A 115,343-nucleotide genomic window follows, 5' to 3' on the forward strand; every position below is an offset into this window, starting at 1 on the left:
GCCAGGAAGCACACAAGGCTCACGTTACGATCGAGGGTTCCAATCCGCATATCGACGAATTGCTGACGACTTTCGACGCGCATCCGGACGATGAGGCGGCAGCGGCAAAGCCGAGGAAATCATGGGCAGAGCGTGTCTTCGCGCCTATCGGCGAAAGCGTCTACGATATCTGGGGCAATCTCATTGCCGCCATGTATATACTGGGTTCGGCCGTGCGCGGGGGGCAGCTCAAGTTTGGCCGCGGCAGCGGCGTTTCGCCAGCCTCGATCGTCAATCAGATCGATCATATGGCGGTGCGCGCCGTTCCGATCATCCTGCTGATGTCGTCGCTGATCGGCGCGATCATCGCCCAGCAAGGCGCTTTCCAGCTGCGTTATTTCGGCGCGGAAATCTTCGTGGTCGATCTGGTCGGCATCCTGCAATTGCGCGAAATCGGCGTGCTTCTGACCGCGATCATGATTGCCGGCCGTTCCGGCAGCGCGATTACCGCCGAAATCGGCTCCATGAAGATGCGCGAGGAAGTCGACGCGCTGAAGGTTATGGGCCTGAACCCCGTCGGCGTGCTCATCTTTCCCCGGCTGGTGGCGCTGACGGTGGCCTTGCCGTTGCTGACGGTTATTGCCAACTTTGCCGCGCTTTTTGGCGCTGCATTGGTGTCCTGGGCCTATTCCGGCATCACGTTTGCGACCTTCATCTCGCGCCTTCATGAGGCGGTTAGCCTTTCGACGATCATTTCAGGCATGATCAAGGCGCCGTTCATGGCGCTGGTCATCGGCATCGTCGCTGCGGTTGAAGGATTGAAGGTGGGAGGCAGTGCCGAATCTCTCGGTCAGCACGTGACGTCATCGGTGGTGAAGTCGATCTTCGTCGTTATCCTCATGGACGGGCTTTTCGCCATGTTCTATGCGGCAATCGATTTCTGAGGGACGATAACGATGAGCGCGCTTCACTCGGAAATTCCATTGGAAAAGGATGAGCACGGCAGGGACATCGTGCTGTCGGCACGGGATGTCACCGTGGCTTTCGGCTCGAAAGTGGTTCTCGATAAGCTGAACCTCAATATCTATCGCGGCGAAATCCTCGGTTTCGTCGGCGCTTCCGGCGCGGGTAAGTCCGTGCTGCTGCGCACTGTGCTACGGCTACTGCCGCGCCGATCGGGCAAGATCGAGATCCTCGGCGAAGATTACGACAAGCTCGACGAAGAGGATCGCAATCGGCTCGACATGCGGCTCGGCGTGCTCTTTCAGCAAGGTGCACTGTTTTCCTCGCTGACGGTCAAGGAAAACATCCAGGTACCGATGCGGGAATATCTGGACCTGCCGAAAGAGATGATGGACGAGCTTGCGCTGATGAAGATCCGCATGGTGGGTCTCGCCGCTGATGCCGCCGACAAATATCCTTCCGAGCTCTCGGGCGGCATGATCAAGCGCGCGGCGCTGGCCAGAGCCTTGGCGCTCGATCCCGACCTCGTTTTCCTCGATGAGCCGACCTCGGGCCTGGATCCGATCGGTGCGTCGGAGTTCGACGAATTGATTGCCAAGCTGCGCGACACGCTTGGCCTGACCGTTTATATGGTGACTCACGACCTCGACAGCCTGTTTTCCGTCTGTGACCGTATTGCTGTTCTCGGACAGAAGCGGGTATTGGTGGAAGGCACGGTTGAGGACATGCTCGCCTGTGATGACCCCTGGGTGCAATCCTACTTCAGGGGCAAGCGCGCACGCTCGATCGTGCCGCGCGAGGACATCAGAGGGCACAACGACGACAAAGGCGCAGGCGCCCACAGCCGCGAGAAGTGACTGGAGACAATGGAAACCAAAGCCAATTACACGATCGTCGGGTTCTTCACGCTGGTTGTCATCGCTGCCGCCTTCGGCTTCGTCTACTGGATGGCGGAATACGGCCGGGGCGGTCCGATGGTCGAGCTCGTCGTGCGCATTCCGGGCTCGGCAAATGGTTTGAGCGTCGGCTCGCCGGTCCGCTTCAACGGTATTCAGGTCGGTTCGGTGCAGGGCCTTTCGATCGATGCCGACGACCCGAACTATTCTCTCGCCTTCACGCAGGTGCGCGCCGATGCGCCGGTCTACACCTCGACCAAGGCCATTCTTGAGATCCAGGGCCTGACGGGTGCGGCCTATATCGAGCTTTCCGGCGGTCGCAACAGCGACGAAAATATCCTTAAGCGCTCGATCGACACGGGCAAGCGGGCGGTATTGCTCGCAGACCAGTCGAGCGTGACTAATCTGTTGACGACGGCCGACAAGATCCTGAACCGCGCCAACGACACGATCGGCGACATCCAGGGCTTCGTCTCGGATTCGCGCGGGCCGCTGACGGATACTGTGCGCAATGCGCAGAAATTCTCCAAGGCGATTGCTGACAATTCCGACAATATCGACAAGTTCCTGGCAAGCGTCGGCCAGCTTTCCGATACCTTCAAGACGGTCTCGGTCCGCGTCGACTCGACGTTGGATGCGATCGAAAAGCTGGTGCGCGCGGTCGATGCCCAGAAGGTCAACGACGTCATCGCCAATGCCGACAAGATCACGGCCAATGTCGCCGATGCGACGACCGACCTAAAGGCGACGATTGCAAGTTTCAAGCAGACGGCCGACACCTATACGACGTTTGGTCAGAACGCTCAAAAAACGTTGGATCGAGTCGATGCGCTCGTCGCGCAGATCGATCCTGCCAAGATCAAGGGATCGGTTGACGATATTGCCGATGTGACGAAACAGGCTCGTACCGCGGTCGCATCGATCCGGGATGTCGCCAACTCGGTTGCCTCGCATCAGCAGGATATCGATCAGACGATTGCCAATGCCCGCGAGATTTCGACCAAGCTCAATGCGGCGTCCGGCAAGGTTGACGGCATCCTGACCAAGGTCAATTCCTTGCTCGGCGACGACAGCACCAAATCGCTGTTTGCAGAAGCCAAGGACACGCTCGAATCCTTCAAGAAGATGGCGGACAATCTAAATTCCCGCATCGGGCCGATCGCCGACAATCTGCAGAAATTTTCCAGCAGCGGCTTGCGCGATGCCCAGACCCTCATCAACGACATGCGGGGCACGGTTGACAATCTGAATAGTACAATCACTAATTTCGACCGCAATCCGCAACGACTGATTTTCGGCGGGGATACGGTTAAGACTTACGACGGCCGCGCGCGGCATTGATGAAGAGCGATATCTGGTCTCCAGGGGATAAGCGAAATATGGTCGGTTGCGTGTCGAGTGAGCGTCATCAGGTGTGGAAAGCTGTGATCGCGTTGCCGTTGCTCGCGGCCTTGCTGGGAGGCTGTGGAACCTCTTCCAACAATGATACCTACGATCTTTCCGCGTCGGCAAAGACGAATGGACCTTCGGTCAAAAGCCGCCAGATCCTCATCCCGCCGCCGACCGCGCTGCAGGCTCTGGATAGCAATCAGATCGTCATTCGCGTCTCGGGCTCGGAAATCCAATATCTCGGCAAATCGCAATGGAGCGACAAGCTGAGCAGAATGGTGCAATCGAAACTTGTCGAGGCTTTCGAGAATACCGGCAAGCTCGGTGGCGTTGGCGTACCCGGGCAGGGGCTTGCAATCGACTATCAGATCGTCACCGATATCCGCTCCTTCGAGATCAATGCGTCCGGTGGCCATAAGACGGCAATCGTCGAAATCTCCGAAAAGATCCTGAACGATCGCACTGGTACGGTGAAGGCCCAGAACGTGTTCCGGAAGGTCGTGCCGGTCAGCGGTGGCAGCAATCCCGATTTCGTGCGGGCGCTCGATGCCGCATTTGCAGGTGTGACAGGCGAACTCGTCGATTGGACGTTGCGCTCGCTGTAAGGGCGGTCAGCGCTCCATCAACTCCTTCAGCGTCTTCAGATCCCGCATGACATGCGCGGCATCGGCCGCGAATTGCTCTGCCTCCATGTCCGGTAGCTGGAGCAGGGTGAACATGACCTCGCAACCATCGCCGTTCGGCACGATGCGCAACGCATTGTAGACCTGCAGATCAGATTCCAGCGTTACCCAGTGGTCGATGACACCAAAGTCATTGCGAGGCGAGAACCGAACCCGGGCAGTGCCGAGCGTGCCTTCGGCGATCCAATCATTGCCATCCTGCGTCAGCCCGGATGCCAGACCTGAGGCCCAGAAAGGCATGTTTTCCGGACGGCTGGCGTAGTTGTAGACCTCCCTCCAGTCGCGATCGATGGAGATATGTACGATCTTTGCATTCATGGTCGACATGGTGTTTTCCTCCTCTATATCACCATCAAGGGACTGAGACCTGCGGAACAAGCCAGAGTTTGCACGCGAATGAATCGCCAATTCGGCAACATTGTTGCACAGTCCTGCAAAGGGAACGATTCACGGCTTTCGGAGGCTTGCCGTTTTCCGCCCGGAGTGCAACAACAGCCCCAACGCAGGGCTGCAGCCTGTCGCGCCGAGCGTCGGCGGCATTGCGTCACATCGGATGTTGCTGCGTCTTCAGGGTGGGCTGGGCGCGGTGAACCGTTCATTGGAGGATTGTCGTGGAAAAGGCAGAAATCGGGCTGATCGGTCTCGCGGTAATGGGATCGAATCTGGCGCTCAACATCGCTGAAAAAGGCAACAAGATTGCAGTGTTCAACCGTACTCCTCAAGTAACGGATGAATTTTACGCGAATGCGGGCGCACTCAAGGACAAGATCATTCCCTGCAAGACGATCGAGGAGTTCGTCGAGGCAATCCGTCCGCCACGGCCGATCATCATCATGATCAAGGCCGGCGAGCCGGTCGACCAGCAGATGGCGGCGCTACAGCCCTATCTGGACAAGGGCGACATCATGATCGACGCCGGCAATGCTAATTTCCGCGACACGATCGCCCGCTTTGACCGCCTCAAGGATACCGGCCTGACCTTCATCGGCATGGGCGTGTCCGGCGGCGAGGAAGGCGCGCGTCACGGCCCCTCCATCATGGTCGGCGGCACGGAAGAGTCCTACAAGCGCGTCGAGAAGGTGCTGACTTCGATTGCGGCGAAGTACAATAACGATCCGTGTGTTGCTTGGCTCGGCAATGACGGCGCCGGTCACTTCGTCAAGACGATCCACAATGGCATCGAATATGCCGATATGCAGATGATTGCCGAAATCTACGGCATTCTGCGCGACGGCCTCGGCAAGAGCGCGGCCGAGATCAGCTCGATCTTCGGCGAATGGAACAAGGGCCGCCTCAATTCCTATCTCATCGAGATCACCGAGAAGGTTCTTGCCGCGAAGGATCCCGCAACCGGCAGTGCCATGCCTGATGTCATTCTCGACAAAGCCGGCCAGAAGGGCACAGGCAAGTGGTCGGTTATCGAAGCTCAGAACATGGGCATTCCTGCAACCGCCATCGAAGCCGCCGTTGCCGCCCGCAGCCTCTCGGCCATCAAGAGCCAGCGCGAGGCCGCCGAGAAGATCTTCGGCACGCCGGACTACAAGTTCCCGATCGCCTTCGGCCCCGACCTCTTGAAAGATCTGGAACTGGCGCTTTTTGCTGCAAAGATCGGCGCCTACGCGCAGGGCTTTGCCGTCATGGCCGAGGCTTCGAAGGAGTTCAACTGGTCGCTGCCGATGCCCGTCATCGCCAAGATATGGCGCGCCGGCTGCATCATCCGCTCGCAGTTCCTCGATGAGATCACCAGCGCTTTCACGAAGACGCCGGATGCGGCGAATCTGATCGTCACGCCCGCCTTTGCAGAAATGGTCAAGGAATCGATCCCGTCGCTGCGCCGAATCGTTTCGGCTGCGACGGCTGCCGGCCTGCCGGTTCCGGCGCTTGCTTCGGCTCTGACCTATTTCGACGCGTATCGCCAGGCGCGCGGCACCGCCAACCTGATCCAGGCTCAGCGCGACTTCTTCGGCGCTCACGGCTTCGACCGTGTCGACGGCAAGGATATTCACCACGGCCCATGGGGCAGTGGTGGTACAGCCTGATAGAGCAGTCGGATACGATGATCAAAAGGCCTGCCGGTGAAACCCTGCAGGCCTTTTCCTTATCAGCCGTTTGACCAGACGGGCGGGCTGATGCTTTGCAGAAGCTCGGGTTCCACGCCGTCGATGCGCGCGATGACCGCCTTGGCGAGCTCGCGGCCGGCATGACGAAAGTCTTCCGACGCCGCAATGATATCGGGCCTGATCCAGCTCAAGACATCGGTCGATTGCTTGGCGACCATGTCGATGTCACGCCCGAGACGAAAACCAGCGGCCTCGATTCCGGCATTGACGGCAATGGCGCCGCCGCTGCTGGAGCAGATGAAACCATCGGGTGCATGCGGAGAGCGCATCAGTGCTTCGACCGTGTCCTTGATATCGGCAAGGGTGTTGTCCGTGGTAATCCCGAGCGGGATCTCTTCCGCACCATATTGACGCAAACCCGCCTGGAAGCCGATGCGGGTATGCGAATAGTAGGTCAGCTTGCTGGAGGGCTGCAGAAGCGCCAAGCGACGCCGTCCTTTGGCGACCAGCGCCTGCACGGCTTCGTGCGTGAAGGCTTCGTTGTCGAAATCATGGAAGGGATGCACGATGCCCATATCCGTCCGTCCATGCGTGGAAAAAGGCATGCCACGATCATGCATGAGCGCGACGCGCGGATCGTTGGGTTCGGTGCGCGATATGATGACGCCGTCAGCCGAGCCAGTATCCAGGATGTAGCGGATCGGAACCAGCGAGTCCTTGCTAAGCGAATGCGGCGTGATGACCAGATGATATTGAGTCCCGGCCAGAACCTCGGAAATGCCGAAGACGATCTGGCTGGTAAAGCCCATGATGTCTTCGTGCATGCTTAGGACCAAGGCGATAACATTGGTCTTTCCGGTCCTGAGACGTACGCCGGCGCGATTGGGATGATATCCCAATTGCCGCGCGACCATGCGCACCCGCTGCTTGGTCTCGGCGCCGATGTCAGGAGCATCTTTCAAGGCGCGAGAGACGGTGGTTATCCCAAGCCCGGTCATAAAGGCGATCGTCTTGAGCGTCGGCCGTTCATGTGTAGACTGCGCTGTGCTGCTGCCGGAAATCTTCTTACTGTCCATATCCTGCAATGCTGCCTCCCGCGACCGACCGCTTATAGTGCCCGCAGCAGCGCCGCAAGCATATTTGTGATGTGGTCACTCCTTCCTCGTCTCGAAAATCTGTAACGATACAGTGAAAAAGTCGAGCACTTTTTCTCATGTCGAGAAAACTAATATATGCGACGGTTTAATCCGCATCCTTTTTCCAAAATTTGCAGATGTTCGACAAGGTTTCAGGTGTTTGGCTGATAATGTCAAAAATAAATAAATATAATCAGCAACTTAAATCTTCCAGACCTTTGCGAATGGTGGGATGAATGGCAGGCGTTTTGGCTTATTCGAAAGAAGGTATATAATTCGAGGTGCTATATTTGAGCCTGCTGAAAAAATTTGTGAGCGAGCGGTTGCGCGTTGAAAATGATTCGACTACGTTTTTCCGGCAACGTTTCAGTGAGGGAGGAGAACTCATGAATATTCGTTTGATGGCCGCTGTGCTGGCCGCTTCAGTTGCATTGCCGCTTGGTGCGGCCAAGGCAACTGATCTTGAGGTAACGCATTGGTGGACTTCCGGTGGTGAAGCTGCCGCCGTGGCGGAATTGGCAAAGGCGTTCGACGCGACCGGTAATCATTGGGTCGATGGTGCGATCGCCGGCTCGGGCGGCACTGCTCGTCCGATCATGATCAGCCGCATCACCGGCGGCGATCCCATGGGTGCCACCCAGTTCAACCACGGTCGTCAGGCCGAGGAGTTGGTGCAGGCTGGCCTGATGCGCGATCTGACCGACGTCGCGACGCAGGAGCATTGGAAGGACATCATCCGTCCGTCGAGCCTGCTTGATTCCTGCACGATCAACGGCAAGATCTATTGCGCTCCCGTCAATATCCATTCCTGGCAGTGGCTCTGGCTTTCGAATGCTGCTTTCAAGAAGGCCGGTGTTCCGGTTCCGAAGAATTGGGATGAATTCGTTGCCGCCGCTCCTGCGCTGGAAAAGGCAGGCATCGTTCCGCTCGCTGTCGGTGGCCAGCCATGGCAGGCGGCAGGTGCCTTTGACGTTTTGATGGTCGCCATCGCCGGCAAGGATAACTTCGAGAAAGTGTTCAAGGACAAGGATGCGAAAGTCGCTGCGGGACCGGAGATTGCCAAGGTCTTCAAGGCTGCCGATGACGCACGCAAGATGTCCAAAGGCTCCAACGTTCAGGATTGGAACCAGGCCACGAACTTGGTCATCACCGGCAAGGCCGGCGGCCAGATCATGGGAGACTGGGCACAGGGTGAGTTCGCCTTGGCAGGCCAGAAGGCCGGCACGGACTATACCTGCCTTCCCGGCCTCGGTGTCAATGAAGTCATTTCCACAGGCGGCGACGCATTCTACTTCCCGCTGCTGAAGGATGAGGCCAAGTCGAAGGCTCAGGATGCGCTCGCGAAGACGCTTCTCGATCCGAAGACCCAGGTTGCCTTCAACCTGAAGAAGGGTTCGCTGCCGGTACGCGGCGACGTGGACCTCGCAGCAGCCAACGACTGCATGAAGAAGGGCCTGGAAATTCTAAAGAAGGGTAACGTGATCCAGGGCACGGACCAGCTTCTTTCTGCCGACAGCCAAAAGCAGAAAGAAGATCTGTTCTCCGAGTTCTTCGCCAATCCTTCAATGACGCCGGAAGCGGCCCAGAAACGCTTCGTCGAGATCATCGCTGCTGCTGATTGATCTCTATCTTCTCGCTGTAGTGATACCGGCCTCGCGTTGCGGGTCGGTATCACGGCCGGGACATGTCCTGTGATCCGGCTGGCTACGGCGCCCTTAGGCGGCGGACTCACAGGGATGTAACGTTCGGCCGTGGATGAGGAGGGAGCGACAGGAACCGAGATCGGGTCATGGCCCAGAGTTCCTGATCGTCGAAGCAATCGCGCGTTAGAAGGAGCTACAATGACGGGTCATGCGAAAGCCGGCCGGCCAAATCAATTTCTGCGCAATCTGAATTCGAAGATTGCATCCATTCCAATGATCCTAACGGCCGTCGTCATCTTCCTCGGCGGCACGATCTGGACAGTGGTTTATTCCTTCACCAATTCAAAGCTGCTGCCACGTCTCAGCTTCGTCGGGCTGGACCAATACCACCGTTTGTGGGCGGCGCCGCGCTGGGTCGTGTCCATTGAGAATCTTGCCGTTTACGGCATTTTTTCCATGATCTTCAGTCTCGTCATCGGCTTCGTGCTGGCTGCGCTGATGGACCAGAAGATCCGGTTCGAAAACACCTTCCGCACGATTTTTCTTTATCCCTTCGCTCTCTCCTTCATCGTCACCGGCCTCGTCTGGCAGTGGCTGCTTAACCCCGAATTCGGCATCCAGTCCGTTGTGCGTTCGCTCGGTTGGACAAGTTTCACCTTCGATCCGCTCTATACGCCGAGCATCGTTATTTACGGCGTGCTGATTGCAGCTCTTTGGCAGGGAACGGGGCTCGTGATGTGCCTGATGCTCGCAGGCCTGCGCGGCATTGACGAAGATATCTGGAAAGCGGCGCGCGTGGACGGGATTCCGATGTGGCGGACCTATCTTTTCATCGTCATTCCGATGATGCGCCCCGTCTTCATCACCACACTGGTCATCATCGCCAGCGGTATCGTCAAGGTGTACGACCTCGTCGTCGCGCAAACGAGCGGCGGACCTGGCATCGCGTCGGAAGTCCCGGCGAAATACGTCTACGACTACATGTTCCAGGCGCAGAACCTCGGTCAAGGGTTTGCTGCTTCCACCATGATGCTGGTGACCGTCGCGATCATCGTCATCCCCTGGGCTTATCTGGAATTCGGCGGAGGGCGCAAACGTGTCTAATCCTGTTACTCTCAAGAATGTAAACGGCGGTGCCGCCTTGACGGAGAAGACGCTCTCCGGACCAAGTGGCCGCAAGCCGCGGCGGGTGATTTCCGGCCGCAATATCATGCTCTACGGTACGCTCTTCGTCGCCGCGGCCTATTACCTGTTGCCGCTGTATGTAATGATCGTCACGTCGATGAAAGGGATGCCGGAAATCCGGCTCGGCAACATCTTTTCGCCGCCGCTCGAGATCACTTTCGAACCATGGGTGAAAGCCTGGGCAACGGCTTGTACGGGCCTCAATTGTGACGGCCTTTCCCGCGGTTTCTGGAATTCCGTGCGCATCACCGTGCCGTCGACGATCCTGTCGATCGCGATTGCTTCGGTCAACGGCTATGCACTTGCCAATTGGCGATTCAAGGGAGCCGATCTGTTCTTTTCGATCCTGGTGATCGGGGCGTTCATACCCTATCAGGTGATGATCTATCCGATCGTCATCGTGCTACGCGAAATCGGCATCTACGGTACGCTGACCGGACTTATCCTGGTGCACAGCATCTTCGGCATGCCGATCCTGACGCTGTTGTTCCGGAACTATTTTGCATCGCTGCCGGTGGAGCTTTTCAAGGCCGCGCGTATCGATGGCGCCGGCTTCTGGCAGATTTTCCTGCGCATCATGCTGCCCATGTCATTGCCGATCTTCGTCGTTGCCATGATCCTGCAGGTCACAGGCATCTGGAACGACTTCCTGTTCGGCGTCGTCTTCACCAGGCCCGAATATTATCCGATGACCGTCCAGCTCAACAATATCGTCAATTCCGTCCAGGGCGTGAAGGAATACAACGTCAACATGGCGGCAACGATCCTCACCGGTCTTGTTCCACTTATCGTCTATTTCGTGTCCGGGCGGCTCTTCGTCCGCGGCATCGCCGCCGGCGCAGTGAAGGGGTGATCCATGAACAGTAGCGTTTCCATCAAAGACCTCTCGCTCGATTTTGGCGCGGTCACCGTTCTGAAGAACCTCAACCTCGAGATCAATGACGGTGAATTCCTGGTGCTTCTCGGCTCGTCGGGCTGTGGCAAATCGACTTTGTTGAATTGCATTGCCGGCCTGCTCGATATCACCGAGGGGCAGATCTTCATCAAGAACAAGAACGTCACCTGGGAAGAGCCCAAGGATCGCGGCATCGGCATGGTGTTCCAGTCCTATGCCCTCTATCCGCAGATGACGGTCGAGAAGAACCTGTCCTTCGGCCTGCGCGTTGCCAAGGTGCCGCAGGACGAGATCAACAAGCGCATCGCGCGGGCTGCCGAGATCCTGCAGATCCAGCCGCTTCTGAAGCGCAAGCCGGCCGAGCTTTCGGGCGGTCAGCGCCAGCGCGTCGCGATCGGCCGCGCCTTGGTGCGCGACGTCGATGTGTTCTTGTTCGACGAGCCGCTCTCGAACCTCGATGCCAAGCTGCGCTCGGAGCTGCGCGTCGAAATCAAGCGGCTGCATCAGTCGCTGAAGAATACCATGATCTACGTGACCCACGATCAGATCGAGGCGCTGACGCTCGCCGATCGCATCGCGATCATGAAGAACGGCGTCATCATGCAGCTCGACGATCCCACGACGATCTACAATGAGCCGCGCAATCTCTTCGTCGCAGGTTTCATCGGCTCGCCGTCGATGAATTTCCTCAAGGGCGAACTGGTAAACCGCGAAGGCAAGGTCGTGTTCGCGACCAATAACGTGCTGTTTTCTCTCGACGGCTACAAGGCCGGCGAGGCTCTGGAGGTCGGCCGCAAGGTTGTGCTGGGAGTTCGTCCTGAGCATATCAAGGTCAATGAAGCGGCCGCGTTAGGTGCCGAAATTCACGATGCCACGGTCGATATCGAGGAGCCGATGGGCGCCGATAATCTGCTCTGGTTGAAGCATGCCGGTCATACCATGTCGGTTCGCGTCAATGGCGCGAGGCGCTTTGGCCCCGGTTCGGCCGTAAAGCTTGGCTTCGATATGTCTGTCGCATCGCTCTTCGATGCGCAGACAGAACTCAGAATATGATCCCATGCCCGGAGGCGGCTCAGCCGCCTCCTTCTTTACAGCGGTCCGAGGAGGTCCGATGTCTTCTTCCATCAATGATAGCCTCACCGTCGATCTGACGGGATCGTGGAGGCTGACGTCTCCCGACAGTGATCACTCGCTGTCCATGTCTCTGCCCGGTGATGTTCATTCCGCGCTGCATGCGGGGGGGCTTATTCCCGATCCTTATTTTGCGCGGAACGAAGAGGTCGTGCAGTGGGTCGCCAAGCAGGACTGGGAGCTGACGCGCAGCTTCGTACTCGATGATGCCGGCGGAGACTGGTATCTCGATATCGATTATCTCGACACAGTCGCCAGCGTCTACGTCAACGATGCGTTGGTCCTGGAGGGCAATAACTGTTTTCAGCGTTATCGCCCCGACGTCTCGAAGGTGCTGAAGACGGGTACGAACACCATTCGCATCGTCCTGCATTCGAGCATTTCCGCTGGTGCTGCCCTGCAGGCGAAGCAGCCTTTCTACATTCCCTACAGCACCGGCAATTCGCCGATCCCGAACGGTAACATGCTGCGCAAGCCGCAATGCCATTTCGGCTGGGATTGGAACATTGCGATCGCGCCGCTTGGCCTCTATGGCGCCATCGCGCTAAAAAAGCTCGAAATAGCGCGCATCGAAAATGTCGTCACCCAGCAGATTCATAATGACGACGGCTCGGTCGATCTCAAGGTGACGGTGGCGCTATTTGCCAAGGGAACGGGGATCGCACAGCTTTATTTCTCGCTTGATGACGAGCGGGTTCGCCTCGATGTCGGCGTCAACGCCGGCGAGACGTCGATCACCCATTTCTTCCATATCGACAAGCCTAAGCTTTGGTGGCCGGCAGGCAATGGCGAGCAGGCACTCTATGCTTTGTCGGTGGAAACCAATTTCGAAACAGTCACGCGGCAGATCGGCCTGCGCACGGTCGAGTTGATTACCGACGAGGACGAGGCTGGCAGCCGTTTCGCGTTGAAGGTCAACGGTCGCGAGATATTTGCCCGTGGGGCCAATTGGATCCCGGCCGATGCCCTGTTCTCACGCTCCAATCCGGCCGCGACCGAGGATCTGCTGCAATCGGCCGTCGATGCCAATATGAATGCGATCCGTGTATGGGGCGGCGGCTTCTATGAGCATGACTGGTTCTACGACACCTGCGATCGCCTGGGTCTGATGGTGTGGCAGGACTTCATGTTTGCCTGCAATCTCTATCCCTCGACGAGCGACTTCCTGGAGAATGTCGAGGAGGAGGTGGGCTATCAGGTGCGCCGGCTTGCGACGCATCCCTCCATCGTTCTCTGGTGCGGCGACAATGAACTGGTGGGTGCGCTCACCTGGTTCGAGGAATCCCGCAAAGATCGCGACCGCTATCTCGTCTCCTACGATCGCCTGAACAGGACAATCGAGACGGCGATGAAGAAGGCGCTGCCGGATGCGATCTGGTGGCCATCGAGCCCGGCTTCGGGCTATCTCAATTTCGGCGACGCCTGGCACGCCGATGGCTCCGGCGACATGCATTATTGGTCGGTCTGGCACGAGAACAAGTCCTTCGACAATTATCGGTCCGTGCGGCCGCGCTTCTGCTCGGAATTCGGCTTCCAGTCCTATACCTCGCTGCCCGTCATCAAGACCTATGCCGAGGCGAAGGATATGAACATCGCCTCTCCGGTCATGGAACTGCACCAGAAGAATGCCGGCGGTAACGAGCGCATTGCCGGCACGATGTTCCGCTATTTCCGCTTTCCCAAGGATTTCCCGAATTTCGTCTATCTGAGCCAGGTCCAGCAGGGCCTCGCCATCAAGACGGCGGTGGAATATTGGCGATCGCTGAAGCCGCATTGCATGGGCACCATCTACTGGCAGCTCAACGACACCTGGCCGGTGGCCTCCTGGTCGAGCCTCGATTACGGCGGCCGATGGAAGGTGATGCATTATCTGGTCCGGCGCTTCTTTCAGCCTGTATCCGTTGCGGCAATTCCTTCGGACGACAATAAGACGATCCGCTTCTCTCTGGTCAACGATACCAATGCCGATGTGGTGGTCGATATTTCCGTATCGCTGCTTAAGCTTGATGGTGAGCGCGTGCCGCTGACGACGGCGCATGCCGTCTGCACGCCGGATGCCGCCGTCACGGCGTTGTCGATCGATGCGGATCAGGTTCCCACCGATTGTCTGCTGGCGTGGCGCTTCACCGCATCGAACGGCATGGGCGGCGAGGGGCATTATGTTCACGGCACCTACAAGGCGCTTGAGCTTCAGCCCGCCGGCCTGACGGTGCTGCGGGAGGAGAAAGAGGAAAACGGGACCGTGGAACTCACCGTCACCGCAAGGGGACTTGCGCTGTTCGTGATGATCGAGAGCGAGGCGGAAGGGCGTTACTCCGATAATGCCTTCGATCTTGCCGCCGGGGAAAGCCGCCGCGTCGTCTTCACGCCGGCCAAGCCGCTCGCAAGCGGCGTGCCCGAATTCCGCATCTACGATCTGCAATCCAGCCAGTCGGTGGACAGCTAAGCGGCGAACGGCCGGCTGATGGATTGAGCTATTGCGCCGCAGTGGCGGCGCTTTCGGGGCCCCAAGCCCCAAAACAGACGGCCGGAAGGCCATTGGAGGACTATTGATGACGAAACTTGGATTTCAGCTCTACAGCGCTCGCAATTTCCAGCCCTATTCGGAGATCTTCGTAAAGCTCGGCAAGGCCGGCTATGCCGAAGTCGAAGGCTTCGGCGGTATCTATGCCGATCTTGATGAGACCGGCCTCAAGAACCTGCGCGCCGAACTCGACAAGAACGGCTTGCGGATGGCAAGCGGCCATTTCAGCCCGGATTTCCTCGACGGCGAGGTGCAGAAGTCGCTCGCGATCGCCAAGACCCTGGGCATGGATTCGATTTATGCGCCCCATATCGGCGCCGATCAGCGCCCGAAGGATGCCGCCGGCTGGCTCGCCTTCGGCAAGCGCCTGCATGAAATGAGCAAGCCTTACAAGGATGCAGGCTTCGAATTCGGCTGGCACAACCATGATTTCGAATTCGTCAAGCAGGCTGATGGCTCGCTGCCGATCGAGCAGATTTTCGAGGGCGCACCGGATATTTCCTGGGAAGCCGATATCGCCTGGGTCATCCGCGGCGGCGGCGATCCCTTCGCCTGGATCGAAAAGCTTGGTCCGCGCATCACGGCCGTTCACGTCAAGGACATTGCGCCGGCCGGCGAAAACAAGAATGAAGATGGCTGGGCCGATGTCGGGCACGGCACCGTTCCGTGGGCAAAGCTGCTCAGGGCGCTCGCCGGCACCAAGGTCAAGCACTTCGTCGTCGAACATGACAATCCGAGCGATGTCGATCGCCTGATCACGCGCTCCATCGCATCCTTCAAGAGCTTTTGAGGCATTTCCACATGGCTAAGGAACTTGGCGTCGGCATCATCGGATGCGGCAACATTTCAACCACCTATTTCTCGCTCGCACCGCTCTTCAAGGGTCTGAAGGTGCTGGCTTGCGCAGATATCAACATGGATGCGGCGCGGGCGCGCGCCGAGGAATACAAGGTCAAGGCCCAGACCATCGACGAACTGCTCGCCAATGACGAGCTGGACGTCATCGTTAACCTGACCATCCCGGACGCGCATTTCCCGGTTTCCAAGCGCATCCTCGAAGCGGGCAAGCACGTCTACTCCGAAAAGCCGCTCGTGCTGACGCTGGAGCAGGGTGAGGAGCTCCGTCGCATCGCCAAGGAAAAGGGTCTGGCAGTCGGCTGCGCTCCAGACACCTTCCTCGGTGGTGCGCACCAGCTCGCCCGCAAATTCATCGATGACGGCGGTATCGGGCGCGTCACTTCGGGCGCATGCTATGTGATGAGCCCGGGCATGGAAATGTGGCATCCGAACCCGGACTTCTTCTTCCTGCCTGGCGGCGGCCCGATCCTCGATCTCGGCCCTTACTACGTCGCCAACCTCATCAACCTGATCGGACCGGTGAGGCGTGTTGGCGCGATGACCTCCATGGCATCGCCGACCCGCACCATCACCAGCCAGCCGCGCAATGGCGAGATTATTCCGGTGAAGACGCCGACGACGATCCAGGCGCTGCTGGAATTCGTCAGCGGCGCCCGGATCACGCTGACGGCGAGCTGGGATGTCTGGTCGCACCGCCATGCCAATATGGAACTCTACGGCACCGAGGGCTCGCTCTACGTGCCCGATCCGAACTTCTTCGGCGGCACCGTCGAGGCAAGCGGTCGCGACAAGGACATCAAGCCGTTGGAAAACTGGGCGCATCCTTTCGGTGTCGTCAATCAGGAAAGCCCGAACGGCTCGCGTGCCAACTATCGCACGGCCGGTCTCGCCGACATGGCAGCCTCGCTGATCGACGGACGCGATGCCCGTTGCTCGCTCGACCGCACCTTGCATGGCGTCGATGTCATGACCTCGATCCTGAAATCCGGTGAAGAAGGCCGTTTCATCGATCTAACGACCACCTGCACGCAGCCGGCAGCGCTCGGCATCGAAGAGGCTCAGGCGCTCTTGAAGTAAGCGCCTGAAGAGCTAGTTTGCGCGCGGGTGAGCAACCAATCCCGCGCGCTTTTTCATCTCGAAGGAATTCCATCATGGCCTGGCAACCGGCATCCGATCGTTATTCAAAAATGAAATATAACAGGACCGGCCGTTCCGGTCTCAAGCTGCCGGCGGTCTCGCTGGGGCTTTGGCACAATTTCGGCGGCGACACGCCGCATGACCGCAAGGTCGACATGTGCCGCACGGCCTTCGACCTCGGCATCACCCATTTCGATCTCGCCAACAATTACGGACCGCCTCCCGGCAGTGCGGAAACAGCGTTCGGCGAGATCCTGCGCACCGATTTCGCCGGCTTGCGCGACGAGCTTATCATCTCCTCCAAGGCCGGCTACGATATGTGGCCGGGTCCCTATGGCGAGTGGGGCAGCCGCAAATATCTGATCGCTTCTTGCGACCAGAGCCTGAAGCGCATGGGCCTCGACTATGTCGACATCTTCTATTCCCACCGCTTCGACCCGGATACGCCGCTGGAGGAAACCTGCGGCGCGCTCGACCATATCGTCCGCTCGGGCAGGGCACTTTATGTCGGTATTTCCTCCTACAACGCGCAGCGCACGCGCGAGGCTGCGGCTATCCTCAAGGACCTCGGCACGCCATGCCTGATCCATCAGCCGAGCTATTCCATGCTCAACCGCTGGGTCGAGGATGACGGTCTGGTCGATACGCTCGAAGACCTCGGCATCGGATCAATCGTCTTCTCGCCGCTCGCTCAGGGCATGCTCTCGACCAAGTATCTCGGCGGTATTCCGGAAGACAGCCGTGCCGCACAGAACCACTTCCTGAAGCGCGACTTCATCCGCCCGTCGATTATCGACAACATCAGAAAGCTGAACGAGATCGCCGAAAAGCGCGGCCAGACGCTGGCGCAAATGGCGATCGCCTGGGTTCTGCGCGGCGGCCGCATCACGTCGGCTCTGATCGGCGCCAGCCGTTCGTCGCAGATCGTCGATTGCGTCAAGGCGCTTGATAATCTCGACTTCACGGCCGAAGAGCTGAAGCAGATCGATGTCTATGCCAAGGAGGCTGATATCAATCTCTGGGCAAAGTCGGCCGAACGCGATTGATCATCCTAAAACGCCTGGAACTGGTTTCCGGGCGTTTTACCTTATTGCCGCTTGCCATGGTTCCGGAGGAGAGAGTTCATGATCCGCAATCCGATTCTGCCGGGGTTCAATCCCGATCCATCCATCTGCCGCGTGGGCGAAGACTACTATATCGCCACCTCGACATTCGAATGGTATCCGGGCGTGCAGATCCATCATTCGCGCGATCTCGTGAACTGGACCCTGGTCCGACGGCCGCTGGAGCGGGCTTCACAGCTCGACATGCGCGGCGAGCCCGACAGCTGTGGCATCTGGGCGCCTTGCCTCTCCTATGCGGATGGGCTGTTCTGGCTCGTCTATACCGACGTCAAGCGCTATGACGGCAACTTCAAGGACGCCCATAACTACATCGTGACCTCGCCAACCATCGAAGGCGAATGGTCCGAGCCGACCTATGTCAATTCCTCCGGTTTCGATCCATCCCTGTTCCACGACGATGACGGCCGCAAGTGGTTCGTCAACATGCAATGGAACCATCGCACCGAGAGCTATGGCGGCTCGCCGAAGACGCCGGCTTTCGACGGTATCCTGCTGCAGGAATGGGATCCGGCGACGAAATCGTTGAAGGGGCCGATCAGGAACATCTTCGCCGGCACCGAGCTGGGGCTGGTCGAAGGGCCGCATCTCTTCAAGCGGAACGGTTGGTACTATCTGACCACGGCTGAAGGCGGCACGGGTTACGATCATGCCGTGACTATGGCGCGATCCCGCGACATTGCTGGGCCGTACGAACTGCATCCGAACAAGCATTTGATCAGCTCGAAGGATCATCCGGAAGCGGCGCTGCAACGTGCGGGCCATGGCCAGTATGTCGAGACGCATGATAGCCAGTTCTACCATACGCATCTTTGTGGGCGGCCTTTGCCTCCGCATCGTCGCTGTACGCTCGGTCGGGAAACGGCCCTGCAGAAATGCGTGTGGAAAGAGGATGGCTGGCTCTATCTCGAAAACGGCACCAGTGTTCCCGATGTCAATGTCGTAGGCTTGAACGGTGCCGTACCGGTGGATAAGCCGCGCCGTAGCGGTTATAATTTCGACGAAGGCAGACTGCCGATGGATTTTCAGTGGCTGCGCACGCCGCAACCGGAACGCATCTTCAGCGTGACGGAGCGGCCCGGCCATTTGCGGCTTATCGCCCGCGAGAGCATCGGTTCCTGGTTCGAGCAATCGCTCGTTGCCCGCCGCCAGGAACATCACAGTTTCCGCGCTGAAACCGTCGTCGATTTCGAGCCCGACACCTATCAGCAGGTTGCGGGCCTGACGCACTACTACAATCGCTTCAAGCTGCACGCCATTGCCGTGACCCTGCACGAGAAGCTCGGCCGCTGCGTCACTATCATGACCTGCCCGGGCGATTATCCGAATGGCCGCCTGAGTTTTCCGATCGAGGGCGGCGTCGCAGTGCCGGACGGGCGGATCCAGCTTGCCATGGAGGTGCGGAACAACGACCTGCAGTTCTTCTGGCAAGCGGAAGGCATGGGCGCATGGCAGGCGATTGGGCCAGTACTCGATGCCGGCGTCATCTCGGATGAGGGCGGGCGCGGCGAGCACGGTTCCTTCACCGGTGCCTTCGTGGGCATGTTTGCCTTCGACCTCTCAGGCCGGGCAAAGACAGCGGATTTCGACTGGTTCAACTACGATGAACTGTGAGGGGTGATGACTTCCGGCAGCGCGCTGTAAAGCCTGCCGCTGTTCTCACTCTATTACGGAATTGTAATTCGACTGTCAGATGCGTTTCATGTCTGTCACGGTAAGTTCGCGTGCAGATTCTGAAATGAGGAAACAACCAATGAGAAAAATCTTCACTGTCCTTCTTGCTGCATCCGTCCTCGGTATGCCGCTGGCTGCGACAGCGCAGGTCAAGCCGGCTCCCGCCGGCAAGCAGGCCGTTGTTCAAAAAGAGGCGGTGAAGAAGAAGGTCGTTATCCGCAAGGGCGGATGGGTCAAGGGGCGCCGCCTGTCGGCCTCCGACCGCCGCCGCGCCACGGAAATCGACTATCGCGCCTTTCAGCTATCGACGCCTCCGCGCGGCTATCACTGGGTTCGCCTCAAGAACAATTTCCTCCTCGTCGGCATTACCAGCGGTTTGATTTCGAAGGTGCATGAAGCCAGGTAGGCCGGATGGAGCTACCACCAAGCAAACCAAGGGCGGCCGAGAGCCGCCCTTTTCGTGCCCAAAACTTATGGAGCAGCTTGAATCAAAAATCCCCGGCATCTCTGCCGGGGATCGAGCGTTCGTCTCTTATCTATCAATCTCAGTTCAGGCGGCCGGCTGCGTGGGCCAGCATGGTGTAGACCTTGCCGGTATCGGACGTGAGATAGGATTGCGTGACGGTGCGATCGCGATCGGTCCGCGCGACATCGGCCAGCAGCTTTTCGAAATCGGCGATGTAGCGATCGACTGCGGTGCGGAATTCCGGCTCACGGTCGTATTTGCGCTTGATCTCATCGAAAGTCTGCTGACCCTTGAGCGTATAGAGCCGGCGGGTGAACACGTCACGTTCGCCGCGCTGGTAACGGCGCCAGAGATCGACCGAGGCGTCATGATCGATGGCGCGGGCGATATCGACCGAAAGCGAGTTCAGCGACTCCACGACATGGCGTGGGTTGCGTGCGGCGGGAGCAGGAGCCTGTTCCGCCGGGGCTTTTGGTGCCGGTTGGCGGGCCGGCTGCAGACCGGCATTTTCATCGCGCGACGCGCCACGCAGCAGATCGCTGATCCAGCCGCCACCGGCCGCTTCCTGGCGAGCAGGGGCTGCTGTTTCCGCCGGACGCTGCGGCTGCGCTACCGGTCGCTCGGCAGGGAGTGATCCACGCAAGCCGAGGGACTCGATCGAAGGCTGCTGCGGCTGTGGTGCCGGGCGCTGTACGGGCTGCTGGGCGACCGGCGGCTGTGGCGCCGGTTGCTGCGGAGCAGGTTGTTGCGGCCGCGGGGCGGCGGCGGCCGGGGCAGATGCGGCGGGCTGCGGCCGTGGAGCAGGCTGTGCTTCGGCCAGCGCGCGAGCGGTCGGCTCGGAAATCTCCAGCTGCTGCGTCGAGCGGCCGACAATCTGCGAGATGTCCTGCAGGGCCTTGATCTGCTCGGCAACCGCGCGACGCATAGCTGCAGCGCTCTCCTTTGCTTCTTCCGGAAGATCGAAGGCACCGCGCTTCAGTTCGTTGCGGGTGAGGTCAAGCTCGCGGCGGATATCGCCGGCGGAGCGGCGGATTTCATCCGTCGCACCGGCGAAGCGGCCGATCGCGTCATCGACCGCGACGCGCAGGGTCTCCCGCAGCTGTTGGGCAGCGGTATCCGAGGTCTTGCCGGCGTCGGCGAGCATCTGCTCGACCTCGGACAGCGAGGCTGTGAGGCCGCCGCGCAGTCGATTGGTGAGATCGCTGGAGCGGCGCTCGGCGTTGGCGAATGTATTCTCGACAGCCTGATTGGCTTCTTCGCCCGCCTTCTGCAAGGCATTGCGCATGTTTTCCGCCGCATCTTCGGCGCGCTTCTCGGCGTCGGAGAGAACGCGGCCGATATCGCCGAAGGAAGACTGTACGCTCTGGCGGAGGTTGCCGGTCACCTGGTTGGACCGCTGTTCCGCCCGGTCGAAGGCCGTTTCCACCATCGAGCCGAGGGCGCGCATGGTGTTCTCGATTTCTTCCGAGCGCTGAACGAGGCCGACGGCCAGGTTCTGCAATGCCGTCTCGCGCTCTTCCAGCGTCGATACGAGGTTCGACTGGGCAGCGCCAAGGAGCTGGGATGCTTGTGTCAGCACCTTGGAGTGATCGTCGAAACGACCGACGATGCTGCCAACCTGCGACAAGGTCTGGCCGGTAATCTCAGACAACTTGTCGACCTTGCCTTCGAGAAGGCGGCTGGAGGCCGAGACCATCTCGCCGGCCTTCGCGGCGGATTCTGCGAAGCGTGACGAGGTTGCCATGAGGCGGTCATCGACGTTTGCGAATTCGCTTGCGGCATTGGACAGCAGTCCGGCGATCGCCGAGTTGTTGTCCGCCAAGCGGGCGATGATGCCATTGACGCTCGCAAGCAGGTTGTTTTCGAGTGTGCTGACCGTGTTGACGGCGTGCTCAGTGCGCGACGAGATCGCATTGATGAGCGCGGCATTTTCAGCGCGCAGACGTTCCGTGCTTTCCTGAGCTGCCGCCGTGATGAGAGCGGCCGCCTCCTGACCCGTTGCCGCATAGCGATCGACGATCGGGCGAGCCTTTTCGTCGATGAGGCGCGAGAGTTCGGTGGAGCGCCCAGCCAGCATCGAATTCAGCTCGCGCGTGCGCTCGTCGAGCGAGGTGCGGATGGAGGAGCCACGGGCTTCCAGGGCCTTGTCGACATCGGCAAGCGTGCTGTCGATTTCGCGGGCGCGTTCCTCCAGAGAGCTGCGGATCGCCGTGCTGCGCTCGTCGAGCGCGCGCTCGACCTGCGCCATGGTGGAGGCGATTTGCTCGCTGCCGCCGGTAAGCGTGTTGCGGATGGCCGCGCCACGGGCTTCCAGCGACTGTTCGGCCGAAGAGAGCGCCTGCGAGATCGTATTGACCTGGCTGCTGACGAGGCCTTCGGCTTCGGCAACCTTGTTGACGATCGCGTTGCCTGCTTCCGAGAAGGTCTGGGCGACGGCCGCAGCCTGGCTTGCCAGCCGGTTCTGCGTTTCCGAGACGCGGTTGACGAGCTCGTCGGAGCGCTCGCTCATTGCACGCGTAAAGGCATCGCTATGGCTGCCGAGGTTCTCGGCGAATTGCTGGCCGGTATTGGCGAGCAATTCGGCCGTGCGGGTCGCTTCCGTGTCCATGCCCTGCGCGGCGTCGGCAACGGCCGTGCGCAGCGTCGTTGCAAGATTGGCAGCCTTGCCTTCGATCGTGCGGTTGACCGCTTCGAGGCCGAGATTGAGAGCGCGATCCATGGTCGAAAGGCGCTCTTCGATGCGAGCAGCTGCCTGGCTGCCGCTGTCGTCGATCTTTGCCGCGCCACTCGCCAGCGTATCGGAGAGGCGGTTGCCGGCGATATCGACCTGGGCGGCAACGCCAGTGACGCCTTCGTTGATGCGGTTTTCGAGCGCCGAAAGGCTCGCTTCGACGCGCGAACCGGTCTCGGCAAAGCGGTTCGTCATGCCGTCGATCGACTGATTGAGGTTGGATGAGAAGGTTTCGGCTGAGCGTGCGATGTCGCCGGCGGCCTGCTGGATACGGCCGGCAATGTCGCCCGCACCGCTGTTCAGGCGCTCTTCCAGCGTCCTCGCGCTGGCGTCGATGGTCTGGCGCAGCGAAGCCTCACGGTCCTCGAGCGACATTTCCAGCATGCTGGCGCTGGTGGCAATCGAGGTGCCGATGGCGGTCGTCTGTTCCATCAGCGTGTTGTCGATCTGCGCGTGGGCGTCGCGCAGGGCAAGGTTGATCGCATTGCTGCGGTCTTCCAGCGTGGAGCGCATACGCTCATAAGCCGAGGCGAGGTTCTGATCCATCTGCGACAGACCGGCGCCGAGCGTGTTCTCCAGCTGGCGGGTCGTCGCGCCGAGAACGGTTTCGACGCGATCGCTGTTGGCGCCGAGCATTTCGGAGAGAGTGTCCGTATGGGCGGTGAGCGAGCGGTCGAGGCGTTCCTGGTTTTCGCTATAGGCAGCACGGATGGCTTCCGCCTTGTCGCCAAAGGCTCCGGCAACGCGGGACTCAGCACCTGAGACGCTGTCGAGAAGTGCGTTGGCGCGTTCCTCCAGAGCGCTTTCGAAGCGGTTCTGGTTTTCTGCAAGCGAGATTGCGAAGGCCATGCTCTTGTCGTCGAGCGTGTTGGTCAGCGCCTCGTGGCCGCTGGTGACGGTATGGGCAATGGCCTTGGCGCTGTGAGAAAGAGTATCTTCCAGCTTCGCATGGCCTTCCGAAAGAGCAACGGCGAGCGCCATCGTCCGGTCGTCTAGGCTGTTGACGATCTTGTCGTGAGTGCCGGCGACAGTTTCGGAGAGGGCGTCGAGACGGCTGGATACCGCATCCTCGAGGCGTGACTGGGTGTCCGAAAGCGAAATGGCAAGAGCCATCGCCTTGTCGTCCAGTGCGTCGGCCAGCGCATTGTGGTTGCTGGTGAACGCATTCGTGATCGCCTCGGCGCGATTGGCAAGCGTTGCTTCGAGACGCGACTGGCCCGAGGTCAGCGCATCGGAAAGCGCCCGTGTCTTGCCGTCCAGCGTGTCGGCAACGCGATCGGCATGGCCGGAGACGGTATCTTCCAGGCGGGCCTGGGCTTCCGACAATGCGATGGCGAGCGCCATAGCTCTGTCGTCCAGCGCTTCGGCCAAGGCATTATGATTGCCCGCAAATGCCTTGATGATGGCCTCGGCGCGGTTCGCGAGAGTTTCTTCAAGACGAGTCTGTCCGGAGGTCAGCGCGGCGGCGAGGGCGCTGGCCTTGCCTTCGAACGTGTCAGCGACACGGTCTGCGTGACCGGAGACGGTTTCCTCCAGCCGAGCCTGGCTTTCGGAAAGTGCGATGGCGAGCGCCATCGTCCTGTCGTCGAGGGCATTGGTGACGCTTTCGGCGTGACCTGAGACCGTGCTTTCGAGACGAGCCTGCCCCTCGGCCAGCGCGCGTGCAAGTTCCGTCGTCTTGGCGTCCAGCGTGCCGGCGACGTGTTCGGCATGGCCGGAAACCGTGTCTTCCAGCCGGGCTTGGCTTTCGGAGAGGGCGATAGCAAGCGCCATCGTCTTGTCGTCGAGCGTGTCGGCCAGCTTGCTGTGAGTATCGGCCATGACGCCGGTGATCGCGTCGGCGCGGCTTGCAAGCGTGTTTTCGAGGCGCAGCTGGCTTTCGGCCAGCGAAATGGCCAGCATCGAAGTGCGTTCGTCCAGGGCGGCGGTCAAATGTTCGTGAGAGCCGCTGACGGCGCTGGCAATTGCTTCCGAACGCTCGGCAAGCGTCTGCTCGAAACGGGACTGGTTATCGGCCAGCGCGCCGAACAAGGCGTTGCTGCGGGCCGCCATGACGGCATCGACCCGTTCATGGGCAGAGCTCAAAGCCTGCGTGATCTCGTTGGTGCGAGCAGAGAGGGTGTTGTTGATGTCGTTGGCACGGCCGGTGAAGGCCGAGGTGAGTTCTTCCGTGCCGCTTTGCAGCGCGGCGGAGACATCGCGCGTGACACCCTGCACGGCGGATGTGAAGGCACCGGCATGCGAGGCGAGCGTGGTATTGAGTTCGCTCGTGCCCGAGGTCAGGGCGGAAGAAATGCCTGTCGTGGCGTTCTGCAGCGCCGAGGTGATCTCGTTCGCCTTGGAGCCGATCGCGCTTTCCAATACTTCCTGGCCGGTTGCCAGCGTCGTTGCGAGAGCGAAGGACTGGTCGGTGAGATGCGAACCCAGGCGCTCGATGCTGGAGGTCAGGATGCCTTCCAGCGCATCCGAATTGCTGCCGAGCGACTGATTGATGCGGGCAAGGCTTTCCGAGAGCTTGGTGTCCAGGGAGCCGGCGCGCTTGTCGAAGGCGGAGGTGAATTCCGACACGCGGTCATCGAAGGTCGTCGAAAGCTGCGCGATCGTCGACTGGAAGCGCTCTTCGAAGAAGCCGGAGCGCAGGTCGAGATCCATGATGGTGTCATCGGCTGTCGACTGCAGGCTTTGACGGAAGCTCGCGCCTTTTTCGTCGAGCGCCGTGTTGAGGCGGGACAGAACATTGTCCAGCGTGCCCGTGATGGACCGCTCGCCGCCGCTGAGGCTTTCGCTGATCTCCTTCGTGCGGGCCACCAGCGTTTCGTTGAGCTGGCGTGCACGTTCGTTCAATGCGGAATTCAGCTTTTCGGTGTTTGCATCGAGCGTCGAGGCGCGCGTTTCGAACTGGCCAAGCAGGTCCTTGCCGCGGTCGGCAAGAGTCGACGACAGAGATTCAAGACGGGTATCGAACTCGTGGCTGAGAGCGAGGCCGGAAGCGTTGAGGTTCTGCAGCAGGCTGTCGGTCTTGGCGGAAAGCAGGGTGCCGAGGGCCTGGACCGCGGAATCCGACTTCTCCATCAGGGCGGCTGCTCGCGTATCGATCATCGATGCGAAAGCTTCGCCAGAGGTAGAGAGGCGCACGGCGATTTCTTCGGTCGCCAGCGACAGGTCTTCCTTGATCTGATCGTGCACGCCTGAGATCGAGGAGCGGATACGCTCGGCGTGATTGACGATGGCGTCACGTTCTGCGCCGAGTTCGTGGACCAAGCCGCGCACGCGCAATTCGTTGTCGGCGTAGCTGCGCTCCAGCGCATTGACCTCGGAATGGACGAGGGTTTCGAGTTCCGTCGCACGTGCAATAGTGCGCTCGATGCCTTCGTTCATCGCCGAGACTTCGCGGCGAACGGCCTGACCGACCGTCATGATGCGCTCGGAAGCGATGGTTTCCGGCTCGACGAGACGCAGGGCGACTTCCGCCATGGAGCGCGCTGCATTGCGCATGTCGTGCGCACGCGAGATCATCATGCCGAAAGCATAGAAGAGCAGTACCGGAACGATAATGCCGACGATGCAGGCGATGACGCCCGGAAGGGCGGCAAGATCCGCGATGGAATGAATGTTCCTGATCTGGGTGCCGTAAAGCATGAACGCCAGGCCGGCGCCGCCGATGATCCAGAACAGCGAGAAGATCGTGGCGTTTCGCACTGCACGGCTCTGCGAGGCTCCGTCGAGCGCCCTCAATATGCTTGCGGAACTTGCCCTGTTGCCGTCATTGGCAGCAGCGAGGTTCGGATTCTTCGGCGCCTCGGCAGGGCGGGGCGGAGTGGCAGGGGCTGCGGTGCTGCGCGCTCCGCCATTCTTGCGGGCGGCATCATCCTTGGTCTGCTTTATCGGCTGTTTCGGCGGCTCAGACACATTTTGCTCCGGGATATCGGGCGTAGTTCCGCTGCGAGACTCCAAGCTCTCGTCACTGAAATCGATCTGCAAAGCTTCGTCCAATGCCTGAAAGGCCTTGTCCTCGACCGACTCGATGTACTTTTTGTTCGCCATGCGGTTACGCCTCGTTACAACTCACTCGGGCTTGCCGTGCCTTTTCCGGTAATTCCGCCGCGTCCGGAAAAGACGAACCCTGCCTCCCGTGGGGTCTTCCGCCTTCGATCAACACCGAGCTTGGATTTCCCATTACATTCAGAGTGGATAACTGGTTTTTCAAACGGATGTTATGAAAACATTACCATCATCCACTTCCGGGGCAAAGGCATGTGCCATCCACCCAATTTACCAGTATCGTAGTGACACATTCCCCCAGTCATGACAATTAATTCCACCTTAAAGCCAGTGGATCATTAAGGGGCCATTAACCCTGTTTGGCTGTTCAATGCGATGAAAACCCAAGATTTTGAGCATGTTTAACGCACGTTAACCATGTCCCGAGTTTTCAGCCCTTAATGTGCCAAAATTTAACTCGATGGCCATGTCCGGGCCGCAACTATGCGGCAGGTTCCTAAAACAGACACAGATAAAAGACTGGAGCATTGGCACATGGCAGCTTTGAACATCGCATTTGAATCTCCGGACAATTCGCGAGGCGCGGCTCCGTCGCGGGAGCGGGCGATCGATCTTGTCCATCTCGGAAAGCAGACGATGGGTGATAAGGCGCTGGAAGTCGAGGTGCTGCAGATGTTCGCAAGGCAGGCTCGTTCCTGCCTGCAGGAGATTGGCAGCGGCGATTTTAAACGCATGGAAGCTGCATCGCACAAGCTGAAGGGGGCTGCCAGCTCCATTGGCGCCTTTCGCGTGGCGGATGCGGCCGGAGCGCTCGAAAGCAACGTCGGCGACGCCGCTCGTATGGCAGCGGTTACAGCCAGCGTTATCGAGGCCGAGAACTTCATTTTGAAGCTCTCGCGCTAGGCCAAGCGTTCGAACAGCAAATCTTATCCATTCTTCCGCCGCCAGACGGGATAATCCGTTTCGGCGGCGCAAATGTTGACTGCTCCAGCGAATTGTTGGAAGTAAAATTCCGATCGTCCTTCATTCAAGCAATTCGGAATTCACCCACATGACCAAATTGACCATCGTCGCCTTCGACGGCACGCGCTTTGACCTCAATGTCGACGAGGGCTCCACCGTGATGGAAAATGCAGTGCGCAACTCCGTTCCGGGTATTGAAGCGGAATGCGGCGGCGCCTGTGCCTGTGCCACCTGTCATGTCTATGTCGATGAGGAATGGACCGAAAAGGTCGGCGGCCCGGAAGCCATGGAAGAAGACATGCTCGATTTCGCATTCGACGTCCGTCCGAACTCGCGGCTTTCCTGTCAGATCAAGATGAAGAGCGCGCTTGACGGGCTTGTGGTGCATGTGCCGGAGCGCCAGGCCTGAGGCAGCGCTCCAACGCGCCTTGCGCGATTCCTCGGCCGGATCTCCTGTAGGCGCTCGTCACGCAAAAAGATGCCCCGCTCAGCCGGTGCAGCGAGCGAGGCGAGGCGGGCGCATCACCACAGGCAAGGGAGGAAACACCTGCGGCTTCAGGACGCGCCAGGAGAACACTTAGCGCATGCTTTGAAAATCAAACCCCGACTGCGCCGAAGAGCGAATAGACCCGCCGACGCAGGCACTCGAAATCGATCCTTACGAGACAACCGCCCGGCCTTTTTCGAATCAACCAGTGCGTTTGTCTCTGTAATTGATAGGAAAAACCTATTTCAGATTCTCGTAAAGTTCAAAGAGCAGCGAGATCGTACGATTCACAGGATATAGTGACCTATTTCCCACAGCCGTCGTTACTCGATCGCTTTTTGCGCTGAGAGCAGCTCTTCGGACTACTGCGAATTGCCTTGTCGGCTGCGATAGTAGAGCAGCCTCTGCATGCGGCTCGAAAAATTGAGCGCTTCTATGCGGTCGAAGCGTGCCTGATCGGCGTCGTGCCGCTCGGTTTCGCGCGACGTCACAGCGTTTGCGCGTTCCTGCAGCGTATCGCAATTGCTGGCGGATGGCAGAGCCAGGATCTGCTTTTCCATCTGCCGCGCATGCTGGCGGGCGATTTCGACATGCCGGTCTTCGTGGCGCCGGATATCGCCGGCCAGGGTATCCCAGATCACGGAAAGCTGCTTGCTGGCGCCCCGCCGGTCCCGCCAGCGTGGCAGGATGATTTCCGTATTGACCGTTACCCTGACGCTGGAGATATGGCAGCGGCCGTTTGACTCGCTGTAGGTCGCACTACCGCCGAAGCGGATCTTGGTTGCGCCGGGATGGTGGCTGCTTGAGCCTATCGCCAATGGCCCGCGCTGATTCAAGGCTGCATCGAGCTCGTCGGCGGTGCTTCCCTTGATGTCGAAATAGGAAGTTGACTTGCGGGCGATGACTTCCGCACCGGCCACACCAGGTATGCAGACCGCGAGCAGCAATGCACACGAAAGACTGAACTTATGGGATGCAAGCGGCATTCGTGTCGCTACCATGTTGAACTTCTGTGAACCTTGCGGCATAGCCACTGTGAGCGCAATATCAAGCGCAAGGTTTTTTCCTTTTCAATGGGATGGACAGTTCGTGACGGAGCTTCACAGCCAAAGCTGGCATGTCGCGCATGGCCGCAGCATCGATGTCGGCGGGCAGAGCGTCATCATGGCTATCGTCAATGTGACGCCGGATTCCTTTTCCGACGGCGGTCATTATGAGGCCGTCGATGCGGCCGTTGCCCATGCGCTGGCTTGCGTCGAGGACGGGGCCGCCATCATCGATATCGGCGGCGAATCGACCAAGCCGGGTGCTGTCGCCGTCAATGCCACCGAGGAGCAGGGACGGGTACTGCCTGTCATCGAAGCCCTGCGCGGGAGGACCGATGCCCTGATTTCGGTTGATACCTACCGCGCCGATACGGCGCGGCTGGCGATCGGAGCGGGTGCCCATATCGTCAATGATATCTTCGGCCTGCAGCGCGAGCCTGACATCGCCGCTGTGGCCGCACAAACGGGCGCCGGTCTCTGCATCATGCACACGGGCCGCAACCGGCAAAAGCTGCCTGATGTCATCGATGACCAGCTTTTCTTTCTCAATCGCTCGCTGGAGATCGCAGCCGCCGCAGGCGTAGACAGACGGACGATCGTGCTCGATCCTGGTTTCGGCTTCGCCAAGGAAAATGCCGAGGAAAATCTGGAACTCATGGCGCGTTTCAACGCTCTGCTGCGCTTCGACCTGCCCCTGTTGGTCGGCACTTCGCGAAAGCGGTTCATCGGCACTATAACGGGTCGCGAAGCAGCTGGTCGCGATATCGGCACCGCTGCAACCAGCGCAATCTTGCGATTGCAGGGAGCTGCGATATTCCGCGTACACAATGTCGCAATCAATAGGGACGCGTTGGCCATTGCGGATGCTATTCTCGCGACGCGGGCGAGACTTAAAACATGATGCTCGGATCCAAGGAGCGGTTTTCGGACGCGATCGCGCCTGTTCGAAACGGAGATACGCCATGAGCGCTGTGACATACACCATTACTCTACAGAATTGCGCCTTCTTTGCCCGGCACGGCGTCCATGACGAGGAGGAATTCCTCGGCCAGCGCTTCTTCGTCGATGCCGAACTCGATGTTGAAGCCGGCGATGCGCTGGAGCGCGATTCGATCGACGATACCGTCAATTACGGCGTCGCCTTCAGCGTCATCGAGGAAATCGTGACAGGTCGCCGGCGTTATCTGATCGAGGCGCTGGCGCTCGATGTGGCCAAGGAGCTATGCCGTCGTTTTCCGAGTATCCGCCGGGCCAAAATCACGGTACGCAAGCCCAATGCCCCGGTTCCGGGCGTTCTCGATTACGTACAGGTGAGCATTGAGCATTTTGCCTGAGGGTGCAGCCGCGCGGACGACGCTCGGTTTGGGCGGCAATCTGGATAACCCCGTCCACGCCATGGCGCTCGCCTTGCGTACGTTGGACGCGCGCGCCGATTGCCGGGTGGTTTCGGTGTCGCGACTTTACCGCACGCCGCCCTGGGGCAAGACGGACCAATCCTTTTTCTACAATTCCTGTGCTGCCGTCGATACGACACTTTCGCCGGAAGCTCTGCTCGACGTCTGCCTGGACATAGAGCGGCAGATGAAGCGGGTGCGGATCGAGCGCTGGGGACCACGCACGATCGATATCGACGTGCTGACCTATGGAGATTTGGAAAAGGCCGAGCCGTTGCTCACCATTCCACATCCGCGAATGGTCGAGCGTGGTTTCGTGCTGATGCCGCTTGCTGATTTTGCCGCCGATCTCGTGGTGAAGGGCCGCACGATCACCGCCTGGCTGCAGGATGTTGATATCGAAGGTATCGAGGTCGCGGACGAAAGTGGTGATTGGTGGCGGACAGCCTGAACTGGACCCCATGGATACATAAAGACAAAGGCCGGCAAATTGCCGGCCTTTGTCTTTATGAATTCTCGCTCAATGCTATTGGATCGACCCGACCGCCATCTGGTCGACGTCTGCACGCTTCAGCGTGACGCCGATAACCGGGACCATCTGATCGCCGACCTTCACCGAGATTGTGACATTCATCGACTTGTTATCCGCAACGCGGGCGATCATGGCGCCGTTGAGCTTCTGGCGGATCAATCCGAGCACGACGGTGTTATCGTTGACCGCGCCTGATGTCACGTCGAGGCCCTTGCCGGCTGCGCCGTCCAGGAACTTTCCGCTGTAGGAACCGCCGTTCTGCGTGATCTCGGCCGACATCGGCTGCTGGAAGACGCCGACGCGGCAGGTGCCGTCGAGCTTGACGCCGGCACTGCCGCCATCGGATGGCTTGCCCGTGAGATTGCAGGTGAACTTCGTGCCCTTGTACTTGCCGGCGACGATTTCGCCGGGGCCGCTCCAGGTACCGGAGATCGACTGGAAGAAGGCCTTGTCGCGGGGCGCCGCGTCGGCCGACTGCACCCCGGCGCCGGTGAAGATGGCTGCGGCTGCAAGGCTGCTTACAAGAAGAAATCGACGCGAAAACATGGACATTCCCTAGCGAGGCGGAACCGTGAAACTGATTGTCACTTTTGCCGCAGAATGGTTAATGCTTGGTTTCCTGAATGCCAAAGCGCCTGATTTTCAGGTCCTCATGCAGGATTGCGGCTGCCTACGCTCGGTGTGAGGTCGCCGGCAAAATCGGCAATGCCGGGACGCTTGAGCGCCTTGAAGGGGAGCGGCCGGCAAAGGTCCATGGCGGCGATGCCGATTCTTGCGGTCATCATGCCGTTGACGACGCCCTCGCCAAGACGCGCCGACAGTTTCGACGCCAGGCCGTGGCCGATCAGTTGCTGGACGATGCTGTCGCCGACTGCGATGGAGCCGGTGACGGCCAGGTGGGCGATTACATCGCGCATCAGCCTGACCATGCCGAGCGTTCCGGGTCTACCGCCATAAAGCTCGGCCATGGCGCGGACGAGTCTCGCCGCTTCGTAGAGAACGTAGAGAATATCGACGAGGGCACGGGGACTGACGGCAGTTACCACCGATACCCGTTTCGAGGCACCGAGAATCAGCGCGCGGGCGCGGCGGTCGAGCGGGCCGAGCAGCTCGCGTTCGGCGAGGTCGATCAGTTGCGGCGCATCGATGATATCGTCTTCTGCCGCCTTCAGGGTCGCGCGGCCTCTTGCCGTGTCCGGATTGGCTTCCAGAATGGCGCAGAGTCGCTTGACCAACGTTTTGGCGCGCGCCGGCCGGGTTTCGACGATGGCGGCGTCCGCCTCTGCCTTGATGCTCTGCACAGCGGCGAGCCGCATCATCCCGGCCGTCTCGCGGATGACGATGGCAAACACGGCCAGGATGCCGACGGCCACAACTGCAAGGGCAGTATAGCCGAGCCAATCGGCCCGGCTGAACAGGTCGCGGATGAGCTGATCCGTCCAGAGGCCGAAAGCGAGCGATACCAGAATGCCGAGCGCGCTGAGTGCCACCTTGCCGAAGGAAAATCCTTTGCGGCGTGGCTTTGCAATGGCTGTTGCATCCGCATCGGCACCGAGGGCCGGATTGATGAACGGATCTTCCGCGTCGGGCGTCAGCACGATATCGGTATCGAAGCTCTGCGGCTTGCGAACCGCTGGCGCAGTTGCCTCTTTTTTGGAGGTTTCCGGTTCCACCGCGAAGGCGCCGGGACGACGATTACCGTTCGGCTCGTTTTCGGTCGATTTCGTCATGCGAGGCGGTCTCCGAACAGGAACTGCATGGCGCGGTCGAGGCGGATATGCGGCACCGAAAGCTTGATGCCTTCCCCGGTTTTTTCCAGTTCCGGCGGGCGAAACCGCACGACATTCACTTCGGGCAGGTGGCCCTTTGCCCCATTGGCTTCAAGGGCTTCGAACAGCCAGCGTGGATTTTCCGGGAGATCGCCGGGGAAGACCGCCGTCTTGCGATTGCCGTCGAAGGTCTCGCCGGCGATGGTTTCGCCATCCATCGGCGTGCCGACGATGACGGGAAGCGTCTGCCCATCGCGGGTCACGGTTGCCTCGCGGGTTGCCCGCACCGAAGCGATGGCCATCACATCGATGCCGGCCCCGGCCATGCCGATGCGCTCAATGGCGCGGTCGACGAGACGGCGCGTCAACGCCTCCAGCCGATCATGACTTTCGTGATGGAGATGGTCGGCCTTGGTCGCGGCCACCAGCACGCGGTCGATGCGGCGGCCGAGCAGCGAGGACAGGAGGGAGTTGGTGCCTGGACGGAAGCAGGCAAGCACATCCGTCAGGGCCCGTTCGAGATCCTGCACAGCTTCCGGTCCGCGGTTGATGGCCTGCAGGGCGTCGACCAGAACGATTTGGCGGTCAAGCCGGGCGAAATGTTCGCGGAAGAAGGGTTTGACGACAACGGCCTTGTAGGACTCGTAGCGCCGCTCCATCATCGCCCATAGCGACCCTTTCGGCGCATTGCCCTCGGAAGGCAACTTCAGCGGTCCGAAGGTGAGGGCAGGCGAACCGTCGAGATCGCCGGGCAGAAGGAAACGGCCGGGAGGCAATGTGGAAAGCGAACGTTCGTCGGATTTGCAGGCTTTCAGGTAGTCGGCGAAAGCTGTGGCCAGATCGCGCGCCTTCATTTCATCCGCGGGTTCAGCGATATCTGCCGCTTCCGTCATGTCAAGCCAATGACGTGACAGTTCGGCACGAATGCCGGTCTCCGCCAGCGCCAGCGTCTCCTCGCTGAAGGTACGGAAATCCTTGGCGAGCAATGGCAGGTCCAGCAGCCATTCACCCGGATAATCGACGATATCGATCGAGAGGCGGCCGGGCGAGAACATGCGGTTCCAGCCGCTGGCGCTTTGGTAATCCAGCGTCAGGCGCAGCTCGGAGATCGCCCGTGTCGAATCCGGCCAGACGCGGTCTTTCACGAGCGCGCGGATATGATCCTCATACTGAAAGCGCGGCACGGCGTCATCGGGTTGCGGTTCGAGACGAACGGTGGAGACACGGCCGGACTGCACCGGCTCGAACAACGGCAGGCGTCCGCCATTCAGGAGATTATGTACCAGCGAGGAGATGAAGACGGTCTTGCCCGAACGGGAGAGGCCCGTAACGCCCAGACGAATTGTCGGATTGACGAGACCGGCGGCTCGATCGGCCAGATTGTCGAAGGCGATGAGGGCGTCGTCGGTAAAAGAGGTCAGGCTTGGGGGCAAGACGGGATCCCTGGATGACAGCGTGACCGTGAATATAGGGATGGAAACTTGCGCCGAAAAGATGAGCGGATATGTGTCTGCAATCAGCGGCGCCGCCGTTGCGACCCATATCGCCGGAGTCTCTATTCGGTGACAAAGTCGAGCAGTACCCAGCCCGATGGCGTCGAATCGACAACGGCAAGACCGGCTGTCGGAAATCCGCGTGGAAGAGCGCTGGCCAGAGCATCGCGTCCAATCAAGGCCGCAAGCGTCAGTTCGATGACTGGGTTATGCGCGACCAGCATGACCGACTCCTGATCGGTCTGCGCAGCGATGAGTGACAGATAGACATCCGGTGAGCCGTTATAGAGTTCGTCGACAAAGCGGAACTCCGTCGACGGCGTGACGACGCGGCGTATAGCCTCGGCGGTCTGGCGGCAGCGCAGGGCGGTGGAGGAAATGACAAGGTCGGGCTTGTAGCCTTTATCAGCCGCCTCGTCGGCGACAATCTCGGCCGCGGCGTAGCCGTTGTCGCTCAAGGGACGGTCGAAATCTTTTTGGCCGGGTGCAGCCTGCATGGCCTCGGCGTGGCGTAGAAGATAGATCCGGGAGGGCGGCGGCGAAATGCTGATCATGGCAAGATCTCGAGGCTCGATTTCACTCATGAGGTAACGTCTCTTCATTGGTGCCGTCAACTGCTGCGCGATCTGTCAGAAGGCGAAATGCTCCATCATCACGGGAAGGTTACGAAAGACGCGAATCTGGCTCGATGAGAAGAAGTGATGAAAAAATAGACCCTTAGCTGAATTTTATGACAAATTTAAAAATCAGTTGACAGCATCTATTTGGCTTGAATCGGCACTATCGGTTGGGATATACAGCCCAGCCATATGAGATGTTCTTCAGGAGAATCGCGTTGAGTGAGAAGATCGATCTTAGCAATTATGTGCCCTCGGAAGACGAGGAGTTCATGAATCTGAATCAGCGAGCTTATTTTCGAGCGAAGCTGGTGGCATGGAAAAACGACATCCTTAGAGAAGCGCGCGAAACCCTGGATCATCTGGCGGAAGAAAGCGCAAATCATCCTGACCTGGCCGATCGTGCCTCTTCTGAAACAGATAGAGCCATCGAGCTTCGGGCTCGCGACCGCCAACGTAAACTCATTTCCAAGATCGATGCCGCATTGCAGCGCATTGAGGATGGCACGTACGGCTATTGTGAAGAAACCGGCGAGCCGATCGGCCTGAAGCGTCTTGACGCTCGCCCGATCGCAACCTTGTCGATCGAGGCGCAAGAGCGTCACGAGCGCCGCGAAAAGGTTTACCGCGACGAGTAGTAACAGCATCGGTTTCGACCGGCTTAAATAAAAGCAAGGGCACGATGGAAATCTCCGTCGTGCCTTTTTCAATTCCGGCGTTTCTGAGAGGCCGCACCTTATTTGTCGCGGCTGACGCTCATTTCCCCAAAGATGCGAGCGACTTCCTTCTGAAGAGCGCTGTCCGCTCCGGTCAGCGGAGCGAGCTCCGGTTCGACGCGTTTTGCCGGGCTTGGGATCGTGGATGGTTCAGCATTTGGTTGCTGCTGCACCTGTCGCGGTGCCGGCGCGTTCGGAATGATCCGTTCGGCGGTCAGGTTCTTCGACATTTCCGCTTCCAGAATACGCTGGAAATCATTGCCGGGTTCGACCGATGGCGTCGGTGCAGGGGTAGGCTCGGCTGTTGCCGGGAGTGCGGGAGCCGGTTGTTGCTGAGGCAGGACGACATGTCGGGCAGCGTCCAGTATGTCGGCGGCTTCCGTCTCGCTGATAGTCGGCACCGCCTGGGACGCCGGTTGCTGCGGCTTGACGGCGGCGGGTTGCGGGTGTTCGGCCACCTGCGGTACTGGAGTTGGTTGCGCCGTAGGCTCAAGGCGCGGCTCGTTGCGCAGATAGGCTTCGATCTTATCCTCAGCGGTTTGCTGGCGCTGCGGAAGCGTTGCGGGAGGAGCTTCCACCGCAGCCGCCTTCTGCTGCTGCGACTGCCTCTCTTCAAATGCCATGGGAATATCAACCGGCGTTGCGGAGGTTCCAGCGCGTGTGGCATCGGAAATGCCCGATTCGATGACGATGTCCGTCGGGCCGCCGATCATGATCAGATGCTCGATCCCATCGCGTCGCACGAGCACGAGACGGCGGCGAGCATCGACGGCGGCGGCATCCAACACCTGCAGGCGAGGCTGACGGTTCTTGCCGCCGCGCACGAAGGGAGAAGGCGCTCGGTTGCGCATGATCCACAGAATGCCGATGAGCACGAGCAGGGCAATGCCAACTCCACCGGCTGCGAGAAAGAAACGGCTGCCATAGGCTCCGGCGATATCGTCCAACATGTCGAGATACTCCGTAATTGTCCCCGATGTTGCGGTTTACAGCGCCGCGCGTCACATGTGACGTGCAAAGGTCGTTGTAGTACTTTAAATCCACTGCATAATTTTATCCTTAAATTGAATCCTGTTTAAGGAATTATGCAGTAGACGCAACTGCCGCGGGTAATGCTTTGACCGTGACCCTTCTATACGGCGATCATATGAACAGGATTGCGCCGGAGACAAGATGCGATTGCAGGCTGTTGTCTTCTATTGCCTGTGAATTCAAGCCTTTCTGGCCCGGCAAAGCTTTTTGCCGATGACGCAACTTGATAAAGAAGATTCGAAAGGTCCGACTCCGGCGACCCCTAAACGTGTATGACATGTCGCGAGGAGAACGGCCGATACGAGGGGTTCATGACGAAGCAGCGTCCGTCCGACGAGTATAGCGTGCCGCTGGTGGATCGCGGGGTTCGTTCGGGAACCGTGCTGCGCATCATCCTGCTTGCGCTCGTTCTCGTGGCCGCGGCCGCGGCTTTCGTTGTCTTCAAGAACCAGCTGGACAACGAAGCGGTTCTCGGTGGCCTGGGCATTCTCGCCATGGTCGGCATCTTCTTCCTGGTTTCCTCGATCATCGGCTTTGTCGAGGTCATGCCGCAGCCTCAGTCCGACAGTCTGGCCCGGTCCTTCCTCAACAGTCATCCGGACGGAACGCTGATCACAGACGAGAAGGGGCGCATCGTCTATGCGAATGCCGCCTATGGCCGGCTGACCGGGGCGACGAAGGCGACGGAAGTGCAGTCGCTGGAGATGCTGCTGTCGCGAAATCGCGAATCCAACGAGGCTCTCTATCGTCTCGCCAATGGCCTGCGCGATGGCAAGGAAGGATCGGAGGAGTTCCGCCTGCTGAAGCCGCTCGGGCCTGTGGATGGAAGCGGCAATGGGGCGCATTGGTACCGGCTGAAGGCGCGCGTGCTGCCGGCCGAACAAGGCGCCAACAAGGCACTGCATATCTGGCAGATTACCGACATCACCTCCGAGCGTGACGATCAGGAACGTTTCTTCAAGGAACTGCAGAACGCGATCGACTATCTCGACCATGCGCCGGCCGGCTTCTTTTCCGCGGGGCGCAAGGGCGAGATCTTCTATCTCAATGCGACGCTCGCCGAATGGCTGGGCTTCGATCTGACGAAATTCGTGCCGGGCTCGATGACCATAGGCGATCTTGTGGCCGGCGAGGGGCTGGCGCTGATCCAATCGGTGCAGGCGGAACCGGGTCTCAAGAAGACGGTGACGCTCGATCTCGATCTGCGCCGCTCCAATGGCCAGAGCCTGCCAGTGCAGATCGTCCACAGCGTCACGTCGATGCGCGACGGCGCTCCCGGCGAGAGCCGCACCATCGTCCTGACCCGCCGGAACGGTGCGGATACCGAGCAATCTGCCTCCGCCGCCGCGATGCGCTTCAGCCGCTTCTTCAACAATACGCCTATGGCAATCGCGTCCGTTGACGGCAACGGCCGCATTCTGCGGACGAACGCGCCTTTCCTGAAGCTTTTCTCGGATCTGGTCTCGCGCGACGATATCGAGCGCGGTGCTGCCCTGGAGAGCGTCGTCAACGACAGCGACCGGCCGCAGCTGCAGCAGGCGCTGGCGGCCGCCAAGGACCGGCAGGGCGATATTCCACCGATCGATTCCCGCAATCCGAAAGACGAAACGCGGCATTTCCGCTTCTACGTCAATGCCGTCATCGACCAGACCGACGAGGCGCCGGAAGAGGCTGCCATCGTCTATGCGGTCGAGGTGACCGAGCAGAAGGCGCTCGAGACCCAGATGGCGCAGACGCAGAAGCTCAATGCTGTCGGCACGCTCGCAGGCGGCATCGCGCATGACTTCAACAACGTTCTGACGGCGATCCTTCTGTCTTCCGACCATCTCCTGCTGCAGGCGCGGCCTTCCGATGCCAGCTTTGCGGATCTGATGGAAATCAAGCGCAATGCCAATCGTGCGGCCGTGTTGGTGCGGCAGTTGCTTGCCTTCTCGCGCAAGCAGACCATGCGGCCGACGATCCTGAACCTGACGGACGTGATCGGCGATCTGCGCATGCTGGTGGACCGGCTGCTATCGGGCACGCATGTCAAACTCGACGTCGATTACGGGCGCGATCTATGGCCCGTGAAAACCGATCTCTCACAGTTCGAGCAGGTGCTGATCAACCTCTGCGTCAATGCCCGCGATGCCATGCCGGGCGGCGGTACGCTGACGCTGCGCACCCGCAATCTGCGCGCGGCCGATGTCAGCGCCTTCAACTATCCCTACCTTCCGCATGAGGACATGGTGCTCGTCGAGGTCAGCGATACCGGAACCGGTATCGCGCCTGAGATCATGGACAAGATTTTCGAGCCCTTCTTCACGACCAAGGAAGTGGGCAAGGGCACCGGCCTCGGCCTTGCCATGGTTTATGGCATCATCAAGCAATCCGGCGGCTACATCCAGCCGGAATCGGAAGTTGGCAAGGGAACGACCTTCCGCATTTTCCTGCCGCGGCACATCGTGGAAATGCCTTCGGTAACGGAAGCGAAAGTGTCGGAAAGCCGCGATATTACGGCCATGGACCAGGGTGCGGGTGTCGCCGCTTCTCCGGAAGAACCGGCCGATCTTACAGGCAAGTCCGCTGTCGTGCTGCTTGTCGAGGACGAAGAGGCGGTACGCCGCGGTGGCAAGCGCATGCTTGAGACGCGGGGTTATACCGTCCACGAGGCCGGCTCCGGCGTTGAGGCGCTCGACATCATGGAGGAGCTCGACGGACAGGTCGATGTCGTCGTCTCCGACGTCGTCATGCCCGAGATGGACGGGCCGACGCTGCTGCGCGAATTGCGCAAGAAATATCCGGATCTGAAGTTCATCTTCGTTTCGGGTTATGCCGAGGATGCCTTTGCCCGCAACCTGCCAGCGGACGCCCAATTCGGCTTCCTGCCGAAGCCATTCTCGCTGAAACAGCTTGCCGTCGTCGTACGCGAGACCCTGGACAAGAATTAAGAAGGAGGCGTTTCGCGCCTCTCCATGTTGCCGATTGAGGCGCAACGATGTAATCAACCGCCCATGATCGACCTCGCCAAGCCCGTTTTCCAAATGTGGTGGCGCTCCTTCTAGGAGCGGCAGTCGTCATGTCTTGAAATCGACCCTGCCGCCGTAATCCGGCAGGCATGGTCCATTTCCGTTTTTCCCTTCCCGATTGCGGCGGCTCCTTTTGCGGAGCAATGAAATGTTTTCCCCTATCGATAATCGTCCCGTCATCCTGACGGGCGACCGGACCACGGGTCCACTCCATCTCGGCCATTATGCCGGGTCGCTGAAAAGCCGCGTTGCACTTCAGCACAGCCATGAGCAATTCCTGCTCTTGGCGGATACGCAGGCACTGACGGACAATGCGCATGATCCCCAGAAAGTGCAGCGCAACGTCCTTGAAGTCGCCACGGACTATCTTGCAGTCGGCATCGATCCGGCGCTGACAACGATCTGCGTTCAATCCGCTTTACCCGCGCTCGCGGAATTGACACTACTCTATCTGAATTTCGTTACTGTCAGTCGCCTGGAGCGCAATCCGACGATCAAGACGGAAATCCAGCTGCGCGGTTTCGAACGCGACGTGCCGGCCGGCTTTCTCTGCTACCCGGTCGCGCAAGCCGCCGATATCACCGCCTTTAAGGCGACCGTCGTTCCCGTCGGCGAGGATCAGGCGCCGTTGATCGAGCAGACAAACGAGATTGTTCGCCGTCTCAACCGGCAGATCGGGCGAGACGTTCTGGTGGAGGCAACAGCGATGGTGCCGGCTATCGGGCGTCTGCCCGGCGTCGACGGCAAGGCGAAGATGAGCAAATCGCAGGGTAATGCGATCCCGCTTTCGGCATCGTCCGATGAGATCAGGGATGCGGTGCGGCGCATGTATACCGATCCGGATCACCTGCGTGTCAGCGATTTCGGCAAGGTCGAAGGAAATGTCGTCTTCACCTATCTCGATGCCTTTTGCGAGGATCGGCAATTCGTCGAAGAGATGAAAGAGCATTATCGCCGCGGCGGACTTGGCGACGTCACCTTGAAGAGACATCTTGAGGATATCCTGCAGGCGCTGCTCGCGCCGATCCGAGAGCGTCGCGCGCTTTATGCCGCTGAACCGGACTATGTGATGGAAGTCTTGCGGGAGGGGACGCGAAAGGCGAGGGAACGGACAGAGGCGACGCTTGCCGAATTAAGGTCAGCGCTGGGTCTGTTCTCTCTCACTTGAAAGAAAGAGAACGGCCGGGCGCTCGCACACCCGGCTGTTCCTGTGACGAGGGTCTTGATTAGTCCGCCAGAGCTACGGCGATTTCCGCGGCCAAACGCGCATTGTTTTCGACAAGCGCGATGTTGGTCTTGAGGCTGCGGCCTTCGGTGATGTCGAAGATCGTGCTCAGCAGATAGGGCGTAACCGCCTTGCCGGTGATCTCGTCGCGCTCGGCGCTGTCGAGGGCCCGCTCGATATAGATTTCCATTTCCTCGCGCGGGATCTCGTCGGCTTCCGGAACCGGATTGGCGATCAGCATGCCGCCATCGATGCCGAGCTGCTCGCGGGTCGTCTGGAAGTTGGCGATTGCAGCCGGGCTGTTCAGCGTCAGCGGGCTCGTCAGGCCGGAGGAGCGCGACCAGAAGGCCGGGAACTCGGTGCTGTCGTAGGTGACGACCGGAACACCACGGGTTTCGAGCACTTCGAGCGTCTTCGGAATATCGAGGATCGCCTTGGCGCCGGCGCAGACAACGATGACGCCGGTGCGGGACAGCTCTTCAAGATCGGCCGAAATATCGAAACTTTCTTCGGCGCCGCGATGGACGCCGCCGATGCCGCCGGTGGCGAAAACCTTAATGCCGGCGCGGGCGGCAGCGATCATCGTGGCGGCAACGGTGGTCGCGCCTGTGCGGCGCTCGGCGATCGCAAAGGCGATGTCGGCGCGCGAAACCTTCATCGCGCCTTCCGTTTTGGCAAGGGCTTCCAGTTCTTCCGGCTCAAGGCCGATATGCAGCGTGCCGTGAATGACGGCGATAGTCGCCGGAACAGCGCCTTCCTGCCGGATGATCTCCTCGACACTACGAGCCATCTCGATATTGCCAGGATAGGGCATGCCGTGGGTGATGATCGTCGATTCCAGCGCAACGATCGGCGCACCGCGGAGCTTTGCGGCAGCGACTTCCTTCGAATAGGAGATCGGAAGCAGGGGCGAGATAGGCTGGGTCATTGTCGTTTCCAATTCACTGAAACAATATACGCGTTTTGAACAGGCTTCATGACAGAATATCGGCCTCGGGAACAAGGGCCAGCACTGTCTTTAGCAGCTCGGGAGAGAGATTTTCTGCCGTCGCATAGGGGGACTGGACGGTGATTGCCGCAGCTGCCGCGCCATGACGGACGGCTTCTGCGAGATCGTGGCCGGCCATCAGCGCCGAAAGAACGCCGGAGGCAAGCGAGTCTCCCGCACCGGTGACATCGGCGACATCTTCGACGACAGGCGGCTGTAAGCTGACCACGATATCACGCGAGAATGCGATCAGGGGGCGCTTGCCACGCGTGATCACGCCGTTGCGCAGGCCGAGCGCCCGCAAAGCGCTCACCCATTCGCGTGGGTCTTCCGGGCGCATTTCAGTCAACGCCGCGGCTTCGGCTTCGTTGAGGAACAAGTGGTCGATGCCGGCAAGGCTTGGCTTCAGCCGCACCACTTTTGCCGGCGAGATAGCGATAGCGGCGACCGGTTTGCCGCATAGGGCAGCTCTTGCCGCAATTGCGCCTAAGGTTTCGGCCGGCAGATTGGCGTCGCAGAGAATGAGGTCGGTTTCATCGAAGGCATCGCGAACGGCGCGAATCGCGAGGCGTCGCGGAACGAAGAGCTTGTAGAGCTCCATATCGGCAAGCGCGATGACCAGATTGCCGTCATTCTCAAGGATCGCGGTATAGCTCGGCGTCTTGCGATCGAGGAAGACGAAGGGCTTGTCGTCGATGCCGGCGTGGCTTGCAGCCTCGGCCACCATTTCGCCGGAGGGGTCGCCGCCGCGCGGCGAGATCAGCTTTACGTCGAAGCCGAGGCGGGCGAGATTTCGCGCCGCATTGAAGCCGCCGCCGCCGGGCTCTTCGAACCATGCGCCGGGGTTGCTGGCGCCGGGCGCCGTCTCGCCGAAGATGCGGCCACGCCGGTCTATATGGGCGCCGCCGAGAACGAGAATCTTTTTCGCCATAGGGTTATCCTCAGCAGTCGAAAAGACGAATCGAGCGGGGCGGCGACATGCGTGAATTGGCCGCCCCATAACCGTAAGTATCTGGGAAGAAAGAAGAAAACAAAAGTAGAACGGAAATCATTTTATCTTTTTCTTTCAATTGCTTGTTGTGCTCTTGCGATAAGAGAACAAATAGAGTACAGAATTCTGATCGGCGGCGACATTGCTAGAGCGGCTTCAATAACCTAAAGGTGGATCGAATGTCTCAGAATTCTTTGCGGCTTGTAGAGGACAAATCGGTGGATAAAAGCAAGGCACTTGAAGCGGCACTCTCTCAAATTGAGCGGTCGTTCGGCAAGGGCTCGATCATGAAGCTCGGCTCCAACGAGAACGTGGTCGAAATCGAAACGGTTTCCACCGGCTCTCTGAGCCTCGATATCGCTCTCGGCATTGGCGGCTTGCCGAAGGGGCGCATCATCGAAATCTACGGGCCGGAAAGCTCGGGTAAGACGACGCTGGCGCTGCAGACCATTGCAGAGGCCCAGAAGAAGGGTGGGATCTGCGCCTTCGTGGACGCGGAACATGCGCTCGATCCGGTCTATGCCCGCAAGCTCGGCGTCGACCTGCAGAACCTGTTGATCTCGCAGCCGGATACCGGTGAACAGGCGCTTGAAATCACCGATACACTGGTGCGCTCCGGCGCGATCGACGTCCTCGTCGTCGACTCCGTTGCGGCATTGACTCCGCGCGCCGAAATCGAAGGCGAAATGGGCGACAGCCTGCCGGGCCTGCAGGCCCGCCTGATGAGCCAGGCGCTGCGCAAGCTCACGGCTTCCATCTCGAAGTCCAACACCATGGTGATCTTCATCAACCAGATCCGCATGAAGATCGGCGTCATGTTCGGTTCGCCGGAAACGACGACGGGCGGTAACGCGCTGAAGTTCTACGCCTCGGTTCGCCTCGATATCCGCCGCATTGGCGCCGTTAAGGAGCGCGAAGAGGTGATCGGCAACCAGACGCGCGTCAAGGTCGTCAAGAACAAGATGGCGCCTCCCTTCAAGCAGGTCGAATTCGACATCATGTATGGCGAAGGCGTTTCCAAGACCGGCGAACTGGTCGATCTCGGCGTCAAGGCCGGCATCGTCGAAAAGTCCGGCGCCTGGTTTTCCTATAACAGCCAGCGTCTCGGCCAGGGCCGCGAGAACGCGAAAATCTTCCTGCGCGACAATCCGGATCTCTCGCGCGAAATCGAATTGTCGCTGCGCCAGAATGCCGGCCTGATCGCCGATCGCTTCCTGCAGAATGGCGGCCCCGATGCCGAGGATGGCGATACCTCTGGCGAATAAAGGCTTGGGGAAGCAATTCCCGACCTAAGATCGAGACCCAAAAGTCGAAACCGGCCGTATTGTCCAAGGGATGTGCGGCCGGTTTTGTTCGTGCGGCTGGACAGCGCCGGGAGCGGACGATAAAAGCCACTGACTTTGATGCAAGTTGCTGAGCGCAGGACTGAAGGGCCCCATATGAGCGGTGTGAATGAAATCCGGTCGACCTTCCTCGACTATTTTAAGAAAAACGGCCACGAGATCGTGCCGTCGAGCCCGCTGGTGCCGCGCAACGATCCGACATTGATGTTCACCAATGCCGGTATGGTGCAGTTCAAGAACGTGTTCACCGGCCTGGAGCAGCGTCCCTATACGACGGCGTCTACCGCGCAGAAATGCGTGCGCGCCGGCGGCAAGCATAACGACCTCGACAATGTCGGCTATACCGCCCGTCATCACACCTTCTTCGAGATGCTCGGCAATTTCTCCTTTGGCGACTATTTCAAGGAGCGCGCCATCGAGCTTGCCTGGAACCTGATCACCAAGGAATTCGGCCTCGATGCCAAGCGCCTGCTGGTCACAGTCTATCATACCGACGACGACGCCTTTAACCTGTGGAAGAAGATTGCCGGCCTTTCCGACGATCGGATCATCCGCATCGCCACCAGCGACAATTTCTGGGCGATGGGCGATACCGGTCCTTGCGGTCCCTGTTCAGAGATCTTCTACGATCACGGCGATCACATCTGGGGTGGCCCTCCCGGCTCTCCGGAAGAAGACGGCGATCGTTTCATCGAGATCTGGAATCTCGTCTTCATGCAGTTCGAGCAGATCACCAAGGAACAGCGCGTCGACCTGCCGCGTCCGTCGATCGACACCGGCATGGGTCTCGAGCGCGTTGCCGCCGTGCTGCAGGGCAAGCATGACAACTACGATATCGACCTGTTCCGCGCTTTGATCGAAGCCTCGGAAGAGGCAACGGGCGTCAAAGCCGAAGGCGAGCATCGCGCCAGCCATCGCGTCATCGCCGATCACCTGCGTTCCTCCGCCTTCCTGATCGCCGATGGCGTGTTGCCGTCGAATGAGGGCCGTGGCTACGTGCTTCGCCGCATCATGCGCCGCGCCATGCGTCACGCGCAGCTGCTCGGCGCCAAGGAACCGTTGATGTGGAAGCTGCTGCCGGCGCTGATCCAGCAGATGGGCCGTGCCTATCCGGAGCTGGTGCGCGCCGAAGCGCTGACTTCCGAGACGCTGAAGCTCGAAGAAACCCGTTTCCGCAAAACGCTGGAACGCGGCCTTTCGCTGCTCAACGATGCCACTTCGGACCTGCACAAGGGCGACAGCCTGGACGGCGAGACCGCCTTCAAGCTCTACGACACTTATGGCTTCCCGCTCGACCTGACGCAGGACGCGCTGCGCGCCCGCGGCATCGGTGTCGATATCTCAAGCTTTACCGATGCCATGGAGCGCCAGAAGGCCGAGGCGCGCTCGCATTGGACCGGCTCCGGCGACAAGGCGACCGAGACCATCTGGTTTGAGCTCAAGGAGAAGAACGGTGCGACCGAATTCTTGGGCTATGACACGGAATCTGCCGAAGGCGTGATCCAGGCGATCGTCAAGGACGGCGTCGCCGTCGATAGCGCTTCCGTCGGTGACAAGGTGCAGATCGTGGTCAACCAGACGCCGTTCTACGGCGAATCCGGTGGCCAGATGGGCGATACCGGCGTGATCTCCAGCGACCATGGCAAGCTCGCCGTCAGCGATACGCAGAAGAAGGGCGAAGGCCTCTTCGTTCACAGCTCCGAAGTTTCGGAAGGCAAGATCAAGGTCGGTGATGCCGTCGTCCTGACGGTCGATCACAACAGGCGCTCGCGCCTGCGCGCCAACCATTCCGCGACCCATCTGCTACACGAAGCACTTCGCGAAGTGCTCGGCACCCATGTCGCGCAAAAGGGCTCGCTGGTCGCGCCGGAGCGCCTGCGTTTCGACGTTTCGCATCCGAAGCCGATGTCGGCAGAGGAGTTGAAGGTTGTCGAGGAGATGGCGAACGAGATCGTTCTGCAGAACTCGCCCGTGACAACCCGTCTGATGAGCGTCGACGATGCCATCGCGGAAGGTGCGATGGCGCTGTTCGGTGAAAAGTACGGCGACGAAGTCCGCGTCGTGTCGATGGGGCAGGGTGTGCGTGGCGCGAAGTCCGGCAAGCCTTACTCGGTCGAACTTTGCGGCGGTACGCATGTCTCCGCCACCGGCCAGATCGGTCTTGTGCGCATCCTCGGCGAAAGCGCCGTCGGCGCTGGCGTCCGCCGCATCGAAGCCGTCACAGGTGAATCCGCGCGTGATTATCTCGCCGAGCAGGATGATCGCGTGAAGAGCCTCGCCTCGACGCTGAAAGTCCAGCCGGCCGAAGTGGTTTCGCGTGTCGAATCCCTGATGGACGAGCGCCGCAAGCTCGAGCGCGAACTGGCCGATGCCAAGCGCAAGCTTGCGATGGGCGGCAGCCAAGGCGGCTCCGCCGATGCAGTCCGTGAAGTCAACGGCGTCAAGTTCCTCGGCAAGCCGGTTTCCGGCGTCGATCCCAAGGATCTCAAGGGCATGGCGGATGAAGCCAAGGCGAGCCTCGGCTCCGGCGTCGTGACGCTGATCGGCGTTTCGGATGATGGCAAGGCCAGCGCCGTCGTCGCCGTCACGGAGGATTTGGTTGGCCGCTTCAGCGCCGTCGATCTCGTGCGCGTCGCTTCAGCTGCCCTCGGCGGCAAGGGTGGTGGCGGTCGTCCCGATATGGCGCAGGCCGGAGGCCCGGATGGTGCCAAGGCTGACGAGGCGATCGAGGCGATTGCCGCGGCACTTGCTGGCTAAGCCACTGATTTCCGATTGATAATTAAAGATGGCGGATGCTTCGGTGTCCGCCATTTTTATTTGCACCTCCAACTCCGCAGGATTTGTCAAATCGGGTTATGCTCTTGTCGGGCCGATCGATTTGCAAGGGGTTTGACATGAGTGGTGGAACGGCGTGGACGCTTTATGAGACCCGGTTGCGGCGGGTTTCGGCCCATATCCATGAGCATCTGGATAATGAGCTCGATATGGAAAAGCTCGCCGAGATCGCCTGCATGTCCAGCTATCACTGGCACAGGATCTATCGGGCGATCTATGGCGAGACGGCGGCTGCAACCGTCAAGCGGCTTCGGCTGCATCGTGCCGCCGGCGATCTCGTCAACACCCGTCTATCCGTCAGCGACATTGCAAAGCGGTCGGGCTATCCCAACCTCCAGTCGTTCAACCGCATCTTCAGATCCGTCTACGGCATGCCGCCAGCGCGATATCGGAATGAGGGAAGCCATACGATTTTCGAACCCAGCACCCAAGGAAGGATCACGGTCATGTTCGACGTTACGCTTCGCACCATTTCCCCGATGTCACTGATCGGTGTCGCCCATCGCGGCTCCTATATGCAGATCGGCCAAGCTTTCGAAACACTTTTCGGTACTATCTTCGCCCGCGGCCTTGCCGGGCCGGACATGCGCATGATCGGTATCTATCTCGATGATCCGGATGTGGTGGAAGCGGACAAACTACGCTCCTATGCCTGTGTCACCGCTGGCGAGGCCGTCGTTGCCAATGCTCCGCTGGAGCGGCGTTCGCTCGATGGAGGCGACTATGCCGTGCTGCGCCACAAGGGTCCCTATGCAAACATGCATAAGGCCTATCACTGGCTTTATGCGCAATGGCTGCCGGCTTCCGGGCGGCAACTGCGCGATACCGTCATGTTCGAGGAATATATCAACAATCCGCGCGACGTGCCGCCGACGGAGCTGTTGACCGATATCTATATGCCGCTGCAATAGCGGCATACGAGCGCGATCGAAGATTTCCTCTTAATGCCTTGTATTATCGGGCATTAGCCGGCTTCGGCATGGCGGCATTGTCGATCTCGTTGCCGCGGCGGTAAGCATCGCGGTCGCTGACCCGCGCCCAATAATCGACGAAGGCCTCGCGCTTCTCGATCGTGCCGAAATTGAGACCCCAGCCGATATGCGAACCAACATAGACGTCGGCGGCCGTGAAGCGGTCGCCGGCGATGAATGGCGAGCTTGAGATTGCATATTCGATCGTATCGAGCACGCCTTGGATGCTGCCGCATCCGGCCATGCGCTGACGTTCCGGTGGAATTTCGAAGCCAAGCGCGCGGATGGTAACTGCAGCTTCCAACGGGCCGGCAGCAAAAAACATCCAGCGAAAATAGCGGCCGCGCTCGGCCGCCGTCGGGGCGAGGCCAGCCTGCGGGAAGGTTTCGGCCAGATAGGCGCAGATGGCGGCACCTTCGGTGACGACGGTATCGCCATGCTTGATGGCCGGCACCTTGCCCATGGGGTTGACCGCAAGATACTCCGGCGATTTCATCGTCGTGCCGTAATCGAGATATTCGGTGCGGTAGGGCTGGCCGGTCTCCTCAAGCATCCAGCGGGCGATGCGTCCGCGCGACATTGGGTTGGTATAGAATACGAGTTCTTCTGCCATCTGCCTCTCCCCTTTGTTGCGCGCATTTTTGCCATTGGTTCGCCCCGGCGGCAAGATTCCAGGCAAAAGAAAACCCGGCACCAAGGCCGGGTTTTCCATATCCAGATGGCGGCAGGGCTTAAGCAGCCATGGCCTTCTTGAGGTTTTCGTCGATCTTGTCGAGGAAGGCGGTGGTCGAGAGCCACGGCTGGTCGGGGCCGATCAGCAGCGCCAGGTCCTTGGTCATGTAGCCGGCTTCGACGGTATCGACGCAGACCTTTTCGAGCGTGGACGCGAACTTGGCGAGTTCGGCATTGTCGTCGAGCTTGGCGCGGTGAGCGAGACCACGGGTCCAGGCGAAGATCGAAGCGATCGAGTTCGTCGAGGTTTCCTGACCCTTCTGGTGCTGACGGTAGTGGCGGGTCACCGTGCCGTGTGCGGCTTCGGCTTCGACCGTCTTGCCGTCCGGCGTCAGGAGAACCGAGGTCATCAGGCCGAGTGAGCCGAAGCCCTGGGCAACGGTATCGGACTGGACGTCGCCGTCATAGTTCTTGCAGGCCCAGACGTAGCCGCCGGACCACTTGAGGGCCGAGGCGACCATGTCGTCGATCAGACGGTGCTCGTAGGTGATGCCGGCTTCGTCGAACTGGGCCTTGAACTCGTTCTGGTAGACTTCTTCGAAGATGTCCTTGAAGCGGCCGTCATAGGCCTTGAGGATGGTGTTCTTTGTGGAGAGGTAGACCGGCCACTTGCGCATCAGGCCGTACATCATCGAGGCGCGGGCGAATTCGCGGATCGACTCGTCGAGGTTGTACATGGCCATGGCAACGCCGGCGCCCGGAGCGTTGAAGACTTCCTTTTCGATGACTTCGCCATCTTCGCCGACGAACTTGATGGTCAGCTTGCCCTTGCCGGGGAATTTGAAGTCGGTCGCGCGATACTGGTCTCCGAAGGCATGGCGGCCGACGACGATCGGCTTGGTCCAGCCGGGAACGAGGCGCGGAACGTTCTTGCAGATGATCGGCTCACGGAAGATGACGCCGCCGAGGATGTTGCGGATGGTGCCGTTCGGGCTCTTCCACATCTGCTTCAGGTTGAATTCCTTGACGCGATCTTCATCCGGCGTGATCGTTGCGCACTTGATGCCGACACCATGCTTCTTGATGGCGTTGGCGGCGTCGATCGTGACCTGGTCGTTGGTCGCGTCGCGGTTTTCGACCGAGAGGTCGTAGTAGTCGATATCGATGTCGAGGTAGGGGTAGATCAGTTTATCTTTGATAAACTGCCAGATGATGCGAGTCATTTCATCGCCATCGAGATCGGCAACGGGATTTGCGACCTTGATCTTCTTCATACTTCTGCCTCGTTTAAGCTAATGGGACCGGATGGTCCTGTGGGTAATGTGAAGTCCCGAGGGCTATAGCACCGCAAGCGCGGAACGCAAAGCCGATAGAGCCTTCCGCGTCGCGTTTTTGATCATTCGTGACATCCCGCGCATTTTGCGATCCGGCCATTGCCAAAGCGGTCGATGGGTCTAATGTCGCGCATGTTTTGCCTGTTGCAACGGAATCATATCATGCAGAAATTTGCCGCCTCCGCGATTGCCTTTACGCTTTTCCAGTTTTCATTTGGTGCGCATACGGCGCTTGCTGCCGATGCGACGACGCCGGTCAAGGCCATCATGGATGCGACCGTCTCGAACTGGGCAGGCGGCGACAGCGACTGGCAGGATATTTTCGGCGAGGACAAGCTCAAGGATATCTACAGCAAGGACTTTGGAGCGAAATACGAGGCGGCGGCGCAGTTTCCTGCCGCCGACGAGGATGGTATCTCGCCTTTCGACTACGATGTCATCGTCAATGCGCAGGACGCGTGTCCGCTGGAGGATGTGAAGATTGCAGCCCAGCCACCAAAGAACAATGTGACGGAAGTGCTGGCGACCTTCAAGAAATTAACCTGCATGGGCTCCGACGCCGATTATCAGAAGGTGACGACGGTTCGCTTCGAGGTCATCGAGGAGGGCGGACGGCCTGTGGTGGATGATATTGTCACCAACGACGACAACGGCAATCCGAGCTCGCTCAAGAGCGTGATGGTTGATCTCGTCAAACAGCAGCAACAACCGCCTTCCGATCAGCAGAAGTCGGCCAATCCGCAATAATCGGGAGGGCTCGTCGCGGCGCTGACACGCAAAAACCTTGCCGAGCGGCTGGTGTCTCGTTATTGCGACCGTGATTTGCGCGATTGAGTTCGCGCGCGGAGATTTAGGCATCATGGCAGGCACGAACAGCGAGCGTCAACTTCTGGCCGAAGGACCGGCCATCATTCTGGTCGAGCCGCAAATGGGCGAGAATATCGGCATGGTGGCACGCGCCATGGCGAATTTTGGCCTTGCCGAGTTGCGTCTCGTCAACCCGCGAGATGGCTGGCCGAACGAGAGGGCGCAGGCGACCGCTTCGAAGGCGGATCACATCATCGAGGCGACGAAGGTCTACGAGACCTTGGAGCAGGCGATATCAGATCTCAATTTCGTCTATGCGACGACCGCGCGAGAGCGGGATGGCTACAAGCCGGTACGCTCGCCTGTCATCGCGGCCGAAACTCTTCGTGCGAAGTTCAAGGCGGGCGAGGGCACCGGCATTCTCTTCGGGCGCGAGCGCTGGGGCCTGACGAACGAGGAAGTGGCGCTTGCCGACGAGATCGTCACCTTTCCCGTCAATCCTGCTTTCGCCTCGCTGAACATAGCCCAGGCCGTGCTGTTGATGTCCTATGAGTGGATGAAATCGGGCATGGAGGATCTGGGCGATGTGCCGTTCCAGGCGATCGAGCAGCGGCCTTCGACCAAGGAGCAGCTTTTCGGCCTGTTCGATCAGCTCGAAGAGGCGCTGGATGCGCGCAATTATTTCCATCCCGCCGGGAAAAAGCCGAAAATGGTCGACAATCTTCGGGCGGTCCTCTCGCGCCGGGCGTTCACCGAACAGGAAATCAGCGTCTTGCGCGGGGTGATCTCGTCTCTCGACCGTTTCTCGCGGAAATCCCCGCGCGGCAGCGGCTCGCATCCCAGATCCTCGAAAGCACCGAAGGAAGCCCCAAGCGATGACAGCAGCGGCGAATGAGCTGAAACCGGTCCTCGTCTTCGATTCAGGGATCGGCGGTTTGACCGTGCTGCGCGAGGCGCGCGTGCTGATGCCCGAGCGCGGTTTCATCTATGTCGCCGATGATGCCGGTTTTCCTTATGGCAGTTGGGAAGAAGCGGCGTTGAAGGAGCGCATCGTCGATCTCTTCGCAAAGCTGCTTGCGCAATATGATCCGGAAGTCTGTATCATCGCCTGCAATACGGCGTTCACGCTGGCCGGCGCCGCTCTTCGTGCCGCCTTTCCGCAAATGACCTTCGTGGGCACGGTACCGGCGATCAAGCCGGCCGCCGAGCGGACCCGCTCCGGCCTTGTCTCGGTGCTCGCGACACCGGGCACCGTCAAGCGCGCCTATACGCGCGACCTGATCCAGTCTTTTGCCACGCAGTGCCATGTGCGGCTCGTCGGATCGCAGGACCTGGCACGCCTGGCGGAAGCCTATATTCGCGGCGATGTCGTCAGCGATGAGGCAGTCATGACCGAGATCGAGCAGTGCTTCGTCGAGATGGATGGCCGCAAGACCGATATCGTCGTACTTGCCTGCACGCATTATCCTTTCATGGCCAATATCTTCCGCAGGCTCGCGCCATGGCCAGTCGACTGGCTCGATCCGGCTGAAGCGATCGCAAGGCGAGCCCGCAGTCTCGTGCCGCAGGTGGCCGATGCCGTCCATCCCGATGATTTTGATTTTGCGGTGTTTACCTCTGGTGCGCCGGATTTTCCCACCCGCCGGCTGATGCAGGGTTTTGGACTCAAGGCTTGATCATGAAAGACAAAGTTTCGCTGCGTAAACTCGATCTCGCGGACATGCCGGCCGCTGCGGCCGTTCATCGCGCGTCCTTTAACGAGCGGCTGCCGACGCTTGCCGGGCTTCATACGCCGGAAGAGGATATCGGTTTCTGGAGCGCTGTAGTCTTCAAAGACTGCCAGGTCTGGGGCGCGGAAGAGGGCGGTCGCCTGGTCGGCGTCATTGCCTTCCTCGAGGATTGGATCGACCAGCTCTACGTCCTGCCCGAGGCGCAGGGGCGCGGCCTCGGCAGCCGCCTGCTCGATGTCGCCAAGTCGACCTACCCGGCGTTGTCGCTCTGGACATTCCAGAGAAACGAGCCGGCGCGCCGCTTTTACGAGAAGCATGGCTTCTTCGTGGTTGACGAGTCTGACGGAGCAGGCAATGAGGAGAAGGAGCCGGATGTGCTTTACAAATGGGAAGCGCGCTTGCACCGGCTGTAATGCAGGATTTGACTGAGCGGCGGGATATTGGGGGGTATGTCATTGATGTCTTTTGAGAATGCCGAGGTCAGCCATGCGTCTGCGTGAGTGCCACAATTTCCATGATTTTCGTCTTCTTGCGAAAAAGCGTCTTCCCGGCCCGATCTTCAACTATATCGACGGCGCAGCTGACGACGAGGTGACGCTCCGGCGAAACACAACCAGCTTTGAAAGCTGCGATCTCGTGCCCAACGTCCTGCGTGGGGTCAGCGAGATCGACATGTCTGTCACCGTCATGGGGCAAAAGCTTGCGACGCCCTTCTATTGCTCGCCGACGGCCTTGCAGCGGCTGTTCCATCACCAGGGCGAGAATGCGGTAGCCGCCGCGGCTTCCTCGCTCGGCACGATGTTCGGTGTTTCTTCGCTCGGTACTGTCAGCCTTGAGGAAATTCGCAAGAAGCATTCCGGGCCGCAGGTCTACCAGTTCTATTTCCACAAAGACCGTGGCTTGAACCGTGCGATGATGGAGCGGGCAAAGGAAGCCGGTGTCAATGTAATGATGCTGACGGTGGACAGCATTACCGGCGGCAATCGTGAGCGCGATCTCCGCACCGGGTTCTCCATTCCGTTCAAGCTCAATCTGGCGGGGATCACCCAGTTCGCCATCAAGCCCGCTTGGGCACTGAACTACGTCACTCACGAGAAATTCCGCCTGCCGCAGCTCGACGAGCATGTGGACATGAGCGGCGGTGCGATGTCGATCGGCAAGTATTTCACCGAGATGCTCGATCCATCGATGAACTGGAACGACGTCGCCGAGATGGTGAAGCACTGGAACGGACAGTTCTGCCTGAAGGGCATCATGTCGGTCGAGGACGCCAAGCGCGCCGTCGATATTGGATGCACCGGCATCGTGCTCTCGAACCATGGAGGCCGGCAGCTGGACGGCTCACGCTCGGCATTCGATCAGCTAGCGGAGATCGTCGACGCCGTCGGCCATCGCATCGATGTGATGATGGACGGCGGCATCCAGCGCGGCACGCATGTGCTGAAGGCTCTGTCGCTCGGCGCCAAGGCCGTTGGCCTCGGGCGCTTCTATCTCTATCCGCTCGCGGCTGCCGGTCAGGCTGGTGTGGAGCGGGCGCTGAGGCATCTGCGCACCGAAGTCGAGCGCGACATGAAGCTGATGGGCTGCACGTCGGTCAATGAGCTGTCGCGCGCCAATCTGCGCTTCAGATAGGCCTCGCAATCGCCTGTGGGTTTTTTCAATCCACGGGCGCGAAGCTTGGAAATCTTTGCTAGACGAGGGCGCGTCCTTTCAGAAAGATGGGACGCATCCACATTTGATTCTTGCTCATAGGGGAAGTGCATTGCAGGTCGGCATCGACATGGGAACGGCGTCCGGCGGGACCAGCGCCCAGCTCGATATCGAGGAGCTGCTGGCAACGCGTCTCCTAGTGCAGGGCAATTCCGGTTCCGGAAAATCGCACCTCCTGCGGCGGCTGCTGGAGCAGTCGGCGCAATGGGTGCAGCAGGTTATCATCGATCCCGAAGGCGATTTCGTCACGCTGGCCGACAAGTTCGGTCATGTGGTCGTCGATGGCGAGCGCTCGGAAGCCGAGCTTGCCGGCATCGCCAACCGCATCCGCCAGCATCGCGTTTCCTGCGTGCTGACGCTGGAGGGGCTTGATATCGAGCAGCAGATGCGCGCTGCAGCCGCCTTTCTGAACGGCATGTTCGATGCCGATCGCGAATTCTGGTATCCGGTACTTGTCGTGGTTGACGAGGCACAGATGTTTGCGCCCTCGGTCGGCGGTGACGTTTCGGAAGATGCGCGCAAGATGTCGCTCGGCGCCATGACCAATCTGATGTGCCGCGGTCGAAAGCGCGGCCTTGCCGGCGTCATCGCGACGCAGCGCCTCGCAAAGCTTGCCAAGAACGTTGCGGCGGAAGCTTCCAATTTCCTGATGGGCCGCACCTTCCTCGATATCGACATGGCGCGTGCTGCCGACCTTCTCGGCATGGATCGCCGGCAGGCGGAAATGTTCCGCGACCTGAAGCGCGGCAATTTCGTAGCCCTCGGGCCGGCACTTTCGCGTCGTCCGTTGCCGATCGCCATCGGCGCAGTGGAGACCTCGGCGCGCTCTTCCAGCCCGAAGTTGATGCCGCTGCCGGATGCGCCGCAGGATGTGGAAGATCTGATCTTCACGCCGGATCCGGAAGAGTTCACACGCCCCGTTGTCCGCCGCACGACGCCGGCTCCGCGTCCGACGACCGATATTCTGGCCGAGCTTTCCCGCTCCGTGCCGGCTGCAGGCCCGGCACCTTCCGAGCCGAAGGTCAGCCAACCGGAAATATCGAGCGAGGACCGCGAGGCAAGGGTGAGCGCCGTACTGTCAGAAATCCTCGACGATCCAGCCTCGGGATTCCGTACTGATTCGGTGCTTTATCAGGAGTTTCTCGTTCGTTTGCGCATGCGCCGGGTTCCCGGTGCGCCCATGAGCCTCTCGGAATTCCGTCGCCGTGTGGCGATTGTGCGCTCCGGCGCCGACGAAGAGGTCATGGCAACGGATCAATGGGCAACGGCGCTTTCGCTGTCTACCAGCGTCACCGATGACCTGCAGGGCGTCTTTTTGATGTTGGCCAAGGCCGCCATCAGCGGTGAACCGTGCCCGTCCGACGCTCGCATCGCCCGTGCCTACGGCACACATTCGGCCAGACGCGCGCGGCGACTGCTGAGCTATTTCGAAGAGCAGGGCAGCGTCGTCGTCCATACGGATTTCTCCGGCAAACGGATCGTCGCTTTCCCGGATATGGGCTCACAGACCGCGCCTGGCGATGCCAATGCGCCCGATCTGGATGGTGGCGAGCAGGCGGCGGCCGAATAGCTGCCGTATTCTCGCTGAAGAGCGTCTGGCGCTGTTGACAATTCCATGACAACCCCTTACAGACCGCGCCAACGCCGGGCAGAAATGTCCGGTGTTTCATTTGACATGTCCCGTGGCTTCGTCCGTTCGCTAACGTGAGAAGCCTGTCAGAGCTCGAAAACGGAGTTCAGAGGAGGGCGTGTTTCCTTAGCGGTTCGGCAACGGGCCGCCATAACACTTGAAAGGAAATGCGATGAGCAAGCGCGAATCGTCCAAGTACAAAATTGACCGCCGTATGGGCGAGAACATCTGGGGTCGTCCGAAGTCCCCGGTTAACCGTCGCGAATACGGCCCGGGCCAGCACGGCCAGCGCCGCAAGGGCAAGCTTTCCGACTTCGGTGTGCAGCTGCGCGCCAAGCAGAAGCTTAAGGGCTACTACGGCGACCTGCGCGAGAAGCAGTTCCGCGCGATCTTCGCTGAAGCTGACCGCCGCAAGGGCGACACCTCGGAAAACCTGATCGGCCTGCTCGAATCGCGCCTCGACGCGATCGTCTACCGTGCCAAGTTCGTTCCGACCGTTTTCGCTGCCCGTCAGTTCGTCAACCACGGCCACGTCACGGTCAACGGCGTTCGCGTCAACATCGGTTCGTACCGCTGCAAGGCTGGCGACGTTATCGAAGTTCGTGAAAAGTCCAAGCAGCTCGTAACCGTTCTGGAATCGGTTGCTCTCGCTGAGCGCGACGTTCCTGACTACATCGAAGTCGATCACAACAAGATGGTTGCGACCTTCGCTCGCGTTCCGGCTCTCGGCGACGTACCCTACGCCGTCGTCATGGAACCGCATCTGGTCGTCGAATTCTATTCGCGTTAATAGGCGGATAACTTTCTTGATGAATGAAAAGCCGCTCGGTTCGAGCGGCTTTTTTGTCTTTGGAGCGCCTCATGACGGATTTGCAGGCTATTCTCGACGGCATTCATAACGAGCTTTCGCCGCGCATCGGCGAGGGCAAGGTTGCCGATTACATTCCGGAGCTGGCAAAGGTCGATCCGAAGCAGTTCGGAATGGCAATCGCAACTGTCGACGGCAAAGTCTACAGCATCGGTGATGCCGGCGTTCCTTTCTCCATCCAGAGTATCTCCAAGGTCTTCATGCTGACCTTGGCGCTCGGCAAGGTTGGCGAGAGCTTGTGGAATCGTGTTGGGCGCGAACCATCCGGCACGGCTTTCAACTCCATCGTCCAGTTGGAGCGGGAAGAGGGTATTCCCCGCAATCCCTTCGTCAATGCAGGTGCCATCGCTGTCAGCGATGTCGTACTCGCTGGGCACGAGCCGCGCGAGGCGATCGGCGAGCTGCTGCGCTTCGTCCGTTATGTGGCCGACGACGACACGATCAGCATCGATGACAGGGTGGCGCGTTCGGAGACGCAGACGGGTTTCCGCAATTTCGCGCTCGCCAATTTCATGCGCGCTTATGGCAATATCCACCATCCGGTCGAGCATGCGCTCGGTGTTTATTTCCATCAATGTGCGCTTTCCATGAGCTGCCGGCAGCTTGCCAAGGCGGGGCTCTATCTCGCTGCGCGCGGCAGCAATCCGATCACCGGGCACTCCGTCGTCTCGCCGAAGCGGGCGCGGCGCATCAACGCGCTTATGCTGACCTGCGGGCATTATGATGGCTCAGGGGATTTCGCCTATCACGTCGGTCTGCCGGGCAAGAGCGGCGTCGGCGGCGGTATCCTGGCCGTAGCGCCGGGCATTGGCTCGATCGCCGTCTGGTCGCCGGGGCTGAACAAGGTTGGCAATTCCCAGCTTGGTGCCGTGGCATTGGAAATGCTGGCAGCGCACACCGGCTGGTCGGTGTTCGGTGATTGATACCCATGTCTTCTCGTCCCGCTTTCTGTTATCAGCGTGGCGAGATCCAAGGAATGACGGAATGAATATCGCGACCACGGTGAAAGACGACATCGATATCGAGGCTGAAGATGGCGGCTCTGCCGCGCATCCGATGTTTTCCGATGCGCCGCGCTCCGTTTCCTTCAACAAGCTTCGTAAACGCCTGTTGCGGCAGGTGCGCCAGGCTATGGAAGACTTCCAGATGCTAAAGGGCCAGAAGCGCTGGCTGGTTGGCCTTTCCGGAGGCAAGGATTCCTACGGTCTGCTGGCGCTCTTGCTTGACCTGAAATGGCGTGGCCTGCTGCCGGTGGAAATCCTCGCCTGCAATCTCGATCAGGGCCAGCCGAATTTCCCGAAGCATATTCTGCCCGAATACCTCACGAAGATCGGCGTTGCGCATCGCATCGAGTATCGCGACACTTATTCGATCGTGAAGGAGAAGGTGCCGGAGGGAGCGACCTATTGCTCGCTCTGTTCGCGCCTGCGCCGCGGCAATCTTTATCGCATCGCCCGCGAGGAGGGCTGCGATGCGCTGGTGCTGGGCCATCATCGCGAGGATATTCTCGAGACCTTCTTTATGAACTTCTTCCATGGCGGACGGCTGGCCTCGATGCCGGCGAAGCTGCTCAATGACGAAGGCGACTTGATGCTTCTGCGTCCGCTAGCCTATGCCGCCGAGGACGATCTTGCCAAATTTGCTGCCGCCATGCAGTTTCCGATCATTCCCTGCGATCTTTGCGGCTCGCAGGATGGGCTGCAACGCAATGCCATGAAGGACATGCTCGCCGATATCGAACGGCGCATGCCTGGCCGCAAGGATACGATGCTGCGTGCACTGGCGCATGTGAACCCGTCACACCTGCTCGACCCTAAACTGTTCGATTTCGCCGGGTTGATGACACATGGGTCTTCCAGCGATCCAACGTAAACTCAGCGCTTTTGCCACACCGATGTCATCGAATCGGGCATAAGAGGAAGCCCTTTCAAAACAGAGGCTTCCTATGACTTTCTCCGATGCTGATTTCGACTATGTGATGACGATCGTTGCCGAAGCGGCGTCAAAGGAAATCATGCTGCGCTTCCGCAACCTGGACGCTGGCGACATATCGGAAAAGACCTCGGCTATCGACCTCGTGACTGACGCTGATCTTCTGGCCGAACGGCACATCACCGCGGCGTTGAAGACACGGTTTCCAAAGGCCGTCATCGTGGGCGAAGAAGCCTATGAGGCCGACAAGTCCGTCGTGCCGGCGCTGGCGCATGCGGAATTGGCTTTCACCATCGACCCGGTGGACGGCACATTCAATTTCGCGGCCGGACTGCCTGTCTTCGGGACGATTGTCGCCGTCATCGCCAATGGCGAGACGATCGCGAGCATCATCCACGATCCCGTGCTTGGCGACACCCTGACCGCCATGAAAGGCGGCGGCACTTTCCTGCGCCGGCAAACCGGGCAGGCGAGGCGGCTTGCCGTCGCCGCGCCGGCGCCTTTGAACGCGATGACGGGCGCCATTTCCTGGGGGCATATGGATGAGCCCGAGCGGTCACGCATCTGCGGCAATCTATCGAAGACCCGTATGGCTTTCTCGCTCAATTGCTCGGCTTACGAATATTGGATGGTGGCGTCGGGCAAATGGCATTTCATCGGCCATTCCAAATTGATGCCGTGGGATCATCTGGCCGGCGTGCTGGCGCATCAGGAAGCGGGCGGCTATACCGCCAAATTCGATGGTACGCCCTACAAGCCCGGCGAAACGACCGGCGGCATCATTTCTGCGCCTGACGAGGAAAGCTGGCGGATGATCCGCCGTGAGATCATCGGCGCCTGACGCGAAAGGAAAAAGCATGACATCGCTCGTTGACGTTACCACGCTTGCTCATGTGCTGCGCCGCGCGGCGCAGACGGAGATCCTGCCGCGTTTTCGCAGGCTCGGCAGCGACGATATCCGCGCCAAGAGCGAGGCGACGGATCTGGTGACGGAAGCCGACGAGCGGGCCGAGCGCATGATCAAGGCAGAGGTTTCGCGCCTCTGGCCCGAAGCGCTGTTCATCGGCGAGGAATCGGTTGCGGCCGACCCGTCGCTACTGAAGAAGCTGCAGGATGCCGATCTCGCCATCATCGTCGATCCCGTCGACGGCACGTTCAACTTTGCTGCGGGCATTCCAGCCTTCGGCGTTATGGCTTCGGTGGTCTCGAAGGGAGAAACCGTTGCCGGCATCATTTTCGACCCGATGGGCGACGACTGGGTGCTGGCGGAACGGGGCAGCGGCGCATGGCTGCGGCGGCCGGACGGCGAGACGCTACGTCTCAACGTTGCTCCGTCCGTCCCGCTGGAAGAGCTGGTCGGCATGGCGGCCACCGGTTTTCTGCCCAAGGAAAAGCGCGCGGAGATCATGGGTAATCTCGCCAAGGTGCGCTACACGACCTGCTATCGCTGCGCGGCGCATGAGTACCGCACGCTCGCGGGCGGCTATGTACACTATCTCATGTACAACAAGCTGATGCCCTGGGATCATCTGGCGGGATCGCTGATCTCTGCCGAATCCGGCGCCTATGTTCGCCGTTTCGACGGTTCGCCCTATTTGCCGCATCACCTCGACGGCGGGCTGCTGGTTGCGGCGGACAAGGATACCTGGGAGCTGTTGCGGTGCGAAGTCTTCACTCTTTGAGGTGAACCAGGCCACGATAGCCGGCGAGGCCTCTTGGAAAGTAACGGTTGGAGGGCTATCTTTGCTCCAACAGGCAAGAGCCTTGGTCGGCGCTTGCCGCGGGGATGAGACAGATGTCCGAGACGAGCCGCAAGCTGACCACCATTTTCTGCGCCGATGTGCAGGATTATACGCGCCTCATGGGAAAGGACGAGGAGGGGACGCTTTCAACCCTTCGTCGTTACCGCGATGCGATGAAAAGGCTGATCGAAGCCCATGGCGGTCGGGTCATCAACACCTGGGGCGATGGCGTCTTCGCCGAGTTTCCAAGCGTCGTCGAGGCCGTGCGCGCGGCGATCGACACGCAGAACGAGCTTGCCGGCTACAATGCCGTAATCAATCCCGACAAGCAGATGCTCTTTCGCATCGGCCTCAATCTCGGTGATGTGATCGCCGATGGCGACGATCTGTATGGAGACGGCGTCAATATTGCAGCTCGGCTGCAGTCGCGCGCCGCTCCAGGTGGCATCGTCATTTCCAACACCGTCTATGATCAGGTCCGCAACAAGGTGGCGGTCGGTTTCGATTTTCTCGGGCAGCTCGAGGTCAAAAACATCGAAGGCGGCGTGCCGAGCTATGCGGTGCGGATCGGCGGCGTGCAGGTTGTCGACACTACAGCGGATTATCACTCGGCTCCGAAGCCGGCTCCTGCGCGGGCGCCCGAGCCTGTAGCGCAGGAACCCGCGTTGCAAGACTGGCGCCGGAGCTACGCCGCGCCGCTTGTCGTCTGCATCGGGCTTGCCATACTCAACGGCCTGACTTGGCACGGTGAGTTCTGGGCAAAATGGCCCATACTCGCCATTCTATGGGTTGCGACGTTTCGCTACGTTCGCAGCAACAAGCAGATCGATATGGCGATTGCCGGCCTTGTCATTACCGGCATCGGCCTAGTGACGATCAATCTTTTCGCCTGGCAGGGCACACCGTGGGCGATCTGGCCATTGTTCGGGCTCGCGATCGCCGCGGCACTGCGCTGGGTCCGCCGGCCGCGCAGCGGCATGTGAGGACGGCAGGCAACGTCGTTCAGACGTGCCCAATTCCGGGCTCCAGCGCCGGGGTATCGCCAGGATGGGTGAAGAGCTTGCCCTTTTCAGCCCATAGCGTCGCAACGATCGACAGCGCGCCAAATACCGTGAAGCCAGCAAGCAGCGGCTGTGCCGTGCCATCGAACATCTGGCCGACGACGCCGCCAAGCAGGACGCCGACTGTCGTGGAGACCGAGCTGGTGATGGCGGCTGCCGTTCCCGCCAGGTGTCCCATCGGCTCCAGGCTGATGGCCATGCAGTTGGTGGTGATGACGGCGAACATCATCAGCATGACCGAGATCAGTACATAAATGAAGGTGAAGCTCGGCTGGCCGAACATGCCGACGATGTAGCCGATGGCGCCTAAAACGGTGAAAACGATCATGGCGGCATGGGAAATACGGCGCATGCCGAAGCTGCGGACGAAATAGCCATTGGCAAATTGTGCGACGGCGGTGCCGGCTGCCGTTGCCGCGAAGGCGATCGGGAACGTGTCCCCAAGGCCGTAGACTTCGCCGAAGACCTGCTGCACGGAGACGATGTAGGCGCAGATAATGCCGGTATATAGCGTCAGCCCGATCATGTAGCCGCAGGTGATGCGGTTGGTCAGCACCGTCTTGAAGCCCGAAAGAACCGACGAAACAGAAAGCGGCAGGCGCTCTTCAGCGGGCAGCGTCTCCTTCATACGGAAGAAAGCGACCAGGAAGAGGCCGGCGCTGACGATGCCGAGCAGGATGAAGATCCATTGCCAGTTCGAATAGGCAACGATCATCTGACCGACGAAGGGCGCGACCATCGGCATGATCATGAATACGATCATGACATAGGACATGACGCGGGCCATTTCGCGACCGCCGAAGCAATCGCGGACGATGGCGAGCGTCGTGATGCGCACGGCCGCAGCGCCGACGCCCTGGGCAAAGCGCATGGCAAGCAAGGCAAACAGGCTGCCGCTCCAGGCGGCGGCAAACAGGGTCACCGTATAGAAGGCAAGACCGCCAAGCAGGATGTATCGTCGGCCATAGGTGTCCGACAGGCTGCCGAAGAAAAGCTGACAGACGCCGAATCCGAGGAAATAGACGCCTATGACGAGCTGGATGTCGTTCGGATTGGCGACATTAAGCGACTGGCCGATATTCGGCAGCGCCGGCAGCATGCTGTCGATGCCCATGGAAATGCTGGCAGTCATCAAGGCGATCGTGAGGATGAATTCCACGATGCCAAGACCGATGCGGCTGGAGCCGGACTGCATCGGCGGCTGAGCCGGCGACTGTGATTGAGGCGGGGTTGTCATTCGAATATGCCTGTCAATGTAAAGCGAGAGACTGATCGGCCGGAGGCGGCGCATTGTGCGGGCGGAAGAGGCGCCCCCTTTCGGCGATCACCACGAACACCAGACCGATCAGCGAAACGGTGAAGTAACCGATGACCATCGGCGTTGCCGTACCGTTGAAATACTGGCCGATACCGGCGCCAATCGAGGCGCCGCCGACCGTGCTCATGAAGCCGAGCACCGAGGAGGCGGTGCCGGCGACATGGCCGAGCGGCTCCATGGCAAGAGAATTGAAATTCGAGCCGATCCAGCCGAACTGGAACATTGCCAGCGCGAAAAACAGCATGAACAGTGGGAAGGGCATCGGTGCCGGGCCATAGAGCTGCACCAGCATCCAAATGAAGGTGATGAAGGAGAAGCCGAGCAATGCCGCATGGGAAAGCCGCCGCATGCCGAAGCGGCCGACGAGCTGTGAGTTTATGAAGGAGGACAGCGCCATGAAAAGCGCAACGCCGCCAAAGGCAACCGGCGTGTACACGCCCAACCCGTAAATGCCGCTATAGATCTGCTGCGCCGAATTGATGAAGCCGAACAGCGCTCCGAACAGGAACGTGCTGGCCAAGGTGTAACAGAGCGCTACACGGTTTGTCAGAACCATCCTGAAGCCGGAGGCTACCGATCTGATAGTCAGCGGACGGACATTTTCCGGCTTCAATGTCTCCGGAAGCCGGAAATACATCCAGAGACCGACGAGCGTCGCCATGGTGCCGATGAAGACGAAGATCATGTGCCAGGTGCTGATGAGCATGATGATCTGACCGCTTCCCGGCGCGATGACTGGCACGATCATGAACACCATCATGATGAGCGACATCACTTCGGCCATCAGGCGGCCGCCGAAGACATCACGGACGATGGAAATGGTAATGACGCGCGTCGCCGCCGATCCTAGACCTTGAATGAAGCGGAGCGCGAGGAGGCCGGCAAAAGACGGGATAAGGGCAATGCCGAACGCGGAGATGACGTAAACGGTCAGGCCGATCAGCAGGGGTAGGCGGCGGCCGAAGCGATCCGACAAGGGGCCGTAGATGAGCTGCGCCGAGCCGAAGCCGATCAGATAGGCCGTCACCACATATTGCCGATGATTCTCGTTCATCACGCCGAGGCTGGAACCGATCTGCTGCAATGCGGGGAGCATGATGTCGATGGCAAGCGAATTGATCGCCATCAGAAAGGCCGCGAGTACGATGAACTCGCGTTTGCCCATGGGCAGCTGCCCCTGGGACATGGCCTGGGATGAAGTCGTCACGGTTTTATTCCCATAAACATGTCAAGGCGCCGCCCGGCGGCAGCGCCCAATTGATCAAATTTAACTATGGAAACCGGACGAGTAGCCCGGTGCCCGGTCAGGCGGCGCCGCGAACGCTGATGCCGTGTTCCTGAAGGTGTTGCTGCAACTCGCCCGCCTGGAACATCTCGCGCACGATATCGCAGCCGCCGATGAATTCGCCCTTCACGTAAAGCTGCGGAATGGTCGGCCAGTTGGAATAGTCCTTGATGCCCTGGCGAATCTCTGCATCGGCAAGGACATTGACGCCCTTATAGTCGACGCCGATATAGTCGAGAATCTGGACCACCTGGCCGGAGAAGCCACACTGCGGAAACTGGGGCGTGCCTTTCATGAAAAGAACGACGTCATTGTTCTTAACTTCATTATCGATGAATTCGTGAATGCCGCTCATTGTCCAGTTCCTTTCACATGCGGGGTCAAGGCCCGCAGCGTTACATCTGTCCCTTAAATAGCAAGCAGCCGACAAGATTTCCAGCCGCAAAACATACGCATCGTTTTTTTCATCGCATGAATGGACTCGCGGTTTTACCGCCTGAGACCACAGTGAATATGACCTATTGAGCTGATTTTCTGAATAGTGCGTTTTGAAAACGACACTTCAACTCCGTGCCTGAACAACACACATGAATGTGAAGCAAGGGACGGTTAATAGTAGTCTGCTATCTAATTTACAAACGATCGGTATGTTTGTAAAAGTGTTTCGATTGATGCGATTTGGCGCGTATCGGTCCCTTGTGAGCATTGCAGTCGCATTTTGAGGGAGCGGACACCATGAGCCACCACCATTATTCAGACGGGCAGGTTGGTGAAGAGCGCGAATTTTATAGCTCTGAAGACACCAGCGAAGGCGAGCGGGAATATTTCGAGCACGTGCGCACGCCAAGAGCATCGATCCTGAATAGCGCCGTGACCGTCAGTGCCATCGTCCTTATATTGAGCATCGCTTTCGGCTATCGTGCCGCGACCGCGCCGACACAGCAGCGGGTGGCGTCTCCTATCGCCGAAAAAATCATGATTGCTCCACCGGTAGACTCATGTGCCGAGGCTTCTCCATATCCTCGCCATGAATGCTGAGACAATGCTGTTGCCGCAGCAATACGCGATGGCGGCAGGATTTTTGTGAGCAGATTCCTGTCCGCTTAAAGCCTTATTCGTCAACACTTATTCCACTGTTGCTATTTTCAACAGATCATGCTGCTCCGCCATGAAAAAGCCGACAGTCCATGATCATGGCCATCTGCAGTTTTTATCAGTACTATCGGCGCGCCTCGGGGACAGACTACAATATGAATCCTATCAAGAAGAGGGTGGTTCTCCACTTCCCTGGCTTCGAGCAGCTGGACGCTGCCGCACACCGGGCTCGTTACGAGCGTTCTGCGCGACAGAGCGCTGCCGCCTGGGATTTCACCGCGTCGGTGGACGAAATGAAGAATTTCGGCCGTGCGCCGTATTTCGATGTCACGGCGACGGCTGCAGGCTGGCATACGCAAAGCCGCATTCATATCGTCGATCATAACGATCTGGTTGCCACGCTGAATGGGAGGCCATTCTTCACACGGTTGATGCAGGGCTACCTCGCTGCTGCAAAAGTTGCCGCTTCGGGCGGCATGACCGGCTATTTCCGTCATGCATGGCGCTTCGGCCTGTTCTTTATCTTTCCCTTTCTGCTGATGCTTGCGGGGCTGATTCTCAGCCTGTCGATCGCGTTTGCACCGATCCTTTTCGGGCTGCCGGCCTGGAGCCATATCGGCAGCATCGCGCTCGCAATCGCCTTTTTCGTCTATGTTTTCCTGCCGCAAGCCGAAAAGCTGCATACTCTGCATCTCTTTTCCGATTGGGAGATGGCGGTTGCGATAGCGGGTTTGAACGGAATAGGCGCAGAACAGTGGCTGGAAGCCGGCGCCGTCAGCGTCCGGCAAGCCTTGGATGAGCCCGACGTCGAAGAGTTCGTCATCTCCTCGCATAGCATGGGCTCGTCCGTGGCAGCTCACGTGGTCGGCTTGTTGCTGGAGCGCGAGCCGGACCTGCTGCAAAGCAAGCGCGTGGTGTTTACGACCCTTGGCAGTGCCATCCTGCAATGTGCTCTCATGCGGCCGGCAAAGGTGTTGCGCTCACGCGTCGGATTGATCGCGCGCTGCAAGGACATCTTCTGGCTTGACGTTCACTGCCTGACCGACGCAATCCATTTTTATAAGGCGAAAGTCGCGGCTGTTTGCGGCCATGAGGATGTCCGGCAGGCTTCGATCCTCTTCGTGCGCTTCAAGCAGATGCTGTCGGAAAAGCATTACAAGAAGATCAAGCGGGATTTCCTGCGAGTTCACCGGCAATATGTGCTCGGTCCCGATCTCAGGGCCTTCTTCGATTTCACGCTGATGACGGCCGGTCCGTTGCCGGCTGCGGATTTCGCTGAATTCTCAGTGAAGAGATTGCCGGAGCTGAGCTTCAACTCCGGCGAAGCGGCGCAGGCGCTCTCAGTCGGGCGCTGACGTCTGCAGCGCGAGGGCGTGCAGAACACCGCCCATATTGCCCTTCAGGGCATCATAGACCATCTGGTGCTGCTGCACGCGGCTCTTGCCGCGGAAGGCTTCCGCGACAACTTCGGCTGCATAGTGATCGCCATCCCCGGCCAGGTCGCGAATTGTCACCTTGGCGCCGGGAATGCCCGCCTTGATCATATCTTCGATATCGCCGGGGTTCATTGGCATGAGTGGTACCTCGATTATTCAGCGGCGGCGAGAGCGCTGCCATCCATGAAGGCAGGAAACCACGATTCATGCGCCTCACGCAACTGTTCAACCGGAAGCGTTAACAACCCATCGATAACGAGTGCATCGCCCCCGACCGTTCCCAGACGGCGGAAGGGCACGCCGGCGCTTTCAGCATTGATGCAGACGAAATCGGCGACATCGGCCGGTACGGCGACAACATAACGGGCCTGATCCTCGCCGAAGAGGGCGGCATGTGGCAGGGTCTTGTGTTCGGAGAGATCAATGTTCAGGCCCTTGCCGGATGCCATCGCCATTTCTGCGAGTGCCAACGCCAGTCCGCCGGACGATATGTCGTGGCAGGCCGAGACCTGGCCGTTGCGGATGGCGGAGCGGACGAAATCGCCGTTGCGGCGCTCGGCAAAGAGATCGACTTCCGGAGCCGGGCCGTCGGTTGAGCCGAGGATGTCGCGGAGATAGATCGAGGAGCCGAGATGGCTGCCGTCGACACCGATCATCAAAACGTGGTCACCTTCCGAAGCGGAGCCGATGCGGGCCATGGCCTTCCAATCCGGCAGTAGGCCGACGCCCGCGATGGTCGGGGTCGGCAGGATCGCGATGCCATTGGTCTCGTTGTAGAGCGAGACATTGCCGGAGACGATAGGGAAATCCAGCGCGCGGCAGGCTTCGCCGATGCCTTTAATGGCGCCAACGAACTGGCCCATGATCTCGGGCTTTTCCGGATTGCCGAAGTTCAGATTGTCGGTCGCGGCTAGCGGCTCGGCACCGGTTGCGGTGATGTTGCGCCAGCATTCGGCGACGGCCTGCTTGCCGCCTTCGAAGGGATCAGCCTCGACATAGCGCGGCGTGACGTCGGAGGAGAAGGCGAGAGCCTTGGTCGCATGGCCTTCGACGCGGACGACGCCGGCGTCGCCGCCTGGGAGCTGCAGCGAATTGCCCTGGATCAGCGTATCGTACTGCTCGTAGACCCAGCGGCGGCTGGACTGGTTGGCGGAGCCAACGAGCTTCAGCAAAGCCTGACCATAATCTTCCGGCGCGGCAACCAGATCAGCGGGCAGGGCGGCGCGCTTGTCGGATTCCCGCCACGGACGGTCATATTCCGGAGCCTGGTCACCGAGATCCTTGATCGGCAGGTTAGCGACTTCCTCGCCCTGATGGATGACCCGGAAACGAAGATCGTCGGTCGTCTTGCCGACGATGGCGAAATCCAGGCCCCATTTGACGAAGATCGCCTTGGCGACGGCTTCCTTTTCTGGCTGCAGCACCATGAGCATGCGTTCCTGGCTTTCCGACAGCATCATTTCATAGGCCGTCATCTGCTCTTCGCGCACCGGCACCTTGTCGAGATCGAGCTCGATGCCGAGGTCGCCCTTGGCGCCCATTTCGACGGCGGAGCAGGTAAGGCCAGCCGCACCCATGTCCTGGATGGCGATAACGGCGCCCGTCTGCATCAGTTCCAGGCAGGCTTCCAGCAGGCACTTTTCGGTGAAGGGGTCGCCGACTTGAACGGTCGGGCGCTTTTCCTCGATCGATTCGTCGAATTCGGCAGACGCCATGGTCGCGCCGCCGACGCCATCACGGCCGGTCTTGGCGCCGAGATAGACGACCGGCAGGCCAACGCCCTTGGCTTCCGAAAGGAAGATCGCATTGGACTTGGCAAGACCGGCCGCAAAGGCGTTGACCAGGATATTGCCGTTGTAGCGCGCATCGAACTCGACTTCGCCGCCAACAGTCGGAACGCCGAAGGAATTGCCATAGCCGCCAACACCGGCAACGACGCCGGAGACGAGGTGGCGGGTCTTCGGATGATCCGGTTCACCGAAGCGCAAGGCATTCATGGCAGCGACCGGGCGAGCACCCATGGTGAAGACGTCGCGCAAGATGCCGCCGACGCCTGTGGCAGCACCCTGATACGGCTCGATGTAGGACGGATGGTTGTGGCTCTCCATTTTGAAGACGACGCAATCGCCGTCATCGATGTCAACAACGCCGGCATTCTCGCCCGGCCCCTGAATGACGCGCGGCCCCTTGGTCGGCAGGGTGCGGAGCCACTTCTTGGAGGACTTGTACGAGCAATGCTCGTTCCACATGGCCGAAAAGATGCCGAGCTCGGTGAACGTGGGCTCGCGGCCGATCAGATCCAGAATGCGCTGATATTCATCCGGCTTGAGGCCGTGGGCGGCAATCAGCTCGGGGGTGATCTGGATCGTATTGGAAATGGTCATGGGCGCTCGAGTGTCCTTGCCTGTAAAGGGTTTGAAGACCGGTCAGGGATCGGGGTCTCTTTAGCGCAACTCTCCTTGTCGTGCGACAGGAAAATCACCGGCGTTCACAACACGCCGGTGTAGATGCAGCGAAAATCAAGCGTGCGGCCATGGGCGGCCGTTTCGCAAGGTTAGAATTTATAGCCGACCATGATGCCGGCGCGCGTCATGCCGCCATTAGGCCCATCGCAAAGATTGGCATGGGACGAGTGCGCGATCTGCGCCATTACGTTCCAATGATTATCGAAATTGTAGCCGAGGCCGGCATATTCGTGGAAGAGCAGGCGGCAGCCGAGCATCGGACCGTGCTCTCGCCAGTCATCCAGGTTGCCGGTGTGCACCGTGCCGCCGAAGCCGAGTTCCGTGAAGATGCCGTTGCTATTCGTGAGCGTCCAGGAAAGGCCACCATAGACCTGCGTCGCGGAGCCCGACGTACCAATGGACGTGCCTACATGGATACGAGGATGGGTCAGCTGATCCTTCCAGTCGGCGGTCGGATTGTAGCCGAACGGATTGAAGAGAACCTGGACATCCGGGAAGACGCCGCTTTCGTGCTCGTTGCCGCTCTGGACGGAGCCGCTTGCGCCAAAACGCAGTTCGTCGAAAATCTTGACTTGAGGGGCGGGTGCCGCCGCCACGGTGTCGGCGGCGATTGCGGTCGATTGACCCGCAACGAATATCGAACTGACTGTCAGAAAACTCAAAACTAAACGCTTGCTGAAAAAGCCTGCAATAGCCATGCGCTCCCCCTAGTGTAGCGGGCGAATCCTCACTTTCATTGATAGAATGGTAGCGTGCTAAGTGTCGAGGCGACGAACGCACATTTGCGCAAGATGTCTGTCGATAAATTGATAAGGCTTGCTTAAATGTGACTATCGTAACCCGATGAGCCGTTTTCCAACAACCTGCGTAATGTCATGAACCCGGCGGCAACATCTTTTCGCTGTGGTGGTGACGAAAAGGCGACGCGGACGCGATGATAGACCCTATCGATTCGGGCGGCCTTGAATTCATCCTCGTCATCGATGAGCACTCCTTCGGAGAGGGCTGCATTCTTGAAGGTACCCGAAAGCCAGGGTTCCGGCAGCTTCAGCCACAGGAATGGCAGATGCGGATGCGAATTGAACTCGAAGCCCGATAGTGCCTCACGTGCCAATTGCTCACGTGCCTTGATCTCTTCGACGGACTTGCGGCGCAGTTCCAGGGCATGACCGCCGAGTACGAGCCGGGCGCAGGTTTCGGCCAATATGAAAGGCAAGCCGCCCGTCGTCATCTTGTGCGTAACCTTGATGCGTTGGGCGAAATGCGGCGGGCAAGCGACCCAGCCGCCGCGCACGCCGGCTGTCACCGATTTAGACAAGCTGCTGACGACGAACGTCCGCTCAGGCGCAATGGCCGCCATCAGCGGGTTCTGGTCGCCGGTCATGCCGCCATAGAGGTCGTCCTCGATCAGCCATACGCTGTGGCGGCGGGCAATGGCGGCAATCGCCCGGCGTCTTGCCTCCGGCATTGTCACCAGCGTGGGATTATGAGCTGTCGGCATCAAAAAGGCGAGGCGCGGATGCTGCTGCTGGCAGAGACGTTCGAAATCCTCCGGGATCATCCCGTGCTCGTCCGAATCCACGAGGATCGAGCGCCTTCCGAGCAGGCGCGCGGCGCGGCTGATCTGCGTATAGGTGAGGTTCTCGAAGACGATCTTGTCGCCCGGCGAGGTGACGGCGGAAATGACTGCTATGGCGGCGGCGTGCGCGCCGAGCGTCGGCACGATCGTTTCGATTGCCGGCTTCCAGCCGTTTCGGGCGAGCCAAATCTGCCCGGCCTCAAACCAGTTTGCCGGGAAGTTCCTTGAATAGGAAGATATCTCGGATTGATGCTCGCTGCTGATGTCGGCGAAAAGCTTGCCGATGATCGTGCCCTGGCCGATGTCGGGAGCGGCCGTCGTGTCGAAGCGGATCTTGGCGTCGGGCGTATTCAGACCGCGGGTACCGGCAAGCGCCTGTGTGATCGGATCGACAAGCTCGATCTGCTTGCCGTTCGAACGCTCGAGAACATAGGTGCCGCGGCCGACTTCGCCAGCGACGAGGCCGCGTTCATGCACAAGGGCATAGGCCCGGCTGACCGTGCCGATGGTAACGCCGATATCATAGGCGAGATTCCGCTGCGGCGGCAGCTTCGTGCCCGGCGGCAAGACGCCATGCGTGATCGCATTTTCGATGCTGTCAGCGACGCGGATGTAAACCGGGCCGGTTCCGCTTGAAATGTCAGGGAGCCAATTTGTCATAATGACAATTTCCTAGATTGTCCCTGTCATTGAGTCAAGAGTATGAGTCAATTTGTACCATTTGGCTCGGTACATCAAAATTGTCATCATCGTCTGGAAACGAAAATGAGCACAATAGGTACAATCTGCTCGACTGAGGCGGGAGACGCCCGTTCGGTGAACATGGAGAGTGCGGCGGCGCAGCCAAGGTCGCATATAGTGCGTCGGCTCTGGGCACTTTACCTGCATTGGCGGGAGAAGCGCGAAGGACGGCGGGTTCTGAGGGATCTGACGGATGACCAGTTGCTCGACATCGGCCTGACGCGCCGCCAGGCGGTCAAAGAGGTCAACAAGTCGTTCTTTTGGGATTGAGAACGGTTGGCGTCAACTCATAGACGTGCAACCACAGCCGTGACGAGACGAGCGGGATCGGAAAGCCCGGGCCATCGACCACGACTTGGAGCTTGGTCGTGGTCCGCGTAGTGATCGATCGAGACAATCATCTGCCCCTTGTATGCCGCTTATCCACAAATGGGGCGCGCTCCGTAAACGGTCCTTGGCGATATTCTGCAAAGCATGACAGAACAGCAAGATCGGTCGAGCGCGCCATGCCTGCGTACGCCTAATTGATGTGGCCACGCAGGAGGGACGATGAAGACGGCGCTTCACAACTATCGAGCACGAATGTTGCGAGTGCTGGACTACATCGACCGGCATCTTGACAGTGATCTGGACTTGGAAACGGTGAGCGATATTGCGGCCTTTTCGAAGTTCCATTTCCATCGGCAGTTTACGGCGACCTTCGGGTTGTCCGTACATCGCTATATCCAGCTTGCCCGCCTGAAACGGGCGTCGCACCGGTTGGCCTACACGGGCGACCAAAGCGTCACGGACATAGCGATGGATGCCGGCTATGACGCACCGGACGCTTTCGCCCGCGCCTTTCGGCAAAGGTTCGGGCAATCGCCTTCGTCGTTCCGGAAGTCTCCGGACTGGGAGCCGTGGCTTGCGGCCTTAGGGCCTTTCGACAACGCAAGGAGCAAGCTCATGCAGAAGACCTTTACCTTTGACGACGTAACAATCCGCGAGGTGCCGGTGACGCCGGTAGCGATCATGGAGCATCGGGGCGACCCTGCGACGATCGGCGCCACCATCCAGCGGTTCATCGCGTGGCGTAAGGCCGCTGGCCTGCATCCGAAGACAAATCCGACCTTCAATGTCTGGCGTTCCGAGCGGCGCCCCGCGTCGCCAGCGGACTATAGCATGGACCTTTGTGTCGGGACCGACCAGCCGATCGAGACGAACGGCGAGGAGATCACCGTCGGTGAGATCCCCGGCGGGCGCTGCGCGGTCCTGCGTGTGGTCGGCCACACCGACAATCTGGAGCCAGCCGCGCTCTATCTTTATCGCGACTGGCTTCCGGCCAGCGGCGAGGAAGCTCGTGACTTCCCGATCTATTGCCAGCGACTTGCCTTCTTCCCGGAGGTTCCGGAGCACGAAGCGGTCGCGGAACTGTTTTTGCCGCTGAAATAACGACCTCCGACGATGGCCTATCCCTCCCGATAACAGGAAGGGGCAGGTCCCTATACAACCGATCCCGGTCTTGATGGATTCATCACCTGGTAGGCCCGCCCGACAATAACGCAGCCTGCCGCCTAACTAAGTCCGAGAACCGAAAGAACGAAGTCGGCACGTTCCTCGACGCTGACCTTCGGCAAAACGTGGGTCTCGTAGCCGAGTATCGGGTAGGCGGCAGTCAGCCGCTCATATTCATCGACGGCGGCCGAGAAATCGTGCCTCCGTTCGCGGTCGCCGACATAGATCTCCGGCCAGGGCGGCGTCAGGAAGACATGTTCATTGTAGCGGTGTAGTTGGCCGAGCGACGCCAAGGCGGGCTCGCCCGTCATCTGTTTGAGCGCCGATGCCGCGTCGATCAATCCCCGGTCGAAGAAGACAGGACCGGGGAATGCCGCTGCTTCTTGACGATCCATCAGCGACGTGGCGATTGCCCTGCGCGCAAATGCCGGTGCATCGACCCAAGGCAGGGCAGATCCGTCGCCTTCCAGTTCCTTGACGACGATGCGCCGTCCCGGCTCTTCGACGGTATGATAACCGCGGCGCTTGAGCGCTTCCAACAACGTCGATTTGCCGCCGCCGGAGCAGCCCGAAAGGATGATAAACCTGTCCATGACAATGTTCCCCGGGTAAAGGGCACGTCGTGTGCTCGCCGCGGGATAGTGTTGACGCGGATAAGGCTTGCGGCTTAGCTGCAGGCCTTCGATCCCCCAGCCCAGCGATTGACGTCGCCCGTGATACGGCCGCCGGAGGCGCCCGACATCATCGGGCCGAAGGCCTGCAATTGCGCAGGATTGCCTTCCGCTTGCACGACGAGCGAAGGCCGGCCGGTCGGATGTTTCTTGTCGACCACGAGGATGCGAGGGCGACCGGTAAAGGAATTGAGCTCGGGAGCGAGCTGATAAGTCGCGAAAGCCGGGTCCGAAGACTTGAACCAGCAGGCATTGGCGTTGAGCATGATGCGTTCCATCGTCGACAGGGCGCTGTGATCGGTCGCGATGATGCTCGGCGGACGCGGGCCGCAAGAGGTGACCAATAGCCCAAGCATCGCGATAGCGGCGGCGGAGTAAAGTCCTGTCAGGAGGCGAGGGCGCATCAATCTCTTTCCAATGAGGCGGTTAGGGCTAGTCTGCCGGGTCGCATTCCGGCGCCCTGCTGTTCGATCCAAAAACGCCGATTTTATGGTTCTGACGGCAGGCTGGCCTATCAGGCCGCGATCACGCCAAGCGCGGAGGCGAACAGACCACGGCCGTCATTGCCGCCATGGGCTGCCTCGATCAGATTTTCCGGGTGCGGCATCATGCCGAGCACGTTGCCCTTGGCGTTGATCACGCCGGCAATGTCGTTGACCGAGCCGTTGGGGTTGGTGCCTTCGGCGTAGCGGAAGACCACCTGGCCATTATCCTCGATAGCCTTCAGCGTTTCGGCATCGGCGAAATAGTTGCCATCGTGATGTGCGACCGGGCTGCGGATGATCTGGCCCTTGGCATAGGCGGACGTGAAGTCCGTTTCGGCATTGACGACTTCCAGCTTCACCTCGCGGCAGACGAATTTCAGCGAAGCGTTGCGCATCAACGCGCCCGGCAGCATGCCGGCTTCGAGCAGAATCTGGAAACCGTTGCAGACGCCCAAGACCTTGACGCCCTTGTCGGCCTTGTCCTTGATCGCCTGCATGATCGGCATGCGGGCGGCGATCGCGCCGCAGCGCAGATAGTCGCCGTAGGAGAAGCCTCCGGGAATGACGATCAGGTCGACATCCGGAATCTCTGTCTCCGTCTGCCACACAGTTACGGGTGCATGGCCGGAAATCTTGGTCAGCGCCGCGATCATGTCACGATCGCGATTGAGGCCGGGGAGTTGGACGACTGCTGATTTCATGATGCTGTTCCCGAGAGAGGCGAAAGATACAGACTTGGAACGTGATCGGTGAGCCATACTCCATTGTCGCTGACAAAGAAAGAATGACCTTCCGCATGCATGCGCGCCGCATCGATTTCAAGAATGATATAGTCACCCATGCGTCTCGTCGCGACGATCTTGGCGGTCTCGATATCCGGCGACAGGTGAACATGATGTCGCTGCATTTTCTTCAACCCTGAAACTTGAATGGACGGCCAGCTTTCGAGCGATGTTCCGTGAAACAACTTCAACGGCGGCTCCCCCGCTCTTAGCGCCAGATCGACGGCGACGCTGTGGCCCTGAGCTGCGCGGATACGATGATCCAGCAGAGTGAAGCGTTTCTTCGGATTAGACTCGATCACTTCGAGGATATCGTCTTCAGAGACATCGAAGCGATCAAGAACCGCCCTTTTCAGATCATTGAAAGGCACCCATCCCTCCGAATCCAGAGACAAGCCGGCTTCATGGGGCGCATGCCTCAGCACATAGCTTATGAACTTCGAGATGTCGGTCTGGAGTTTGGTGGACACCATCTATGATATCAGTCGATCGAAATGCTGAAGTTCTCGATGACCGTATTGGCGAGAAGCTTCTCGCACATGGCCTTCAGATCGGCTTCGGCCTTGTTCTTGTCGGTGCCTTCAAGCTCGAGATCGAAGACCTTGCCCTGGCGGACCTGATGGACGCCGTCAAAGCCGAGTGCGCCAAGCGCGCCTTCGATTGCCTTGCCCTGCGGATCGAGAACGCCGTTCTTCAGCGTGACGGTTACACGAGCCTTGATCACGATTGTCCTTTCTGAACTTACTTGACGAGAACCGGGCCCGTGCCGCGCACGGGTTCGTTTTCATTGATGATGCCGAGGCGGCGAGCCACTTCCGAATAGGCTTCGAGCAGGCCGCCCATGTCGCGACGGAAGCGGTCCTTGTCCATCTTCTCGTGGGTTTCGATATCCCAGAGACGGCAGGAGTCCGGCGAGATTTCGTCGGCAAGGATGATGCGCATCATGTCGCCTTCGAACAGGCGGCCGCATTCGATCTTGAAATCGACGAGCTGGATGCCGACGCCCAGGAAAAGGCCGGTCATGAAGTCGTTCACGCGGATGGCGAGCGCCATAATGTCATCGAGCTCGGCCGGATTGGCCCAGCCGAAGGCGGTGATGTGCTCTTCTGAGACCATCGGATCTTCGAGCGCATCGGACTTATAGTAGAATTCGATGATCGAGCGGGGCAGGACCACGCCTTCCTCGATGCCGAGGCGCTTGGCGAGCGAGCCGGCGGCGACGTTGCGCACGACGATCTCGAGCGGAATCATCTCCACTTCCTTGATCAGCTGCTCGCGCATGTTGAGACGGCGGATGAAATGGGTGGGAATGCCGATCTTGTTCAGATGGCTGAAGATATACTCGCAGATGCGATTGTTCAGAACACCCTTGCCATCGATGACTTCGTGCTTCTTCTTGTTGAAGGCGGTGGCGTCGTCCTTGAAGAACTGGATCAGCGTGCCCGGCTCAGGCCCCTCGTAAAGGATCTTGGCCTTGCCCTCGTAAATACGGCGGCGACGGTTCATTGGTATTCTTCTCTGTCTTTGGCGCTCATGGGACAGCGCAAGTGGATCGTATGTGGGCGTCCCCATAACGGATAAGAAGCGAATTCACAATCCGCCTGCGCCTCCTTCCTCGGAATTCCGGCCTCGGCGGGGTGCCAATGCCAGATTCGGGGTCCAGTCATGACCTGTTTTACAGGTTTTTATCTGACGATGGAATGAAGGTGCCGGGTACTTCACAGGCTAGTGAGGCGAGGCATGCCTCTATTCATCGTCACGCTGCGATAATACTACGGCTTCAGCTGGCTGAGAAACTTCGAAAAGACCATTGTGCCTTCCGGCCAGGGGCCGTGACCGGATTCGGTATTGATATGGCCGGATTCGCCGGCATCGATCAGGAGCGAGCCCCAGCTGTTGGCAATATCGTCGGCATGCTCATAGGTGCCGAAGGGATCGTTGCGGCTGGCAATCGTGACCGACGGGAACGGCAGGGGATCGCGCGGGTAGGGACCGAACGTCATCAGATGCTTTGGCCGGATGCCAGGATTGGCGACATCCGGCGGCGCGACCAGGAAGGCGCCTGCGACCTTGTTGCGGAAATGCGGGATTGCATGGATCACCGAGGGAACGCCGAGGGAATGCGCGACCAGCACGACGGGCTTGTCCGAGGCATTCACTTCTTCCGCAATGCGGGCCACCCAATCGTCGCGCACGGGCTTCGACCATTCAGCCTGTTCCACGCGCCGCGCGGTCGAGAGCTTCTGCTCCCAGCGGGTCTGCCAGTGGTCGGGGCCGGAATTCGTATAGCCGGGGATGATGAGGATGTTTGCGTCGGAGGCTTTCATGATTTCGCCGATGTGGAAAAGGGGAGCTCAAATGTCAAGGGAAAAAGGCGACAATTGCGGCAAAATTTGCTATGATTACTGCTGCCGGTAGCGAATGACGATGTCGGCGACCCGTTTTGCCGCCATCTTGCACCGCCAACCGAGCACCACGGTTGAGGAGGAGAGCATTATGACGGCCTTTCACGTCATGGCTGGAGCAGACCACACCTTTACGCGTCCCGCCATCCGTAAGATCGCTATCGCCGATCTCGTCGATGCCCTGAAAATGGGACTTGACGATTTCAGCGAAAAGCCATCGCATTATGTCTTCTTGTGCCTGATGTATCCGATTGCCGGCATTGCGCTTGCGATATGGAGCACTGACCAGAATCTACTGCCATTGCTGTTTCCGCTGATGTCCGGTTTCGCTCTGCTCGGACCCTTGGCCGCGATCGGTCTCTACGAGATCAGCCGACGGCGTGAAAAGGGGCAAGATACGTCGTGGAGCCATGCGTTCGACGTGCGCTTTTCACCGGCGCTGCCGTCGATCATCGTTGCCGGCCTCATGCTGTTCGGCCTGTTCATTGTCTGGCTCTTCGTGGCGCGGAATATCTATTTCATCTACTTCGGCGATGGTGTCCCTCCAACGCTTTCATCCTTCGTCTCGAGCGTGCTGACGACGCGAGAAGGCATGGCGATGATGCTTTGGGGCGATCTGATCGGCTTCGTCTTTGCGCTCGTGGCCCTGGCGACCACGGTCGTTACGTTCCAGCTGCTACTTGACCGTGACGTCGGTGTCGTCGCCGCGATCGATGCGAGTATCCGGGCGACGCTGACCAATCCGGTGCCGATCGCCGTCTGGGGCTTGATCGTGGCGGCGCTGCTCGTTGTCGGCACCATCCCGATCTTTGCCGGGCTGGCAGTCGTCATACCGATCCTCGGCCATGCGTCCTGGCATCTCTATCGCAAGCTGATTGTGACCGAGAGCCGGACGAAGCCGGCATAGGCCGAAGTCGTCATCATTGGAACCGCGGGGCAGTTTTCACGTTGATCCGCATCACAAGGAGATGCGGATCATGGCGCGACTTACCCATATTTTCACCCGTTTCGCAGTCGTGGTTTCGGAATGGACTGGCAAGCCGGTCATTTTCGTGCTGGCGCTGCTTTCGGTGGTTCTTTGGGGAGCCACCGGGCCAATCTTCGGTTACTCCGACACTTGGCAGCTGGTCATCAACACCAGCACGACGATCGTCACCTTCCTGATGGTTTTTCTGCTCCAGAATGCACAGATGCGCGATACGCGGGCCATCCAGGCCAAGCTCAACGAACTCATCCTGACGAGCGCGGCCGAGAACCGCTTTGTCGGGATCGAGAATCTTGACGAAGAGGATTTGAAGCACCTCGACCGGCTGGTCGAAAAGGCGGCAAAGCGCGAATCTGAACAACATCAGGACAAGGCTGGCGAGAGCAGCGAGCATGACCGCGCTATCGCGGCCACATCCGCCAACAACAGAAAGAGGCGGCGCGTCAGCCGCACCGCCTCAAGCAAAGCAAAATCGGAAACGGAAAACTCTAGCCGAAAACCCGCTTGAAGATCGTGTCGACATGCTTGGTGTGATAGCCAAGGTCGAATTTTTCGCGGATATCTGCTTCCGAGAGAGCCGCACGCACTTCCTGGTCGGCCAGCAATTCCTCGAGGAAGTCCTTGCCTTCCTCCCAAACCTTCATGGCGTTGCGCTGGACCAGGCGATAGGAATCTTCGCGGGAGACGCCGGCCTGGGTCAGCGCCAGCAGCACGCGCTGCGAATGAACAAGTCCACGGAACTTGTTCAGATTCTTCATCATATTGTCCGGATAGACGAGAAGCTTGTCGATGACGCTGGTGATGCGGGCCAGCGCGAAATCGAGCGTGACGGTCGCGTCGGGGCCGATCATGCGTTCGACAGAGGAGTGCGAGATATCGCGCTCATGCCAGAGAGCAACATTTTCCATGGCCGGGATCGAATAGGAGCGGACCATACGGGCGAGGCCTGTCAGGTTTTCCGTCAAGACCGGATTGCGCTTGTGCGGCATGGCGGAGGAGCCCTTCTGGCCCGGCGAGAAATATTCTTCGGCTTCCAGAACTTCGGTGCGCTGGAGATGGCGGATTTCGGTGGCGAGACGCTCGATCGAGGAGGCGACGACGCCGAGTGTCGCAAAGAACATAGCGTGACGATCGCGCGGGATGATCTGGGTCGAAACCGGCTCCGGCTTCAGCCCGAGCGCGGCTGCGACATGCTCCTCGACGCGCGGGTCGATGTTGGCGAAGGTGCCGACGGCGCCGGAGATCGCGCAGGTTGCGACTTCCTCGCGGGCGGCGATCAGGCGCTGCTTGCAGCGCTCGAATTCGGCATAGGCGAGCGCCAGCTTGACGCCGAAGGTCGTGGGTTCGGCATGGATGCCGTGCGAGCGGCCGATGGTGACGGTGTTCTTATGCTCGAAGGCACGACGCTTCAGGGCTTCCAGCAGCTTGTCGATATCGGCGAGCAGCAGGTCGCTGGCGCGCACGAGCTGGACGTTGAAGCAGGTATCGAGAACATCGGAGGAGGTCATGCCCTGGTGCACGAAACGGGCGTCCGGCCCAACGATTTCGGCCAGATGCGTCAGGAAGGCGATGACGTCGTGCTTGGTCACTGCTTCGATCTCGTCGATGCGGGCGACGTCGAACGTGGCCTTGCCGCCCTTTTCCCAGATGGTATCCGCCGCCGACTTCGGGATGACGCCGAGCGCGGCCAGTGCGTCACAGGCATGGGCCTCGATCTCGAACCAGATACGGAACTTGGTTTCAGGAGACCAGATGGCGACCATTTCCGGTCGGGAGTAGCGCGGGATCATAGGCTCAAAGCTTTCTTGGCTGACGGAAAGGGAAAACTCGGCGCCCCCATAACAAAGACGGGCGGCAATCACAATGTTTCATGGGCACAATGTTTCAGGGCCTCAATCTCTCTGCCGCGCAAGATAGGCCGAAACAACGATCAGGCATAGCAGGCCGAGCGGCAAAAACAGGGCGAGGCCGAGGACGGCGAACTGGTAGACGGCGCTGGCGCCGGTGAACAGGAACTGCAAGATCCAGATGAGCGAACCGAATGGTGCATGCCAGCGCGAATAGAACCAGCGATAGTCCATGGCGAAAAGGAAGGCCGTCATCGCTGCGGTGCCGATGGAGAGGGCCAGAAAGAAGGCGGCAAAACGCGCGCTGGTCGGCCGCTGACGGGCAAAACGCCGGGTGGGCGGCACAAGGATGGACCAGGCGAGGGCGCCGCCGAAGAAGTAGATGAGCGTAAGGGCGGTGATGTGGCTGGTCAGTAGGCCATTGCGAAAATAGAGGGTAACAAGTGCCGAGGCGGCCGTGGCCGCGCCCCAACCGATCGCGCCAGCGAAGATTCCCAAGCAATGCATAGCGACGGTCCGTGCCCGGCCCGTCGCTATTAGAACATTGGTCGGATTAGTTTGATCCAACGCGGCCTCGCTCGGCGGCCGCCCTGAGATCGCCTACCGTCTGACGGTAGGCGTCGACCGATTCGCCCTTGAAGATCGCCGAGCCGGCAACGAGCACATTGGCGCCGGAAGCGGTGATCAGAGGGGCTGTTTCAACCGAGACGCCGCCATCGACTTCCAATTCGATCGGGCGGTCACCGATCAGGGACTTGGCGCTGCGGATTTTATCAGCCATGGCAGGGATGAACTTCTGGCCGCCAAAGCCCGGATTGACCGACATGATCAAGATCAGGTCGATATCATCGAGGACGTTTTCCAGCACGGAAAGCGGCGTTGCCGGATTGAGGGTGACGCCGACCTTCTTGCCGAGATGGCGGATCGTCTGCAGCGAGCGGTGCAGATGCACGCCGGCTTCGGCATGGACCGTGATACGGTCGCAACCAGCCTTGGCGAAGGCTTCCAGATAGGGATCGGCCGGCGAGATCATCAGATGGCAGTCGAAGGTAGCGGTCGTGTACGGACGCAATGCCTTGATGACATCGGCGCCGAAGGAGATGTTCGGCACGAAATGGCCGTCCATGACATCGAGATGGATCCAGTCGGCGCCGGCTTCTGTCACATCCTTGACTTCCTGCCCGAGCTTGGCGAAGTCGGCGGCGAGAATGGAAGGGGCAATACGGATCGGCAAGGTCATGGGTGGCTGAGCTCCAACTGATTATTTCGCGCCTGGATTACCACCGCTGCAACGGGCAAACAACCGCCAGAACGGCTTGCCATCAGTTCGATGGCGTCGCCGGCACGAAGGCATTGCCCCGCCATTCCAGCAGGCGATAGGGGTTTTCGGTCAATTCGTGGTTTTGTCCGAATGAGATCGGGCCGATCATTGTCTGGAAAACCGTTCCGACGAGCTTTTCGGCAATGGGTTTACTGTCCGTCTTGGCGCCGTCGGCTGCCTGGCTGGCAATCTGAGCCGCTGCTGCGGCCGGTAATGTATATCCGTCAGGTTCGATGCCACCTGCGCGCATCGCCTGCACAGTGGGCTGGGCTGCCGGCAGGCTGGCATAGTCGGGCAGTGCAATTGCCTGCACACCCTCCAGCAGGGGCAGGGGCTGGTCCGCGGCGCGCATGGCGTCGCCGCCCATCAGGACCAGCGGGATGTTCTCGCTTTTCGCGTCGCGGGCGATCACGGCGACATCGCTGCGATCGCCGCCGACGAAGACGCGTGTTGCGCCTGCCTTCTTCAGTCGTCGCACGAGGGCGATCTGCTGGTCCTGTCCGGGACGGTACGTATCGGTGAAAACGGGCTTCAGACCTTTTTCCTCTAGCGCGTTGCGGATCGCGCCGACCAGTTCGCGGCCGTGTATCGTGCCGTCATCGATCAGTGCCATCGGCTCTGCAGCCCAATTCTTCAGAATGGTATCGATGGCCACGGCCGCCTCCGCACTATCGACCGGCGCGAGGCGAAACAGGGGCCAGCCGTTCTTCAACGCATCTTCCATGAGAATGCGCGAGCGAACGGAAACGGTGATGACGGGAATGCCGGCATCCTTGAGACGCGGCAGCGCGCCCTCCAGGGTCTCCGTGCAGAGAAAACCGATTGCGACTTGTGCATTGGCAGCCACCAGCGCTTCAGCGGCGGCTCGGCCGCCATCCTCCGTACAAGGCTCGTTGACGACAGTTGCCGTATCCTGTTGCGCCTGGATCTGGAAATTTGCGCCGGCTATTATCTCTGCCCCGAGCGCCGCGAAATTACCCTCCTGCGGTGCCACGACGCCGATGTGAATTCCTGCGGCATAGCTGCTGCCGGCTGCCGAAAGCAGCGCAAACAGGAGCGGAAGGCGGCGCAGAACGTTCATCGATGGAGTATCCCGGACAATTTTCCTGCCCTATTTATCCGTCTGCAGGGCATCGTCAAAGAAAAAGCAGCAAAATCACTCTGTTTTCAATAATGCTATTGTAGAAAAGCTAACATCTGATCGTCATATTGAATGGCAGGCAAGCACGCCTCAACAAAGGGAGACGGTGGTGCTAGACAGGCAACGTATGGACCCGGCGCTTTATCGCGATGCCATGAGCCGTTTTGCGGGGCATGTGCAACTGGTGACGACGGCGCTCGGTGCGGAGCGACGTGGCGTGACGATCACAGCCGCGTGCTCGGTGTCGGATAGCCCGGCGACGGTTCTGATCTGCCTCAACAACAGCAATGCCAAGAACGAGATCTTTTTCAAAAGCGGCATCTTCGCCATGAATACGCTCGGCGCGGATCATCAAGCCCTGGCCGACGCCTTTTCCGGGAAGACACAACTGACCGTCGATGAACGTTTCGCTGCCGGCAGGTTCGAGACGCTGGTCACGGGCGCGCCGGTGCTTGCCGATGCGCTCGCGACCTTCGATTGCCGCGTGCTCGAGATCAAGCAGGCCTCCACGCATAACATCATCTTCGGCGAAGTGATGGCCATACGCTACAGCGAACCGAAGCCGGCACTCCTCTATATGAACCGGGGCTATCACACGCTATAACCCCTGCAAGGGAGTTATCATGGCGGATCAGACATTACCTTCGCTGCCGAGTTCGATCGATGAGACGATGGCGTTGCTCGGCGCTCATGACTATCTGGCCGGACGCGCGCTCGGCACCGTTTTGTTTCTCGCATTGAAGATGAAGCGGCCGCTCTTTCTGGAGGGCGAGGCCGGCGTCGGCAAAACCGAGATCGCCAAGGTTCTGGCGAAGGCGCTCGACCGGCCGCTCATCCGGCTGCAATGCTATGAAGGACTGGATGTTTCCTCGGCCGTCTATGAATGGAACTATCCGGCGCAGATGCTGGAAATTCGCCTCGCTGAAGCGTCCGGCCTTACCGACCGGGACCGTATCGAGGCCGATATCTTTTCCGAGCGCTATCTGATCCGCCGGCCGGTATTGCAGGCACTGTCCGGTGTCGGCGGTCGGGCGCCGGTCTTCCTGATCGACGAGCTTGATCGCACCGACGAGGCTTTCGAGGCATTCCTGCTGGAGGTGTTGTCCGATTTTCAGGTGACGGTGCCGGAACTCGGAACCATCCGGGCCGCCGAACCGCCCATCGTCATCATCACCACTAACCGGACGCGCGAAGTCCATGACGCCTTGAAACGGCGCTGTCTCTATCACTGGGTCGATTATCCCGAGGCCGAGCAGGAGCTTGAGATCATCCGCCGTAAGGTGCCCGGCTGCAATGAAGTGCTGTCGCGCCAGATCGTCGCCTATGTGCAGAGGCTGCGCACGCTCGACCTTTTCAAGAACCCGGGCGTCGCCGAGACGATCGACTGGGCGACGGCCCTGACTGAACTTGATCGGCTGGCTCTCGATCCGGAGACGGTATCGGATACGCTCGGCACTTTGCTGAAATATCAGGACGATATCGCTCGTATTCAGGGCGCCGAGGGCAAGCGTGTGTTGGATGAAGTCAAATCCGAAATGCTGGCGGGATGAGCCATGGAGCCGGGCGCGCAGGATGGCATCATTGTTGCCCCGTCACCACCCGGTGATGGGCGTCTTGCCGATAATATCGTGCTGTTCGGCCGGGCGTTGCGCAAGGCCGGGCTAAAGATCGGACCGGGGGCGATTGCTGACGCCATAGAAGCGGTCGAGGCTATCGGCATCGGTTCCCGCGAGGAATTTCACGCCGCCCTCTGCTCCGTCTTCGTCAAGCGGCATGAAGATCTTGCCGTCTTTGATGAAGCGTTCCGGCTTTTCTGGCGCTCGCGCGATCTCGTCGCCAAGATGATTGCGATGATGTCGCCCGTTGCACCCGACCACCGGCAGAAGGAAAAACCGAAGCCGGGCGAGAGCCGGGCAAGCGATGCCTTGCTCAGTGACCGTGACGAACGACGTCCGCAGCGCGAGGCGCCTGATATCGAAATAGATTCGCGATTTACCAGCTCCGGCAGTGAGGTACTGCGCCATCTGGATTTCGCCCAGATGTCGGCGGCGGAGATTGCCGTCGCCAAGAAGGAGCTGGGGAAGTTGCAACTGCCGCTGGACCGCGTGCGCACGCGCCGCTTCGCACCGTCACGCACAGCGGCCAAGGTCGATCCACGCGCGACGATGCGCTTGGCGCTACGGACGGGCGGAGCGTTGATCCTGCCACGCTTTCGACGGCCGAAGGAAATTCAGCCGCCGCTGGTCGTGCTGGCCGATATCTCAGGCTCGATGAGCCAGTACACGCGTATCTTCCTGCATTTCCTGCACGTGCTGACCGAGCGGCGGCGGCGTGTTCATACATTTCTGTTCGGAACGCGCCTGACCAACGTGACACGGGCAATGCGCCACAAGGACCCGGATCAGGCACTGGACGAATGTGCGGCGGCGGTGCGCGACTGGTCGGGTGGAACGCGGATCGGCGAGACGCTGAAGGAGTTCAACAGGCTATGGGCGCGCCGCGTGCTGGGGCAGGGCGCGATCGTGCTGTTGATCACCGATGGGCTGGAGCGCGAAGGCGTGGAATTGCTCAGTGCGGAGATGGATCGCCTGCATCGCTCCTGTCGGCGGCTGATCTGGCTCAATCCGCTTCTGCGCTTCGAGGGTTTCGAGGCTCGGGCCCGCGGTGTAAAAGCAATGCTCCCGCATGTTGACGAATTCCGTCCCGTTCACAATCTATTATCTCTGGCCGATCTCGTATCGGCTCTCACCGCCGGCCGCTCGGACACTTATGATCCCAGGCGGTTTTTCGGCAAGCAATGAGGCTCCGATGTCAGATATATCCGAAAGTCTGGATCCGCTCGTGATCGCGGAGGAATGGGTGTCGGCAGGCCGCAACGTGGCCATGGCGACCGTTGTCGATACCTGGGGTTCGGCGCCACGCCCGTCCGGTAGCCATCTCGTTATCGATGGCGAGGGAAATTTCCATGGGTCCGTTTCCGGCGGCTGTGTCGAAGGTGCCGTCATCACCGAGGCACTCGACGTGATCGAAACGGGCAAGTCGCGCATGCTCGAATTCGGCGTCGCCGATGAAACAGCTTGGCGGGTCGGCCTTTCCTGCGGCGGCCGCATCCGCGTCTATGTCGAAAGGCTCGGCTGATGGATCGGCAGATACTGGCGCGGCTGAACGAGATGCGGCGCAAGCGGCACGCGGCAATCCTTGTTACCGATCTCTCCGGAGGCCCGGATCGGCTTATCGTCGAAGGCGATGGGCTGGAAGGTGCATTCGCGGATGCCGCTTCGACGGCGTTTCGTTCGGGCAAGTCCGCAGCACTTGATATCGATGGGCAGAGCCTGTTCTTCAACGTGCATCTGCCACCGCCGCGCATCGTTATCATCGGCGCTGTGCATATCAGCCAGATTCTCGCGCGGATGGCGGCCCTTGCCGACTTCGATGTGACGATCATCGATCCGCGCACCGCCTTTGCAACGCCGGAGCGCTTCGAGGGCATTGATCTCATCGCCGACTGGCCCGTGGATACGCTGAAAGAGCGGCCGCTCGACAGCTATATGGCGCTGGTGGCGGTAACCCATGATCCGAAGATCGACGACGAGCCGATTATTCAGGCGTTGAAGACGAACTGTTTTTATATTGGTGCGCTCGGTAGCCGCAAGACGCATGCCGGTCGCCTGGAACGCTTGAGGCGGGAAGGCTTGAGCGACGCCGAGCTCGCCCGCATCCATGCGCCGATCGGGCTTGCCATCGGCGCTGCCAGCCCGGCCGAAATTGCGGTTGCCATCCTGGCGGAGATCATCGGCTCGCTTCGTGGGCGCGATGTCTCGTCACCAAAGGGCGTTGCGCCATGATCTTCGGTGAGTTCTTGACGGCGGAGGCGGAGGGCGCGGTTCTCGCGCATTCAATCCGGCTGACCAATGGCAGTTTTTCCAAGGGACATCGGCTTGGCGGCGAAGATATAAAGCAACTCGCCGCTGCCGGAATTGATCGCGTTATCGCTGCGCGCATCGAACCGGGCGATCTCATGGAAGACGAGGCAGCCGAGCAATTGGCCCGAGCTGTCGCGCCCGATCATCTGACGTTCTCTGAAGCGGCGACAGGGCGGGTGAATGTTTACAGCGCCGTTGACGGTCTGTTCGTTGCAGATCGCATGGCGGTCGATCGGATCAACAGTCTCGACCCGGCGATCACCCTTGCCTGTCTTGCAGACCATGTACCTGTGCGAGCCGGCGACATGGTGGCGACCTTCAAGATCATTCCGCTCGCCGTTTCCGGAGCCAAAATCGCTGCTGGTGTCGAAATTCTCCGGCGGATGCCAGCTTTCGAGGTCAAGCCCTTCTTGCCGCATGCCGTTTCGCTTGTCGCCACGGAGCTGCCGTCGCTGAAGGCCTCGGTCATGGACAAGACGGCCCGCATCCTTTCGCAGCGGCTGCAGCCTTCGGGCAGCGTGCTGCAGCGGGAAGAGCGTGTTGCCCATAGAGCGGCCGATGTTGCCGGCGCGATCCGTCGCGCTCTCGCCGCGCAGGACAGGCTTGCGAAACTGGTAATCGTTTTCGGGGCGTCGGCGGTCATCGACGCGGGCGACGTCATTCCGGCGGCAGTCCGGCTTGCCGGCGGCGAGGTCATTCAGGTCGGCATGCCCGTCGATCCGGGCAATCTGTTGGTGATGGGCAGGGTGGGCGACGTCTATGTCGTCGGGGCGCCGGGATGCGCGCGCAGCCCGAAGGAGAATGGCTTCGACTGGGTGCTGGATCGTATATTAGCCGGAGAACGACCGACGCCGCAGGATATCAGCGCCATGGGCGTTGGAGGGCTGCTCATGGAAATTCAATCACGGCCACGGCCGCGCGACATCGTCAACAAACCGCCGGCGGCGATATCGGTTGCCATCGTCCTGCTGGCTGCGGGAAAGGCAAGCCGCATGGGCGAAGGTGGCTCGCACAAGCTTTTGGCGGAATTCGATGGCGTGCCTCTGGTACGCCGTTCGGCATCCATCGCCATTGCAAGCGGCGTATCGGATATCGTTGCCGTCACCGGGCACCGGTGCGATGAGATCGAAACCGCACTAAGTGGTCTCGCCGTCGAGGTCGTACTCAATCCGGATTATGCGTCGGGCATGGCCAGTTCGCTGGTTGCAGGCGTCGGTACCCGGGCAGCCCAAAGGGCCGATGGTGTTCTCATCATGCTGGCCGATATGCCCGGTGTCACAAGCGAGGATCTGAAAGCCTTGATATCAGCCTTTCGTCAGGCGAACGGCCAGGCGATCGTGCGGGCGGTATCGGGCGGCAAGCGCGGCAATCCCGTTATACTTCCCCGCTCCGTTTTGAACGCCGTAATGCGGCTGGAGGGCGATGTCGGCGCTCGCCATATTATCGAGACATCGGGTCTTCCAGTCATTGATGTCGAGATCGGCGAGGCGGCACATCTCGATGTCGATACGCCTGAGGCCGTTGTCGCGGCCGGCGGAGTTTTGAAGGGGTAGGGTAGAGAATGGACAATATCGATATCGAGGAGATGTTTCAGTCGCTCGGGCCGATCACCATCAAACGGATGTTCGGCGGCAAGGGCATCTACCATATGGGTCGGATCCTGGCGCTGGAGGTGGGTGACGAAATCCTTCTGAAGGCGGACGATACCAGTGCTTCCGAATTCGAAGCGGCAGGTGCGCGGCGCTGGGCCTACGAGGGCAAGAAAGGCAAGGCCGTCAACATGCCCTATTGGTCGATACCCGACGATGCGTTCGACGATCCGGATGAAATGGCGCGTTGGGTGCGGCTTGCCTATGAGGCCGCGCTTCGCTCGGAGAAGTAGGTCTTAGCGAAAGTCTTCTTCGCTCAAATGGGCGATGGTTGCCTTGGCGAACTCGGAAAGCTGAGCCGGCAATTCGTTTCGACTGAACCATCCGAAATCCGAAAGCTTGTCCGGTTCCATCAGCCGTGGTTCGCCGGAAAAGTCCCGGCAGATATAGATGAGCGAGATCCAGTGCTGCCGATCGGCCTCAATGATGACTTCCTCAGTGCAGAGATAATCGATTTCACCGATGGAGAGGCCGCTTTCCTCTTGGGCTTCGCGAACGGCGGCGCTGGCCGCCGGTTCCATATGATCCACCTTGCCGCCGACGATACTCCAGCATCCGGCTTCCGGTGCCTTGAGGCGTCGGTAGAGCAATAGCTTGCCGTCCCGCAAGATTGCGAGACCGGTTCCCAGTCCTGGGAAATCGATGCCGGGCTTGCCCAATATTCAGATCCCGAAGTTGGACGCTAGCATCTCGCTAGCCGATTCGCTGCGTATCTGAACTGGATATATCAGGCCTTGGCGTTTGCCACGATGAGCATGAAAGCGGGAATATCGTCGCCAAAGCCAACCGGAGTCGGGCCATCATCCTGATCGCGATAACGGTTGCGGCGCTCGCGATGATCGTCATTGGCAGCGGGGAAGGGCCGGTGGCTGTTGCGAGAACCGTTATGGGATCTGTTATTGTTGTTCTCAGACTTGCGCTCGTTCTTCACGCTTTCGGCCTTTGCTGGTGCTGCTTCGATCACTACGACGTCATTATCCTCGACGTCGATATCAGATTTATGACTCGAGGCGTTGCGGCCTCCACGGCTGCGATCTCGATCGCGGCCCTTGCCCTTCTGGTCACGACGGCGGGACAAGCGATTGTCGTCCGCGCTCTCGTCAGCCGGCGGAAGAGCCGAAAGATCGCCGTTCAGCCACTGGACATCTTCGCCGATCAGCTTCTCGATGGCATCGACATGCTTGGTGTCGCGCTTCGTCACGAGAGTGAATGCAGCGCCGGAACGACCGGCGCGACCGGTGCGGCCGATGCGATGGACATAGTCTTCCGAATGGATCGGAACATCGAAATTGAAGACGTGACCGACATCGGGAAGATCGAGACCCCGAGCTGCGACGTCGGAGGCGACGAGAAGCTGGATCTGTCCATCACGGAAATTCTGCAACATCGTCGTGCGCGAGCGCTGGTCCATATCGCCGTGTAGGGCGCCAACGGAGAAGCCGTGACGTTCGAGCGAGCGGAAGAGATCGGCCACATCCTTCTTGCGATTGCAGAAGATGATCGCGTTCTTCAGATCCGTCTGGGCGCGGATAAGATCGCGCAGGGTGGCGCGCTTCTCGTAATCCTTACCGTGTGAGGCAACGAAGCGCTGCGTCACAGTCTTGGCGGTCGATGCCGGCTTGGCGACTTCGACGCGCTCCGGGTTCTGCAGGAAGCGATCGGCCAGCTTCTGAATTTCCGGCGGCATGGTTGCCGAGAAGAACAGCGTCTGGCGCGTGAAGGGGATGAGCTTTGCGATGCGCTCGATGTCCGGGATGAAACCCATGTCGAGCATGCGGTCGGCTTCGTCGATGACGAAAATCTCGACGGCGCTCATCAGCAGCTTGCCGCGTTCGAAATGATCCAGAAGGCGGCCGGGCGTGCAGATCAGCACATCAGCGCCACGCTCGAGCTTGCGGTCCTGCTCTTCGAAGGAAACGCCGCCGATCAGAAGGGCGATGTTCAGTCGATGATTCTTGCCGTACTTCTCGAAGTTTTCGGCGACCTGTGCCGCGAGTTCGCGCGTCGGCTCCAGAATGAGCGTGCGCGGCATACGAGCGCGAGCGCGTCCCTTTTCGAGCAGCGTCAGCATCGGCAGCACGAAGGACGCGGTCTTGCCGGTCCCTGTCTGGGCAATGCCGCAGATGTCGCGGCGCTGAAGCGCAAAGGGGATTGCACCGGCCTGGATAGGAGTCGGTGTGGTGTAGCCCGCGTCAGTCACCGCGGAAAGGACTTTTTGGCTCAGGCCAAGGTCAGCAAATGTTGTCAAAGGGAAATCTAATTCCGTCTTGGTTCAGTCGAACACCATGAGTCGACACACAGGAGCGTGCCGCAATGCAGCGCGACATAGAACCAAATACCCGTGAAGTCAAGGAAAGCAGGCGCTTCAACAGGCCTGAAGTTCACTCATAACGCAATTTTTGGATTAGTGCCATCTTTGTTGCGCGTTTGTCACAATTCCGGCAGCTAAATTGCGCCCAATCCGCTGATGTAACTTGCGAGTTTCGTGCCGGCACCAATGAAATACATCGGGTCTATGGCATGTCCGTTCTCGCGCACTTCATAATGCAGATGCGTTCCTGTCGAGCGCCCGGTGCTGCCGGCAAGACCGATCGCATCGCCGGCGCTGACCTTGTCGCCGACTTTGACGAGCACCTGTTCCATATGTCCATAACGGGTGGAGATGCCGTCGCCGTGGTCGATCTCTACCATGTTGCCATAGCCGCCAGTCCAGCCCGCCGAAACCACCTTGCCGGGGGCGGTGGCCTTGACCTTCTCTCCGGGGCTGAAATGGAAGTCGGTACCGGTATGGAGAGCCAGCGTGCCGAAGAAGGGATCCTTGCGGTTGCCAAAAGGGCTGGTGATAAGCTTTCCCGGCGCCGGGTTGCGGAAGGGTAGGCTTTCGGCTGCGCTCCGCACTGTTTCCAGATGTGTTAAGGCGGCATCGAGCTCCGCCATGGATCGCTCGAACTGGTCGATATTCTCAGGCGGCACATAAGGGCCGCCCACACCGCTATCCGTATCTTCACGCGCAATGCCCGCGATCTCGTTCGGCAGCTTGATGCCGACATTCTGCATGATCGACTGGATCGAAGTCGCGGTTTCGGATGCATCGGCGGTGAGATTGCGGATGCGGGACAATTGATCCTGTTCGATATGCTTCAGCGACAGCGTCACCTTGGAGAAAACGCGATCGGCGCGGTCGGCGACGGTTTCGGGGGCAGGGACGTAGGCAAGCGTGGAGTTGTCGGGTGTGGCGTCAGCCGGCTTGCCGCTCAGGAGAAGCTTTTCGATTGCCTTGGGTGACGTCAGCTGGGCATGTTCATTCTTTGGCGCGGCAGAGTTGGCATCCGTATGCGCGTTCTTATCGGTCAGGCCGGAGTTCTCCGCCCGGTCGAGAAGAGTGCTGAGCTTGCCGTTGCGTGAGGAGAGTTGCTGCTGCTGTTCGATCAGCTTGTCGACCTTCTCCTCCACGACCTGCTGATCCAGGAGTTGACGGGAGGTAACACGGTCGACCTGCGCCCGCAGCGCGGCGATGCGATCTTCATAGTCATATTGCATGCGCGCCTGGCGAGCCATCGTCGCGCCGATGAGATCGTCGCGAAGTACAAGATAGGAGGTTGCAAGCAGATAGCCGATCGAGAAGACCCCGACCATGCAGACGGTAACGGCAGCCATCCACGGGCGCACGGTCATATGGCGCACGGTATCGCCGCTCGCCAGAATAATGGTGTGATGTCGCTGTTGCTTGCCGAAAACCCGGTTTTGAGGCTTGGCTGTCACCGAGAATCTCCCAATCGGCGCGTATTGGCACCCAGGGGAAGTACATGGCATTATGGTTAACGAATGCTTTCTTTTGCAGTATTAGATGCTGGAAAAACTGCTTGTTATCAGTATATCAGGCATTGCTTTTGGACGTCAGGGAACGGTAGAAGGATGGCGTCAGCCCTGCTTCCGCCCGCGCGATGTCATTGAAGGGAGCTTTCAGCGAACCACGGAAATTGGCGCGCACCAGCTCCTGGAAGGTTCGGGCCGGATCGCGCTTTTCCCGCGCGCACAGGAAGCGGAACCATTTGGCGCCGACGGCGACATGGCCTTTCTCGTCATTGTAGATGACGTCGAGTATGGCGGCGCTCTCCAGGTCGCCGGTTTCACGCATTTTGGCCTGCAGCGCCGGCGTCACGTCGAGGCCCCTGGCTTCGAGAATCAGTGGTACCACGGCCAAGCGGGCTGTGAGATCGGTGCGGGTCGCATGGGCAGCCTGCCAGAGGCCGTCATGGGCGGGCAGATCGCCATAATCCGCGCCGAGTTCGCGCAGGCGAGCCCGCACCATGCGAAAATGCTTGGCTTCCTCGAAGGCGACCTGCATCCAGCCGTCGAAGAAGGAGTTGGGGACCGGTCCTGTCGCAAAACGCGCGACGATATCGAGCGCCAGATCGACGGCATTCAGCTCGATATGGGCAATGGCATGCAGGAGTGCGATTCGGCCTTTCAGCGTGTGCAGCGAGCGCTTCTCCATGTTTTTCGGCGGCACCAGCTCCGGCTTTTCCGGCCGGCCAGGCCGATCGGCGAGTGGCGGGTCGAGCGGCGAACGCAGCGACAGGGTGCGCGCAAACCAGCGGTTTGCCGATTCCTGGGCAAGCTCGGTCTTGCGATCGAGATCGGCCGAACGGATCGCGGCAATGGCGCCACCGCGTAGCGACGTGATGGTTTCGGAACTGCCGGACATGCCTTCAGAGTTCCTTGGCCGCGGCCAGAACGGTTTCGGCGTGTCCAGCAACCTTGACCTTGTCCCATATTGCAGCGACGCGCCCATCGGCGTCGATCAGGAAGGTCGAGCGCACCACACCCATATAGGTGCGGCCATACATGCTCTTTTCGCGCCAGACGCCATAGGCCATGGCCATGGTCTTTTCTTCGTCTGAGGCAAGCGGCACGGAAAGCGCATGCTTCTTGACGAATTTTTCATGGCTTTTCACCGTGTCAGGCGAGACGCCGAGAAGGGCGACGCCGAGCCTTGCGAAATCGGCTGACAGTGCCGTGAAGGTAATCGATTCCGTCGTGCAGGCGGTGGTGTCGTCCTTGGGGTAGAAATAGATCACCAACGGCTTTCCGGCAAAATCGGCAAGGCGAACGCGATCGCCGCCGTCGCGTGGAAGATCGAAATCCGGTGCCTTATCGCCAATGCCGAGTTGAACTGGGAAAACTTCCGCCACGGGAAAACCTTTCTTTTGCCGGTTTTTTAGATGACACTTGAGGGAAGGCATATATACTGCTCGCGTGTGCCGTCCAATGGGACGCAGCGTAACCAACAAAATTGTAGAGAGCGAAAGGCACGCGCAGGAGTGATCCGAGGCGAAAAGATAACATTCCGCAAAAAGGATCTCGTGCCGCTCGACAATCTGCCGTCCGCCCAAGCCGAGGATCCGTTGATCGTGCATGTGCCGGAGCGCGTCCGCCGTCGTCGCTCGCATGTCTGGCATGTTTGCCGTATCACACTGGTTTTCTTTGCTTTTCTCGCCATCATTCTCGGTGCTGTCATAGCGACGATCGAAAGCGGCATCTTCGATGCGCCGCTGTCGCAGAAGGCGCAGACTGCGCTCGATCATGCCATCGGCCCACGTTACAAGGCAGAGGTGGGCGCGACCGTGGTCCGATTTACCTCGGATCTCCGCCTGGCGTTGGAGGCTCGCGACGTCAACGTCGTCGACCAGGAGAGCGGCAAGCATCTGTCGACGATGTCGGCCGTCAACATGGAACTTGACCCCTTGGCCCTCATTGAAGGCCGGGTGGAAGTGGCAAGTGTCGCGGCAGAGGGGATCGCGCTCGATACCTCGCTGCTGCCGCAAGGCGACCCGGTGGATTTGACTGCCCTGCGCGTTGATGCCTTACCCAAGGCACTGAATGCGGCTTTCGACAATCTCGACTTTCTCGAACATTTCGTCCAGCGAGGCGGCACGAATTCCGTGCGTATTTCCGGCTTCTCCATGAAGCTGGCGCGGCAGGAAGGCGAGCCGATCTCGCTTGTCGTCGATAATCTGACCTTCGAGCGCACTGCGCCGAATTCTCTGCATCTCTACGGCGAGGTGGCGATCAATGGTTCCGTGGCGCTTCTGGATGTGCGGGCGGATCAAAAGGAGGCCGGTCGCAGCTCTTCGCTCGCGGCCAGGATATCCAATCTCGACCTTAGGCCGCTCACGATGGCCTATGATCCTAATGGTACGCCCCGACAGGGCTTCACGACCTTCGGGGACATCACGCTTTCGGCGGTCAAAGGAGAGGCGGGTGTAGATCCGAAGCTGAGTGCCACCGTCAAAGTTCAGCCCGGCACCCTCTATATGGACCATGATCCGCAGGAGCTGACGCAGGCCAATATCAACCTGGCCTACAATTTCGATCACCAGACCCTGGAGATTGCCCCCTCCAATGCACAGTTCCTCGGGACGACCGTGCCGTTCTCCGGCGCGCTGATCGATCTCGACCGCGTCGACGCCAATGCAGGGAAGGGCTTTGGCATCGACTTCGTGATCAAGGATGGGGTCGCCGCCTCGTCTCTGTCAGGGGAGAAGCCCATCAGCTTCGATGGTCGTGCTACCGGCCGGTTCTTTTCGACGACCAAGGAATTCCAGTTCGATAATCTCGGCATATCGACACCACAAGGCGCGCTTTTCGGCTCCCTGCATATGAAGCTCGGCGACAGTTCGCCTGAGATCAGTTTCGGCGGCCGCGCGGATAAGCTCGACACGGCTGCCGTCAAGCAGCTATGGCCGTTCTGGATGGCCTCGAAACCTCGAACCTGGGTCGAGGGCAATCTCTTCGGCGGATCGGTGACCAACGCCGTCATATCCGTTTTCATTCCGGCTGGCCGGCTGCGTGAAGCGTCACAGACCGGTAAGCTGCAGCTTGGCAAGAATGAGCTGCATATCGCCTTCGACATCGACGGCGCGCGGATGAATGTCCCGGGCGAAATCCCACCATTGCGCGACACCAAGGCCCATTTCGATCTGACCGGTCCGAATATGGTGGTCGATATCGCCTCGGCGACCTCCTATTTCTCCACGGGGCGCACGATCACGCTGAGCGACAGCAGCTTCTCGATCCCGGCGACCTACGATAAGCCGCTGATGGCCAATCTCGATTTGACGATTTCGGGCTCCGGCGACGCCATCGGCGAACTTCTGAGCTACAAGCCGCTGGAGGTCCTCCAGCGGACCGAATTCAAGCCGGAGGATTTCAACGGCAAGATCGTCGCCAAGGTCGATGCCAGGATAGGGTTGATCAAGGATCAGCAGCCGCCTCCGCCGGAGTGGCGGGCGACACTTGATCTCGACAATGTCGATCTGCTGAAGCCGATGAACAATCGCAAGATCGACAATCTGACTGGCGTGATTTCGGCTGATCCGCAATCCGTGCATCTGCAAGCCCAGGCTCAGATCGATGGCATTCCCGCCCAGATCGACATGGTCGAGCCGACCGATAGCAAGTCGACCGTCAAGCGCGCCCGGGTGATCACGGCAACGCTGACCGATGCGCAGCGCAACACCGTTCTGCCTGGACTTCGCGATATGATCGACGGGCCGGTCAAAGTGGAATTGACGCGCATTGATGACGATCGTCAGGGCGTGAAGGTCGATCTTGGCAAGGCTGCCCTGACCGTTCCTTGGATCGGCTGGTCGAAGGGCAGCGGCATTGCGGCGACTGCACAGTTCGAAGCATCCGGCCCGGACAGCCAGACGGCGCTCAAGAATTTCACGCTCAAGGGCGATGGCTTCGGCGCCAGCGGCGATCTTCTGATCAGCAAGGGGAGCCTTACCTCGGCGAGTTTCACCAGCGTGAAACTTTCGGCGCTCGACGATTTCGCGCTTTCGCTCAAGCGGAGCAAAAGCGGCGGCTATGACGTCGCCGTATCGGGAAATTCCGCTGACATAAGACCGATCCTCGCGCGCCTGAAGGCATCCACGTCGGGCGGCCAGCAGAGTTCAAACGGGGATGGTTCGGCGAGTGCGACGGTTCGCGCCAATCTCGACAAGATCATAGGCTTCAATGACGAGACGATCGGCAATGTCAAAGGCGTTTATTCGATCTCAGGCGGCAAGACGACGGCTGCGGATTTTTCGGGCTTGACCCGTAGCGGCGAAGCGCTCGTCACCCAGATGAGCAAAGGGGCCAACGGCGTCATCCGTATCACGAGCGGCGATGCAGGCGCCGTTGCGCGCTTCACCGACCTCTACAAGCATTTGCAGGGTGGGCTGCTCAATCTGTCGCTGCGCTCGATCGGGCAGGATGACTGGGACGGCTCGCTCGATATCCGCAACTTCTCCATCATCGATGACAAGAAACTCTCGACCATCGTGTCGACGCCGAGCGGGAAGAACGGCAAGAGCCTGAATTCGGCGGTGAAGCAGAATATCGATACGCGTTCGCAGAGCTTCGAGCGCGGCTTTGCGCGGCTGGTGATGCGCGATGGGGTGCTCTCGGTCGAGAACGGCGTGGTGCGTGGTGTGCAGGTCGGAGCGACGTTCCAGGGCGTGCTGAAGGACGCCAGTGGCAAGATGGATATGACGGGAACCTTCATGCCCGCCTACGGCCTGAACCGGCTGTTCGCGGAAGTTCCGATCGTCGGCTTCATCCTGGGCAATGGCAGCGATCGCGGTCTGATCGGCATCACCTTCAGGCTGACCGGTACGATCGAGAAATCGAACCTACAGATCAATCCTCTCTCGATTATCGCACCGGGCGTTTTCAGGCAGATATTCGAATATTGAGGCGGACGGCGCTAAGGCCTCCATCTTTCGGTAGCTGAGGCAGAGTGGATCATTTTTCTTCCGCCAGCCGCTCGCGTATGTGCTCCGGCCCGCCGTTCATGCGCTTGGCGAATGGTCGATCAGGGTCGACGACACGCCAGAACGGAGCCGCGCGGCTTTGGCTGATCTGCACCAGATGTCGCTGAACGGTGACAGGGCAGCAGGCATCTGCGCCATACTGCCTGGCAAGCGCCTTTCTGACGTCCGCAATATCGGACAATCGACCCGGAGGTGCTGCCCAGAGCGCGTGAGCGACCATCTCCTCATTGGGAATCAACATGCTTTGCGTAGAGCTTCGGCCCTTGCGCCTTGTCTTGATCACCGGCAATTCATCCATAATCCACCTCCAAGGTTGGAACCTTAACAGAGGACGAGTGGGCAGGTCGCGATCCGACATGAGGATGCAATGAATTATCCAACCAGTCGCGAGCATTGACAGTGCCTTGCTTCGGATTGACCAAAAATAATAAAGCCGGCGAGAAGTCGCCGGCCTTATACGGTCTCAGGCCGTTCGGTCGTTCAAGCGGCCGGACGGATCAGGATATGCTTCTTCTTGCCGAGCGACAGCTTGATGACGCCATCGGCGGTGACTTCGCCGCTGCCGATGATCTTGCGCTCGTCGCTGACAGCCTGATCATTGATGCGCACTGCGCCGCCCTGGACATGGCGGCGAGCTTCGCCGTTAGAGGCGGCAAGGCCGGCACGCACGATCAGGGCCAGAAGGCCGATGCCAGCGTCGAGTTCGGAGGAGGGAACGTCGATCGACGGCAGGTTTTCCGACAGACCGCCTTCCTCGAAGGTCTTGCGTGCGGTTTCGGCGGCCTGCTCGGCTGCGGCGCGGCCGTGAAGGATCGCGGTGACTTCGGTCGCGAGGATTTTCTTGACTTCGTTGATCTCCGAACCGGCAAGCGCGGAGAGGCGAGCGATCTCATCCATCGGCAGCGTCGTATAGAGCTTCAGGAAGCGGGAAACATCTGCATCCTCGGTATTGCGCCAGTATTGCCAGAAATCATAGGCCGAGAGCAGGTCGGCGTTCAGCCAGACTGCGCCGGTAGCAGACTTGCCCATCTTGGCGCCGGACGCTGTTGTCAACAGCGGCGAGGTCAATGCGAAGAGCTGCTTCGTCCCCATGCGGTGACCGAGATCGATGCCATTGACGATATTGCCCCACTGATCCGAGCCGCCCATCTGCAGGCGGCAATCGTAACGCTTTGCCAGTTCGACGAAATCGTAGGCCTGCAGGATCATGTAGTTGAATTCGAGGAACGACAGCGACTGTTCCCGGTCAAGTCTGGTCTTCACGCTGTCGAAGGACAGCATGCGGTTGACCGAGAAGTGGCGGCCGACATCGCGTAGGAATTCGAGATAGTTCAGCGAGCGCAGCCATTCTGCATTGTTGATCATCAACGCGTCCTTCGGACCCTCGCCATAGGTGAGGTAGTTCGAGAAGCAGCGCTTGATCGAAGCGATATTGTTCTCGATCGTGTCGATCGTCATAAGCTGGCGGGACTCTTCCTTGAAGGAGGGGTCGCCGACCATGCCGGTGCCGCCGCCCATCAGGGAAATTGGCCGATGGCCGGTCGCCTGCATCCAGTGCAGCATCATGATCTGGATCAGCGAGCCTGCATGCAAGCTCGATGCAGTCGGATCGAAGCCGATATAGGCCGTCACGGTTTCCTTGGCGAAGAGGTCGTCGAGGCCGGCTTCATCGGAAATCTGATGAATGAAGCCGCGCTCTTGCAGGGTGCGCAGGAAATCGGATTTGAACTCAGCCATGATCTTGGTCTCTCGAGGCCGCAACCCTGAAGGATGCGGCGAAGTCGCTATTGTTTGACGTTGGGCGCGCGTTTAGCACCGATTTGGGGACGCGTCATCATTTTGCTGGGAACAGACGACAAGTTTCGACACATGTCGTAGGGCGGCGCGTTTGTAAACGGACGCCTCTCAACTTCAATAGACCGTAACATGGCCGCGAATCTGCCTGGAATAAGTCCCGCATTCGCCCGAATCGAATCCTAGGCATTTTCTTATTGATCCCGTACGCACCTCATGTTTCGTGAAAGAAACCGGTATGTCGCCTCTGCTTTCGAAGATGGGATTGTCATCCAAAAAGACGATCTGGGCATTTTTTTCCATGATGTTGGTTTTGGTCGGTATTGCTGCTGCGAATCCGGCCGAAGCTCAGGGTTCCCCTGAAAAGAGAATAGCGCTTGTCGTTGGTAACGCCGCCTATACGGTAGGCGCGCTTCCGACGCCGGCCAATGATGCCGGCTTGATCGCGCAAACGCTGCAGGCCGCGGGCTTCGATGTGATAGGCGCGCGCGATCTCGATCAGAATGGCTTGCGCGATGCCATGCGCGACTTTCTGACGAAAGCCAACGCGTCAGGCCCTAACACCGTCGTCTTTGTCTATCTGGCGGGCTACGGGGTTCAATATCAGGGCGACAATTATTTCGTGCCTGTGGATGCGCAGATCGCCAATGCCACGGATGTCCCCCTCCAGGCAGTCCGCGTGAGCGACTTCACAAAGTCGCTGTCGGCCATCAACAATCGCGGCAGCATCGTCGTGCTCGACGCGGCTAGAGCCAATCCGTTCGTGCAGTCCAATCAGCCGCTGGCGGGTGGTCTGGCGCTGGTCGATCCCGATGCCAATCAGCTAATTGCCCTCAATGCGGCGCCCGGTACGGTCGCGCCGCAGGAGGCCGGACCCTATGGTTCCTATGCGCATGCGCTGGCGGAGATGATCCGTGTTGGCGGCCTTTCGCTTGATGAGGTCTTCGATCGCACACGGTTGCGGGTCGGTGACTTGACCAAGGGCGCCGAAATTTCCTGGGATACCACCAAGTTCAAGAACGCCTTTACTTTCTTCGATCGCGGACCGAATGCGCCGGCTGCTGCGGTGGCGAGCACCGAGGATGTGGCAAACCGGACGAAGCCCATTCGCGATTTCGACGAGCGTGATGCCTATTTCGCCGCGCTCGATCGCGACACGCTGCAGGGCTATGAGGATTTCCTCGCCGCCTATCCGAACGATTCTATGGCAAGGCGTGTGCGCGCCATCATCGCTGCCCGCCGAGAGGCGATAACCTGGCGCGAGACATGGCGAGCCGACACCCCGGAGGCCTATTGGTCCTATCTGAGGCGTTATCCGCGCGGTCCCCACGTCTGGGATGCCCGCCGCCGTCTCGAGCATTTCGAGGCAGCCCTTGAACCACCGCCTTCCTTCACCGTTATAGAATATGATGTGCCGCCACCGCCGCCGCCGGAAGTGGTCTATGTCGAGCGGCCTGTGCTTTATTTTGATGATGCCGATTTCGGGTATGCCCCACCGCCGCCCGTCGTCTTCCTTGCGCCACCGCCGCCGGATTTCGTCGAGCTGGCGCCGCCGCAGCCCGCGGTCGATCTCTATGTGTTGCCGGCACCGGTCTTCGTTCCGGTCCCTGCATGGGTCGAACCGCCACGCGATATCGCGCCGCCCGAGAACAATGTCATCTTCAACAACATCCACAATACGGTCGTGAACAACACGACGGTCATCAACAACAACACTGTGGTCAACGAGAACGGGGCGGCACCCGCAGCACCTGGGCTGACGACAGGTCAGAAACTCGCCGGCGCGGCCGTTATCGCCGGAGCAGGGGTTGCAGCACTGCATGTTGCCCTGCCGCCATCGGTACAGAAGAAGGCGGCAGTTATACAAAGGCAGAACCCCGCCGCGGCCGCTAAGACGATGCCTGGAGTTGCTCCAGCGGCAGCGCCGTCGCCGCAGCCGCAAGGCGGAAACGCCGCTGCCCACGTGCTTCCCGGCGCCAATGGTCAGCCGCTGCCGGCTGGTGGCAAGCTGCCCGTCAATCAGGGAACGGCTCAGACGAAGCCGGGGCAATCGCCGCAAGCTGCACCGAATGCGGTGCATAATCCGACTGTTGCCACTCAACCCGCCCAGCAAGGCACAAATGCCAATGCGCACGCGCTTCCGGGCGCGAACGGTCAACCTCTGCCAGCCACGGGCAAGCTGCCGGTCAATCCTGGCGCAGCGCAGACCAAACAGGCTCAACAGCCTCAGGCTACGCCGAACGCCAATACACATGCGTTTCCCGGTGCCAAGGGACAACCGCTGCCGGCCGTTGGCAATGCGCTTGCCATGAAGGGGCAAAACCAGATTACCAAGACCCCGGCACCGCAAGCAATGTCGGGCGGCAAACCGAATCCGGTCGCCGCTGCACCGAAACCCAATGGGCATGCTCCGGCAGCGCCGGCTGTTGCCGCCAGAACTCCGGCGAAGCCCAAGGCCATCTCCAACAATCCACCTCGTGTCAGCAGTCAGCTTCATGTCGCTGCCACGCCGTCGCGGCAAGCCAATCCGGCTCCGGCGCAGCCCAAACCCGCGCCGCATGTGGTGGCACAGGCGAGGGCGCCAGCGCCGAAGCCGCAGGCCCAGCCCAGGCCGCAACCGCAGCCGAAGGTCGTGCAGCAGCAGGTGAAGAGACCCCCTCCGCCTCCGCCGCAGAAGCCTCCGGAAAAGAAGAAGTGCGGCGCTCCCGGCCTGCCGGCATGTCACTGACGGATGATATCAAGCGATAATCTCAAGGCCCGCCTCGGCGGGCCTTGGCATGCGATATTGTCGCTTGATCGGCTTGTTGAAATCAGGCCAAGCGGTTAGCACTGACCGACCGGTCGTCAATCGGCCCTGACATACGTATTACGGCAGGCTGCAGGTCCATCACGAAAACAGGCAGGCAGATGAGTGACACCATCATACTCGAAACCCCACGCCTCGTTCTGACGATGTGGGACAAGGGTGATGCCGAAATGATTCGGCAATTGCATTCGACGATCGAGACCACGCGCTATCTCTCAGGCGCGGCTCCCTGGACGCTGGAGAAGGCCGAGGAGCGGCTGAAAAGCTGGTTCGATGAACATGCGCGCGACGGTGTGACCAAATATAAGATGCTGCGGCGCGAGGATGGACGCTTTATCGGCCGTGCCGGCTTTTCGCGCTTCCAGGAGAGAGGGCGAGGCGAGTTCGAACTCGGCTATTCGCTTCGGCAGGACGCTTGGGGCAACGGCTACGCTACGGAAATCGCCGGCGCACTCGCGCAATGGTTTTTCAACCGCGGCTTTGCCGATCGGTTCATCGCATTCACGCATCCGGAAAACATTGCGTCGCAGCGTGTTTTACGGAAGATCGGCATGCGGGATCACCCGTCGATGACGATCGACGGGATCACTTGCCCGACTTTCAGAATGGCTCGATAACGGCCGTCTCTTTAGCGAATGCGCTTGGCAGCCGGTTCCGGCACTAATTCGCCATTCAGGCGACGATCGAGATAATCCTCGCATTCGCCGAGCAGCGTTTCGACCTGACCGTTGAAGAAGTGGTTGGCACCCGGAACCACCTTGTGCGTGATCAGGATGCCCTTCTGTGTCTTCAGCTTCTCGACGAGGCCGTTGACGTCCTTTTCCGGAGCAACCTTGTCCGCATCGCCGTTAATGATCAGGCCGGACGAGGGGCAGGGTGCGAGGAAGGAGAAGTCGTAGATATTCGGCTGCGGCGCGATCGACATGAAGCCTTCGATTTCCGGACGGCGCATCAGAAGCTGCATGCCGATCCAGGCGCCGAAGGAGTAGCCGGCAACCCAACAGCTCTTCGAATCAGGATGAAGGCTCTGAACCCAGTCGAGGGCCGACGCCGCATCGGAAAGCTCGCCGGCGCCGTGGTCGAACTCGCCCTGGCTGCGGCCGATGCCGCGGAAATTGAAGCGGAGCGTGGTGAAGCCGCGCTTCTGGAACATATAGAAGAGCTGGTAGACCACCTGATTGTTCATCGTACCGCCGAACTGCGGATGGGGATGAAGGATAATCGCGATCGGGGCGCTCTTTTCCTTGGAGGGCTGATAGCGGCCTTCAAGGCGACCCGCGGGGCCGTTGAAAATTACTTCGGGCATCGATACTCCGGCTCTTCTTTTTCTGCGTTCAAACCCTACGGCACGCAGCAAGTTGACTTGACGAATGCGCTCATCTTTTCTAGAACGCAGTTTAGAACAATTCGAAACTTGATGCGGTGGTCCGCGCGTTGTTTGCGCAACGGTTTGTGGAACGTGTCATAAGGCATGCCCGGCTGAAATTTCAAGGAAAATGAGCCGGTCGCAGCAAAGCAAAGTCGCGCAGGAAGAAGATTATGGCGGCAGCACGCCTCTATCTCGACTGGAATGCTACCGCACCGCTTCATCCGGCGGCGCGCGAAGCCATGCTGCGCGCAATGGATATTCAAGGCAACCCCAATTCTGTTCATGGCGAAGGTAGAGCAGCCCGCGCGGCTGTCGAGGCTGCACGCCGGCAGGTTGCAAGATTGACCGGCGCCGCACCCGCCCATGTCGTTTTTACGAGCGGCGCCACCGAGGCGGCCAATATGGTGTTGACGCCGGAATTCCGCATGGGGCGGACGCCGCTTCTCGTCAGCCATCTATATATATCGGCCGTCGAGCATCCAGCCGTGCGCGAAGGCGGGCGATTTGCCAGGGATGATGTCAGCGAAATACCGGTGACATCGGACGGTATGGTCGATCTTGCCGCGCTGGAGGCCATGCTCGCTGCGCATGACAAGGCGAGCGGCTTGCCGATCGTTGCCATCATGCTCGCCAATAACGAGACCGGAATTCTCCAGCCTGTCGGCGAAGCGGCCAAGCTCGTTCAGGCCGCGGGCGGCCTTCTTGTGGTGGATGCCGTTCAGGCGGCAGGCCGCATTCCGCTCGATATCAATGCGATCGGCGCGGATTTTCTGATCGTCTCCTCCCACAAGATCGGCGGTCCCAAGGGTGCCGGCGCGCTCGTCTCGCGCGGCGAGGTGCTGATGCCGAAACCGTTGATCCATGGCGGCGGCCAGGAAAAAGGCCATCGCTCCGGCACGGAAAACACGCTTGCCATCATCGGATTCGGTGCGGCTGCCGAGGCTGCTGCCGCAGACTTAGAGGTTCGTAATGCCGCGATCGGTTCGTTGCGCGACCGGCTGGAAGCGGGCATGGAACTTGCAGCACCGGATGTCATCATTCATGGAAAGAATGGCCCACGCGTTCCGAACACCAGCTTCTTCACGCTGCCGGGACTGAAATCCGAAACGGGGCAGATCGCCTTCGATCTGGAGGGCGTGGCGATTTCTGCCGGCTCAGCCTGCTCGTCGGGCAAGGTCGGCGAGAGTCATGTGCTCGTGGCGATGGGATGTGACCCGAAACTCGGGGCTCTCCGCATTTCGCTGGGGTCGACTACAATCGAAGCGGATATCGATCGCGCAATCGCTGCTTTTGCCCGCATTGCGGGAAGACGCAAGCTGGCGGGCGCGGCGGCCTGACGGCCACAATTTTGCGGAAACCGAAATTTCCGCTTGCCAAGCGGGGTGAAAAGTCCCTTTTGGCCGACTACATAGAAGGCAGACATAAGTCTGCCGCAACGTTGACAAGCTGCCGGACCTTGGATCCGGCGAGATTGGAGAACGAAATGCCTGCAGTCCAGGAAACGGTCGATCAGGTTCGCCTGATTGACGTGGACCAATACAAGTATGGTTTTGAGACCATCATCGAAATGGACAAGGCTCCCAAGGGTCTGTCCGAAGACATTGTCCGTTTTATTTCCGCGAAGAAGCAAGAGCCGGAATGGATGCTGGAATGGCGTCTTGAGGCCTATCGCCGCTGGCTGACGCTGGAAGAGCCGACATGGGCGCGCGTCGACTATCCGAAGATCGACTTCAACGACATCTACTACTACGCCGCGCCGAAGAAATTCGCCGGTCCGAAGTCGCTCGACGAAGTCGACCCGGAACTCCTGAAAACCTATGAGAAGCTCGGCATTCCATTGCGCGAGCAGGAGATCCTTGCCGGCGTCGAGAAGCCGAAGATCGCCGTCGATGCGGTGTTCGATTCTGTCTCAGTCGTCACCACCTTCAAGGAAGAGCTGAAGAAGGCCGGCGTGATCTTCATGTCGATCTCGGAAGCCATTCGCGAGCATCCGGATCTGGTGCGCAAGTATCTCGGCTCCGTCGTGCCGACCTCGGATAATTTCTATGCGACGCTGAATTCGGCCGTCTTCACGGACGGTTCGTTCGTCTTCGTGCCGAAGGGCGTTCGTTGCCCGATGGAACTATCGACCTACTTCCGCATCAACGAGAAGAACACGGGCCAGTTCGAGCGCACGCTGATCATCGCCGAAGAAGGTGCCTATGTCTCCTATCTCGAAGGCTGCACGGCGCCGCAGCGCGACGAAAACCAGCTGCATGCCGCCGTCGTCGAGCTCGTTGCGCTCGATGACGCCGAGATCAAGTATTCGACGGTGCAGAACTGGTATCCGGGCGACAAGAACGGCAAGGGCGGCATCTACAACTTCGTCACCAAGCGGGGCGATTGCCGCGGTCATCGCTCCAAGATCTCCTGGACGCAGGTCGAGACCGGCTCTGCCATCACCTGGAAATATCCGTCCTGCATCCTGCGCGGCGATGACAGCCGCGGCGAGTTCTACTCGATCGCCGTTTCCAACGGTCATCAGCAGGTCGATAGCGGCACCAAGATGATCCACCTCGGCAAGAACACGTCGAGCCGCATCGTCTCGAAGGGCATCGCCGCCGGTGTCTCGCAGAACACCTATCGCGGCCAGGTTTCAGCTCACCGCAAGGCGTCGAACGCGCGTAACTTCACGCAGTGCGATTCACTGCTGATCGGTGACAAGTGCGGCGCCCATACGGTGCCCTACATCGAGGCAAAGAACTCGACGGCGCAGTTCGAACATGAAGCCACGACGTCGAAGATTTCCGAAGACCAGCTGTTCTACTGCCTGCAGCGCGGCATCCCGACCGAAGCGGCGATCGCACTGATCGTCAATGGCTTCGTCAAGGAAGTGCTGCAGGAGCTACCGATGGAATTCGCCGTCGAAGCGCAGAAGCTCATCGGCATCTCGCTCGAAGGCAGCGTGGGTTGACGCACACGAATCAGAATTAGCTTTGGCGCGCCGCGCGCGCCGCACCTTCATTCCTGCGATAGGATACTAAAATGCTTGAAATCAAGAACCTGCACGCTCGTATCGCCGAAGACGGCACTGAGATCATCCGTGGTCTGAACCTGACCGTGAAGGCTGGCGAAGTCGCCGCCATCATGGGCCCGAACGGCTCGGGCAAGTCGACGCTCTCCTACATCCTCGCCGGCCGTGAGGACTATGAAGTCACCGAGGGTGACATCCTTTATAACGGCGAAAGCATCCTGGAGCTTGACGCCGCCGAGCGCGCCGCCAAGGGTATCTTCCTGGCCTTCCAGTATCCCGTGGAAATTCCCGGCGTTGCCACCATGCAGTTCCTCAAGGTTGCTCTGAACGAGCAGCGCAAGGCACGCGGCGAAGACGAACTGACGACACCGGATTTCATCCGCCGCGTCAAGGATGCTGCCGGCAAGCTGCAGATCAACATGGACATGCTGAAGCGCCCGCTCAACGTCGGCTTCTCGGGCGGTGAAAAGAAGCGCGCCGAAATCCTGCAGATGGCGCTGCTCGAGCCGCAGCTTTGCGTGCTCGACGAAACCGATTCCGGCCTCGACATCGATGCGCTGAAGATCGTCGCCGATGGCGTCAACGCGCTACGTTCGCCCGATCGCGCCGTGATCGTCATCACCCACTACCAGCGCCTGCTCGACTATATCGTTCCGGACACCGTCCACGTTCTCTACAAGGGCCAGGTGATCAAGTCCGGCGACAAGACGCTGGCGCATGAACTCGAAGCCAACGGCTATGCCGACATCATCGGAGCTGCAGCCTGATCGAGGCGGAAAGGACACGTCGATGAACATTCAGACGACGAACCGCCTGACATCGGCCGAAACGGCGCTGATCGAGGCGTATAACGACCAGATGGGCGACCTGCCTGGCGACGGCGAAGTTTTTGCCGTCCGCGATCGCCTGCTGGACGAGCTGAAGACCGCCGGCCTGCCGACGCGCCGCGTCGAGGCTTGGCATTACACCGATTTCAAGAACCTGCTGCGTCTGGTCCCGAGCGATATCGGCAAGGGCCTTGCCGAAGCGTTGCCGGCGACAGTCGAAGGATCGCCTGTCATTGCGGTTCTGCAGGGCAAGGCAAGTGATAAGGCTTCGGTGAAGAATTTGACCGTTGCGCGCTACGCCGACAGCTTGATCAACGGCGCGGCCGCCGTTGGCCTCGAAGCGCTCGGCAAGGATGACGCCATCGGGCGCATCAATGCGAGCTTCGTGCGCGATGGCTACGTCATCGATTTCCCCGATGGCACCGAACTCGATGCGCCGCTCGAAGTGCAGTTCATCCATGCCGGCGGCCAGATCCACAGCCGTCTGCCTGTTACCTTCGGCGCTGACGTCAAGGCGACCTTTATCGAGCGTCATCAAGCGGTTGAGGGCGCGGCTGCGCTGGTTTCCTCGGTCAGCGAAATCAAGATCGGCAAGGGTTCTGAAATCACTTGGATCATCCTGCAGGAGCAGGGCAGCGAAGACACCCATCTCGGCCAGCTTCGCATCGATCTTGGAGAAGACGCCAAGCTGAAGCTGTTCGTCATCAACGCCGGCGGCAAGCTGGTGCGCCAGGAACTGTATATCAAGGTAGCGGGCGAGGGCGCCGATCTGACGCTGCGCGGCATCAACCTGCTCGGTGGCGATACCCACACGGACGTGACGATGGTACTCGGCCATGACGTTCCGAACACCGGTTCCACGGAAGTTATCCGTAATGTTGTGTTCGATCGCGCTCGCGGCGTCTTTCAGGGCATGATCCGGGTCGCACCGGATGCGCAGAAGACCGACGCCAAGATGGCTTGCAACACGCTGCTGATGTCCGACGATGCCGAGTTCTCCGTGAAGCCGGAGCTTGAAATCTTCGCTGATGACGTGCAGTGCGGCCATGGCGCCACTGTCGCGGATATCGACGGCAACCATCTCTACTACCTGATGGCGCGCGGCATTCCGGAGAAGAAGGCGCGCGCCATGCTCGTCAACGCCTTCGTGGCCGAGATCGTCGAGGAACTGGAAGACGAAGCCCTCGTCGAGGCGCTGGAAGGCGTTATTTCGGCCTGGCTGGAAAAGCACGCCTGATTGGAGGCAAAGCTCGTGGACAAGATCGTGCCGGCAACGGCCTATGACGTCGAAGCCATTCGCCGGGATTTTCCGATCCTGGCGAAGACGGTGCATGGCAAGCCGCTGGTCTATCTCGACAACGGCGCCTCCGCGCAGAAGCCGCAGGTCGTCATCGATGCCATTTCGCATGCCTATTCCAACGAATATGCGAATGTGCATCGCGGCCTGCACTTTCTGTCCAATGCTGCGACGGAGGCCTATGAAGCGGCTCGCGAAAAGGTGCGCCGCTTCCTGAATGCGCCGTCGGTCGACGACATCGTCTTTACCAAGAACTCGACGGAAGCGATCAACACAGTCGCCTACGGCTGGGGTATGCCAAAGATCGGCGAGGACGACGAGATTGTCGTCTCGATCATGGAGCACCACTCCAATATCGTTCCCTGGCATTTCATTCGCGAGCGTCAGGGCGCGAAGCTGGTATGGGTACCCGTCGACGACGAGGGCGCGTTCCATATTGAGGATTTCGAAAAGAGCCTGACGGAGCGCACCAAGCTCGTCGCCATCACACATATGTCGAATGCGCTCGGAACTGTCGTTCCGGTCAAGGAAGTGTGCCGCATTGCCCATGAGCGCGGCATCCCGGTCCTGATCGACGGCTCGCAGGGTGCCGTGCATATGCCTGTCGACGTGCGGGATATCGACTGCGACTGGTATGTCATGACCGGCCACAAGCTCTATGGCCCTTCGGGTATCGGCGTTCTCTACGGCAAGAAAGAGCGGCTTGCCGAGATGCGGCCGTTCCAGGGCGGCGGCGAGATGATTTTCGATGTCACCGAGGAAAACGTCATCTATAACGAGCCGCCGCACCGCTTCGAAGCGGGAACGCCGCCGATCGTTCAAGCGATCGGCCTTGGCTATGCGCTCGATTATATGGACAGTATCGGTCGTGAAGCGATTGCTCGGCACGAAGCCGATCTTGCCGCCTATGCGGCGGAGCGGCTGCGGGATATCAATTCGCTGCGCGTCATCGGCACGGCGCCCGGCAAGGGTGGCATCTTCTCCTTCGAGCTCGCGGGAATACACTCCCACGACGTCTCGATGGTGATCGACCGCCAGGGTGTCGCCGTTCGTGCCGGCACGCATTGCGCCCAGCCGCTCTTGAAACGCTTCGGCGTCACCTCCACATGCCGTGCATCGTTCGGCATGTACAATACGCGCGCCGAGGTGGATGTCTTGGCGGATGCATTGGAATATGCACGGAAATTCTTTGCCTGAGGAGGCAAGCGATGTCACTCGACGAAAGCGAACAGAAGATCGATGCGCGCGAAGGGATCGTGCATTCCAGCATCCCCGAGGATGAACTGGCGCGCCTCAGCGACGACATCATCTCTGCGCTGAAAACGGTCTACGATCCGGAAATTCCGGCCGATATCTTCGAGCTCGGTCTGGTCTATAAGATCGATATCGAAGACGACCGGATGGTGAAGATCGTCATGACGCTGACAGCACCGGGTTGCCCGGTTGCCGGCGAAATGCCGGGCTGGGTGGAAAATGCCGTCGGCGCCGTCGAAGGTGTTTCCGGTGTCGACGTCAGCATGACCTTCGATCCGCCGTGGACGCCGGATCGCATGTCGGAAGAAGCGCAGGTCGCCGTCGGCTGGTATTGAAGCTTTAGGCCGCCGGCTTTACATTGAGACTCGAAGCACCGGATCTTGACCCCGGTTGCGGAAGGAGAATGAGCCCATGGGCTTCGCAATCATGAGCATGACGGATGCGGCAGCGGCCCGCGTCAAGTCAATCGTTGAAAATTCCGGCCCCGATGCCAAGGGCGTTCGCGTGGGCATCAAGAAGGGCGGCTGCGCCGGGATGGAATATACCATCGACCTGGTGACGGAGCCGAATGCCAAGGACGACCTGATCGAGCGCGATGGCGCAAAGGTTTGGGTTGAGCCCTCGGCCGTACTTTATCTCCTCGGCACGGAAATGGGCTTCGAGACGACGACGTTGCGCTCGGGCTTCATCTTTACCAATCCGAACCAGACATCGGCCTGCGGCTGCGGCGAATCCGTCGAATTGAAGCCCGCCGATCTTGCTGCTCTTGCAGCGCAACGACAGGCTGCGCAACCCGCTTAAAGACACCTCCTGTATTTCACCTTGCTGCATTTCGTGCTTTGATCGATGGATACTGAGGGTCTTTCGTCGCCCTCGGCTGACCAGCGGCTTCGAGCCGGATGAGGTCGGGGCGCGCAAGGGGATCTTATGGCGGCATCGGCATGGGTTTACACATTGATCCCAGCGGCAGCAGCCATCGCGGGTGCCGCGGTTGCGGTGAATACGCGGCCGGGGCCTAATCTTGTCAGCGCAATCCAGCATTTTGCAGCCGGTGTCGTGTTTGCCGCCGCCGCCGGAGAAATTCTGCCTGATGTCATGCACAGGGGTTCTCCCTTGGCGACGGTGATCGGCGGGGCGATCGGCGTCGGCGTGATGTTGCTGGTCAAACAACTGGAAAACTGGGCTAAGGGGCCGGTCGGCCTTCTCGCCGCCATCGGCATCGATATACTGATCGACGGTCTCGTGCTCGGCATCGGCTTTGCAGCCGGCCCGAAAGTTGGCTTCCTGCTGACGATCGCTCTGACGATCGAAGTGCTGTTTCTTGGCTTGACGGTGACGAATGAGCTTGGCGAGAGCGTTCGCTCTCGAGCCAGGATCGTCGCGACTACGGCAGCACTTGCGCTATTGCTGCCGATCGGCGCTCTGCTTGGGACGCCGATCGCTTCGTTGCCCGGCCCAGTTCTCACAGGCTTCTTCGCGTTCGGGCTGATTGCGCTACTTTATCTCGTTACCGAGGAACTGCTGGTCGAAGCCCATGAAACACCCGATCGCCCCTGGGTGACGGCTATGTTCTTTGCCGGCTTTCTCGTGCTGCTTCTGCTTGAAGAGGCGATTGGTTAGCGATGCCTCGGGATTGGGAAGCGAATTCCTAGTTTGCGGCCGATATCGGCGTTAGCTTAAGGCCGAGTGCCCTGACGACCTTCAGGATCGTCGCGAATTCCGGATTCCCATCGCCGCTGAGCGCCCGGTAAAGGGCGGAACGGTTCATGCCGACATCTTTGGCGAGCTTGCTCATGTTGCGCGTGCGCGCGACTTCGCCCAGTGCCCTGGCGATCGAGGCGGGATCGTCGGTTTCGAAGGCGGCGGCGATGTAGCTGTCGGGATTGTCCACGTCGAATCGTTCCGGCATAAATCTGAATTCCAAGGTCCCACCGTGGCGTCATCAAAAACGCCGCGCATCCTTTCGGACACGCGGCGTTTTCATAGACAAGTTTCACAATAGATTTATGTCTGTTTCCGGCGAAGCGACTGAACCGCTTCGCTTTTTTGCAAAAACCCTATTCTGCGGCCTCGGCGTAGGATTCCAGCGGCGGGCAGGTGCAGATCAAGTTGCGGTCGCCATAGACATTGTCGATGCGGTTGACCGGCGACCAGTATTTGTCCACGCGGAAGGCACCGGGCGGGAAGCAGGCCTGCTCGCGCGAATAGGGGCGATCCCATTCGCCGACAAGGTCTTCCACCGTGTGCGGAGCGTTCTTCAACGGATTGTTGGCCTTGTCCATCCGGCCGTCTTCGATGGCGCGGGCTTCCTCGCGGATCGCCAGCATCGCCTCGCAGAAACGATCGAGCTCGGCCTTCGTTTCCGATTCGGTCGGCTCGATCATCAGCGTGCCGGATACCGGCCAGCTCATGGTCGGGGCATGGAAGCCGCAATCGATCAGGCGCTTGGCAACGTCGTCGACCGTCACACCGGCGCTTGCGGCCAGCGGGCGGGTGTCGATGATGCATTCGTGTGCCACGCGTCCATCCTTGGACTTGTAGAGCACGTCATAGGCGCCCTTGAGCCGGGCAGCGATGTAGTTGGCGTTGAGGATTGCCACCTTCGTCGCCTGCGTCAGGCCTTCGCCACCCATCATCAGGCAATAGCTCCAGGAGATCGGCAGGATGGAGGCCGAACCGAAGGCTGCCGCCGAGACCGCTCCGCTGCGGCCGTCCGTTTCCGGATGGCCGGGCAGGTGGGGCGCCAGATGCGCCTTGACGCCGATCGGGCCCATGCCGGGACCGCCTCCGCCATGCGGGATGCAGAAGGTCTTGTGCAGGTTGAGGTGGCTGACATCGGAGCCGATATCGCCGGGACGCGAGAGGCCGACCATGGCGTTCATATTCGCGCCATCGAGATAGACCTGACCACCATGCTTGTGCACGAGATCGCAAATCTCCTTCACCGTTTCCTCGAAGACGCCGTGCGTCGAGGGATAGGTGATCATGCAGCAGGAGAGGTTGTCGGCATATTGCTCGGTCTTGGCGCGAAAATCGGCCATGTCGATATCGCCATCGTCGCTGACTTTCACGACCACGACCTTCATGCCCGCCATCTGTGCCGAGGCGGGGTTGGTGCCGTGCGCGGAGGTCGGGATGAGGCAGATGTCGCGGTGACCTTGGCCATTGGCAATGTGATAGTTGCGGATGGTCAGCAGACCGGCATATTCGCCCTGCGCGCCGGAATTCGGCTGCATGGAGAAGGCGTCATAGCCTGTTACGGCGCAGAGCTTGTCCGTCAGATCATCGATCATTTCGCGATAGCCGAGCGCCTGATCGGCCGGGACGAATGGGTGGATATCCGAAAATTCCGGCCAGGTGATTGGCAGCATTTCCGCCGTCGCGTTCAGCTTCATGGTGCAGGAGCCGAGCGGGATCATCGAGCGGTCGAGCGCCAGGTCGCGGTCCGAAAGACGACGAATGTAACGCGTCATCTCGCTTTCGGCACGGTTCATGTGGAAGATCGGATGTGTGAGGTATTCGCTGGTGCGCAGCAGAGTCTTCGGCAGGCGGCAGGACGGCTCGAAATCGGCGATGCGGAAATCGCCGCCGAAAGCGCGCCAGACGGCTTCGACCGTTGCCGGGCGCGTGCGCTCGTCCAGGCTGATGCCGATCTTCGTTTCACCAACCTTGCGCAGGTTGACGCCTTCGGCGACGGCTGCACGCAGGATCAGACCCTGCATGTGGCCGACTTCGACGGTGATCGTGTCGAAGAAGGTCTCAGGCTCAACGATGTAGCCGAGCTTTTCCAGTCCCTTGGCCAACAGCACGGCCTTCTGATGAACCTGTTGGGCGATTGCCTTCAAACCCTGCGGACCGTGGAAGACCGCATACATGGAGGCCATGACGGCGAGGAGCACCTGGGCGGTGCAGATGTTCGACGTCGCCTTTTCGCGGCGGATATGCTGTTCGCGGGTCTGCAGCGAGAGGCGATAGGCGCGATTGCCGCGTGCATCGACCGAGACGCCGACGAGACGGCCGGGCATGGAGCGCTTGTAGTCGTCCTTGACCGCCATAAACGCCGCATGCGGCCCGCCATAGCCAACCGGAACGCCGAAACGCTGCGAGGAGCCGATGGCGATATCCGCACCCATTTCGCCCGGGGATTTCAGCAGGGTCAATGCCAGGAGATCGGTCGCCATGACGGCGATGGCGCCGGTCTGGTGCAGGCGGGCGATCAGGCCACTGAAATCGTTGATGTGGCCGTGCGTGCCCGGATACTGGAAGATTGCGCCGAAGACGTCGACCGGATCGAGATCGGTGAAGGGATTACCGACGATGACGGTCCAGCCGAGCGGCTCGGCGCGCGTCCTGATCAGCGCTATGGTCTGTGGGTGGCATTCGGCATCGACGAAGAAGGCCCTTGCCTTCGATTTGGCGACGCGTTCCGCCATCGCCATACCTTCGGCCGCGGCGGTCGCTTCATCGAGCAAGGAGGCGTTGGCGACATCGAGACCGGTGAGGTCGCTGATCATCGTCTGGTAGTTCAGCAGTGCCTCGAGGCGACCTTGGCTGATCTCTGGCTGGTAGGGCGTATAGGCCGTGTACCAGGCGGGATTTTCCAGGATGTTGCGCTGGATGACCGGCGGCGTGATCGTACCGTAATAGCCCTGGCCGATGAGCGAAACGAGAACCTTGTTCTTGTTAGCGGTCTCGCGCAGACGGTCGAGCGCCTCGCGCTCCGTCATCGCTGCGCCCCAGGCGAGCGGCGCCTTCTGGCGGATCGCCGGCGGCAACGTCGCGTCGATCAGGCCGTCAAGGCTCTTATAGCCGATCACCTTGAGCATATCGGCCATCTCCGACGGAGACGGGCCGATATGGCGGCGGTTGGCGAAATCGTATGGCTGGTAGTCGGTGAAGGTGAATTCCGTAGGCGTCGCCATTATCCGATCAGCTCCTTGTAACCGGATTCATCAAGAAGACCATCGAGATCGCCGACGTTCTTCAGCTTCAGCTTGAAGAACCAGCCAGCACCCATCGGGTCGGAGTTGACGAGGGCCGGATCGGCGGTGATGGCTTCGTTGATTTCCGTGATTTCCCCGTCGAGCGGACAATAGACTTCGGAGGCTGCCTTGACGGATTCGACGGTTGCCGCGTCAGCTCCCTTGGAGAAGCTGGCACCGACCTCAGGCAATTCCACAAACACGAGATCGCCGAGCTGTTCGGCGGCATGTGCCGTGATGCCCACGATTGCGACATCGCCTTCGACCTTCAGCCACTCATGTTCTTCGGTAAACTTCAGCATGGATAATCCTCTCTGGAAAAGACGTTCAACGTTTGTAGGTTGGTTTGATGAAAGGCAGGGCGCTGACGGCGACGGGCAGATATTTGCCGCGTACTTCAGCGTAAACGGTGGTGCCAAGCGCCGTGAAATCGGTGGGCAAATAGCCCATGGCGACCGGGCCTTCGACGCTCGGACCGAAACCGCCCGACGTGACTTCACCGATCTCCATCTTGCCTTCGGCATCGGCATATAGCTTGGCATGGCCGCGCACCGGCGCCTTGCCCTCCGGCTTCAGACCGACACGGCGCCGCGTGGCGCCGCCATCGAGTTCGCCGAGGATACGGCTTGCGCCAGGAAAGCCGCCGGCGCGGACACCGCCGGTCTTGCGGGCCTTCTGGATCGCCCATTCGAGCGCGGCTTCTATCGGCGTGGTCGTCTGGTCGATATCATTGCCATAAAGGCAAAGGCCGGCTTCGAGTCGGAGCGAGTCACGGGCGCCGAGGCCGATCGGCTGTACATCCGGGTGCTCCAGCAGCCGCTTGGCGATATCCTCGGCCTTATCGGCCGGGACGGAGATTTCGAAACCGTCTTCGCCGCTATAGCCGGAGCGCGAGACGAGGCAGGAGACATCGTGGAGGCGACAATGGCGCACATCCATGAATTTCATATAGGCGATATCGGCCCAGAGCTCGGCAAGCACGTCGACGGCGTGCGGGCCCTGAAGGGCAATGAGTGCGCGATCAAGTAATGTGACTTCGCAGCTATCGCCGATATGATCTTGAAGATGCTTGAAATCCTGCTCTTTGCAAGCGGCATTTACGACGACAAAAAGATAGTCGTCCATGTGGGCGATCATTAGATCGTCAAGAATGCCGCCCTTGTCGTCGGTGAAGAAGCCATAGCGCTG

Annotated in this window: 105 protein-coding genes (2 of these 105 cut by a window edge); 62 read left to right on the forward strand and 43 right to left on the reverse strand. The window is 59.8% G+C overall.

Annotation, left to right across the window (positions count from 1 at the left end):
• The 4 genes in view from FHT73_RS03845 to FHT73_RS03860 are tightly spaced (at most 38 nt apart) and all read left to right on the forward strand, a layout consistent with a single transcriptional unit that may run on beyond the window.
• Positions 1-923, forward strand: the 3' portion of a protein-coding gene (locus FHT73_RS03845; protein WP_112334702.1) for an ABC transporter permease. 238 nt of this gene lie to the left of the window's left edge; only the last 923 of its 1,161 coding nucleotides appear in the window; its start codon lies off the left edge, out of view; it ends in the stop codon at positions 921-923.
• Positions 924-935: 12 nt separating this feature from the next.
• On the forward strand, positions 936-1,799 hold the full coding sequence (locus FHT73_RS03850) for an ATP-binding cassette domain-containing protein (RefSeq protein WP_112606334.1): 864 nt from the start codon (positions 936-938) through the stop codon (positions 1,797-1,799).
• Between the two features lie 9 nt (positions 1,800-1,808).
• Positions 1,809-3,179 carry an MlaD family protein gene (locus FHT73_RS03855; protein WP_112606336.1) on the forward strand — a complete coding sequence of 457 codons (1,371 nt, stop codon included), beginning with the start codon at positions 1,809-1,811 and terminating at the stop codon, positions 3,177-3,179.
• A 38-nt stretch (positions 3,180-3,217) separates the two neighbouring features.
• Positions 3,218-3,832, forward strand: coding sequence for an ABC-type transport auxiliary lipoprotein family protein (locus FHT73_RS03860; RefSeq protein WP_112411895.1), 615 nt, complete (start codon positions 3,218-3,220; stop codon positions 3,830-3,832).
• A gap of 6 nt (positions 3,833-3,838) precedes the next feature.
• On the opposite strand, the gene FHT73_RS03865 is transcribed toward FHT73_RS03860, so the two are convergent.
• The gene (locus FHT73_RS03865) at positions 3,839-4,237 is read right to left on the reverse strand and encodes an SRPBCC family protein (RefSeq protein WP_112606340.1); all 399 of its coding nucleotides are present in this window, start codon (positions 4,235-4,237) and stop codon (positions 3,839-3,841) included.
• A 284-nt stretch (positions 4,238-4,521) separates the two neighbouring features.
• Here FHT73_RS03865 and gndA point away from each other — a divergent pair, with 284 nt between their 5' ends.
• The gene (gndA, locus tag FHT73_RS03870) at positions 4,522-5,949 is read left to right on the forward strand and encodes an NADP-dependent phosphogluconate dehydrogenase (protein WP_183709924.1); all 1,428 of its coding nucleotides are present in this window, start codon (positions 4,522-4,524) and stop codon (positions 5,947-5,949) included.
• Positions 5,950-6,011: 62 nt separating this feature from the next.
• Here gndA and FHT73_RS03875 read toward each other — a convergent pair whose 3' ends face one another.
• Positions 6,012-7,046, reverse strand: coding sequence for a LacI family transcriptional regulator (locus FHT73_RS03875; RefSeq protein WP_183709926.1), 1,035 nt, complete (start codon positions 7,044-7,046; stop codon positions 6,012-6,014).
• A gap of 446 nt (positions 7,047-7,492) precedes the next feature.
• Here FHT73_RS03875 and FHT73_RS03880 point away from each other — a divergent pair, with 446 nt between their 5' ends.
• The 10 genes from FHT73_RS03880 (at position 7,493) to FHT73_RS03925 (ending at position 19,680) form a co-directional block, all read left to right on the forward strand.
• On the forward strand, positions 7,493-8,728 hold the full coding sequence (locus FHT73_RS03880) for an ABC transporter substrate-binding protein (protein ID WP_112606344.1): 1,236 nt from the start codon (positions 7,493-7,495) through the stop codon (positions 8,726-8,728).
• A 219-nt stretch (positions 8,729-8,947) separates the two neighbouring features.
• A complete protein-coding gene (locus FHT73_RS03885) occupies positions 8,948-9,853 on the forward strand; it encodes a sugar ABC transporter permease (RefSeq protein ID WP_183709928.1) in 906 nt (301 codons plus the stop codon).
• A gap of 37 nt (positions 9,854-9,890) precedes the next feature.
• Positions 9,891-10,787, forward strand: a complete 897-nt coding sequence (locus FHT73_RS03890; protein ID WP_210290249.1) for a carbohydrate ABC transporter permease — start codon at positions 9,891-9,893, stop codon at positions 10,785-10,787.
• A 3-nt stretch (positions 10,788-10,790) separates the two neighbouring features.
• A complete protein-coding gene (locus FHT73_RS03895) occupies positions 10,791-11,882 on the forward strand; it encodes an ABC transporter ATP-binding protein (RefSeq protein WP_112606348.1) in 1,092 nt (363 codons plus the stop codon).
• 58 nt (positions 11,883-11,940) lie between these two features.
• On the forward strand, positions 11,941-14,406 hold the full coding sequence (locus FHT73_RS03900; RefSeq protein ID WP_183709932.1) for a glycoside hydrolase family 2 protein: 2,466 nt from the start codon (positions 11,941-11,943) through the stop codon (positions 14,404-14,406).
• 106 nt (positions 14,407-14,512) lie between these two features.
• Positions 14,513-15,274: a sugar phosphate isomerase/epimerase gene (locus tag FHT73_RS03905; RefSeq protein WP_183709934.1), complete on the forward strand. Its 762-nt coding sequence runs from the start codon at positions 14,513-14,515 to the stop codon at positions 15,272-15,274.
• Positions 15,275-15,285: 11 nt separating this feature from the next.
• The gene (locus FHT73_RS03910) at positions 15,286-16,419 is read left to right on the forward strand and encodes a Gfo/Idh/MocA family oxidoreductase (RefSeq protein WP_183709936.1); all 1,134 of its coding nucleotides are present in this window, start codon (positions 15,286-15,288) and stop codon (positions 16,417-16,419) included.
• 74 nt (positions 16,420-16,493) lie between these two features.
• Positions 16,494-17,525: an L-glyceraldehyde 3-phosphate reductase gene (gene mgrA, locus FHT73_RS03915; RefSeq protein WP_112398363.1), complete on the forward strand. Its 1,032-nt coding sequence runs from the start codon at positions 16,494-16,496 to the stop codon at positions 17,523-17,525.
• Positions 17,526-17,603: 78 nt separating this feature from the next.
• Positions 17,604-19,214, forward strand: coding sequence for a glycoside hydrolase family 43 protein (locus FHT73_RS03920; protein WP_183709938.1), 1,611 nt, complete (start codon positions 17,604-17,606; stop codon positions 19,212-19,214).
• A 139-nt stretch (positions 19,215-19,353) separates the two neighbouring features.
• Positions 19,354-19,680 (forward strand): RcnB family protein, encoded by a 327-nt coding sequence (locus FHT73_RS03925; protein WP_132716796.1) that lies wholly within the window; start codon positions 19,354-19,356, stop codon positions 19,678-19,680.
• Between the two features lie 139 nt (positions 19,681-19,819).
• Here FHT73_RS03925 and FHT73_RS03930 read toward each other — a convergent pair whose 3' ends face one another.
• A complete protein-coding gene (locus FHT73_RS03930; protein ID WP_183709940.1) occupies positions 19,820-26,515 on the reverse strand; it encodes a hypothetical protein in 6,696 nt (2,231 codons plus the stop codon).
• Between the two features lie 492 nt (positions 26,516-27,007).
• Here FHT73_RS03930 and FHT73_RS03935 point away from each other — a divergent pair, with 492 nt between their 5' ends.
• Together FHT73_RS03935 and FHT73_RS03940 are read left to right on the forward strand one after the other, a co-directional pair.
• Positions 27,008-27,376 carry an Hpt domain-containing protein gene (locus FHT73_RS03935; RefSeq protein ID WP_112606362.1) on the forward strand — a complete coding sequence of 123 codons (369 nt, stop codon included), beginning with the start codon at positions 27,008-27,010 and terminating at the stop codon, positions 27,374-27,376.
• A gap of 148 nt (positions 27,377-27,524) precedes the next feature.
• Positions 27,525-27,845 (forward strand): 2Fe-2S iron-sulfur cluster-binding protein, encoded by a 321-nt coding sequence (locus tag FHT73_RS03940; protein ID WP_015340086.1) that lies wholly within the window; start codon positions 27,525-27,527, stop codon positions 27,843-27,845.
• Positions 27,846-28,285: 440 nt separating this feature from the next.
• Here FHT73_RS03940 and FHT73_RS03945 read toward each other — a convergent pair whose 3' ends face one another.
• Complete coding sequence (locus FHT73_RS03945; protein ID WP_112334834.1) at positions 28,286-28,909, reverse strand: DUF922 domain-containing protein; 624 nt, start codon at positions 28,907-28,909, stop codon at positions 28,286-28,288.
• A gap of 178 nt (positions 28,910-29,087) precedes the next feature.
• Here FHT73_RS03945 and folP point away from each other — a divergent pair, with 178 nt between their 5' ends.
• The 3 genes from folP (at position 29,088) to folK (ending at position 30,814) form a co-directional block, all read left to right on the forward strand.
• Positions 29,088-29,870: a dihydropteroate synthase gene (gene folP, locus FHT73_RS03950; RefSeq protein ID WP_210290250.1), complete on the forward strand. Its 783-nt coding sequence runs from the start codon at positions 29,088-29,090 to the stop codon at positions 29,868-29,870.
• Positions 29,871-29,931: 61 nt separating this feature from the next.
• Entirely contained in the window at positions 29,932-30,303 is a 372-nt protein-coding gene (folB, locus tag FHT73_RS03955; protein WP_112398356.1) for a dihydroneopterin aldolase, read from the forward strand.
• Positions 30,296-30,814 carry a 2-amino-4-hydroxy-6-hydroxymethyldihydropteridine diphosphokinase gene (gene folK / locus FHT73_RS03960; RefSeq protein ID WP_112398355.1) on the forward strand — a complete coding sequence of 173 codons (519 nt, stop codon included), beginning with the start codon at positions 30,296-30,298 and terminating at the stop codon, positions 30,812-30,814. The genes folB and folK overlap by 8 nt, the downstream gene beginning before the upstream one ends.
• Before the next feature lie 75 nt (positions 30,815-30,889).
• Here the strand turns inward: folK and FHT73_RS03965 are convergent, their stop codons facing one another.
• The 4 genes from FHT73_RS03965 to FHT73_RS03980 form a co-directional block, all read right to left on the reverse strand.
• On the reverse strand, positions 30,890-31,441 hold the full coding sequence (locus tag FHT73_RS03965; RefSeq protein WP_183709944.1) for a hypothetical protein: 552 nt from the start codon (positions 31,439-31,441) through the stop codon (positions 30,890-30,892).
• A 104-nt stretch (positions 31,442-31,545) separates the two neighbouring features.
• Positions 31,546-32,625 carry a TIGR01620 family protein gene (locus FHT73_RS03970; protein WP_183709945.1) on the reverse strand — a complete coding sequence of 360 codons (1,080 nt, stop codon included), beginning with the start codon at positions 32,623-32,625 and terminating at the stop codon, positions 31,546-31,548.
• A complete protein-coding gene (locus FHT73_RS03975) occupies positions 32,622-34,097 on the reverse strand; it encodes a YcjX family protein (protein WP_183709947.1) in 1,476 nt (491 codons plus the stop codon). The genes FHT73_RS03970 and FHT73_RS03975 overlap by 4 nt, the downstream gene beginning before the upstream one ends.
• Before the next feature lie 122 nt (positions 34,098-34,219).
• Positions 34,220-34,711, reverse strand: a complete 492-nt coding sequence (locus FHT73_RS03980) for a histidine phosphatase family protein (protein WP_112398373.1) — start codon at positions 34,709-34,711, stop codon at positions 34,220-34,222.
• Between the two features lie 281 nt (positions 34,712-34,992).
• Here FHT73_RS03980 and dksA point away from each other — a divergent pair, with 281 nt between their 5' ends.
• Positions 34,993-35,412 (forward strand): RNA polymerase-binding protein DksA, encoded by a 420-nt coding sequence (gene dksA / locus FHT73_RS03985; protein ID WP_015340076.1) that lies wholly within the window; start codon positions 34,993-34,995, stop codon positions 35,410-35,412.
• A gap of 98 nt (positions 35,413-35,510) precedes the next feature.
• On the opposite strand, the gene FHT73_RS03990 is transcribed toward dksA, so the two are convergent.
• A complete protein-coding gene (locus tag FHT73_RS03990) occupies positions 35,511-36,440 on the reverse strand; it encodes a flagellar biosynthetic protein FliO (RefSeq protein ID WP_183709949.1) in 930 nt (309 codons plus the stop codon).
• A gap of 393 nt (positions 36,441-36,833) precedes the next feature.
• Here FHT73_RS03990 and FHT73_RS03995 point away from each other — a divergent pair, with 393 nt between their 5' ends.
• Entirely contained in the window at positions 36,834-39,452 is a 2,619-nt protein-coding gene (locus tag FHT73_RS03995) for a PAS domain-containing sensor histidine kinase (protein ID WP_112411910.1), read from the forward strand.
• A gap of 226 nt (positions 39,453-39,678) precedes the next feature.
• Complete coding sequence (gene trpS, locus FHT73_RS04000) at positions 39,679-40,698, forward strand: tryptophan--tRNA ligase (protein WP_183709951.1); 1,020 nt, start codon at positions 39,679-39,681, stop codon at positions 40,696-40,698.
• 58 nt (positions 40,699-40,756) lie between these two features.
• Here trpS and FHT73_RS04005 read toward each other — a convergent pair whose 3' ends face one another.
• Together FHT73_RS04005 and FHT73_RS04010 are read right to left on the reverse strand one after the other, a co-directional pair.
• Positions 40,757-41,683 (reverse strand): pseudouridine-5'-phosphate glycosidase, encoded by a 927-nt coding sequence (locus tag FHT73_RS04005; protein WP_183709953.1) that lies wholly within the window; start codon positions 41,681-41,683, stop codon positions 40,757-40,759.
• A gap of 46 nt (positions 41,684-41,729) precedes the next feature.
• Complete coding sequence (locus FHT73_RS04010) at positions 41,730-42,674, reverse strand: carbohydrate kinase family protein (protein ID WP_183709955.1); 945 nt, start codon at positions 42,672-42,674, stop codon at positions 41,730-41,732.
• 239 nt (positions 42,675-42,913) lie between these two features.
• Here FHT73_RS04010 and recA point away from each other — a divergent pair, with 239 nt between their 5' ends.
• From recA to FHT73_RS04025, 3 genes are all read left to right on the forward strand, one after another.
• On the forward strand, positions 42,914-43,999 hold the full coding sequence (gene recA, locus FHT73_RS04015; RefSeq protein ID WP_112334727.1) for a recombinase RecA: 1,086 nt from the start codon (positions 42,914-42,916) through the stop codon (positions 43,997-43,999).
• A gap of 174 nt (positions 44,000-44,173) precedes the next feature.
• Positions 44,174-46,834 carry an alanine--tRNA ligase gene (alaS, locus tag FHT73_RS04020; protein ID WP_183709957.1) on the forward strand — a complete coding sequence of 887 codons (2,661 nt, stop codon included), beginning with the start codon at positions 44,174-44,176 and terminating at the stop codon, positions 46,832-46,834.
• A gap of 137 nt (positions 46,835-46,971) precedes the next feature.
• Positions 46,972-47,823: an AraC family transcriptional regulator gene (locus FHT73_RS04025; protein WP_112606384.1), complete on the forward strand. Its 852-nt coding sequence runs from the start codon at positions 46,972-46,974 to the stop codon at positions 47,821-47,823.
• A gap of 43 nt (positions 47,824-47,866) precedes the next feature.
• Here the strand turns inward: FHT73_RS04025 and FHT73_RS04030 are convergent, their stop codons facing one another.
• Both FHT73_RS04030 and FHT73_RS04035 read right to left on the reverse strand, forming a co-directional pair.
• Positions 47,867-48,496, reverse strand: a complete 630-nt coding sequence (locus FHT73_RS04030; RefSeq protein ID WP_183709959.1) for a glutathione S-transferase family protein — start codon at positions 48,494-48,496, stop codon at positions 47,867-47,869.
• A gap of 118 nt (positions 48,497-48,614) precedes the next feature.
• Positions 48,615-49,829, reverse strand: coding sequence for an NADP-dependent isocitrate dehydrogenase (locus FHT73_RS04035; protein ID WP_015340066.1), 1,215 nt, complete (start codon positions 49,827-49,829; stop codon positions 48,615-48,617).
• A gap of 222 nt (positions 49,830-50,051) precedes the next feature.
• Between FHT73_RS04035 and FHT73_RS04040 the strand changes: the two genes are divergently transcribed.
• From FHT73_RS04040 to FHT73_RS04095, 12 genes are all read left to right on the forward strand, one after another.
• Positions 50,052-50,636, forward strand: coding sequence for a hypothetical protein (locus FHT73_RS04040; protein WP_183709961.1), 585 nt, complete (start codon positions 50,052-50,054; stop codon positions 50,634-50,636).
• Positions 50,637-50,748: 112 nt separating this feature from the next.
• Entirely contained in the window at positions 50,749-51,591 is an 843-nt protein-coding gene (locus FHT73_RS04045) for an RNA methyltransferase (RefSeq protein WP_112334732.1), read from the forward strand.
• On the forward strand, positions 51,572-52,372 hold the full coding sequence (gene murI / locus FHT73_RS04050) for a glutamate racemase (protein WP_183709963.1): 801 nt from the start codon (positions 51,572-51,574) through the stop codon (positions 52,370-52,372). Before FHT73_RS04045 ends, murI begins: the two co-directional genes overlap by 20 nt.
• A gap of 2 nt (positions 52,373-52,374) precedes the next feature.
• On the forward strand, positions 52,375-52,839 hold the full coding sequence (locus FHT73_RS04055; RefSeq protein WP_183709965.1) for a GNAT family N-acetyltransferase: 465 nt from the start codon (positions 52,375-52,377) through the stop codon (positions 52,837-52,839).
• A gap of 73 nt (positions 52,840-52,912) precedes the next feature.
• Complete coding sequence (locus tag FHT73_RS04060) at positions 52,913-54,058, forward strand: alpha-hydroxy acid oxidase (RefSeq protein WP_183709967.1); 1,146 nt, start codon at positions 52,913-52,915, stop codon at positions 54,056-54,058.
• A 130-nt stretch (positions 54,059-54,188) separates the two neighbouring features.
• Positions 54,189-55,706 carry an ATP-binding protein gene (locus FHT73_RS04065; protein WP_183709969.1) on the forward strand — a complete coding sequence of 506 codons (1,518 nt, stop codon included), beginning with the start codon at positions 54,189-54,191 and terminating at the stop codon, positions 55,704-55,706.
• Positions 55,707-55,938: 232 nt separating this feature from the next.
• Positions 55,939-56,556 carry a 30S ribosomal protein S4 gene (gene rpsD / locus FHT73_RS04070; protein WP_015340058.1) on the forward strand — a complete coding sequence of 206 codons (618 nt, stop codon included), beginning with the start codon at positions 55,939-55,941 and terminating at the stop codon, positions 56,554-56,556.
• A gap of 71 nt (positions 56,557-56,627) precedes the next feature.
• Complete coding sequence (locus tag FHT73_RS04075; protein WP_183709971.1) at positions 56,628-57,557, forward strand: glutaminase; 930 nt, start codon at positions 56,628-56,630, stop codon at positions 57,555-57,557.
• Positions 57,558-57,618: 61 nt separating this feature from the next.
• Positions 57,619-58,506 carry a tRNA 2-thiocytidine(32) synthetase TtcA gene (ttcA, locus tag FHT73_RS04080; protein ID WP_183709973.1) on the forward strand — a complete coding sequence of 296 codons (888 nt, stop codon included), beginning with the start codon at positions 57,619-57,621 and terminating at the stop codon, positions 58,504-58,506.
• A 73-nt stretch (positions 58,507-58,579) separates the two neighbouring features.
• The gene (locus tag FHT73_RS04085) at positions 58,580-59,407 is read left to right on the forward strand and encodes an inositol monophosphatase family protein (protein ID WP_183709975.1); all 828 of its coding nucleotides are present in this window, start codon (positions 58,580-58,582) and stop codon (positions 59,405-59,407) included.
• Between the two features lie 16 nt (positions 59,408-59,423).
• Positions 59,424-60,248, forward strand: coding sequence for an inositol monophosphatase family protein (locus FHT73_RS04090; RefSeq protein WP_112606398.1), 825 nt, complete (start codon positions 59,424-59,426; stop codon positions 60,246-60,248).
• A gap of 113 nt (positions 60,249-60,361) precedes the next feature.
• Positions 60,362-61,291: an adenylate/guanylate cyclase domain-containing protein gene (locus FHT73_RS04095; protein ID WP_112606400.1), complete on the forward strand. Its 930-nt coding sequence runs from the start codon at positions 60,362-60,364 to the stop codon at positions 61,289-61,291.
• Between the two features lie 19 nt (positions 61,292-61,310).
• Here the strand turns inward: FHT73_RS04095 and FHT73_RS04100 are convergent, their stop codons facing one another.
• The 3 genes from FHT73_RS04100 to grxD form a co-directional block, all read right to left on the reverse strand.
• Entirely contained in the window at positions 61,311-62,606 is a 1,296-nt protein-coding gene (locus FHT73_RS04100; protein WP_246698834.1) for a multidrug effflux MFS transporter, read from the reverse strand.
• A gap of 13 nt (positions 62,607-62,619) precedes the next feature.
• On the reverse strand, positions 62,620-63,852 hold the full coding sequence (locus FHT73_RS04105) for a multidrug effflux MFS transporter (RefSeq protein WP_112606494.1): 1,233 nt from the start codon (positions 63,850-63,852) through the stop codon (positions 62,620-62,622).
• Positions 63,853-63,991: 139 nt separating this feature from the next.
• On the reverse strand, positions 63,992-64,327 hold the full coding sequence (gene grxD / locus FHT73_RS04110; RefSeq protein WP_112334744.1) for a Grx4 family monothiol glutaredoxin: 336 nt from the start codon (positions 64,325-64,327) through the stop codon (positions 63,992-63,994).
• A gap of 380 nt (positions 64,328-64,707) precedes the next feature.
• Between grxD and FHT73_RS04115 the strand changes: the two genes are divergently transcribed.
• Positions 64,708-65,010 carry a hypothetical protein gene (locus FHT73_RS04115; protein WP_112401223.1) on the forward strand — a complete coding sequence of 101 codons (303 nt, stop codon included), beginning with the start codon at positions 64,708-64,710 and terminating at the stop codon, positions 65,008-65,010.
• Between the two features lie 212 nt (positions 65,011-65,222).
• Positions 65,223-66,422: a hypothetical protein gene (locus tag FHT73_RS04120; protein ID WP_183709977.1), complete on the forward strand. Its 1,200-nt coding sequence runs from the start codon at positions 65,223-65,225 to the stop codon at positions 66,420-66,422.
• On the opposite strand, the gene FHT73_RS04125 is transcribed toward FHT73_RS04120, so the two are convergent.
• The 4 genes from FHT73_RS04125 to FHT73_RS04140 form a co-directional block, all read right to left on the reverse strand.
• Positions 66,408-66,641, reverse strand: coding sequence for a BolA family transcriptional regulator (locus FHT73_RS04125; RefSeq protein WP_004108912.1), 234 nt, complete (start codon positions 66,639-66,641; stop codon positions 66,408-66,410). The genes FHT73_RS04120 and FHT73_RS04125 overlap by 15 nt on opposite strands.
• A 14-nt stretch (positions 66,642-66,655) precedes the next feature.
• The gene (purL, locus tag FHT73_RS04130) at positions 66,656-68,887 is read right to left on the reverse strand and encodes a phosphoribosylformylglycinamidine synthase subunit PurL (protein WP_112606404.1); all 2,232 of its coding nucleotides are present in this window, start codon (positions 68,885-68,887) and stop codon (positions 66,656-66,658) included.
• Positions 68,888-69,057: 170 nt separating this feature from the next.
• Positions 69,058-69,666 carry an acyloxyacyl hydrolase gene (locus FHT73_RS04135; RefSeq protein ID WP_181476105.1) on the reverse strand — a complete coding sequence of 203 codons (609 nt, stop codon included), beginning with the start codon at positions 69,664-69,666 and terminating at the stop codon, positions 69,058-69,060.
• A gap of 122 nt (positions 69,667-69,788) precedes the next feature.
• Positions 69,789-71,207 (reverse strand): PLP-dependent aminotransferase family protein, encoded by a 1,419-nt coding sequence (locus FHT73_RS04140; protein WP_183709979.1) that lies wholly within the window; start codon positions 71,205-71,207, stop codon positions 69,789-69,791.
• A 105-nt stretch (positions 71,208-71,312) separates the two neighbouring features.
• Between FHT73_RS04140 and FHT73_RS04145 the strand changes: the two genes are divergently transcribed.
• Both FHT73_RS04145 and FHT73_RS04150 read left to right on the forward strand, forming a co-directional pair.
• Positions 71,313-71,558, forward strand: a complete 246-nt coding sequence (locus FHT73_RS04145) for a DUF1127 domain-containing protein (protein WP_246712030.1) — start codon at positions 71,313-71,315, stop codon at positions 71,556-71,558.
• A gap of 279 nt (positions 71,559-71,837) precedes the next feature.
• Complete coding sequence (locus tag FHT73_RS04150) at positions 71,838-72,719, forward strand: AraC family transcriptional regulator (protein ID WP_183709981.1); 882 nt, start codon at positions 71,838-71,840, stop codon at positions 72,717-72,719.
• 122 nt (positions 72,720-72,841) lie between these two features.
• On the opposite strand, the gene FHT73_RS04155 is transcribed toward FHT73_RS04150, so the two are convergent.
• The 7 genes from FHT73_RS04155 to FHT73_RS04185 all read right to left on the reverse strand — a co-directional run bounded on the left by FHT73_RS04155 (position 72,842) and on the right by FHT73_RS04185 (position 77,047).
• The gene (locus tag FHT73_RS04155; RefSeq protein WP_183709982.1) at positions 72,842-73,375 is read right to left on the reverse strand and encodes an AAA family ATPase; all 534 of its coding nucleotides are present in this window, start codon (positions 73,373-73,375) and stop codon (positions 72,842-72,844) included.
• 74 nt (positions 73,376-73,449) lie between these two features.
• The gene (locus tag FHT73_RS04160; protein WP_183709984.1) at positions 73,450-73,857 is read right to left on the reverse strand and encodes a hypothetical protein; all 408 of its coding nucleotides are present in this window, start codon (positions 73,855-73,857) and stop codon (positions 73,450-73,452) included.
• A 110-nt stretch (positions 73,858-73,967) separates the two neighbouring features.
• A complete protein-coding gene (purQ, locus tag FHT73_RS04165) occupies positions 73,968-74,639 on the reverse strand; it encodes a phosphoribosylformylglycinamidine synthase subunit PurQ (protein ID WP_183709986.1) in 672 nt (223 codons plus the stop codon).
• Positions 74,636-75,193, reverse strand: a complete 558-nt coding sequence (locus tag FHT73_RS04170) for an RNA 2'-phosphotransferase (protein WP_112413739.1) — start codon at positions 75,191-75,193, stop codon at positions 74,636-74,638. Before FHT73_RS04170 ends, purQ begins: the two co-directional genes overlap by 4 nt.
• A gap of 8 nt (positions 75,194-75,201) precedes the next feature.
• Complete coding sequence (gene purS, locus FHT73_RS04175) at positions 75,202-75,444, reverse strand: phosphoribosylformylglycinamidine synthase subunit PurS (protein ID WP_069613006.1); 243 nt, start codon at positions 75,442-75,444, stop codon at positions 75,202-75,204.
• 17 nt (positions 75,445-75,461) lie between these two features.
• A complete protein-coding gene (purC, locus tag FHT73_RS04180) occupies positions 75,462-76,226 on the reverse strand; it encodes a phosphoribosylaminoimidazolesuccinocarboxamide synthase (RefSeq protein WP_015340039.1) in 765 nt (254 codons plus the stop codon).
• 266 nt (positions 76,227-76,492) lie between these two features.
• Positions 76,493-77,047: an alpha/beta hydrolase gene (locus FHT73_RS04185; protein ID WP_183709987.1), complete on the reverse strand. Its 555-nt coding sequence runs from the start codon at positions 77,045-77,047 to the stop codon at positions 76,493-76,495.
• Positions 77,048-77,216: 169 nt separating this feature from the next.
• Here FHT73_RS04185 and FHT73_RS04190 point away from each other — a divergent pair, with 169 nt between their 5' ends.
• Both FHT73_RS04190 and FHT73_RS04195 read left to right on the forward strand, forming a co-directional pair.
• Positions 77,217-78,032, forward strand: coding sequence for a DUF2189 domain-containing protein (locus FHT73_RS04190; protein WP_112606500.1), 816 nt, complete (start codon positions 77,217-77,219; stop codon positions 78,030-78,032).
• Between the two features lie 70 nt (positions 78,033-78,102).
• Positions 78,103-78,618 (forward strand): low affinity iron permease family protein, encoded by a 516-nt coding sequence (locus FHT73_RS04195; protein ID WP_183709989.1) that lies wholly within the window; start codon positions 78,103-78,105, stop codon positions 78,616-78,618.
• On the opposite strand, the gene purB is transcribed toward FHT73_RS04195, so the two are convergent.
• The 4 genes from purB to FHT73_RS04215 all read right to left on the reverse strand — a co-directional run bounded on the left by purB (position 78,599) and on the right by FHT73_RS04215 (position 82,359).
• A complete protein-coding gene (gene purB, locus FHT73_RS04200; protein ID WP_183709991.1) occupies positions 78,599-79,900 on the reverse strand; it encodes an adenylosuccinate lyase in 1,302 nt (433 codons plus the stop codon). The two genes, FHT73_RS04195 and purB, sit on opposite strands and share 20 nt — an antisense overlap.
• A 102-nt stretch (positions 79,901-80,002) precedes the next feature.
• Entirely contained in the window at positions 80,003-80,464 is a 462-nt protein-coding gene (locus FHT73_RS04205) for a hypothetical protein (protein ID WP_183709993.1), read from the reverse strand.
• A 46-nt stretch (positions 80,465-80,510) separates the two neighbouring features.
• Complete coding sequence (rpe, locus tag FHT73_RS04210) at positions 80,511-81,197, reverse strand: ribulose-phosphate 3-epimerase (RefSeq protein ID WP_112334753.1); 687 nt, start codon at positions 81,195-81,197, stop codon at positions 80,511-80,513.
• A gap of 82 nt (positions 81,198-81,279) precedes the next feature.
• Entirely contained in the window at positions 81,280-82,359 is a 1,080-nt protein-coding gene (locus tag FHT73_RS04215) for an ABC transporter substrate-binding protein (protein ID WP_183709994.1), read from the reverse strand.
• Between the two features lie 187 nt (positions 82,360-82,546).
• Here FHT73_RS04215 and FHT73_RS04220 point away from each other — a divergent pair, with 187 nt between their 5' ends.
• The 7 genes from FHT73_RS04220 to FHT73_RS04250 are packed head-to-tail and all read left to right on the forward strand — an operon-like array spanning position 82,547 to position 88,224.
• Positions 82,547-83,023 (forward strand): flavin reductase, encoded by a 477-nt coding sequence (locus tag FHT73_RS04220; protein ID WP_183710162.1) that lies wholly within the window; start codon positions 82,547-82,549, stop codon positions 83,021-83,023.
• Between the two features lie 19 nt (positions 83,024-83,042).
• Positions 83,043-83,969 (forward strand): MoxR family ATPase, encoded by a 927-nt coding sequence (locus FHT73_RS04225; protein WP_183709996.1) that lies wholly within the window; start codon positions 83,043-83,045, stop codon positions 83,967-83,969.
• 3 nt (positions 83,970-83,972) lie between these two features.
• On the forward strand, positions 83,973-85,220 hold the full coding sequence (locus FHT73_RS04230; protein WP_183709998.1) for a VWA domain-containing protein: 1,248 nt from the start codon (positions 83,973-83,975) through the stop codon (positions 85,218-85,220).
• A gap of 7 nt (positions 85,221-85,227) precedes the next feature.
• Positions 85,228-85,557 carry an XdhC family protein gene (locus FHT73_RS04235; protein WP_015340028.1) on the forward strand — a complete coding sequence of 110 codons (330 nt, stop codon included), beginning with the start codon at positions 85,228-85,230 and terminating at the stop codon, positions 85,555-85,557.
• Positions 85,557-86,264 (forward strand): XdhC family protein, encoded by a 708-nt coding sequence (locus tag FHT73_RS04240; protein WP_183710000.1) that lies wholly within the window; start codon positions 85,557-85,559, stop codon positions 86,262-86,264. The genes FHT73_RS04235 and FHT73_RS04240 overlap by 1 nt, the downstream gene beginning before the upstream one ends.
• A complete protein-coding gene (locus FHT73_RS04245; protein WP_183710002.1) occupies positions 86,261-87,895 on the forward strand; it encodes a molybdopterin-binding/glycosyltransferase family 2 protein in 1,635 nt (544 codons plus the stop codon). The genes FHT73_RS04240 and FHT73_RS04245 overlap by 4 nt, the downstream gene beginning before the upstream one ends.
• Before the next feature lie 8 nt (positions 87,896-87,903).
• On the forward strand, positions 87,904-88,224 hold the full coding sequence (locus tag FHT73_RS04250; protein ID WP_112334760.1) for a TfoX/Sxy family protein: 321 nt from the start codon (positions 87,904-87,906) through the stop codon (positions 88,222-88,224).
• 3 nt (positions 88,225-88,227) lie between these two features.
• Here FHT73_RS04250 and FHT73_RS04255 read toward each other — a convergent pair whose 3' ends face one another.
• From FHT73_RS04255 to FHT73_RS04275, 5 genes are all read right to left on the reverse strand, one after another.
• Entirely contained in the window at positions 88,228-88,650 is a 423-nt protein-coding gene (locus FHT73_RS04255) for an NUDIX domain-containing protein (protein ID WP_112401185.1), read from the reverse strand.
• A 68-nt stretch (positions 88,651-88,718) separates the two neighbouring features.
• A complete protein-coding gene (locus tag FHT73_RS04260) occupies positions 88,719-90,239 on the reverse strand; it encodes a DEAD/DEAH box helicase (protein ID WP_183710004.1) in 1,521 nt (506 codons plus the stop codon).
• A gap of 197 nt (positions 90,240-90,436) precedes the next feature.
• Positions 90,437-91,753: a peptidoglycan DD-metalloendopeptidase family protein gene (locus FHT73_RS04265; protein ID WP_183710005.1), complete on the reverse strand. Its 1,317-nt coding sequence runs from the start codon at positions 91,751-91,753 to the stop codon at positions 90,437-90,439.
• A 115-nt stretch (positions 91,754-91,868) separates the two neighbouring features.
• Positions 91,869-92,699 (reverse strand): ferritin-like domain-containing protein, encoded by an 831-nt coding sequence (locus tag FHT73_RS04270; RefSeq protein ID WP_183710007.1) that lies wholly within the window; start codon positions 92,697-92,699, stop codon positions 91,869-91,871.
• Positions 92,700-92,703: 4 nt separating this feature from the next.
• On the reverse strand, positions 92,704-93,186 hold the full coding sequence (locus FHT73_RS04275; protein WP_183710009.1) for a peroxiredoxin: 483 nt from the start codon (positions 93,184-93,186) through the stop codon (positions 92,704-92,706).
• A 129-nt stretch (positions 93,187-93,315) separates the two neighbouring features.
• Between FHT73_RS04275 and FHT73_RS04280 the strand changes: the two genes are divergently transcribed.
• Positions 93,316-96,735 carry a DUF3971 domain-containing protein gene (locus tag FHT73_RS04280; RefSeq protein WP_183710011.1) on the forward strand — a complete coding sequence of 1,140 codons (3,420 nt, stop codon included), beginning with the start codon at positions 93,316-93,318 and terminating at the stop codon, positions 96,733-96,735.
• A 49-nt stretch (positions 96,736-96,784) separates the two neighbouring features.
• Here the strand turns inward: FHT73_RS04280 and FHT73_RS04285 are convergent, their stop codons facing one another.
• Both FHT73_RS04285 and tyrS read right to left on the reverse strand, forming a co-directional pair.
• The gene (locus FHT73_RS04285; protein ID WP_183710013.1) at positions 96,785-97,111 is read right to left on the reverse strand and encodes a hypothetical protein; all 327 of its coding nucleotides are present in this window, start codon (positions 97,109-97,111) and stop codon (positions 96,785-96,787) included.
• 182 nt (positions 97,112-97,293) lie between these two features.
• Entirely contained in the window at positions 97,294-98,550 is a 1,257-nt protein-coding gene (gene tyrS / locus FHT73_RS04290; RefSeq protein WP_183710015.1) for a tyrosine--tRNA ligase, read from the reverse strand.
• A gap of 295 nt (positions 98,551-98,845) precedes the next feature.
• Between tyrS and FHT73_RS04295 the strand changes: the two genes are divergently transcribed.
• The gene (locus tag FHT73_RS04295) at positions 98,846-101,335 is read left to right on the forward strand and encodes a caspase domain-containing protein (RefSeq protein WP_183710017.1); all 2,490 of its coding nucleotides are present in this window, start codon (positions 98,846-98,848) and stop codon (positions 101,333-101,335) included.
• Between the two features lie 179 nt (positions 101,336-101,514).
• Complete coding sequence (locus FHT73_RS04300; RefSeq protein WP_112606454.1) at positions 101,515-102,030, forward strand: GNAT family N-acetyltransferase; 516 nt, start codon at positions 101,515-101,517, stop codon at positions 102,028-102,030.
• Between the two features lie 11 nt (positions 102,031-102,041).
• Here the strand turns inward: FHT73_RS04300 and FHT73_RS04305 are convergent, their stop codons facing one another.
• A complete protein-coding gene (locus FHT73_RS04305) occupies positions 102,042-102,719 on the reverse strand; it encodes an alpha/beta hydrolase (protein WP_004108794.1) in 678 nt (225 codons plus the stop codon).
• A 233-nt stretch (positions 102,720-102,952) separates the two neighbouring features.
• On the opposite strand from FHT73_RS04305, the gene FHT73_RS04310 reads away from it, so the two are divergent.
• The 8 genes from FHT73_RS04310 to FHT73_RS04345 all read left to right on the forward strand — a co-directional run bounded on the left by FHT73_RS04310 (position 102,953) and on the right by FHT73_RS04345 (position 110,793).
• The gene (locus FHT73_RS04310; protein ID WP_183710019.1) at positions 102,953-104,119 is read left to right on the forward strand and encodes a cysteine desulfurase family protein; all 1,167 of its coding nucleotides are present in this window, start codon (positions 102,953-102,955) and stop codon (positions 104,117-104,119) included.
• 146 nt (positions 104,120-104,265) lie between these two features.
• On the forward strand, positions 104,266-105,735 hold the full coding sequence (sufB, locus tag FHT73_RS04315; RefSeq protein WP_015340014.1) for a Fe-S cluster assembly protein SufB: 1,470 nt from the start codon (positions 104,266-104,268) through the stop codon (positions 105,733-105,735).
• Between the two features lie 71 nt (positions 105,736-105,806).
• A complete protein-coding gene (sufC, locus tag FHT73_RS04320) occupies positions 105,807-106,562 on the forward strand; it encodes a Fe-S cluster assembly ATPase SufC (RefSeq protein ID WP_015340013.1) in 756 nt (251 codons plus the stop codon).
• A 22-nt stretch (positions 106,563-106,584) separates the two neighbouring features.
• Entirely contained in the window at positions 106,585-107,859 is a 1,275-nt protein-coding gene (sufD, locus tag FHT73_RS04325) for a Fe-S cluster assembly protein SufD (protein ID WP_112334771.1), read from the forward strand.
• Between the two features lie 15 nt (positions 107,860-107,874).
• Complete coding sequence (locus FHT73_RS04330) at positions 107,875-109,116, forward strand: cysteine desulfurase (protein WP_183710021.1); 1,242 nt, start codon at positions 107,875-107,877, stop codon at positions 109,114-109,116.
• Positions 109,117-109,127: 11 nt separating this feature from the next.
• A complete protein-coding gene (locus FHT73_RS04335) occupies positions 109,128-109,508 on the forward strand; it encodes an SUF system Fe-S cluster assembly protein (protein WP_075850603.1) in 381 nt (126 codons plus the stop codon).
• Between the two features lie 76 nt (positions 109,509-109,584).
• Positions 109,585-109,974, forward strand: coding sequence for a Fe-S cluster assembly scaffold SufA (gene sufA, locus FHT73_RS04340; RefSeq protein ID WP_183710023.1), 390 nt, complete (start codon positions 109,585-109,587; stop codon positions 109,972-109,974).
• Positions 109,975-110,100: 126 nt separating this feature from the next.
• Positions 110,101-110,793, forward strand: coding sequence for a transporter (locus FHT73_RS04345; RefSeq protein ID WP_183710025.1), 693 nt, complete (start codon positions 110,101-110,103; stop codon positions 110,791-110,793).
• Positions 110,794-110,821: 28 nt separating this feature from the next.
• On the opposite strand, the gene FHT73_RS04350 is transcribed toward FHT73_RS04345, so the two are convergent.
• The 4 genes from FHT73_RS04350 to gcvT all read right to left on the reverse strand — a co-directional run.
• Entirely contained in the window at positions 110,822-111,082 is a 261-nt protein-coding gene (locus FHT73_RS04350) for an addiction module antidote protein (RefSeq protein WP_183710028.1), read from the reverse strand.
• 148 nt (positions 111,083-111,230) lie between these two features.
• Positions 111,231-114,095: an aminomethyl-transferring glycine dehydrogenase gene (gene gcvP / locus FHT73_RS04355; protein ID WP_183710030.1), complete on the reverse strand. Its 2,865-nt coding sequence runs from the start codon at positions 114,093-114,095 to the stop codon at positions 111,231-111,233.
• Complete coding sequence (gcvH, locus tag FHT73_RS04360) at positions 114,095-114,457, reverse strand: glycine cleavage system protein GcvH (RefSeq protein ID WP_112334775.1); 363 nt, start codon at positions 114,455-114,457, stop codon at positions 114,095-114,097. The genes gcvP and gcvH overlap by 1 nt, the downstream gene beginning before the upstream one ends.
• Positions 114,458-114,482: 25 nt before the next feature.
• Positions 114,483-115,343: the 3' portion of a glycine cleavage system aminomethyltransferase GcvT gene (gene gcvT / locus FHT73_RS04365; RefSeq protein ID WP_183710032.1), read on the reverse strand. Its footprint extends 276 nt past the window's final position; the window shows 861 of its 1,137 coding nt (coding positions 277-1,137); the start codon falls outside the window, past its right edge; it ends in the stop codon at positions 114,483-114,485.

The organism is Rhizobium sp. BK098 (assembly GCF_014193155.1).
Taxonomy (GTDB): Bacteria; Pseudomonadota; Alphaproteobacteria; order Rhizobiales; family Rhizobiaceae; genus Rhizobium.

Excerpts from the sequence above, each read along its gene's own strand:
- recA (WP_112334727.1), top strand. The coding sequence starts at position 42,914 with ATGTCTCAGAATTCTTTGCGGCTTGTAGAGGACAAATCGGTGGATAAA.
- FHT73_RS04155 (WP_183709982.1), bottom strand. The coding sequence starts at position 73,375 with ATGGACAGGTTTATCATCCTTTCGGGCTGCTCCGGCGGCGGCAAATCG.
- FHT73_RS04245 (WP_183710002.1), top strand. The coding sequence starts at position 86,261 with ATGATCTTCGGTGAGTTCTTGACGGCGGAGGCGGAGGGCGCGGTTCTC.
- FHT73_RS04100 (WP_246698834.1), bottom strand. The coding sequence starts at position 62,606 with ATGACAACCCCGCCTCAATCACAGTCGCCGGCTCAGCCGCCGATGCAG.
- rpe (WP_112334753.1), bottom strand. The coding sequence starts at position 81,197 with ATGACCTTGCCGATCCGTATTGCCCCTTCCATTCTCGCCGCCGACTTC.
- FHT73_RS03910 (WP_183709936.1), top strand. The coding sequence starts at position 15,286 with ATGGCTAAGGAACTTGGCGTCGGCATCATCGGATGCGGCAACATTTCA.
- FHT73_RS04300 (WP_112606454.1), top strand. The coding sequence starts at position 101,515 with ATGAGTGACACCATCATACTCGAAACCCCACGCCTCGTTCTGACGATG.
- FHT73_RS03900 (WP_183709932.1), top strand. The coding sequence starts at position 11,941 with ATGTCTTCTTCCATCAATGATAGCCTCACCGTCGATCTGACGGGATCG.
- trpS (WP_183709951.1), top strand. The coding sequence starts at position 39,679 with ATGTTTTCCCCTATCGATAATCGTCCCGTCATCCTGACGGGCGACCGG.
- FHT73_RS04185 (WP_183709987.1), bottom strand. The coding sequence starts at position 77,047 with ATGAAAGCCTCCGACGCAAACATCCTCATCATCCCCGGCTATACGAAT.
- folP (WP_210290250.1), top strand. The coding sequence starts at position 29,088 with ATGGCTATCGTCAATGTGACGCCGGATTCCTTTTCCGACGGCGGTCAT.
- FHT73_RS04145 (WP_246712030.1), top strand. The coding sequence starts at position 71,313 with ATGAGCACAATAGGTACAATCTGCTCGACTGAGGCGGGAGACGCCCGT.
- FHT73_RS04095 (WP_112606400.1), top strand. The coding sequence starts at position 60,362 with ATGTCCGAGACGAGCCGCAAGCTGACCACCATTTTCTGCGCCGATGTG.
- purB (WP_183709991.1), bottom strand. The coding sequence starts at position 79,900 with ATGATCCCGCGCTACTCCCGACCGGAAATGGTCGCCATCTGGTCTCCT.
- FHT73_RS03930 (WP_183709940.1), bottom strand. The coding sequence starts at position 26,515 with ATGGCGAACAAAAAGTACATCGAGTCGGTCGAGGACAAGGCCTTTCAG.
- FHT73_RS04285 (WP_183710013.1), bottom strand. The coding sequence starts at position 97,111 with ATGGATGAATTGCCGGTGATCAAGACAAGGCGCAAGGGCCGAAGCTCT.
- gcvP (WP_183710030.1), bottom strand. The coding sequence starts at position 114,095 with ATGGCGACGCCTACGGAATTCACCTTCACCGACTACCAGCCATACGAT.
- tyrS (WP_183710015.1), bottom strand. The coding sequence starts at position 98,550 with ATGGCTGAGTTCAAATCCGATTTCCTGCGCACCCTGCAAGAGCGCGGC.
- FHT73_RS04085 (WP_183709975.1), top strand. The coding sequence starts at position 58,580 with ATGACTTTCTCCGATGCTGATTTCGACTATGTGATGACGATCGTTGCC.
- FHT73_RS04225 (WP_183709996.1), top strand. The coding sequence starts at position 83,043 with ATGGCGGATCAGACATTACCTTCGCTGCCGAGTTCGATCGATGAGACG.
- FHT73_RS04195 (WP_183709989.1), top strand. The coding sequence starts at position 78,103 with ATGGCGCGACTTACCCATATTTTCACCCGTTTCGCAGTCGTGGTTTCG.
- sufC (WP_015340013.1), top strand. The coding sequence starts at position 105,807 with ATGCTTGAAATCAAGAACCTGCACGCTCGTATCGCCGAAGACGGCACT.
- FHT73_RS03945 (WP_112334834.1), bottom strand. The coding sequence starts at position 28,909 with ATGCCGCTTGCATCCCATAAGTTCAGTCTTTCGTGTGCATTGCTGCTC.
- FHT73_RS04030 (WP_183709959.1), bottom strand. The coding sequence starts at position 48,496 with ATGGCAGAAGAACTCGTATTCTATACCAACCCAATGTCGCGCGGACGC.
- FHT73_RS03865 (WP_112606340.1), bottom strand. The coding sequence starts at position 4,237 with ATGTCGACCATGAATGCAAAGATCGTACATATCTCCATCGATCGCGAC.
- FHT73_RS04075 (WP_183709971.1), top strand. The coding sequence starts at position 56,628 with ATGACGGATTTGCAGGCTATTCTCGACGGCATTCATAACGAGCTTTCG.
- FHT73_RS04230 (WP_183709998.1), top strand. The coding sequence starts at position 83,973 with ATGGAGCCGGGCGCGCAGGATGGCATCATTGTTGCCCCGTCACCACCC.
- FHT73_RS03880 (WP_112606344.1), top strand. The coding sequence starts at position 7,493 with ATGAATATTCGTTTGATGGCCGCTGTGCTGGCCGCTTCAGTTGCATTG.
- FHT73_RS03940 (WP_015340086.1), top strand. The coding sequence starts at position 27,525 with ATGACCAAATTGACCATCGTCGCCTTCGACGGCACGCGCTTTGACCTC.
- FHT73_RS04135 (WP_181476105.1), bottom strand. The coding sequence starts at position 69,666 with ATGGCTATTGCAGGCTTTTTCAGCAAGCGTTTAGTTTTGAGTTTTCTG.
- FHT73_RS03895 (WP_112606348.1), top strand. The coding sequence starts at position 10,791 with ATGAACAGTAGCGTTTCCATCAAAGACCTCTCGCTCGATTTTGGCGCG.
- FHT73_RS03885 (WP_183709928.1), top strand. The coding sequence starts at position 8,948 with ATGACGGGTCATGCGAAAGCCGGCCGGCCAAATCAATTTCTGCGCAAT.
- FHT73_RS04295 (WP_183710017.1), top strand. The coding sequence starts at position 98,846 with ATGTCGCCTCTGCTTTCGAAGATGGGATTGTCATCCAAAAAGACGATC.
- FHT73_RS03905 (WP_183709934.1), top strand. The coding sequence starts at position 14,513 with ATGACGAAACTTGGATTTCAGCTCTACAGCGCTCGCAATTTCCAGCCC.
- FHT73_RS04150 (WP_183709981.1), top strand. The coding sequence starts at position 71,838 with ATGAAGACGGCGCTTCACAACTATCGAGCACGAATGTTGCGAGTGCTG.
- sufD (WP_112334771.1), top strand. The coding sequence starts at position 106,585 with ATGAACATTCAGACGACGAACCGCCTGACATCGGCCGAAACGGCGCTG.
- FHT73_RS03990 (WP_183709949.1), bottom strand. The coding sequence starts at position 36,440 with ATGTTGGACGATATCGCCGGAGCCTATGGCAGCCGTTTCTTTCTCGCA.
- rpsD (WP_015340058.1), top strand. The coding sequence starts at position 55,939 with ATGAGCAAGCGCGAATCGTCCAAGTACAAAATTGACCGCCGTATGGGC.
- FHT73_RS04250 (WP_112334760.1), top strand. The coding sequence starts at position 87,904 with ATGGACAATATCGATATCGAGGAGATGTTTCAGTCGCTCGGGCCGATC.
- FHT73_RS04335 (WP_075850603.1), top strand. The coding sequence starts at position 109,128 with ATGTCACTCGACGAAAGCGAACAGAAGATCGATGCGCGCGAAGGGATC.
- FHT73_RS04105 (WP_112606494.1), bottom strand. The coding sequence starts at position 63,852 with ATGGGCAAACGCGAGTTCATCGTACTCGCGGCCTTTCTGATGGCGATC.
- alaS (WP_183709957.1), top strand. The coding sequence starts at position 44,174 with ATGAGCGGTGTGAATGAAATCCGGTCGACCTTCCTCGACTATTTTAAG.
- sufA (WP_183710023.1), top strand. The coding sequence starts at position 109,585 with ATGGGCTTCGCAATCATGAGCATGACGGATGCGGCAGCGGCCCGCGTC.
- FHT73_RS04345 (WP_183710025.1), top strand. The coding sequence starts at position 110,101 with ATGGCGGCATCGGCATGGGTTTACACATTGATCCCAGCGGCAGCAGCC.
- sufB (WP_015340014.1), top strand. The coding sequence starts at position 104,266 with ATGCCTGCAGTCCAGGAAACGGTCGATCAGGTTCGCCTGATTGACGTG.
- FHT73_RS04120 (WP_183709977.1), top strand. The coding sequence starts at position 65,223 with ATGAATCCTATCAAGAAGAGGGTGGTTCTCCACTTCCCTGGCTTCGAG.
- FHT73_RS03855 (WP_112606336.1), top strand. The coding sequence starts at position 1,809 with ATGGAAACCAAAGCCAATTACACGATCGTCGGGTTCTTCACGCTGGTT.
- purL (WP_112606404.1), bottom strand. The coding sequence starts at position 68,887 with ATGACCATTTCCAATACGATCCAGATCACCCCCGAGCTGATTGCCGCC.
- FHT73_RS04005 (WP_183709953.1), bottom strand. The coding sequence starts at position 41,683 with ATGACCCAGCCTATCTCGCCCCTGCTTCCGATCTCCTATTCGAAGGAA.
- FHT73_RS03920 (WP_183709938.1), top strand. The coding sequence starts at position 17,604 with ATGATCCGCAATCCGATTCTGCCGGGGTTCAATCCCGATCCATCCATC.
- FHT73_RS04125 (WP_004108912.1), bottom strand. The coding sequence starts at position 66,641 with ATGCCAATGAACCCCGGCGATATCGAAGATATGATCAAGGCGGGCATT.
- FHT73_RS04010 (WP_183709955.1), bottom strand. The coding sequence starts at position 42,674 with ATGGCGAAAAAGATTCTCGTTCTCGGCGGCGCCCATATAGACCGGCGT.
- FHT73_RS04140 (WP_183709979.1), bottom strand. The coding sequence starts at position 71,207 with ATGACAAATTGGCTCCCTGACATTTCAAGCGGAACCGGCCCGGTTTAC.
- FHT73_RS04305 (WP_004108794.1), bottom strand. The coding sequence starts at position 102,719 with ATGCCCGAAGTAATTTTCAACGGCCCCGCGGGTCGCCTTGAAGGCCGC.
- FHT73_RS04090 (WP_112606398.1), top strand. The coding sequence starts at position 59,424 with ATGACATCGCTCGTTGACGTTACCACGCTTGCTCATGTGCTGCGCCGC.
- grxD (WP_112334744.1), bottom strand. The coding sequence starts at position 64,327 with ATGAGCGGCATTCACGAATTCATCGATAATGAAGTTAAGAACAATGAC.
- FHT73_RS04220 (WP_183710162.1), top strand. The coding sequence starts at position 82,547 with ATGGACCCGGCGCTTTATCGCGATGCCATGAGCCGTTTTGCGGGGCAT.
- purC (WP_015340039.1), bottom strand. The coding sequence starts at position 76,226 with ATGAACCGTCGCCGCCGTATTTACGAGGGCAAGGCCAAGATCCTTTAC.
- FHT73_RS04215 (WP_183709994.1), bottom strand. The coding sequence starts at position 82,359 with ATGAACGTTCTGCGCCGCCTTCCGCTCCTGTTTGCGCTGCTTTCGGCA.
- FHT73_RS03980 (WP_112398373.1), bottom strand. The coding sequence starts at position 34,711 with ATGATCAGCATTTCGCCGCCGCCCTCCCGGATCTATCTTCTACGCCAC.
- FHT73_RS04170 (WP_112413739.1), bottom strand. The coding sequence starts at position 75,193 with ATGGTGTCCACCAAACTCCAGACCGACATCTCGAAGTTCATAAGCTAT.
- FHT73_RS04035 (WP_015340066.1), bottom strand. The coding sequence starts at position 49,829 with ATGAAGAAGATCAAGGTCGCAAATCCCGTTGCCGATCTCGATGGCGAT.
- FHT73_RS04055 (WP_183709965.1), top strand. The coding sequence starts at position 52,375 with ATGAAAGACAAAGTTTCGCTGCGTAAACTCGATCTCGCGGACATGCCG.
- mgrA (WP_112398363.1), top strand. The coding sequence starts at position 16,494 with ATGGCCTGGCAACCGGCATCCGATCGTTATTCAAAAATGAAATATAAC.
- FHT73_RS03875 (WP_183709926.1), bottom strand. The coding sequence starts at position 7,046 with ATGGACAGTAAGAAGATTTCCGGCAGCAGCACAGCGCAGTCTACACAT.
- FHT73_RS03995 (WP_112411910.1), top strand. The coding sequence starts at position 36,834 with ATGACGAAGCAGCGTCCGTCCGACGAGTATAGCGTGCCGCTGGTGGAT.
- ttcA (WP_183709973.1), top strand. The coding sequence starts at position 57,619 with ATGAATATCGCGACCACGGTGAAAGACGACATCGATATCGAGGCTGAA.
- murI (WP_183709963.1), top strand. The coding sequence starts at position 51,572 with ATGACAGCAGCGGCGAATGAGCTGAAACCGGTCCTCGTCTTCGATTCA.
- FHT73_RS04190 (WP_112606500.1), top strand. The coding sequence starts at position 77,217 with ATGACGGCCTTTCACGTCATGGCTGGAGCAGACCACACCTTTACGCGT.
- purQ (WP_183709986.1), bottom strand. The coding sequence starts at position 74,639 with ATGAAATCAGCAGTCGTCCAACTCCCCGGCCTCAATCGCGATCGTGAC.
- FHT73_RS04240 (WP_183710000.1), top strand. The coding sequence starts at position 85,557 with ATGGATCGGCAGATACTGGCGCGGCTGAACGAGATGCGGCGCAAGCGG.
- FHT73_RS04160 (WP_183709984.1), bottom strand. The coding sequence starts at position 73,857 with ATGCGCCCTCGCCTCCTGACAGGACTTTACTCCGCCGCCGCTATCGCG.
- FHT73_RS04025 (WP_112606384.1), top strand. The coding sequence starts at position 46,972 with ATGAGTGGTGGAACGGCGTGGACGCTTTATGAGACCCGGTTGCGGCGG.
- FHT73_RS04310 (WP_183710019.1), top strand. The coding sequence starts at position 102,953 with ATGGCGGCAGCACGCCTCTATCTCGACTGGAATGCTACCGCACCGCTT.
- FHT73_RS04045 (WP_112334732.1), top strand. The coding sequence starts at position 50,749 with ATGGCAGGCACGAACAGCGAGCGTCAACTTCTGGCCGAAGGACCGGCC.
- FHT73_RS03970 (WP_183709945.1), bottom strand. The coding sequence starts at position 32,625 with ATGACGAAATCGACCGAAAACGAGCCGAACGGTAATCGTCGTCCCGGC.
- folB (WP_112398356.1), top strand. The coding sequence starts at position 29,932 with ATGAGCGCTGTGACATACACCATTACTCTACAGAATTGCGCCTTCTTT.
- FHT73_RS04060 (WP_183709967.1), top strand. The coding sequence starts at position 52,913 with ATGCGTCTGCGTGAGTGCCACAATTTCCATGATTTTCGTCTTCTTGCG.
- FHT73_RS04350 (WP_183710028.1), bottom strand. The coding sequence starts at position 111,082 with ATGCCGGAACGATTCGACGTGGACAATCCCGACAGCTACATCGCCGCC.
- FHT73_RS04115 (WP_112401223.1), top strand. The coding sequence starts at position 64,708 with ATGAGCCACCACCATTATTCAGACGGGCAGGTTGGTGAAGAGCGCGAA.
- FHT73_RS04270 (WP_183710007.1), bottom strand. The coding sequence starts at position 92,699 with ATGTCCGGCAGTTCCGAAACCATCACGTCGCTACGCGGTGGCGCCATT.
- FHT73_RS04235 (WP_015340028.1), top strand. The coding sequence starts at position 85,228 with ATGTCAGATATATCCGAAAGTCTGGATCCGCTCGTGATCGCGGAGGAA.
- gcvH (WP_112334775.1), bottom strand. The coding sequence starts at position 114,457 with ATGCTGAAGTTTACCGAAGAACATGAGTGGCTGAAGGTCGAAGGCGAT.
- FHT73_RS04205 (WP_183709993.1), bottom strand. The coding sequence starts at position 80,464 with ATGCATTGCTTGGGAATCTTCGCTGGCGCGATCGGTTGGGGCGCGGCC.
- FHT73_RS03935 (WP_112606362.1), top strand. The coding sequence starts at position 27,008 with ATGGCAGCTTTGAACATCGCATTTGAATCTCCGGACAATTCGCGAGGC.
- FHT73_RS03925 (WP_132716796.1), top strand. The coding sequence starts at position 19,354 with ATGAGAAAAATCTTCACTGTCCTTCTTGCTGCATCCGTCCTCGGTATG.
- FHT73_RS03860 (WP_112411895.1), top strand. The coding sequence starts at position 3,218 with ATGGTCGGTTGCGTGTCGAGTGAGCGTCATCAGGTGTGGAAAGCTGTG.
- FHT73_RS03965 (WP_183709944.1), bottom strand. The coding sequence starts at position 31,441 with ATGTTTTCGCGTCGATTTCTTCTTGTAAGCAGCCTTGCAGCCGCAGCC.
- FHT73_RS03850 (WP_112606334.1), top strand. The coding sequence starts at position 936 with ATGAGCGCGCTTCACTCGGAAATTCCATTGGAAAAGGATGAGCACGGC.
- FHT73_RS04040 (WP_183709961.1), top strand. The coding sequence starts at position 50,052 with ATGCAGAAATTTGCCGCCTCCGCGATTGCCTTTACGCTTTTCCAGTTT.